Annotated in this window: 88 protein-coding genes, 1 pseudogene and 1 riboswitch (2 of these 90 only partly in view); of the genes and pseudogenes, 22 read left to right on the top strand and 67 right to left on the bottom strand. The window is 43.9% G+C overall.

What is annotated here, in order from left to right:
* On the top strand, positions 1–191 hold the 3' portion of the coding sequence (locus tag NST34_RS08545) for a hypothetical protein (protein WP_052404212.1). It extends 271 nt beyond the left edge of the window; 191 of the gene's 462 nt are visible here — the last part of the coding sequence; its start codon lies off the left edge, out of view; it ends in the stop codon at positions 189–191.
* Between the two features lie 87 nt (positions 192–278).
* Here the strand turns inward: NST34_RS08545 and NST34_RS08540 are convergent, their stop codons facing one another.
* Positions 279–746, bottom strand: a complete 468-nt coding sequence (locus NST34_RS08540; protein WP_076284187.1) for a hypothetical protein — start codon at positions 744–746, stop codon at positions 279–281.
* A 204-nt stretch (positions 747–950) separates the two neighbouring features.
* Here NST34_RS08540 and NST34_RS08535 point away from each other — a divergent pair, with 204 nt between their 5' ends.
* The 4 genes from NST34_RS08535 to yhbH all read left to right on the top strand — a co-directional run bounded on the left by NST34_RS08535 (position 951) and on the right by yhbH (position 11,386).
* Positions 951–1,595, top strand: coding sequence for a methyltransferase domain-containing protein (locus NST34_RS08535; protein ID WP_341061587.1), 645 nt, complete (start codon positions 951–953; stop codon positions 1,593–1,595).
* A gap of 121 nt (positions 1,596–1,716) precedes the next feature.
* Positions 1,717–8,454: a DUF7507 domain-containing protein gene (locus NST34_RS08530; protein WP_341127561.1), complete on the top strand. Its 6,738-nt coding sequence runs from the start codon at positions 1,717–1,719 to the stop codon at positions 8,452–8,454.
* A complete protein-coding gene (locus NST34_RS08525) occupies positions 8,451–10,136 on the top strand; it encodes a DUF11 domain-containing protein (RefSeq protein WP_341127560.1) in 1,686 nt (561 codons plus the stop codon). The genes NST34_RS08530 and NST34_RS08525 overlap by 4 nt, the downstream gene beginning before the upstream one ends.
* An 86-nt stretch (positions 10,137–10,222) precedes the next feature.
* Complete coding sequence (gene yhbH / locus NST34_RS08520) at positions 10,223–11,386, top strand: sporulation protein YhbH (RefSeq protein ID WP_042193520.1); 1,164 nt, start codon at positions 10,223–10,225, stop codon at positions 11,384–11,386.
* A gap of 118 nt (positions 11,387–11,504) precedes the next feature.
* Here yhbH and NST34_RS08515 read toward each other — a convergent pair whose 3' ends face one another.
* The 8 genes from NST34_RS08515 to NST34_RS08480 form a co-directional block, all read right to left on the bottom strand.
* Entirely contained in the window at positions 11,505–12,305 is an 801-nt protein-coding gene (locus tag NST34_RS08515) for an IS3 family transposase (protein WP_256721794.1), read from the bottom strand.
* On the bottom strand, positions 12,257–12,655 hold the full coding sequence (locus NST34_RS08510) for a helix-turn-helix domain-containing protein (RefSeq protein ID WP_076301175.1): 399 nt from the start codon (positions 12,653–12,655) through the stop codon (positions 12,257–12,259). The genes NST34_RS08515 and NST34_RS08510 overlap by 49 nt, the downstream gene beginning before the upstream one ends.
* 204 nt (positions 12,656–12,859) lie before the next feature.
* Positions 12,860–14,365, bottom strand: a complete 1,506-nt coding sequence (locus tag NST34_RS08505) for an alpha-glucosidase/alpha-galactosidase (RefSeq protein ID WP_341127559.1) — start codon at positions 14,363–14,365, stop codon at positions 12,860–12,862.
* A gap of 118 nt (positions 14,366–14,483) precedes the next feature.
* Positions 14,484–15,416: an AraC family transcriptional regulator gene (locus tag NST34_RS08500; RefSeq protein WP_445667655.1), complete on the bottom strand. Its 933-nt coding sequence runs from the start codon at positions 15,414–15,416 to the stop codon at positions 14,484–14,486.
* Positions 15,417–15,582: 166 nt separating this feature from the next.
* On the bottom strand, positions 15,583–17,637 hold the full coding sequence (locus tag NST34_RS08495; RefSeq protein ID WP_341127558.1) for a methyl-accepting chemotaxis protein: 2,055 nt from the start codon (positions 17,635–17,637) through the stop codon (positions 15,583–15,585).
* A 92-nt stretch (positions 17,638–17,729) separates the two neighbouring features.
* Entirely contained in the window at positions 17,730–18,572 is an 843-nt protein-coding gene (locus tag NST34_RS08490; protein ID WP_339269869.1) for a sugar ABC transporter permease, read from the bottom strand.
* Positions 18,569–19,882, bottom strand: a complete 1,314-nt coding sequence (locus NST34_RS08485; protein WP_042125830.1) for a sugar ABC transporter permease — start codon at positions 19,880–19,882, stop codon at positions 18,569–18,571. Before NST34_RS08485 ends, NST34_RS08490 begins: the two co-directional genes overlap by 4 nt.
* A 107-nt stretch (positions 19,883–19,989) precedes the next feature.
* Positions 19,990–21,324: a sugar ABC transporter substrate-binding protein gene (locus tag NST34_RS08480; protein WP_341127557.1), complete on the bottom strand. Its 1,335-nt coding sequence runs from the start codon at positions 21,322–21,324 to the stop codon at positions 19,990–19,992.
* 866 nt (positions 21,325–22,190) lie between these two features.
* On the opposite strand from NST34_RS08480, the gene NST34_RS08475 reads away from it, so the two are divergent.
* Positions 22,191–23,936, top strand: a complete 1,746-nt coding sequence (locus NST34_RS08475) for an alpha-glycosidase (protein ID WP_076300000.1) — start codon at positions 22,191–22,193, stop codon at positions 23,934–23,936.
* Positions 23,937–24,104: 168 nt separating this feature from the next.
* Here NST34_RS08475 and NST34_RS08470 read toward each other — a convergent pair whose 3' ends face one another.
* Entirely contained in the window at positions 24,105–31,835 is a 7,731-nt protein-coding gene (locus NST34_RS08470) for a pullulanase (protein WP_341127556.1), read from the bottom strand.
* 745 nt (positions 31,836–32,580) lie between these two features.
* Here NST34_RS08470 and NST34_RS08465 point away from each other — a divergent pair.
* From NST34_RS08465 to NST34_RS08440, 6 genes are all read left to right on the top strand, one after another.
* Entirely contained in the window at positions 32,581–33,627 is a 1,047-nt protein-coding gene (locus NST34_RS08465) for a LacI family DNA-binding transcriptional regulator (RefSeq protein ID WP_042186323.1), read from the top strand.
* A 223-nt stretch (positions 33,628–33,850) separates the two neighbouring features.
* Positions 33,851–34,507, top strand: a complete 657-nt coding sequence (pgmB, locus tag NST34_RS08460; RefSeq protein ID WP_042186321.1) for a beta-phosphoglucomutase — start codon at positions 33,851–33,853, stop codon at positions 34,505–34,507.
* Positions 34,508–34,804: 297 nt separating this feature from the next.
* Positions 34,805–37,123 carry a glycoside hydrolase family 65 protein gene (locus NST34_RS08455; RefSeq protein WP_076284195.1) on the top strand — a complete coding sequence of 773 codons (2,319 nt, stop codon included), beginning with the start codon at positions 34,805–34,807 and terminating at the stop codon, positions 37,121–37,123.
* Positions 37,124–37,217: 94 nt separating this feature from the next.
* Entirely contained in the window at positions 37,218–38,900 is a 1,683-nt protein-coding gene (locus tag NST34_RS08450; protein ID WP_341127555.1) for a glycoside hydrolase family 13 protein, read from the top strand.
* A 162-nt stretch (positions 38,901–39,062) separates the two neighbouring features.
* Positions 39,063–39,908 carry an AraC family transcriptional regulator gene (locus tag NST34_RS08445; protein ID WP_341127554.1) on the top strand — a complete coding sequence of 282 codons (846 nt, stop codon included), beginning with the start codon at positions 39,063–39,065 and terminating at the stop codon, positions 39,906–39,908.
* Between the two features lie 155 nt (positions 39,909–40,063).
* Positions 40,064–40,915, top strand: a complete 852-nt coding sequence (locus NST34_RS08440; RefSeq protein ID WP_076300004.1) for a DegV family protein — start codon at positions 40,064–40,066, stop codon at positions 40,913–40,915.
* 60 nt (positions 40,916–40,975) lie between these two features.
* On the opposite strand, the gene NST34_RS08435 is transcribed toward NST34_RS08440, so the two are convergent.
* The 8 genes from NST34_RS08435 to NST34_RS08400 all read right to left on the bottom strand — a co-directional run bounded on the left by NST34_RS08435 (position 40,976) and on the right by NST34_RS08400 (position 49,439).
* Complete coding sequence (locus NST34_RS08435) at positions 40,976–42,616, bottom strand: PAS domain-containing sensor histidine kinase (RefSeq protein ID WP_341127553.1); 1,641 nt, start codon at positions 42,614–42,616, stop codon at positions 40,976–40,978.
* Between the two features lie 206 nt (positions 42,617–42,822).
* Positions 42,823–43,524: an ABC transporter permease gene (locus NST34_RS08430; RefSeq protein WP_231573408.1), complete on the bottom strand. Its 702-nt coding sequence runs from the start codon at positions 43,522–43,524 to the stop codon at positions 42,823–42,825.
* Positions 43,508–44,428: an ABC transporter ATP-binding protein gene (locus tag NST34_RS08425; RefSeq protein ID WP_341127552.1), complete on the bottom strand. Its 921-nt coding sequence runs from the start codon at positions 44,426–44,428 to the stop codon at positions 43,508–43,510. Before NST34_RS08425 ends, NST34_RS08430 begins: the two co-directional genes overlap by 17 nt.
* 117 nt (positions 44,429–44,545) lie before the next feature.
* On the bottom strand, positions 44,546–45,481 hold the full coding sequence (locus NST34_RS08420; RefSeq protein ID WP_076300005.1) for a sensor histidine kinase: 936 nt from the start codon (positions 45,479–45,481) through the stop codon (positions 44,546–44,548).
* The gene (locus NST34_RS08415; protein WP_076284202.1) at positions 45,481–46,194 is read right to left on the bottom strand and encodes a response regulator transcription factor; all 714 of its coding nucleotides are present in this window, start codon (positions 46,192–46,194) and stop codon (positions 45,481–45,483) included. The genes NST34_RS08420 and NST34_RS08415 overlap by 1 nt, the downstream gene beginning before the upstream one ends.
* Positions 46,195–46,474: 280 nt before the next feature.
* Positions 46,475–47,308 carry a DUF4362 domain-containing protein gene (locus NST34_RS08410; RefSeq protein WP_076300006.1) on the bottom strand — a complete coding sequence of 278 codons (834 nt, stop codon included), beginning with the start codon at positions 47,306–47,308 and terminating at the stop codon, positions 46,475–46,477.
* 248 nt (positions 47,309–47,556) lie between these two features.
* Positions 47,557–48,318 (bottom strand): CPBP family intramembrane glutamic endopeptidase, encoded by a 762-nt coding sequence (locus NST34_RS08405; protein WP_341127551.1) that lies wholly within the window; start codon positions 48,316–48,318, stop codon positions 47,557–47,559.
* 179 nt (positions 48,319–48,497) lie between these two features.
* Positions 48,498–49,439: an ROK family protein gene (locus NST34_RS08400; RefSeq protein ID WP_341127550.1), complete on the bottom strand. Its 942-nt coding sequence runs from the start codon at positions 49,437–49,439 to the stop codon at positions 48,498–48,500.
* Positions 49,440–49,757: 318 nt separating this feature from the next.
* Between NST34_RS08400 and NST34_RS08395 the strand changes: the two genes are divergently transcribed.
* Positions 49,758–51,149: a SpoVR family protein gene (locus tag NST34_RS08395; RefSeq protein WP_340968322.1), complete on the top strand. Its 1,392-nt coding sequence runs from the start codon at positions 49,758–49,760 to the stop codon at positions 51,147–51,149.
* Positions 51,150–51,250: 101 nt separating this feature from the next.
* Here the strand turns inward: NST34_RS08395 and NST34_RS08390 are convergent, their stop codons facing one another.
* The 3 genes from NST34_RS08390 to NST34_RS08380 form a co-directional block, all read right to left on the bottom strand.
* A complete protein-coding gene (locus tag NST34_RS08390) occupies positions 51,251–51,682 on the bottom strand; it encodes a GNAT family N-acetyltransferase (RefSeq protein ID WP_076300010.1) in 432 nt (143 codons plus the stop codon).
* Positions 51,683–52,051: 369 nt separating this feature from the next.
* Positions 52,052–52,978 (bottom strand): AraC family transcriptional regulator, encoded by a 927-nt coding sequence (locus NST34_RS08385; protein ID WP_341127549.1) that lies wholly within the window; start codon positions 52,976–52,978, stop codon positions 52,052–52,054.
* A gap of 444 nt (positions 52,979–53,422) precedes the next feature.
* Entirely contained in the window at positions 53,423–55,318 is a 1,896-nt protein-coding gene (locus NST34_RS08380; RefSeq protein ID WP_042186251.1) for a PrkA family serine protein kinase, read from the bottom strand.
* Between the two features lie 180 nt (positions 55,319–55,498).
* Between NST34_RS08380 and NST34_RS08375 the strand changes: the two genes are divergently transcribed.
* Positions 55,499–56,437 carry a DUF2161 family putative PD-(D/E)XK-type phosphodiesterase gene (locus NST34_RS08375; protein WP_341127548.1) on the top strand — a complete coding sequence of 313 codons (939 nt, stop codon included), beginning with the start codon at positions 55,499–55,501 and terminating at the stop codon, positions 56,435–56,437.
* A gap of 433 nt (positions 56,438–56,870) precedes the next feature.
* On the opposite strand, the gene NST34_RS08370 is transcribed toward NST34_RS08375, so the two are convergent.
* The 3 genes from NST34_RS08370 to NST34_RS08360 all read right to left on the bottom strand — a co-directional run bounded on the left by NST34_RS08370 (position 56,871) and on the right by NST34_RS08360 (position 59,054).
* Positions 56,871–57,032, bottom strand: coding sequence for a hypothetical protein (locus NST34_RS08370; protein ID WP_179085752.1), 162 nt, complete (start codon positions 57,030–57,032; stop codon positions 56,871–56,873).
* 4 nt (positions 57,033–57,036) lie between these two features.
* Positions 57,037–58,254, bottom strand: a complete 1,218-nt coding sequence (locus NST34_RS08365; RefSeq protein WP_042186247.1) for an aminotransferase-like domain-containing protein — start codon at positions 58,252–58,254, stop codon at positions 57,037–57,039.
* 143 nt (positions 58,255–58,397) lie between these two features.
* The gene (locus tag NST34_RS08360) at positions 58,398–59,054 is read right to left on the bottom strand and encodes a DNA-binding response regulator (RefSeq protein ID WP_076284210.1); all 657 of its coding nucleotides are present in this window, start codon (positions 59,052–59,054) and stop codon (positions 58,398–58,400) included.
* Positions 59,055–59,337: 283 nt separating this feature from the next.
* Here NST34_RS08360 and NST34_RS08355 point away from each other — a divergent pair, with 283 nt between their 5' ends.
* Together NST34_RS08355 and NST34_RS08350 are read left to right on the top strand one after the other, a co-directional pair.
* Positions 59,338–59,745 (top strand): hypothetical protein, encoded by a 408-nt coding sequence (locus NST34_RS08355; protein WP_042186244.1) that lies wholly within the window; start codon positions 59,338–59,340, stop codon positions 59,743–59,745.
* The gene (locus NST34_RS08350) at positions 59,742–60,809 is read left to right on the top strand and encodes a phosphodiester glycosidase family protein (RefSeq protein WP_341127547.1); all 1,068 of its coding nucleotides are present in this window, start codon (positions 59,742–59,744) and stop codon (positions 60,807–60,809) included. Before NST34_RS08355 ends, NST34_RS08350 begins: the two co-directional genes overlap by 4 nt.
* Before the next feature lie 366 nt (positions 60,810–61,175).
* On the opposite strand, the gene NST34_RS08345 is transcribed toward NST34_RS08350, so the two are convergent.
* The 8 genes from NST34_RS08345 to NST34_RS08310 all read right to left on the bottom strand — a co-directional run bounded on the left by NST34_RS08345 (position 61,176) and on the right by NST34_RS08310 (position 70,367).
* A complete protein-coding gene (locus NST34_RS08345) occupies positions 61,176–61,430 on the bottom strand; it encodes an AbrB/MazE/SpoVT family DNA-binding domain-containing protein (protein WP_039871533.1) in 255 nt (84 codons plus the stop codon).
* Positions 61,431–61,555: 125 nt separating this feature from the next.
* Complete coding sequence (trmL, locus tag NST34_RS08340; protein WP_042125678.1) at positions 61,556–62,020, bottom strand: tRNA (uridine(34)/cytosine(34)/5-carboxymethylaminomethyluridine(34)-2'-O)-methyltransferase TrmL; 465 nt, start codon at positions 62,018–62,020, stop codon at positions 61,556–61,558.
* A 123-nt stretch (positions 62,021–62,143) separates the two neighbouring features.
* A complete protein-coding gene (serC, locus tag NST34_RS08335; protein ID WP_341127546.1) occupies positions 62,144–63,232 on the bottom strand; it encodes a 3-phosphoserine/phosphohydroxythreonine transaminase in 1,089 nt (362 codons plus the stop codon).
* 110 nt (positions 63,233–63,342) lie between these two features.
* Complete coding sequence (locus NST34_RS08330; RefSeq protein WP_341061561.1) at positions 63,343–64,230, bottom strand: hypothetical protein; 888 nt, start codon at positions 64,228–64,230, stop codon at positions 63,343–63,345.
* 150 nt (positions 64,231–64,380) lie between these two features.
* Complete coding sequence (locus NST34_RS08325) at positions 64,381–67,119, bottom strand: GH36-type glycosyl hydrolase domain-containing protein (RefSeq protein WP_341127545.1); 2,739 nt, start codon at positions 67,117–67,119, stop codon at positions 64,381–64,383.
* 29 nt (positions 67,120–67,148) lie between these two features.
* A complete protein-coding gene (locus NST34_RS08320; protein WP_341061558.1) occupies positions 67,149–67,985 on the bottom strand; it encodes a carbohydrate ABC transporter permease in 837 nt (278 codons plus the stop codon).
* On the bottom strand, positions 67,985–68,878 hold the full coding sequence (locus tag NST34_RS08315) for a carbohydrate ABC transporter permease (RefSeq protein WP_042186236.1): 894 nt from the start codon (positions 68,876–68,878) through the stop codon (positions 67,985–67,987). The genes NST34_RS08320 and NST34_RS08315 overlap by 1 nt, the downstream gene beginning before the upstream one ends.
* Before the next feature lie 121 nt (positions 68,879–68,999).
* On the bottom strand, positions 69,000–70,367 hold the full coding sequence (locus tag NST34_RS08310; RefSeq protein WP_042186235.1) for an ABC transporter substrate-binding protein: 1,368 nt from the start codon (positions 70,365–70,367) through the stop codon (positions 69,000–69,002).
* Between the two features lie 375 nt (positions 70,368–70,742).
* Between NST34_RS08310 and NST34_RS08305 the strand changes: the two genes are divergently transcribed.
* Positions 70,743–71,777 (top strand): LacI family DNA-binding transcriptional regulator, encoded by a 1,035-nt coding sequence (locus NST34_RS08305; protein WP_341127544.1) that lies wholly within the window; start codon positions 70,743–70,745, stop codon positions 71,775–71,777.
* 206 nt (positions 71,778–71,983) lie between these two features.
* On the opposite strand, the gene glnA is transcribed toward NST34_RS08305, so the two are convergent.
* The 3 genes and pseudogenes from glnA to NST34_RS08290 all read right to left on the bottom strand — a co-directional run.
* Entirely contained in the window at positions 71,984–73,408 is a 1,425-nt protein-coding gene (glnA, locus tag NST34_RS08300; RefSeq protein ID WP_042186233.1) for a type I glutamate--ammonia ligase, read from the bottom strand.
* Between the two features lie 283 nt (positions 73,409–73,691).
* On the bottom strand, positions 73,692–74,738 hold the full coding sequence (gene aroF / locus NST34_RS08295; protein ID WP_042186231.1) for a 3-deoxy-7-phosphoheptulonate synthase: 1,047 nt from the start codon (positions 74,736–74,738) through the stop codon (positions 73,692–73,694).
* Positions 74,739–75,002: 264 nt separating this feature from the next.
* A pseudogene (locus NST34_RS08290) lies at positions 75,003–75,137 on the bottom strand (4-hydroxy-3-methylbut-2-enyl diphosphate reductase); the annotation flags it as partial.
* Between the two features lie 212 nt (positions 75,138–75,349).
* On the opposite strand from NST34_RS08290, the gene NST34_RS08285 reads away from it, so the two are divergent.
* Positions 75,350–75,724: a hypothetical protein gene (locus NST34_RS08285; RefSeq protein WP_341127543.1), complete on the top strand. Its 375-nt coding sequence runs from the start codon at positions 75,350–75,352 to the stop codon at positions 75,722–75,724.
* Between the two features lie 432 nt (positions 75,725–76,156).
* On the opposite strand, the gene NST34_RS08280 is transcribed toward NST34_RS08285, so the two are convergent.
* The 15 genes from NST34_RS08280 to metA all read right to left on the bottom strand — a co-directional run bounded on the left by NST34_RS08280 (position 76,157) and on the right by metA (position 93,321).
* Entirely contained in the window at positions 76,157–77,113 is a 957-nt protein-coding gene (locus NST34_RS08280) for a 4-hydroxy-3-methylbut-2-enyl diphosphate reductase (protein ID WP_341127542.1), read from the bottom strand.
* 60 nt (positions 77,114–77,173) lie between these two features.
* Positions 77,174–78,640 (bottom strand): sensor histidine kinase, encoded by a 1,467-nt coding sequence (locus tag NST34_RS08275; RefSeq protein WP_341127541.1) that lies wholly within the window; start codon positions 78,638–78,640, stop codon positions 77,174–77,176.
* A gap of 1 nt (position 78,641) precedes the next feature.
* Positions 78,642–79,331 carry a response regulator transcription factor gene (locus tag NST34_RS08270; RefSeq protein WP_042125657.1) on the bottom strand — a complete coding sequence of 230 codons (690 nt, stop codon included), beginning with the start codon at positions 79,329–79,331 and terminating at the stop codon, positions 78,642–78,644.
* A gap of 109 nt (positions 79,332–79,440) precedes the next feature.
* The gene (locus NST34_RS08265; RefSeq protein WP_341127540.1) at positions 79,441–81,102 is read right to left on the bottom strand and encodes a S1C family serine protease; all 1,662 of its coding nucleotides are present in this window, start codon (positions 81,100–81,102) and stop codon (positions 79,441–79,443) included.
* A gap of 653 nt (positions 81,103–81,755) precedes the next feature.
* Positions 81,756–82,409 (bottom strand): response regulator, encoded by a 654-nt coding sequence (locus tag NST34_RS08260; RefSeq protein WP_042186223.1) that lies wholly within the window; start codon positions 82,407–82,409, stop codon positions 81,756–81,758.
* A 3-nt stretch (positions 82,410–82,412) separates the two neighbouring features.
* Positions 82,413–83,489 carry a HAMP domain-containing sensor histidine kinase gene (locus NST34_RS08255; RefSeq protein ID WP_042186220.1) on the bottom strand — a complete coding sequence of 359 codons (1,077 nt, stop codon included), beginning with the start codon at positions 83,487–83,489 and terminating at the stop codon, positions 82,413–82,415.
* On the bottom strand, positions 83,490–84,569 hold the full coding sequence (gene liaF, locus NST34_RS08250; protein ID WP_076284216.1) for a cell wall-active antibiotics response protein LiaF: 1,080 nt from the start codon (positions 84,567–84,569) through the stop codon (positions 83,490–83,492).
* Between the two features lie 246 nt (positions 84,570–84,815).
* Entirely contained in the window at positions 84,816–84,959 is a 144-nt protein-coding gene (locus tag NST34_RS08245) for a hypothetical protein (protein ID WP_156114753.1), read from the bottom strand.
* Positions 84,960–85,135: 176 nt separating this feature from the next.
* On the bottom strand, positions 85,136–85,702 hold the full coding sequence (locus NST34_RS08240) for a 3D domain-containing protein (RefSeq protein WP_371915726.1): 567 nt from the start codon (positions 85,700–85,702) through the stop codon (positions 85,136–85,138).
* A gap of 415 nt (positions 85,703–86,117) precedes the next feature.
* Positions 86,118–88,055, bottom strand: coding sequence for a threonine--tRNA ligase (thrS, locus tag NST34_RS08235; protein WP_076284419.1), 1,938 nt, complete (start codon positions 88,053–88,055; stop codon positions 86,118–86,120).
* Between the two features lie 498 nt (positions 88,056–88,553).
* Complete coding sequence (locus tag NST34_RS08230; protein ID WP_042186214.1) at positions 88,554–88,721, bottom strand: toxin-antitoxin system HicB family antitoxin; 168 nt, start codon at positions 88,719–88,721, stop codon at positions 88,554–88,556.
* Between the two features lie 11 nt (positions 88,722–88,732).
* A complete protein-coding gene (locus tag NST34_RS08225; RefSeq protein ID WP_042186213.1) occupies positions 88,733–89,575 on the bottom strand; it encodes an SPFH domain-containing protein in 843 nt (280 codons plus the stop codon).
* A 212-nt stretch (positions 89,576–89,787) separates the two neighbouring features.
* Positions 89,788–90,924 (bottom strand): cyclic dehypoxanthinyl futalosine synthase, encoded by a 1,137-nt coding sequence (gene mqnC / locus NST34_RS08220; RefSeq protein WP_076284217.1) that lies wholly within the window; start codon positions 90,922–90,924, stop codon positions 89,788–89,790.
* Positions 90,925–91,191: 267 nt separating this feature from the next.
* A complete protein-coding gene (locus tag NST34_RS08215; RefSeq protein ID WP_076284218.1) occupies positions 91,192–92,364 on the bottom strand; it encodes an aminotransferase class I/II-fold pyridoxal phosphate-dependent enzyme in 1,173 nt (390 codons plus the stop codon).
* A 36-nt stretch (positions 92,365–92,400) separates the two neighbouring features.
* Positions 92,401–93,321 (bottom strand): homoserine O-acetyltransferase MetA, encoded by a 921-nt coding sequence (gene metA / locus NST34_RS08210; RefSeq protein ID WP_076284219.1) that lies wholly within the window; start codon positions 93,319–93,321, stop codon positions 92,401–92,403.
* A 113-nt stretch (positions 93,322–93,434) separates the two neighbouring features.
* Positions 93,435–93,565, bottom strand: a riboswitch (SAM riboswitch).
* A gap of 398 nt (positions 93,566–93,963) precedes the next feature.
* Here metA and corA point away from each other — a divergent pair.
* On the top strand, positions 93,964–94,899 hold the full coding sequence (gene corA, locus NST34_RS08205) for a magnesium/cobalt transporter CorA (RefSeq protein ID WP_341127539.1): 936 nt from the start codon (positions 93,964–93,966) through the stop codon (positions 94,897–94,899).
* 82 nt (positions 94,900–94,981) lie between these two features.
* Here the strand turns inward: corA and NST34_RS08200 are convergent, their stop codons facing one another.
* The 11 genes from NST34_RS08200 to NST34_RS08150 form a co-directional block, all read right to left on the bottom strand.
* Complete coding sequence (locus tag NST34_RS08200; protein ID WP_076284420.1) at positions 94,982–95,998, bottom strand: HRDC domain-containing protein; 1,017 nt, start codon at positions 95,996–95,998, stop codon at positions 94,982–94,984.
* A gap of 211 nt (positions 95,999–96,209) precedes the next feature.
* The gene (locus NST34_RS08195) at positions 96,210–97,091 is read right to left on the bottom strand and encodes an ROK family protein (protein ID WP_076284221.1); all 882 of its coding nucleotides are present in this window, start codon (positions 97,089–97,091) and stop codon (positions 96,210–96,212) included.
* 266 nt (positions 97,092–97,357) lie between these two features.
* The gene (locus tag NST34_RS08190; protein WP_042186207.1) at positions 97,358–98,284 is read right to left on the bottom strand and encodes a 5'-3' exonuclease; all 927 of its coding nucleotides are present in this window, start codon (positions 98,282–98,284) and stop codon (positions 97,358–97,360) included.
* Between the two features lie 308 nt (positions 98,285–98,592).
* Positions 98,593–98,967 carry an arsenate reductase family protein gene (locus tag NST34_RS08185; protein ID WP_341127538.1) on the bottom strand — a complete coding sequence of 125 codons (375 nt, stop codon included), beginning with the start codon at positions 98,965–98,967 and terminating at the stop codon, positions 98,593–98,595.
* A gap of 180 nt (positions 98,968–99,147) precedes the next feature.
* A complete protein-coding gene (locus NST34_RS08180; protein ID WP_341127537.1) occupies positions 99,148–100,137 on the bottom strand; it encodes an RluA family pseudouridine synthase in 990 nt (329 codons plus the stop codon).
* Position 100,138: 1 nt separating this feature from the next.
* Positions 100,139–100,705: a cob(I)yrinic acid a,c-diamide adenosyltransferase gene (locus tag NST34_RS08175; RefSeq protein WP_042186191.1), complete on the bottom strand. Its 567-nt coding sequence runs from the start codon at positions 100,703–100,705 to the stop codon at positions 100,139–100,141.
* 182 nt (positions 100,706–100,887) lie between these two features.
* A complete protein-coding gene (locus NST34_RS32095; RefSeq protein ID WP_149645943.1) occupies positions 100,888–101,145 on the bottom strand; it encodes an aspartyl-phosphate phosphatase Spo0E family protein in 258 nt (85 codons plus the stop codon).
* 181 nt (positions 101,146–101,326) lie between these two features.
* Complete coding sequence (locus NST34_RS08165) at positions 101,327–102,547, bottom strand: aminotransferase class I/II-fold pyridoxal phosphate-dependent enzyme (protein WP_042186187.1); 1,221 nt, start codon at positions 102,545–102,547, stop codon at positions 101,327–101,329.
* Between the two features lie 13 nt (positions 102,548–102,560).
* Positions 102,561–103,061, bottom strand: coding sequence for an Lrp/AsnC family transcriptional regulator (locus NST34_RS08160; RefSeq protein WP_042125589.1), 501 nt, complete (start codon positions 103,059–103,061; stop codon positions 102,561–102,563).
* Positions 103,062–103,320: 259 nt separating this feature from the next.
* A complete protein-coding gene (locus NST34_RS08155; RefSeq protein ID WP_341127536.1) occupies positions 103,321–103,710 on the bottom strand; it encodes a spore coat protein in 390 nt (129 codons plus the stop codon).
* Positions 103,711–103,740: 30 nt separating this feature from the next.
* Entirely contained in the window at positions 103,741–103,974 is a 234-nt protein-coding gene (locus NST34_RS08150) for a spore coat protein (protein ID WP_042186181.1), read from the bottom strand.
* Positions 103,975–104,151: 177 nt separating this feature from the next.
* Between NST34_RS08150 and NST34_RS08145 the strand changes: the two genes are divergently transcribed.
* Entirely contained in the window at positions 104,152–105,375 is a 1,224-nt protein-coding gene (locus NST34_RS08145; RefSeq protein ID WP_341125839.1) for an NAD(P)/FAD-dependent oxidoreductase, read from the top strand.
* Positions 105,376–105,467: 92 nt separating this feature from the next.
* On the opposite strand, the gene NST34_RS08140 is transcribed toward NST34_RS08145, so the two are convergent.
* The 3 genes from NST34_RS08140 to NST34_RS08130 form a co-directional block, all read right to left on the bottom strand.
* Positions 105,468–106,010, bottom strand: a complete 543-nt coding sequence (locus NST34_RS08140) for a hypothetical protein (RefSeq protein WP_076284226.1) — start codon at positions 106,008–106,010, stop codon at positions 105,468–105,470.
* Between the two features lie 213 nt (positions 106,011–106,223).
* Positions 106,224–106,643, bottom strand: a complete 420-nt coding sequence (locus NST34_RS08135; protein ID WP_042125581.1) for a DUF350 domain-containing protein — start codon at positions 106,641–106,643, stop codon at positions 106,224–106,226.
* Positions 106,644–106,674: 31 nt separating this feature from the next.
* The gene (locus NST34_RS08130) at positions 106,675–109,041 is read right to left on the bottom strand and encodes an endonuclease MutS2 (protein ID WP_341125840.1); all 2,367 of its coding nucleotides are present in this window, start codon (positions 109,039–109,041) and stop codon (positions 106,675–106,677) included.
* A gap of 150 nt (positions 109,042–109,191) precedes the next feature.
* Here NST34_RS08130 and NST34_RS08125 point away from each other — a divergent pair, with 150 nt between their 5' ends.
* A complete protein-coding gene (locus tag NST34_RS08125) occupies positions 109,192–109,539 on the top strand; it encodes a phage holin family protein (RefSeq protein ID WP_042186173.1) in 348 nt (115 codons plus the stop codon).
* 75 nt (positions 109,540–109,614) lie between these two features.
* Here NST34_RS08125 and NST34_RS08120 read toward each other — a convergent pair whose 3' ends face one another.
* Positions 109,615–110,676: a GGDEF domain-containing protein gene (locus NST34_RS08120; protein WP_341061545.1), complete on the bottom strand. Its 1,062-nt coding sequence runs from the start codon at positions 110,674–110,676 to the stop codon at positions 109,615–109,617.
* A gap of 319 nt (positions 110,677–110,995) precedes the next feature.
* Between NST34_RS08120 and NST34_RS08115 the strand changes: the two genes are divergently transcribed.
* Complete coding sequence (locus NST34_RS08115; protein WP_339269787.1) at positions 110,996–111,346, top strand: cupredoxin domain-containing protein; 351 nt, start codon at positions 110,996–110,998, stop codon at positions 111,344–111,346.
* A gap of 177 nt (positions 111,347–111,523) precedes the next feature.
* On the opposite strand, the gene NST34_RS08110 is transcribed toward NST34_RS08115, so the two are convergent.
* Positions 111,524–113,581, bottom strand: coding sequence for a hypothetical protein (locus tag NST34_RS08110; RefSeq protein WP_339246231.1), 2,058 nt, complete (start codon positions 113,579–113,581; stop codon positions 111,524–111,526).
* Positions 113,582–113,780: 199 nt separating this feature from the next.
* Positions 113,781–115,343, bottom strand: the 3' portion of a protein-coding gene (gene pheT, locus NST34_RS08105; protein WP_339269785.1) for a phenylalanine--tRNA ligase subunit beta. 882 nt of this gene lie beyond the right edge of the window; the window shows 1,563 of its 2,445 coding nt (coding positions 883–2,445); its start codon lies off the right edge, out of view — the gene reads right to left on this strand; its stop codon occupies positions 113,781–113,783.

Here is a 115,343-nt window from a genome sequence, read left to right as displayed (position 1 = left end):
TGCTTCTTGGAATGACTGTTATTATTCTTTCAGCTCTTAATGTAATTGGTGTTGTCATCGGCATTATTGGGCTTTCCATCCGGAAGAGACGTAAGGTTTTCGGCGTTATAGGCACTATCATCAACGGTGTGATTATCCTACTCTTTATGCTGCTTATTACTATTTTCTTAGTCAATGCCGGGACGCTATAACGTTCACTTCTAATTCCAAGACAAAAGGGCTGTTCCTGAAATCAATCAGGAGCAGCCCTTTTGTTATTCATAAATGATAGCGTTTCTTTATTTTGCAAGAGACAGCTTCGAAAGTACACGCTGTTTAACTGTAGCATCGCCTTCCACTGCTTTTTCAACATATTCAAAAGCTACAGGATCATCCGTATTTAACTTCTCAATAACGCTCTCCATACCTGCTGTGATCTCAAAAGCCGTAGGACCTTCTTTGGTCTCAATCTCAACAGAATGACTATCTATTTGGCCGACGTAAACGCCTGTTCCTTTAAGAATTTTAGCTTCTGGATTTGCAGTAGGTTTGGGTGCGGGAGTACTTGGATTCTCTGTTGGTGCAGTGGTACTTGTACCTTCTGTAGGTACGGGTGTGCTTGTGGTCTCCTCTGTTGGCACTGGAGAAGCTGTTGCACTTGGTTCTGCAGATGGCTGTGCTGAATTATTAGTAGCACCGCAAGCGGTTAGGGCTAGCGTTAATGCTGCGATTGCAGCTATAGCGGGTAAGGAACGTTGTTTTTTCATGTTGACTGCCTCCTCTATGTTTAGCGGTTGTTTGCAAAGTCATTTTCTATAAGCCTACTCCTATAAACGTATCAACTCTGCTAAGGTTTCATAATACGTTATTTTTAGTAACTTCCAATCTTTAATAGGCATCCGCCGGATGCAGGCTTAAGCGAGATTAATACAATAGTGTTGAGCCTGATTTATCCCTAAGGAGTGGTCCCCTTGAGAATCGATATCGGCTGCGGATCCAGTAAAGAAGCAGGTTATCTCGGGATCGATCGCATCGCGGGTCCCAACGTAGATATTGTCTGTGACATTAGCCAAGGCATCCCTTTGCCGGACAATACCGCCGAGTTTGTAATGGCTAGTCGTGTATTACCTTATATCGACGATTTATCCGCGGTTATGTCGGAAATTCACAGAATTAGCACCCACAAAGCCATTGTTTGTATACTGGCCCCGTATGCCCACAGTTTTGTTCATATGTCCAATCCTTCCTTTAAGCAGAAGTTTGATGAATATACTCCGAGGTATTTCACAGGATCCTTTTTCCAGCCCCCGTCCGGTCCAGTATGCCCATCGATTCCTGACTATCCCATCCCGGTGCCGCCGTTCGATTATCGATTGCTGCGGATGGAGCTTTTCTATCAATACCCTTATGAAGATCCTCTTTATGAAACAGAAGAACTAGAAATACTAAAGACGCTTCAAGCCAATGTTGTGCATGAAATCATGTACCATTTCACCGTAATCAAAGAAAATATTTCTATTCATGAGCTGGAATTGATGAGTAGAGGGCTTTACGCTGAACCGCGTGTTCTTATGAAACGCAGGCTAAAATCACACGATAGACAAAATTCCCTATAATTTATTGATGGGACATACAATTATACCCGAATTACATCATAGGCTAACATACAGGTATTAACTGTGCCGTCCTGATTATGGGACGGTTCACTTTTTTAAAAGAAAATTAACCTCGAAGGAGGTGAGAATCATTCCACTAGTCGTACGGGCAACGATCAATGCGACCGGTGCTATCACATTTACGGGCAACACACTTGGACTTAGTCGCTCTGATACAGTCGGAGTACCTGGGACACAGGACAGCATCGGTGGCTTTACCACTGTCAATACGTCGTCTATTTTTGGAACCTACCCTAACGGAACGACTAGTCTTTATACAAGCAATAGTTCAGCAGCCATACTGGTCCTTCCTTCAGGTAGCACAGTGCTGTATGCAGAGCTGATATGGGGTGGCACCTATATAAATGGAACCGTAAACCTCAGTTCGGCGATAAACAACCCAGTCACCTTAATTACCCCTGCCGGGACTTCATTTAGCGTTACACCTGATTCTGCAACGAGTAACGTAGTCGATTTGGGAGGTGGTGCTTCTGCATATGTCCGTTCCGCCAATGTAACCAGCATTATACAACAAGGTGGTGCCGGTACCTATACTACAGGCGGCGTTGTAGGCACAATTGTAATTCCAGGAGACTCGACAGCCAACCATGCCGGCTGGACATTAGGTGTTATCTACCAGAATACAGCCCTCCCATTCCGCAATATGTCCCTTCGGGCAGGTGCAATACTAGTACAGGCAACATCAGCCCCGGTTTCAACTACGATAACTGGATTCGCAACACCAATAACAGGTGCGCTTGGAGGCAGAGCATTATTCAGCGCACAGGAGGGAGATGCAAACCGTTCAGGCGACCAGGCCTTGTTTGGTCCAACTGCTGCTACACTCGTAGCGTTATCTGGCCCCAATAACTTTGCTAACAACTTTTTCGCATCACAAATAAACAATGATACAGGTAATCTCAATACAACTGGAACATTTGGAACACGCAATCAGACGAACGGGAATCCAGGAACCAACATCATCGGTGGCCGACAAGGCTGGGACATTACTAATGTTGACGTGTCAGCCAGACTTGCAAATAATCAGTCTTCAGCGATTTTACAATTAACTACCTCTGGTGACGCTTATGTGCTTAATGGAAATGCCATACAAGTAGATATAAATGCACCCAAAATAAATCTCACTAAAAGTGCCAATGTGTCCGGCCCTATAGTCGGGGATACGGTAACTTATACTGTAACTGTCAGTAACACTGGTACAGCGAGTGCAGCTAGCGTCGTTTTATCAGATGCTCTGCCAGCAGGCTCAACCTTTGTCACTGGAAGTGTAGTAGTAGCCGGTGTCGTAAGACCCACCTTTGATATTACAGCAGGCATCTCCTTGGGGTCATTAGCTTTGAACTCTTCAATAACGGTTACATATCAAGCTAAAGTCACTTCATTACCACCAAGTCCACAAAATATAGCCAATACCGCCAATGCTGCTTTTACGTTTCAAAGTGTAGCAGGAGGCCCTATCATGACCGGGGTTATTCCATCCAATACGGTAACTTTACCCGTATATTCCCCTATTCTTAACATTGTAAAAACTGCCAATACTGCAAATGCGACGGTCGGAGATCAGATCACCTATTCCCTTCAAATCACCAACACTGGAAATATTGGTGCTATAACAACCCTTACCGACAATATTCCTTCAGGTAGCTCATATATTGCGGGTAGCTTTACCGTCAATGGAACACCTGTCGCTGGAAATCCTGCTACAGGTATTGCTATTGGAACGATAGCTGCTGGAGGCAGCTCTACCGTTCAATTCCGCGTAGTGGTGAACAGTCTCCCTTCACCGCCACAACTGGTCGACCAAGCGAGCACCACTTACACCTTTCAAGTTCCAGATGGGCGAACCGTAGCTGGATCAGCCTCATCCAATTCATTGTCTATTCCAGTTACAACTCCCAACGTAACAGTGCTCAAAAGCGCTGGATTTACTGACGTCGCTGTAGGAGATACACTGCTCTACACCTCCGTTATCAGCAATAATGGAATTGCAGCAGTTACCAACGTATCGCTTTCAGACATTATCCCTGCTGGGACTTCACTAGTCTCAGGTAGTGTTACGGTAGGTGGAACGGCACAGCCATCTGCTAATCCCGGTACAGGAATTTCTATTGGAACCATCACGCCTGGCGGTTCCGTTGCGGTCACCTTTCAGGTCAACGTGATCTCATTGCCAACTCCCGCTCAACTATTAAACAGATCCTCTACATCCTTCAGCTCAGGAGCCTTTACTGGCATTTCGCTTTCCAACACGACTACGACTCCGGTATATCAACCTGTAATCCAGATTGTCAAAAGTTCGAACGTTTCCAGTGCCACTGTAGGGGGCAATATTCTCTACACGTTGAATGTTCAGAATTCTGGAAATATCGGGGCATCTGTAGTCCTCAGTGACAATATTCCTTCAGGAAGTTCCTTTGTCTCGGGGAGTGTCACAGTTAATGGAGTTGCTAGACCAACTGATTCTCCACTTACAGGAATTAACTTAGGAACTGTAGCTTCAGGGGCTAGTGTTCCTGTAACCTTTCTTGTCTCTGTACAATCTTTGCCTTCACCAGCTGTTCTGAACAATCAAGGCAGCAGCAGCTACACCTACCAACTACCAAGCGGTAGATCCTTATCCGGAACTAGCCAATCAAACACCGTTAGCATCCCAGTCTCCGCTCCAAATATTACGCTAACCAAATCCGCAAGCCTTGCTGATGTCACAGTCGGCGAGAATCTGACTTACACAGTCCAAGTGTCCAACACAAGCAGCGTAGCTGTGAATAACGTTGTCGTCTCTGACCCCATTCCTACGGGAGGCACTTTTGTAGCAGGGAGCGTTATTGTTGGCGGTTCATCGGTACCAGCCGCAAATCCAGGTACAGGAATATCTATCGGTAGTATTGCGGCTGGCAGCTCTATTACAGTCTCTTTTAGAGTGAATGTTTCTTCTTTACCAAATCCATCACAATTTGCAAACAGAGCTAGTGCGTCTTTCTCATCCGGTGCCTTCACTGGTTCTTCACTTTCGAACACGGTAGTAACCCCTGTGTATCAACCTATTATTAGTATGGTCAAAAGCGCGAATACCGCTCAGGCATCCGTAGGAGGATCTTTGTCTTTCTCGATTCTCATCAGCAATACCGGGAATATTGCAACCACTCTACTATTAACTGATAATCTTCCACCTCAAGCTTTATTTAACGCGAACAGTGTAATCATCGGGGGAACACCTTTACCCGGATATAATCCAGTAACCGGAATCCCTGTAGGCCCATTGGCACCAGGTGACAGCGTATCTGTGAGCTTTCTGGTTACGATAACAGCGTTACCTCCTTCACAGATGTTACTGAACTCCGCTTCGGCAACATATAGCTTCACCCTCCCGGACGGGCGTCAACTCGGAGGAAACGTAGTATCAAATACGCTCTCTGTCCCTGTATCCGCACCTAACGTCAGTGTCGTAAAAAGTGTGAATGCAGCTACTGCCGTTACGGGCGATATCCTTACATTCACCTCAGTATTGACGAACAACAGCATAGCTACTGTAAGCAACATCATTCTCAGCGATCCTCTGCCTGAGAATGTAGCTTTTATTCCCGGAACCGTAATTGTAGGCGGCATTACTCAGCCGCTAGCAGTTCCGTCCGCCGGCATTCCAATCGGTAGTCTGGGTCCAGGCGCCACAGCTACCGTAACATTCGAGGTGAGGATAACGATGCCGATACCATCACAAATTAATAATCAGTCGTCCGTCAGTTTTACATCCGGTGTATTCTCCGGTTCTTCTTCATCCAACATTACTAGCACACCAGTCATTCAGCCACAGATCTCCTTATTAAAGAGTGCCGTCGATGGAGATGGTGATGCCGATGCTCTCGTTGTAGGTGATACCATCATCTACACAGTGGTTGTAAGTAATGCAGGTAATCTTGCTGCAAATGTAACCTTAACCGACAACATTCCTACTGGAACTGTCTTCAATCCTAACAGTGTTATTGTAGGAGGCATGCCGCAACCAGGTGCAGCACCCAATACCGGCATCGCTGTAGGGAATGTCGCACCAGGTACCAGTATCCCTGTTAGCTTCTCTGTTAATATCGTTTCCCTGCCAACACCGCAACAAATCGTCAATCAAGCTTCTGCAAGCTTCACCTTTACTCCACCCGACGGTAGGCCCTTAAGCGGAACTGCTGTATCTAATACCGTCACACTACAGGTCTCAGCTCCTAATATCGTGGTAGTCAAAAGCTCCACCTCAACTTCCGTAGCGATCGGAGATACGGTCACTTATAACGTAAATATTACTAATAACGGTTTAGAAGCTGTTAATAGCGTGATACTTAACGATCCAACACCAGCAGGCGCTGCTTTTGTAACGGGTAGCGTATCCGTAAATGGAGTACCTTTTCCAAACCTGAATCCTTCTTCGGGGATATCAATTGGTACCCTGGCGCCTGGAGCTTCAGCTCTGGTTGCTTACAGTGTTACCGTGATCTCTGTTCCTCCTACTGCTACACTTATCAATAAGGCATCCGTAACCTTTACATCAGGTGTTTTTTCCGGTTCGACTTTCTCCAATACCGTTACCATCCCTGTGTACCAGCCGAACATCTCGGTTGTCAAAACAGCAAGTACGAATAACGCTACAACAGGTGACGCTGTCAGCTACACCCTGACCATTAGTAACACGGGGAACTACCCCGCAAGTTTGGTAGTTACAGACAACATTCCAGCCGGCACTACCTTCGTTACGAACAGCGTACTTATTAATGGACTCCCTTTAGCGCAAGTAGATCCGTCTACGGGTATTCCAGCCGGAGTGATTCCTCCAGGTGGTACAACAGCAGTAGTGTTCACAGTAAATATCACCTCATTGCCAAACCCACAACAACTGGTCAATCAGGGCACAGTTACTTATAGCTTCACGCTTCCGGATGGGCGTACACTTGGTGGCTCAGTCCTATCTAACACGATTACTATCCCCGTCTCTTCTCCTAATGTAGCTGTAGTTAAATCCACTACAACAACATCAACCACGGTTGGGGACACCATCACATATTCCATCGCTATTACCAATAATGGAATCGATACTGTTAATAATGCCGTATTCACGGATGCACTTCCTGCGGGTACTACATTCGTATCTGGCAGTGTATTAGTAGATGGCGTACCTCGTCCAGGGGGTAGCCCTTCCACCGGGGTAACCTTGGGCAGTATTGCACCAGGTGTAACTGTAACTGTGGCATTCACAGTGAATACAGTCTCATTGCCACCTTCAGGCCTCCTAAATAACCAGTCAACGGTGAGCTTCACCTCTGGAGTTCTCTCGAATGTTGCCTTCTCTAATATTGTATCAACGCCTATTTACTTACCGATTCTAGCCGCAGCAAAAAGCTCGAATTCAATTCAAGCGACCGTTGGAGATACGATTACCTACACGATTAATGTAACCAATTCAGGGAATTACGGGGCTTTGGCTACTCTGAGTGATACTATCCCATCTGGAACAACATTTGTGCCAAACAGTGTGCTTATTCAAGGTGCCCCAGCTCCGGGAGCAGATCCAGCGGCTGGCATTCCACTCGGTGTCATATCCGCAGGTGCAACACTATCTGTTATGTTCTCAGTACTCATTTCAACACTGCCAGCAAGCCAGCAACTGATTAACCAAGCATCGGTAGCATTTGCTTACACCTTGCCTGATGGGCGGACGTTTAACAGTTCGATCAATTCCAATTCGACAACGATTTCGGTATCCTCACCGAATGTGATCGTAACTAAGTCATCACCAGCAACAGATGCCGTTATTGGCGATACAATTACTTACAACCTTACAGTTACCAATAGCGGAATCGCCAATATCAGCAATGTAAACATCAGTGATCCAATACCAGCAGGTTCTTCGTTTGTTGCTGGCAGTGTGATCGTTGATGGCACTCCGCATCCTAATGCCAATCCAGCGAATGGCATCTCGCTCGGCACAATTGCACCGGGCGTTTCGGTCAATATCTCGTTCAACACTATCGTCAATGTACTGCCTAATCCTGCCACGCTCACCGATCAAGCTTCCGTCAGCTTCACATCTGGAGCATTCTCGGGATCCTCATTCTCTAATACACTTGTTATTCCGGTGTATCAGCCTATCATCGTTGTAGTCAAAGGGGCAGACAGAACCGCCGCAACTGTCGGAGATACGATTACTTACTCCTTGAATGTGACTAATACTGGTAACCTCATAGCAAATGTAGTCATAACTGACACGATTCCTAGCGGAGCTATCTTCGTTCCAAACAGCGTGCTCATTAATGGGGTGCCACAACCAGGCTCCGACCCGGCTACTGGATTAAATATTGGAGCAGTTGCTCCGGGAAGCACGGTAACAGTGACCATAACCCTGCAGGTTACAGTAGCCTCCCTCCCGTCACCGCAGCAGTTAGTAAATCAGGCTTCAGCAACTTTCTCATTCACACCACCAGATGGTCGTCTGCTCACCGGAACTTCACTTTCAAATGTCCTAATTATCCCTGTCTCTTCTCCGGATGTAAGTGTCGTTAAGAGCACTACTTCTATTGATGCCGTTGTCGGTGATATCATCACCTATACGATTGTTGTTACCAACTTAGGGATTTCACCAGTCAATAACGTCATCATGGTTGACCCTATCCCAGCAGGCAGCCAGTTTGTAACAGGCAGCATCACTGTAGACGGAACCCCACGACCTAATGGCAGCCCGGCTTCCGGTATTGCCATCGGAACGATTGCTGCTGGCGCTTCCTCAACCATCACCTTCCAGGTTCAGGTAGTAGCGTTATGATTCCCGGCTCACGTACCCAACCTGTCGTAACCAATCAATCTATGGTACTCTTCAACTCGGCAGCGGGTGTTGACGGCATTGTCTATTCCAATACCGTTAACACCCCGGTCGTGGGCCCCGTGCTTTCATTGCTGAAGAGTACAGACAAACTCCATGCCTCTTTAGGTGACACTCTGGTGTATACCATTAAAGCTTCTAATAATGGAAACACAGATGCTTCGCTAACCGTGTATGACATTCTTCCAGAGGGTGTATCCTTTATTTCCAACAGCGTGCTTAGAGACGGTGTGCCTCTCCCAGGGGCTACACCGTCTTCGGGCATACCGCTAGGATCTATTGCTCCGCAGAGTCAAGTGAGCATCGCCTTTCAAGTGGTTATCATTTCACTTCCCTCTTCACTAGTGCTGCAAAATAAAGCACTGGGCCGTTTTTCTTTTGCCACACCCGAGGGAAGAATCGTTAATGGAGATTTATATTCTAATTCCGTACTAGTTTCTTTGCGCTCCTACCAGCTCTCTACCTTGTTGTCTGCAAGCACTCCGACCTCTTTTATAGGTGATGTAATTACCTATACATTACGGCTTACGAACGAAGGTAACAGCCTATTAAACCAAATCATCGCAACGATTTCTATTCCTAACGGATCTGTGTTCATTCCAGGGAGTGTCATTGCAGGTGGCGTCTATTATCCAGAATCAGAGCCTACGCAAGGAATATTAATTGGTCAACTTGATAAAGACCTAAGCATTGATATTACCTTTCGCGTTCGAGTTACTGAGGTCCCCTCATCCTTGGACCTGACTAACCATGCAGCTGTCACTTATACCGTCGACGACGATCCCAATACCACCGAGAGTAACACCCTCGTTGTCTCACTTGTTTTGGCAGGCGTCACCATCAGCAAGAGAGTAGATCATGTTACAGCAGCTCCAGGTGACAACCTAAGATATGAACTAACGGTAACCAACAGCGGGAACTTGGCCGTAAATGCGGTTCTGACCGATGCTATCCCTTCGGGCACTCTTTTCGTATGGGATAGTGTTCTCTTAAACGGAGTGATGCAAAAAGGCGCCCGTCCTGCTGATGGCATTCAGCTAGGCACATTAAGAGGCGGAACTTCAGCGGTCGTGGTCTTTCAAGTGAGCATTCCTGCAGCTATAAACATTCATGCCCACGCAGCTGTCCAAAATCATGGCAGTGTTCAGTATACTTTTGTGCTCCCGGACGGACGGACAGTAAGACAAACCTCTCGTTCCAATATCGTTACTACCTTAATAGTCATGCCTATCATTTCTCTCGAAACTTATGCAAAGCCTACCCTTGTCGAAGAAGGAGAACATGTCCAATGCTGGATCTCCCTAACGAATAGTGGGAATTGGCCAGCAGAAGTATCCCTTGATCGGCTCACACCGGAGGAATGTCTTATTGATCCTAGCAGCATTGTGATTGATGGGATTCCAAATCCACAATCTTCATTTAACGGTATCTTGTCGCTAGGGACAGTCAAAGCTGCTACCACTGTAAACATCCATTATTTTGTCAGGGTTAGTGAACATGTACTGGGTCGTTTCCTTAAAGGCTTAGTAACCGCTCCACACTTCTTCAATCTGGATGGACGTGAATACACTGGCGAGAGCCAGTCGAACAGTTATATATTGACTGTGGAAGAGATCAGTGAATAAGAAATCACATATCCCCCATCCCCATGAATATACTTTAGTTACAACCCCAAAACATAAATATTTATATTCCATGGGAGGTGGTCATCCTGTCGCAATCATCTGGTCCCTTTTCCTTTGTAGTCTCAAAAGAAGACTGGTCCCTTCATCGCAAAGGCCATCAGGATCAGGAACGTCATCAGCAAAAGGTCAGAGAAGCTATCAAGGATAATTTGCCGGATCTCGTGACCGAAGAAAATATTATTTTGTCAGGCGGTAAGCAGATTGTAAAGGTTCCGATTCGCAGTCTGGATGAATATCGAATTATCTATAACTTTCGTAAGCAAAAGCATGTAGGACAGGGCGACGGGGAAAGTCAGGTCGGTGATGTACTTGGGCGGGATTCACAGTCGGCACAGCCCGGCAAAGGGGAAAAAGCAGGCGATCAACCCGGTCAGGACACCGTGGAAGCAGAGGTCAATCTGGAGGATCTGGAGGACATCTTGTTTCAGGATATGGAGTTGCCACATCTGAAGCCCAAGAATAAGGAAGAGATCGAGGTTAAATCCATCATCTTCAACGATATTCGTAAAAAAGGCATGATGTCCAACATCGATAAGAAACGTACCCTGCTGGAGAACCTTCGGCGTAATGCAAGCAGAGGTAATCCCGGCATTCACAGCATAAGTCCTGATGATCTGCGCTACAAAACATGGGATGACATTCGAACGCCTCACTCCAATGCGGTCATTATTGCGATGATGGATACGTCAGGTTCGATGGGTTCTTTTGAAAAATACTGCGCTCGCAGCTTCTTCTTCTGGATGACCCGCTTTCTACGCCGCCAGTATGAGAAGGTGGAGATTGTCTTTCTCGCCCACCATACGGAGGCTAAAGAGGTCAGCGAGCATGATTTCTTCACCCGCGGAGAGAGTGGAGGAACCATCTGTTCCTCAGCTTATCAAAAAGCGATTGAGATTATCGACAGCCGATACCCGCCAGCGCAGTACAACATTTATCCGTTTCACTTCTCTGATGGCGATAACCTCACCTCCGACAACGAACGCTGTGTAAAGCTAATTGGAGAACTGCTAAAACGAAGCAATATGTTTGGTTACGGGGAAGTGAATCAGTACAACCGCAGCAGCACACTAATGTCCGCTTATCGTCATCTGAAGCACGAGCAATTCATGCATTATGTCATTAAAGACAAAAAAGAAGTGTACCAGGCGCTAAAGACCTTCTTCAGTCAAAAGGGCACTGTTAATTCATAATTCCTACGTTTGATTATAGCCCACAGCTAGACTGCCTGTTCTATTGTCCTACCCATATAAAAAAACCTCCATTCCAGAGCTGGTCAAGCCCCCATTTTATAGACACTGAAAAAAGACCCTAGGCAATAAGCTGTTTCCGGTACTCTACCGGAGGCAGCTTATTTAGCTTTCGTTGTGGCCGATGTTGGTTATAAAATCGAATGTAATCTTCAATTTTCCTTTGTGCCTCATCGATATTTCGGATATCATAAGGATAGAGTCCTTCCGTTTTGAGATGCGAGAAGAAGCTCTCCATAGAGGCGTTGTCATAACAATTGCCTCGGCGAGACATGCTGATTCGGGCGCCAACCTTTGGCAGCATGTCGTGGTATGCATGAGACGTGTACTGGAACCCCTGATCGCTGTGAACGATCAGTCCGGTCACGTCTTTTTGTTGACTCCACGCCTGCTGAAAGGTCCGGAGAACCAGTTCATTGTCGTTCCTAGCGCTCATTTGATAAGCAATAATTTCGTTATTGAACAAATCTTTAATAGCTGAAAGATAGAGCCACTTTTCGCCTATGCGATATTGCGTAATGTCTGTCACCCATTTTTGGTTGGGAGCATCCGCTTTGAAATCCCGTTTCAATATATTTTTCGCCACACGATCTCCTTCGGAAGTAGCATAATTAAAACGATGTTTTCGGCGGATCCTCGAACGAATGCCTAAATCCTGCATAATTCTGAGTACCTTCTTATGATTCATCCAAACCCCATGGTCTTGTAGCAAGAATAATTGAATTTGGCGATAACCGTAGACTCCGTTATACCGTTCATATACCTTTTGAATGAGCGCCTTTGCTTCCTGATCCCGATCTGTTCCTTTGCGCTTCAAGAAAGCGTAGTATCCACTTCTGGAGACCCTAAAGAGTTTACACAGGTCGCTAACGGCATACTCTTTTGCAGCGCTCTCAATGGCTCTATATTTGTGCGTTTCACCTCCTGCATCCAGATTTCCAAACACTTTTTTAGCATTTCATTTTCCCGTCTGAGCTTTTGAACATACCTATCTTGATCGATATATTCTTTACGACGCCCCCGTTGATCTAGTAACCCAAATTCCCCTAGCTCTCGGTATTTCTTCATCCATTTCTTTACCCGCCCTTGGTCTTGAATCTCAAAATGCTCCGTAATTTTCCGGTAAGTCCATCTTTCCTCCACATGTAAACGAATGGCCTCTTTTTTAATCTCATCCGAGTAAGTTTTGAACTTCTGTCCTTTAATCGCCATAAAAATACACCCCCTAGAATTTCATCGGACAAACCAGGGGTTTTATCCAATGTCTATTCTAAGGGGTGCACTTCAGAGCTTGGTAGGGGAGGTTTTTTTATTGAAATCTATTCAACTGTCCTAAACCGTTCCACAATACTTTTATTACCACTCAGAAAATAGATGGCAAGAGTCATATTCCAAATGAGTTGTAAACTCTACTACCTATTGAACCTTCTCTCTATCCTTGCCTTTATCAGATTCACCGGCATTTCTATTCGCTGCTTCCCGGTCCTCCATCATCTCGTCCACCGTCTTTACCTTCAGGCGAGCTGCGCCTTCATTGCTGGCATTCGTTGGAATAAGATCTCCTGAAGCTAAGCGTTCCTTCGCTTTTGCAATGGCCTCGCTATATTGTGGCAGCCACTGCTCCCCAGCTACGAGCATCTCATCGACCATCTGCCAGATTTCTTTCGGGTTACATACGGCGCCTACCAACGGATCCATCATAAATGCTTGACGTAGCAGCTTGTCATCGCCGTGCACAGCAGCTTCAACAGCTAAACGTTGCACTGAGATACTAACGTTGCACACTGCGGCTGCTCCTAAAGGCAATTCACCTACAAGCGGCATCGATATACCATTCCGATCCACATACCCTGGTGCTTCGATAATCGCATCATCTGGCAAATTAGAGATCACGCCATTGTTCACAGTATTAAAGTGACCTCTATACACTCTGCCCGTTTCCAAGCCTTCAATAATAAATGAACCATGTTCTTCTCCGCGATTCTCCACTGTATACTCCAGTGCCGAGTCCTTCATCCAATTCGGAAAATCCGTTTCGAACCAATTCCGCCCTTCGGTGCAGACACGTAGATATCCACCCGTCTCACCGTTAATCCAGCTTCCCAGGTCGATCCAATCCATAATTTCATCGCTGCGTTTACGATACCATGGCACATATTCACTTAGGTGACCATTGGATTCTGTACTGTAATATCCAAAGCGGCGCAGCATGTCGATCCGAACTTTTTCTGTGCGGCTGAATTCTGGATGACTCTCAAAAGCTTCTAAAAGACCTTCGGTCAAATCTTTACCCTTATGACTCGCCGAAATATACCAAGTCTGGTGATTGATACCCGCACAAATAATATCGACTTCCGACTTTTTCAGCCCATACACATCTGCAATTTGCCCATGCCCATGCTGCACCCCATGACACAGACCAATCGTCCGTACACCACCGTATTTGTTGCAAGCCCAAGTCAGCATAGCCATAGGATTCGAATAGTTAAGTAGGAGTACATCCAGCGCAGCCATTTCCCTAATATCACTGCAAATATTCAGCATTTCTGCAATCCCGCGCTGACCATACATGATGCCTCCTGCACAAAGGGTATCCCCTACGCACTGATCGACTCCGTATTTCAATGGAATATCCACATCTGTAGCAAATGCTTCCAGTCCACCCATACGAATAGTACAAAATACATACTTCGCATCCTTCAGGGCTTCTCTTCGATCCGTCGTTGCCTGGATTTGAATATTTAATCCATTCTCTTTAATATCACGTTGGCACAGCTCGGTAACCATCTCCAAGTTGTGGCTATTAATATCCATAAATGAGACTTCAATATTATTAAATTCCGGCACGGTTAGTAAGTCCCGCAACAATCCACGGGTAAATCCAATGCTGCCTGCCCCTATAAAAGACACTTTAAATGACATCCTTATCAGCCTCCGGTAATGAATTGATTGTTCCTGTCCATTGTAGCAAGGGCGCTAGAGAAAGCGTAACCAATATCATGACCTCTTTTGAAGGAAGGTGTCAAAAATCCTAACTTATCTATTGAACATCCATCTCTTCATAACTCCAAGCATGACGCTCAATGGAATTACGATATTCTATGGGCGTGTTGTCAGTATATTTTTTGAAGAGGAGATGAAAATATTGTCTGCTACTAATCCCTACATAATCGGCAATTTCAGCAATTGGAATATCACTCTGTCCCAGCAGCATCTTTGCTTTCTCCATTCGCAGCATATTCAAATAATCACTGAGTGTCCTACCTGTATGTGACTTAAAAATACGATGCAGATATCCGGGATGCAGATTGACCGCGGCAGCGATATCCTTAACCTGAATACTCTGGTCGTAATTCTGATGCAGGAATTCGATACTGCGCCGCACATAGAGCTGCGAAGGCTGTTGACTGGCATGAAGCTGATCCTGTCGCAAGCTTGATACTCGAAGCAGAAGCTCACAGAACAATAAGTCGACCATACTTCCGCCTTTCCCGCCACTTTGATCAAGCTCTAGTACAAGTCCTTTTAGAACATGATAAATTTCCTCCGGATCAGGCATGACTAGACTGGAAAAGGGAACCTGTAACCATTCAGCGAGTGCCGCTTCTTTCCGAGCGAGCTTGCCGATAGATGGAGCAACCCCTGTATATTCCATAAATCCAAACTCCACATTCAGCATTCGGCAAGGCGTCCCATCCTCGACAATCAGTCTGTGCGGTACATTTGCATCGAGGATGATCAGTTCTCCCCGCTTTAACCTAAATCTCTCTTCTTCACATGTTTTTGAACGGACATCCACAACACAGCTTCCTGAGATCAAATACATGATTTCGGTTGAATTATGCTGATGGTAAGACACACTGTAGTTGTTCCACTGTTTATAATAGTAAGCAAAAAAATGAGGACTATAATCCCCTTCGATTAATGCCTGCTGAAAAAGACTCCCACTAAGACTTAGATGCAATTTCGTCAATCGATCACTCCTTTCTTCTATTAAAATGTTAACCCAAGTGTATCTCTCTAACTACTTCTAAGACAAGAAGAGCTACTTGAAGTCATTAAGTTAGAAAAAAACGAGCAAAACTCCAATACACAGGAGAGTTGCTCGTTTTATTGTTTTTACTAATAAGATTTAATTCTCATACTTGAAAAGAAACCATAGATTGCTTAAGATCTGCTGCTAAGCTCTCCAGCTTTTGAGATAAGGAAACTAGCTCCTCACTTACAGTAAATTGCTGTGAAGACATAGAAGCTACCTCCTGCGTCGAAGCCGTCGTCTGCTGCACAATGGAACTGACACTCGCCATGGATTCACCTAATTGACGCTGAAACTCTATCAGTTCATGAATAGAAGCAGAGGATTCACTAAGATGTCCCATGAAGTGTTCCATTTCCTCTTTGACACTCGCAAAAATCGTTGACGACTCACGCACGGAAGAAATCTGCTCACGGAACTTTGGAGCGGTCTCATTGATATCTTTTACCGTGTTCTCAATGTGTAGACCAATCTCTTCCGTAATCTTGGAGACCGATTGGATCGACTCATTCGATTGGTTAGCGAGCTGTCTGATTTCATCAGCAATCACTATAAAGCCTCTGCCTGCTGCACCGGCTCTTACCGCCTCTATAGTGGCATTTAGCGCCAAAATATTGGTCTGCTTATTTACGGCAATCATAGGACTAAGAATACTACGAATTAAATGAGTACTCTCTCTTAGCTTATTGGAGTTCTCTTGTATTCGATTGAACATCTCCACCGTAGATTCACTCTGCTCTACTAGCAGCTTCATCAGCTCTGTCCCCTGATCACTAACCTCAATAACCCGCTCCGCCGAAGCGTCCATTACTGTATTTAGTTCAGTTACATCACTCATCTTACTGCCAATGATTTCGACATTAGCATGGCTTTTTTCTGCTTCGACAGCAAGGCTTGCTGCTCCAAGTGCAATCTCACCCGTAGCAGATGCAACCTCTCTGGCATGAAGTGAGGTTGTACCTGACGCTTTGACTAATTGCTCTGAAGTACCAAGCACTTCATCCGCTGACATTTCACTCTGGCTTGCAAGCAGAGAAATTTGCTCCATCATTTTGTTAAAGCTATGCCCGAGCCGACCAATCTCATCCTTACCCTTAAAATTCGTTCGTACACGAAGGTTTCCTCGCTCACCTTCTTCCATTAAGGTCGCCAGTTTACCTAGTGGACGCCCAACCAAACGAACAAGAACGTAACCAATTAGCAGAGCTATCACGGCAGCTGCCAGCACCACAGAGAACGTGATATAAAGAAGCTTATCTGCCGACTTCGTAAAATCACTAACGGGTGCATATCCCATGAGCGTCCACTTTGCAGTCTTTAAAGGCTGATACACGACAAGCTGCGGACTTCCGTTCTCATCGGCTGCTGTAAATGAATGTTTCTTTTCTACATCTTGCCCTTCTGATACTTTTATGTAAGAGGGTTGACCCAGTTTAGCATGATCCGCACCATAAACTATGTTACCTTCTGAGCTCAAAATTCGAATCTCACCTGTAATTCCAATCTGAAGATTAGACAACATTTCGGTCATTGCCTTGCCTTTAACTTCGATCAGCATGTAATACTCCGCTTCAGGATGTACAAGATTGCGAAGCAATCTCCCCATAGTTAAAGTAGGTTCAGTATAAGAATCAAAGAAGCCCTTCTCACGAACCGGAAACCACACTGGCTCCCCTTTAGCATCTGCAATTTGTTTCAGTCTTTCAGCAATACCTTCATCACTACGAAGGCCACTAATTCCTGTAGATTTATACGATTCTGTTTCTTCCAAGCTCTTAGATACCAGTCTGACGCCATACATCCGCTCATCTGATCCTTTAACTAAGTCTAGCTTTCTACGAATCCGATCTTCTGCGGAAACTTTGGCTACCGTTGTAAGTTCTCCACTTTTTATGTTTTCCAAATCACCTTTTAATGTGGAGTCGAGGGCAAACTGCCTTGAGAGCGCTTCGTATTCTGTTAGGACAAAATCCAGCTTGTCCGCTGCTTGAACTATAGACTGTGAGGAGGCCGCGGCAACCTCATCTGTAATGATATCTTTGGCAGCAAAATATGAAGTCAATCCTAGAACAGAGGATAAGAGCACTATGGAGCTGAAAAGAATAACGAACAATTTTATCCCAACTGATCTAAACTGTAGGGTCCATAGCTTTTTCATTAAGTTCACTCCCTATGATGGAAAAAGGGTACAGCCTTCCATTTCTGTACAAAGGCTGTACCCAGTTCATTCTTTAGTATGAAGCGAAATTGTTACCCCTTACTAGCTCCTGCAGTCAATCCATCAACAAGCAGACGTTGCAAGAATACAAACAAAATCATAATCGGGATAGAGATCAGAACAGCACCGGCAGAGAATAAGGTGAAGTTAGTGTTTTGGTTCGTGTTAACCATATCCCACATTCCGACCGCGACGGTCCAGTTCTCCTTTGTCCGCAAAATAAGTCTGGCGAAAATGAAATCGACCCAAGGACCGACAAACTGAGTCAGTGCCATGTAAGTGATCATAGGACGTGACAAGGGAAGAATCACTCGCATAAAGATCCCGAAATTACTCGCCCCGTCTATTCGAGCCGCCTCATCCAAAGAACGAGGAATCGTGTCGAGGAAGCCTTTGGCGATAAAGGTTCCCCCCAGCGGCGCCCCGGCTGCATAGACGATAATCAAGGCAATATGTGTATCCAGCAAATTAAACTCCTTAAGGAGCATATAAATGGCAATCATACTCATAAAACCAGGGAACATACCAAGAATCAGAACCGTAGATAACGCTGTTTTACGCGCTTTAAAACGGAATCTGGATACTGCATAACTGGTTAACAAGGTAAGAACTACACCGATAAGCATGGAGAATATAGCTATCTTCAATGTATTCGCATACCAAGTTCCAAACATATAGCTTGGTGACGTGAACAATTCTCTGTAGTGATCAAAGGTGAATTGCTCAGGGATAAACGATTTACTGTACAGTGATTTACCAGGCCGGAAGGAAGCAAACAGAATCCAGAGGGCCGGATAGAGTGCCGCTATCGACAAAGCAATCAAGATGATGTAACTACCACTTAAGCGAATAAAGTTCGCGATCTTTCTGCTCATTGGATCATATCCTCCTCTTTGAATGATTTCGTCCGGCGGTAATTGTACAGGGAGAATGAAGCAACAATGATAAAGATAATAATCCCTATTGCCGAAGCCATGTTGTTTTTATTCTGATCAAGTGTTAATTTGTATAGCCAGGTTACTAGCAAGTCCGTGGAACCGGCATATTGATAATCACCATTTACAGGACTACCGCCTGTCAATAGGAAGATCGCATTAAAGTTGTTAATGTTACCTGCGAATTGTGTAATTAAAGTAGGCGCTGTGGAGAACAATACCATTGGTAACGTAACGATACGGAACTTCTGATAACCTGATGCTCCATCCACCTCAGCGGCTTCATACATATCCCGAGGAATTGTAGTCAGTACGCCCATAATAAGTAACATCGAGACTGGAATACCAACCCACATGTTAACAATAATTACGGTAACCTTAGCCCAGAATGGATCTGTCAACCATGGTAATCCACCCATTCCAAAATACCCAAGGTATTGGTTGATGGGACCGAATTGACCGTTAAATAAATTGCGCATGAGCAGTAAAGAGATTAACTGCGGTACTGCGTAAGGTACAATCAGAATAACTCTCCACATTCCTTTGAAACGAATACCTTTTTGGCTCACCAATAAGGCTACCAATAGTCCTCCGAAATATGTAGTGATCGTCGAAAGAACTGCCCATATAATCGTCCATGTTAATACACCATAAAAAGTGTGGCTCCATGTTTTGAGAACTAATAAATTTCGGAAAGTCTGAAATCCAACCCAGTCAACCAATTTAGCGGGTGGAAGATGATCAGGTGCGGAATAGTTCGTAAACGCCAGCAGGATCATGAAGATGATTGGCATGATCGTAAAGAATAGAACACCAATACCCGGCAAGACCAAGAACGTCTGAGCGAACTTATAATCCAGTATATAGCGAACACTTTGTTTAAAGGTGTTTGCCTGAAGACCGTTATCGCGTTTCTCTCCAGTCTTATAAGCATCTTTAATGTTCAAATACCAAGCGAGGATTATGATGATAAGCATTAGAATGGTGATCAAGCTTTGAATCAAAATATAAATCGAGTGATCCCCAGCTACCATCTTAGCGATGCCTTTTACTTTTACCAAACGGCTAGGGTTCTCTCCTAGTGTGACAAAACCCCATAAAGCAGTAGCAAGATTCTGAATAAAATAATAAACAGCGGCGGCTTCTACAACTAAAAACATGATTCCTTTGATGAATTGGCGGTTATATATTTGTCCCAATCCCATGAAAATCGTCGACAGTACTGCGGCCCTCGTGCGATGTCGCTGCATTTCGCTTCCGTTCTCCTCTCCGAGTGAAAATAAGAAGCTGCCCTCCGCTAAACATGCGACGGGCAGCTTGATTCACTGTATGCTGTTAAGACTGTGATTTATGATCCTTATTGCGATGAACTGTTGTTCAAATCTTTGATTTGTTGAACGGCTTTGTCCATTGCTGCTTTTGGATCCACATTTTTATCCCAAATTTCTGGAAGCGCTGCATTTACAGGGCTCCAAACGTTACCCATTTCAGGGATAGAAGGCATTGGCTGGGAACTCTTAGCTTGTGCTGCAAAAGCGGATACGAATGGATCATTAACGATTTGTGGATCAAGAAGCGCTTCGTTGTTTGTAGGAACAGAACCGATCGTTTTGTTCAATAACAATTGAGCGTCTTTGCTTGATGCAAAATGAGCGTACAATTTAGCAGCATTCGGATATTGAGTAAACGAGTTAACTGCGAAAATTTTGATACCAGAGAATGTAATAGCTGTTTTGCCATTTACTGTAGGGATCGGTGCGATACCAAGGTTATCTCCAAGAGCTGCTTTGTATCCTCCAAGCTCCCAAGGACCAGTAATATCCATCGCTACATCACCTGAGTTGAACAAGCTGCGTTTGATGTCACTATTGATATCTCCGCTCTTAATTGGCAATGCTTCTTTCATTTTCACAAATTCTTTAAGTCCTGCAACAGCTCCTTCATTAGCAAGTCCGATGTCATCTTTATCTGTACCGTCCTTACCGAATAGATATCCACCATCAGAAGCGATAAACATGTAGTTGAAGTACAGGTTTCCTACTTCCCACATAATTCCGTATCTGTTCTTGGATTTATCTGTGAATGTTTTGCTGAAAGCAAGAACATCGTCGAAAGACTTAGGTGCTTCTTTAACGAGTGATTTATTGTAGAACAATGCATAAGTTTCTGCTGCTCTTGGGTAGCCATACAATTCGCCATCGTACGAAGATCCGATAATTGAAGCTTCAGTATTGCTAGCTTTTGTTTCTTCACCGAAGACGTCATTAGGAAGAACCAAGCTCGCACTTGCCGCTTTACCTAAGTTGTCGTGAGGGATAAGAACAACGTCTGCTGCTAATCCTGAAGGACCATCTTGCGTAAGTTTAGTTACTTGATCTGGTGGTGCCAACTCTTCAATCTTAACTGGAACGTTATATTTTGCTGTGAACTGCTTAGCAATTTCATCTGCGAATGGTCTTTCTTCCTTACTTTCCCATACAACTAGTGTCGCTCCATCTTCAGGTACAATTTCTTCTGTTGCTGCTGCATCTGTGGTCTCTGGCGCTGCAGTCTCTGTAGTGTTGTTAGCAGCATTAGTAGCTTTTGCTGCATTGTTTCCCCCGGCATTCCCATTGTTGCTCGAACCACACGCTGTAACGGACAGTGCCATAGAGACAGCAGCGGTGATAACCATCACTTTTTTTAACTTCATTACTTTAACCCCTCCCAATTTTAAAAAAGCATAAGATGATAAAATAGTAGAGCAAGAAATTTGCGCAAACGATTTCAGAAAAGCTAAAAAAAAAGTTATTCTTTTAGCTCGCTCCTTCTTGAGCTGCATTTCGCAGTGCAAGAAAGCGCTTCATTCATGAATACATCATACAACAGTATCGTTTGTTTTTAAAAACGTTTGCACATACCATATTTGACCATTTTCCATTAATTGATAAACACTATAGGCATTTATCTCCATTTTTCACATGATATCTTTTAATTAGTCGATTATTCATGTGTTTAAAAATGGAATTACTATTTTATTTGCCCCTGATATACCACAAATTCACTTTTCCAGTAGATTTACAATTATCGGGCAGTAGAAACGCTCATATACTCAAGTGAAAATTTGTGCAATGGTTTGAACAAGAGTATTGAAAGCCCTTTTATTCCATGCTATAATCCAAATCGTTAAGAGGCAACCCAACATGAATCATTGCATCTATTGTCTGCCTCCTGTTCTATATAACTAAAAGGCAATGTTACTTATGAAAGGTACAACCTCGGACAAGCTACTTCGCGGCGGTTGTGCCTCTTTGTTATGTGCAAGTTTGTCTCATCATTTGCGCATGTTGCATAAAAAACTGTGCAACCAATAACAATAGCGACATTCTAAAACCCACGCGCTGTGGTGAATGGTTCGGGAAAGTATCGCTCACACAACTTAAGCGTATACTTTCGAGTTAATTTTGCCGAAGCTGCTCAGGGAAGTATCGCTTACAAAACTAAGCATATGCTTTCGAAGTAGTTTTGCCGAAGCTGGTCAGGGAAGTATCGCTTACAAAACTTTAGGAGGACTTATTCATGTTACTGGAAGCTGTGTACCATCGCCCGCGGTTAAATTGGTCTTATGCCTATAATGAGAGTACGATTCACTTGCGTCTCCGCGCTAAAAAAGGGGATTTAACAGAAGTATTTGCTTTTGCAGGGGATAAGTACACTTGGGATACCACGAAAGAGCTAATTCCCATGACCCTCTTCACCTCTGATGCTATGTTCGATTATTGGGAATGTGCTTCAGTTCCCATCTATCGCCGATTGAAATACGGATTCTTACTGCAAAAGGATAACGAGAAAGTTTGGATGACCGAAAATGATTTTCAAACGAACCGGCCAGAAAATCCAAACAAGCTTTTCGAGTTCCCATTTATTAACCCTGTTGATGTGTTCACTCCACCTGCCTGGGTAAAGGATGCTGTTTTCTATCAGATCTTCCCTGAACGCTTTGCAAATGGCGACCCTAGCCTTGATCCAAAAGATGTTCAGCCATGGGGAGCAGAGCCAACACCAACCAACTTTTTTGGCGGCGATCTGCAAGGGGTTATTGATCATCTGGATCATCTTAACGAGCTTGGCATCAATGCTATTTATTTCACACCACTCTTCACTGCAACTACTAATCATAAATACGATACAGAAGATTACATGAAAGTTGATCCGCATTTCGGGGATATTGCAACGTTAAAAAAACTCGTCGAACTCTGCCATAAACGTGGTATTCGTGTGCTGTTAGACGCAGTATTCAATCACTCCGGTGGAACCTTCGCTCCATTTTTAGATGTTCAGGAAAAGGGAGAAGACTCCATTTACAAAGACTGGTTCCATATTCGTGAGTTTCCGCTTCAAGTTGTAAACGGGATTCCTACTTATGATACTTTTGCCTTTGAACCACATATGCCAAAGCTTAATACCGAACATCCTGAAGTTAAAGAGTACTTACTAAAGGTCGCTGAATTCTGGATTACAGAAGTTGGAATCGATGGTTGGCGCCTCGACGTAGCCAATGAAGTAGATCATGATTTCTGGCGTGAATTCCGCAAGGTGGTAAAGCGCGCTAATCCGGAGGCCTACATCCTTGGAGAAATCTGGCATGAGTCTGCTCCGTGGCTGGAGGGTGATAAATTCGATGCCGTCATGAACTATCCCTTCACTGATGCTGTCTTAGACTTTTTTGTTCATGGTAACCTTGATGCAGAGGGGTTTGCCAACTCTATTGGTAGACAGTTATCGCGCTACCCACTGCAAGCAAGTGAAGTTGCCTTCAATCTGTTAGATAGTCATGACACTCCACGCTTACTTACGCTGGCTGCTGGGGACAAAAATAAAATGCGATTAGCTGCACTATTCCAGTTCACCTTTATGGGTACTCCTTGTATCTATTATGGCGACGAGTTCGGAATGGACGGTGAAGGTGATCCAGGTTGTCGTAAATGCATGGAGTGGAACCCTGAGAAGCAGGATCGTGATCTGTTCGAATTCTACCGTCAGCTCATTCAAATCCGCAATGAGCAACCTGCACTTCGTACGGGGACATTTACTTTCTTAGAGGCAGGTCGACAAGGCAGTAAGATAGCCTATGAGCGCCGATTGGATCTTGAGACTATAGTTGTACTGATCAATAGCGAAGAGACCGCCCAAACGTTCCGTATTGACGTAGACGAGCGAAATTGGGAGAACTTGTTCACGGCCGATACAGTGCGTGCTGAGCGTGGCAAGCTGAACGTGAAGATGCCTGCTTATGGTTTCGCTATACTTAAAGCAATCAACTAGATTTAAATGCCTTTGGCCGTATAAAACATAACAAAACAGGGTATCTCACTAGCTATGATAGCTGTGGGATACCCTGTTTTCTATTAGAGATGACTAAGAATGACTGTCACATTACTAGCCAATTACTAATACTTCGGTGCACTAACAATCAGCACACCGAAGTCCAATTTACTTGCTCAGTAGTGTATAAATAATCTGTGCGCTTTCGGCGCGGGTCATCCACCCTTTTGGAGCAAATTGATTGTTCTCTCTGCCTTGGAGAAGCCCTAGACCTGCTGCTGTCTTCACGTAGCTATCTGCCCACTTGCTAATGCTAGATGCATCTGCAAATGTCGTGACACCCACTGCTGGTTCGATCTTCTTACCAGACTTCACTTCAAGCGCACGGATCACCATGATAGCCATTTCCTCACGGGTAATGGAAGCATTCGGCGCAAAAGTATCCTTGCTTCGACCACTAACAATGCCCAGCTTAGACGCTGTTGCTACGTATGATGAATACCATGCATCTGACTTGATATCAGTAAATTGAACTGGTCCTTCCGCATTTAAACCAAGTGCACGAACTAGTAATGCGGTAAATTCCGCACGACTAACATTGCTCTTCGGATTAAATTCGGTTGTCGTAACCCCTGAAATAATTTGTTTTGCAGCAAGAGACTGAATGGCATGGAATGCCCAATAAGTAGTTGGAACATCCTTAAACGACTTCACAATCTCAAGTACGGCATATTTACTAAAGTGCGTGACTTGTGTGGATATCACGTCTCCCTTCAGCTGTCCACCTACGTACTCAAGCTCGCCATTATCTCCTAAATAGTAAATCCCCAATAGATCTTTATTCGATTGACCTTTAATCTTAAACGATATTGTGATTGGCTCATCGAACTTCTTAACTACAATCCGGGTACCATCTTTCTTCAGAACGCTAAGTCTCAGTTCAAACACATCGGAAAGCGAAGTTACGGTCCCCACCTCTTTGTTTAAACCATCGACTAATGCTTTTGTAGCAGACTGGACCAATGGTTTCAGCTCCAACAGGATATGAGCACCTTCCGTATCCACACCTGAAGCTAAACTTGGTATTGTGCTTAACAGTTTGTTAGGGATAGTAACCAATAGATCCCCCACTTTAAATACTAGATCATTAGATCCCAATGTTTTTGCTGCTTGCAACGGTAACAATACCGCTGTCTTACCTGCAGCAATAACAATCTCTACCTTACCCTCTTTCACGTTCTTTAAGCTATCCTCACTGACAACTTGCATATCAGCAGGAGTTGTTGGGCTAACTGCCACGCTTCCAGAAGTTGGTGAATTTGTTACTTCAGGCGACGGCGTTGGTATTGGTGTTACTTCTGGTGTCACTGTTGGTGTCGGTGTTGCTTCTGGCGACACTGTTGGTGTTGGTGTTGTTTCTGGTGTCTTCGTTGGTGTTGGCGTTGCTTCTGGTGTCTTCGTTGGTGTCGGTGTTGCTTCTGGCGACACTGTTGGTGTCGGGGTTGCCTCTGGTGACGCCGTTGGTGTTGGTGTCGGTGTTACATCCGATGCCTCTACCAGAATAACCGTACCCCCATCATCTCTACCTGGTAGATCAATGATTACTTTTTGATCTTCGGATACCGTGTATGTTTTACCGCTGTACTCATCCTTTACAGATGAACTGGCAGCAAACGGTACCGGAATCGTTGCGGATTCCTCACTTGTCTTAGTGTTAATAACCGTCACGACGTTCTCATTATCGTAAGACTTATTGAAGGCTAAATAACCTAAATCATCTGAACCTGCCAGCTTCGTGCGCGTACCTTTGGAATACACTTTGGAGTATTTTGCACGGATATTCAACAGCTTCTGATAATGATCATGAAGTGGCTTTTCTGCAGTCAACTGATCCCAAGGCATGTCTTTACGGTTCTCGCTGAACTCACCTTTAGACATGTCTCCTGCATTTTTGCCCGATTTCCCCAGTTCTTCTCCGTAGTAAATGACTGGCTGTCCCTTGGCTGTGATTTGCAGAGCGGCTGCGATTTTCAGCTTGCCTTTATCTCCATCCACATAATTAGACAAGAAGCCATCCTCATCATGACTACTCAGGAATTGAGCCATCATCTTCGTGTTATCAATCTTTAACTCTCGTTCCTGCAAATAGGAATCAACACTGTTAACTTTACCATCAGTAAAGTCTTTCGCAGCATCATTAAATCCAAAATCGAGCAGTCCGTCCATCTGGCCTGTTTCGAGCATTCCACCATTGCTATCAATGGTTCCGCCAAAGTATTCACCGGTCATTTTGAAGTTTGGATCAATTGAAGTCAGTGCATTTTTAAATGCTTTCCAAGTTGTATCTTCTACATGTTTGACTGTATCCACACGGAAATAGTCAATCGTATCTCCACGTTCCGTCCGAGCGTTATCTAACCACCCTGTTTGCCAAGCGATAATTTTTTCACGAACGGCTGGATCTTCCGTTTTGAAATCCGGCAATCCTGCAAGCTCGCCTTTGATTGGATCTGTATCCGCGGATACACCATCCGTACGAAGCATTCCTTCAAAACGTGCTTTATCCTCAGCTGTAATCGTCGGCTCTTTATCCTCAGCCTTTAAACCGTAGCCCGTATGATTGAGTACAACGTCGACCATGATCTTGATGCCCTTGTCATGTGCCTTTTCGATCAATTCCTTGAAGGTCTCCATATCACCAAGATGCTCGTCGAGCTTTGTAAAATCCTTGGCCCAATAGCCATGATATCCGTATTGTTTGAAGCCATCACCTTTATTAAAATCAATATTATCTACAATTGGCGTAATCCAAAGCGTGTTAATACCAAGTTCTTGCAAATAATCGAGATTGTCGATCATTCCTCGGAAATCACCACCGTGGTATGCTTCCAGTTGATCTTTATCTACATTCTCATTATTTGTTGGATCTCCGTCTTTGAAGCGGTCTGTAAGCGCGAAGTATATACGAGCCTCATCCCAATCAAAATCCAGCTTATCACCTGTGTAGGTTCTCGCTTTTACCTCGAGTTTAGCATTTTCTTTATGTGAATTTCCATACTGGTCCACGAGCGTAATCGGAATATTTTTGATCCCCGCTGACACCGTGTCCTTCACAGCAACTGTCTGTTTCATCAGCCCCGTATCCAGCTTAACTTTGCTTGGTCCACCAAGATTGGTTAAATCCATGTATCCCTCTGAATATGTTACCTCCTCTGAAGTCACTACATTGATGGTTACAACCGCATTCTGATTAGATGTAACTGCTTCCGGATTCACGGATGTCGTAATCTTAACGTCAGGAATATGATACACAACAATAGATTCATCATTGACTGTATTCTTAGGATCTGTAAATTCAGTAGTGATTCCGTTTTTCGTGATCAAGAACGTATACTTATACGTACCTTCTACTAAATCAGTCAACGTGTAAGTGAACCACTCGTTAGCGGAATCATAAACCATTGGATATGTTTTTCCATTCACTTTTACTTTTGCAGCTGTGATCCCATCCATATTTCCATTACGGAACAAGGCATCATCGCGATATCTAAAAGTAATCGTTCCATCCTTAAGGATAGGACCGCTAATACTTGGTTTGATATCAAACTCCTTCACCCCGCTAGTAACGTTCACTTTAGTGAATAATTCACCAGGCGTCAGCGGAATGATACGGTCATCCCCGTATGCATCCTTATACTTCCAAGGATCATCCCCTTCACCTTTACGAATGACGAACCCTACACTTGTCGCATTCTCAGCAACCTCAATCAAAACACTCGCTGTGCCATTCTTAAAGGTTGTAAAATCAATCTGATCATTTTTAACTCCTGTATTCCAGACCCAGATGTTCCAATCCTTATAATCCTTATCACTACGATTATAGGTAAATTGGACATATCTCTTATCAGTAACCTTTACGGTAACAGTTGTAGAAATACCGCCATAAGTGATGGTAATTACAGCTGTTCCATTACCAATTGCCTTCACTTGACCTTTATTGGTTACTGTAGCCACTTCAGGCTTATTGGAAGTATAAGTAGCCAATTGCGTAACATTTCTTCTGCTGTTGTCGTCGTACTTCGCAAAAACAGCTGTTTGATGCGTATTGCCTGCTGCCAGCGTGTAGCTTGCACTATCGGTCTCTATAGAAGTAAGCGTAGCGGCTTCAGCTTCCATTTTGATAATTACTGCAGTCAAAGGATCTAGCTTGATTGAATTAGCATTTAAAATGAAACCACTCTGTTGACTAACCGCAGTAACACCAGCTTCATCATTGTCAACAAGCACCTGACCACTCGTCAAATCCTCCGATAAAGTCAGAGTTCTAGCTGTGCTATCGCCATTCATGAAGACATAATAGATACCTGTGCCATCAGTAGCTTTGTTTGAATAGCCAATGACAAGATCATCGGTCTTCATTTCTGGTGCAGGAATTAGGTTAACATTGGAATCAACCAGATCCTTGTCGCCCAATCGGAATGCATCGGTAGACTTTCTCAATTCCATCAGACCTGACGTATATTTTCTTGTCGTATTCTGTACTGGGAATTGTGATTCATCCGTTGCTTTAGTCCAATCAAACATGTTGACAGCATCCGAAGAATCATACGAATCATGAATAAAATAACCAAAGGATTTGCCTTCACTATCAAACATTTCAGTGTATTTATCCTGAGGAATCGAAGTGCTATTCCATTGCTTGGTACGCCCATATTCCTGGCCTGCATGAATGAAGGCAGTGCCTTGGGAGGTTAGAACAAGCATGTTTCCAAGTCTAATCCGTTTCTGGATTTCAAGCTCATTCTTCTCAATAGCAGGATCTTTCTTGATCGTTTGTGCAATAACATCGTGCAGCGTCAGGTTATCATGCGCTTCGATGTACGGAACGATATCACCTGGATCATCAGCAGGCGTATTTGAGGGCTCCGCCTTAATATTGTTAAAGATTGTCGCTATTGGACGCGCTCCGCCTGTAATAAATCTAGGTTGACCTTCGGAACCATATCCAGATTTCAATTCATTACGGAATTCATCAGAGAAAACACCGACGCTATCCGTTTTATCCATCCAGTCCTGATCTGCCCCTTTTCCAGCAAGGGAAGGATCGGCTGCGGCACCGCCGAATGTTCTCCAGCCTTCACCGATAAAAAGTGCCTTCGGATTAATTTCTGCCGCGGCATCATAAGCATTCTGAACAGCCTCCGCTGTCGCATCGCCCATCATATCCCAGCGCATTCCATCTATCTTGTACTCTTCAAACCAGTATTTCACGGAATCAACCATCAACTTCTCAGCCATTTTATGGTTAGTGGCCAGATTGTTTCCGAAACCTCCGATAAAGTTGCCATTTGCATCTTGGAACGCGTAGTAATTAGGTACGATGTCGTTTAAGAATTCTTTTTTAGCCATATGTGTGTACACTACATCCAGAATGACACCCATTCCAGCTTCATGTACGGAGTCAATCAAACCTTTTAATTCTTTAATCCGTGCCTCAGGATCAGCAGGTTTCTGCGAATAAGCACCATCTGGAGAGAAGTAGTTGTGAGGATCATATCCCCAGTTGTATTCATTGTTTTTAGCGGAATATTCTGTTTCTCTAGTCCCCATCTTCGTCTCATCCCCGTAATACCAAGCCATTACAGGAAGTAATTGAATATGAGTTACACCGAGAGATTTAATATAATCGAGCTTCTTTTCAAAAGCGCTATAAGAGCCCCATCTTTCGCCACTCAGACTATCTTCGATCGATACATCGGATGTAAAGTCTCTGACGTGGACTTCATAAATGATTGCGTCCTCGCGTTTTTCGTAGCCTTTAATATCAGCATAACCAAAGGTATCCGGGTTCGTCTGTCTTAAATCAACGATAGCCGCTTTACCGACTGTATCCCCGCCAGCACCAGCTGCACCTGTGGTATCCATAGTAAATACCGCCATTGATTTAGCATAAGGATCAAGGACCTTATTGGTTACACCGTCATTCGTCACTTCATATTGATAAAAGAATCCTCTTACATCGTTTGTAGTCGTGCCTGTCAAATCAGTCGGCTTCAAATCAACCGACCAGACTCCTTGCTCACCGCTCGTTAAGTCAACACTGCCCACAAGCACGTTGGAGTCATTCTTATCGTACACATTTACGACAACCGAGCTAGCTTTAGGAGCCCACAATTTTAACGTGGCTGTTTTGTCAGCGTTGTACGTAGCCCCTAGATCATCTCCTGTATAATTGTACATTTCATCAAGCATTCTCCAACCACTAGCCGCAGAGACCGTTTTGCCTGAATAAGTAACGCTAAGCGGAACTTTATCCAGATCAAAGGCTTTTGTATCAACTTCAATTGAAGTTTTGCTAGTAATGGTTACAGCCGATACAGGAATAGCAACACCGTCTTTATCTTTAACGGTAATCTCATTCTTCAATGCTGCTGCATCCAAGCCGTCAGTTAACGTGAAGCCAAGAAGGATTTTGCTCGTCGACAACACTTCAGCAGATACTAAACCGATAGGTGTTTCACCAAATGGTGAAACATATACATTGTTGTCTCCTTCTTTTATCCACAGCTGGTTGTAACGATCCAGTAGAGTAAATCCTTTGTCACCGCCGTCTTTATTATCGCCATTCAACGGGTTCACTACGAGAAACCCAATTTTTTTTGCAGCTTCTTTCAATGGAATATCAATATAAGCACCAAAGCGACCTACTTGATCGGCTTGGAATGGAATTGCATCTTTAGGCCAATCCTTAAGTGAAACTGCTACATCTTCCCACAACCATAATCCATACTGACTTTGATTGGAATCTGATCTCATATAATGGATCCGAACGGTATTTGCCGGAAGCTTAACCGGTTCATAAGGCGTAACTACATCAGAGCCTTCTGTGATCCATACTTCATTAGTTTGTGGAGTATTAATCGAGAAGTTCTTATCTCCTCCATCTTTAGCACCACTTGCACGCTGAAGTGCGATGAATGAGATTTTCTTAGCCCCATCCTTAATCGGCACATCAACATATGCACCATAAGAATCCATTTGTCCTTCAGGGAAAGGGGTCGCACCCATAGCCCAATTATCAGAAGGATTTACAACATCACCCCATAACCACAATCCCTTATCAGTGTAATCACTAGCTTTGTAGTGAACACGAATGTGCCCTGCTGGAACTGGTGTAACCTCTACAGGTTCAGTAGGGATTTTATATTCTGCGGTCACACTGTGATCTGCAGTATTGTACTTGAAGGTTACCTTAAGATCTAACGGTAGGCTCAACGCTAGATCGCTTTCTGGATAAGACATATCCTCTGCTTCTGTGGCTCCTGGAACAGAAACCTTATATGTGTAATCTCCCTGCGGCACAGTAACAACTGTACTGTACACACCATCAAAATCAGGATCTGATAACGTGGACAATGCCTCTGCTGGCAGGTTCCCTGTCAATTTAGGCGTAATTGGCGTGTAATACGTAGAATCAGCTATTTTATGAGTGATGTCATTATAATAAAAGGTTACAGTCGTTTCTGTTTCTAGCTTGATGTGGATATCGCCTTTATTATTAACTCCATTAGGATTGGTGTAATTTCCGTAGCCATAACTCTCATCAAAACTATCGTTCAGAGCAACCTTATAATTATATTCTCCTGCTGGCAGAGTCCCAGTAAAAGAATACAACCCATTGTCTGAGTAAGTCATTTGGGTGACTACTGATGTCTCATCCCAATCCTTGCCGGGATTTTCCGCCCCAGTAGAAATAAACTGTGATTGCAAATCACCGACCAAAACTACCTTTGTCGTTTGTGCTGAAACCTTAACTGGGTGTAAGCCAAGACTGGAGAACACAAGAGCAACGATCATGAAGATCGCGAACGTCCTCTTACCCCATAAATTTATTTTCATTTTTGTAAAACCTCCCATAATTATGAATTCCCTTTGTGCAAGCGGATACATAATTTCTCGAACCCCGCCAATTATTCTGAGGTTATGAAATCATGCGTCTTCCTTCTGTGGTTGGAGAAGGTCTATGTGTGCGGCTCGTCAAACCAGATTAACAGCATCACCATCCTTATCAAAGTAAAAGAACATCACAAAAATCATGAAATCAGTGCAAACGTTTGCAATAAGTCGTGCACAAACCTAAGTACATAAAATTCATTCCTTAACACAACTGATATCGATCCAAAATCGCCCAATGTAAACGCTTGCTATATTTTGATTTACATACTAATGCTGTATTTATGGTATTGTCAACCAGTATTTTTATGTGTTTAACGAACTCAAATTATCATAAAAGTAAAAATAAAGAAAAGTAAACCTGATAATCCCATTTAGGATTTATCCCTTTTTTTGAATGTCTCTCTAATTCCATTCCTCGAATCGAATTGTTCCAAAAAATTTAAGCCACACGTTTGCATTTACGAAATGCTCCTTTCAAAGAAATCGGATATCTTTTATACATATTAAGTTCAATCTTGCTAAATCATTCATACTTTTTTGGTGAAAACAAACAATTTTACACATAAATTTCTAATACTCTTTCCAAAAGTAGCAATATTGCCCTTCCAAATGACTTTATCTATTTACAATTTAGAACTCTTAGATTAATATTACTGTGTAAAGCAAACGGTTCCATAAGGAGGTTTCTATGACAGTTACCATTAAGGATGTGGCCAAGAAAGCGGGAGTATCTCCCTCCACGGTATCCCGGGTATTGTCCAATCACCCCAGAATCAGCCTGGAAACTTCCCGCAAGGTCAAAGCTATTATGGAAGATATGGGCTATACACCTAACATGATGGCTAAGAGTCTAGTGTCGAAAACTACAAATAGCATATGCTTCAGTCTTCCTAAACCAGCTGAAGAGCTGTTCTCAAATCTATTTTTTATGGAATTAATCCGAGGGATCGTTACACAAGCTAGCCGTTCCGGCTACGACGTGTTAATTAGCTCCGGAGCAAACGAGAAGGAAGAATTGGAAGCCGTTTCAAGACTTCTAAAGGGTCGTCGAGTAGATGGTGTTATTCTGCTTTACTCTCGTACAGATGATGCTGTTATTGATTTTCTAGAGAGTAACGATTATCCATTCGTACTGGTAGGCCGAAGTGATCGATATGAGAATATTTTATCTGTCGATAACGATAATGTGATGGCAGCATATGATGCTACTAACCACCTCATTTCAATGGGTCATGAACGTATTGGCTTCGTAAGTGGACCGCCTAATCTAATTGTTTCTCGCGATCGTCTCGCAGGATACCGTAAAGCATTGCTGAATAGCGGTCTTGAAATGCGTGATGAATGGATTGTAGAAGGTGAATTTCTACAGGATAGCGGATATAGAGCGATGTCTTTTTTCATGAATTTGCCTAATCGGCCTACTGCTCTAGTTGCAGTGGATGATATGGTATCGTTCGGAATTTTACGCGGATTGAATGAACTGAAATACAAAGTGCCTGACGATCTCGCTATTGTGAGCTTTAACAATATTCCATTATCTGAATTATCCAGCCCTCCGATCAGTAGTATTGATATTGGAATTTATCATCTTGGCTACACTGCATCTCAGGTACTTATCCAGAATATCAAGAGTCCGAATCACGATGCTGGTTATACAAACCGATTTGTTATTCCACATCGCTTGATCGTGAGAGAGTCATCCATGTACTCTCATGCTAAGAACAAAACCGAATGAATAAGTGAAGCGATCAACGCTTCATTTATTTTTTGAAAATCTGTACAAACGTTTGCGCTAAATTACTAAAACTTCTTGATCCAGTTCTTTTCAGGGTGAATAATCGAATCTGAGGTTAAGATAAACTTAACATCTTTAGCAAAGCTTATACGAATTGAAAGCAAATTCAGATACGATTACCCAATGGATCACGATACTGTCACAAATTTTAGGAGGTACTACAATGACTGAAATTAAAGCCTGCTTGTTCGATTTGGATGGTGTTATCGTTGATACTGCCAAATACCATTATATCGCATGGAAAGAGCTTGCAGATGGATTAGGGTTTCTCTTCACAGAACAAGATAACGAACGCCTTAAAGGAGTCAGCAGAACTGCCTCGCTAAATATTTTGCTGGAAATCGGCGGACTAACTATCGATGAAGAAGAGAAAGCTAAGCTTGCGGAACAAAAGAATAATCGATATGTCGAATATATTGCGAAAATGGACAGCTCAGAGATTCTGCCAGGTGCGCTTGACTTTCTGAAAGAGTGCCGTGAAAATGGCATCAAAGTTGCCCTCGGTTCTGCTAGTAAGAACGCAATGACGATATTAAATAATACCGGATTGACCCCTTACTTTGATGCAATCATCGATGGCACACACACAAGTGCTGCTAAACCTGATCCGGAAGTTTTTCTTTTAGGAGCTAAAGCACTTGGCGCTGATCCTAAACACTGTGTTGTCTTCGAAGATGCAGAAGCAGGAATTGAAGCTGCGTCGCGTGCTGGAATGTTCAGCGTTGGTATTGGTTCACCGGAAACGCTCAATGCGGCGAACATCGTCGTTCCATCGCTCGCTCATATGAGTGTGTCACAACTCAAAAAATCTTTTGCTTAAAGTCTAACGAACATTAATCAACTGAAAGTGTTAATGTGATTCGCCCTGCTGCATTCCACTTATAAATGAAATATGTATATCTAGAGGTACGCTTGAAGTGGAGATGGCGAAAGGATTGTGTAGAAGCGCTAGCGTTCGCCTTTGTCCCCAGATGCTCACCTTTAATTCTTCAAATTTAAGCATCTGGGGACAACAGCGATCGTAACAACCTTTCGCCAGCGGAGCGACTCACAAGCACCAAAGTAGAGATATAGTTCATTATATATCCCCACAACATATTTAAAGGAGCCGGTTATCGTGAAACAATATTTAACAATTGATGAATGGTCCATTATTGAAGAATCCTTTGATCCACAGACACAAGAAATCTCTGAAAGTGTATTTAGCCTTGGCAACGGATTTATGGGTGGTCGAGCTAATTTTGAAGAGCAATACAGTGGAAGTAGCCTACAAGGCAGCTACATGGCTGGCGTGTACTATCCTGACAAAACACGGGTCGGCTGGTGGAAGAACGGCTATCCTGAATATTTTGCTAAAGTACTGAACAGCACAAACTGGATCGGTATTAACATCGACATTGAAGGAACTCCTTTAGACCTGGCAAAATGTACGGTTTCCGATTTCCGTCGTGTTCTTAACATGAAGGAAGGTACGCTTTCCCGTTGTTTCACTGCCACACTCGAAGATGGTAAGGAAGTTAAAGTTGAGAGTATCCGATTCGTCAGCATGACTCGTCAAGAAATCGGTGCTATTCGTTACTCCATCATTCCTGTGAATTTCTCAGGCAAGATTACGATCACTCCTTATCTCGACGGTGACGTGAAGAACAAGGATTCCAACTACGACGAGAAATTCTGGAATGAAGTTGAGAAGCAAGCAGGCACTGAAGGTGGACACCTCACCCTTAAGACTAAAAAACTCGATTTCCATGTAACCTCTGCTATGGCTTTTGATATCCTTGTCAATGGTGAGAAAGTCAACGCTGATGCTGAAGCTATTGAACAAGAGAAATATGTAGCCAGCAAAATGAATGTATCCGTACAATCTGGCGATCAAGTCGTCATTTATAAATATGTTGCTAACGTAACCTCGCGTAATCACGGTCTTGGACAATTGGTCGATGCCGCTCAAACTGCTTTGCAAGCTGCTAAGGAAGCTGGTTTTGTAACCCTTCTGACAGAACAAATAGAAGCTTGGAGAGAGAAATGGAAAGAAAGCGACATCATTATTGAAGGTGACGTTTCGGCACAGCAAGCGATTCGTTTCAATATTTTCCAGCTAAACCAAACCTACAATGGTGAAGATGACCGTCTGAACATTGGACCTAAAGGCTTTACAGGTGAAAAATACGGCGGCAGCACTTACTGGGATACAGAGGCGTATTGCGTTCCCTTCTATCTCAGTACAGCAGACTCCTCTATTGCTCGCAACCTGTTGATCTACCGTTACAAGCATTTGGAGAAGGCTAAGGAAAATGCTCGTAAGCTTGGTTTCGCAAAAGGCGCATTGTACCCAATGGTTACAATGAATGGCGAAGAGTGCCACAATGAGTGGGAAATTACATTTGAAGAAATTCACCGTAACGGTGCTATTGCTTATGCGATTTACAACTATGTGAACTACACAGGAGACAAAGCTTATCTTGGTCAATATGGCCTTGAAGTTCTGGTGGAAATCTCCCGCTTCTGGGAAGAACGTGTTCACTATGCAAATCGTAAAGACAAATACGTGATGCTTGGCGTAACGGGACCTAATGAATATGAAAATAACGTAAATAATAACTGGTACACCAACCGGATGGCTTCCTGGACTATGGAATATACCTTAGAAGCTCTGGATTATCTGAAAAAGAACGAATCCACACGCTATGCAGAACTAGTTGATAAACTAGGACTCCAAGAGAGCGAAACTGCAAAATGGAATGATATCATTGCCAAAATGTATTATCCTGCAGATGAAGAAATGGGTATCTTCTTACAACAAGATGGCTTCCTAGATAAAGAGATTATTCAAGTCAAGGATCTGGCAGCTGAGAACCTGCCGCTAAACCAAAAATGGTCTTGGGATCGTATCCTTCGTTCTTGCTTCATTAAACAAGCGGACGTTCTGCAGGGATTATATTTCCTAGGGGACCGTTACGATCTGGATACCAAAAAACGGAATTTCGACTTTTACGAGCCGATCACTGTTCATGAGTCCTCCCTATCCCCTTGTATCCACTCTATTCTAGCCAGCGAACTAGGATATAAGGATAAGGCTTATGAAATGTACCTGCGTACTTCAAGACTGGATCTTGATAACTATAACAATGATACCGAAGACGGCTTACACAGCACTAGTATGGCCGGAACTTGGATGTCAATCGTACATGGCTTTGGCGGATTACGTGTTCATGATGGCAGACTGACTCTGAGCCCATCGAACCCAGGTCACTGGACAGCGTACTCTTTCAAAATCATGTTCCGCGGCTCCCGTCTAAAAGTAAGCGTTTCGGACGCACAGGTTACGGTTACGAATGAAACTGATATTCCAGCTTCTATTACTATCTATGACAAAGAATATACCGTGAACGGACTAAGCAGCATCACTGCTGACAGCAATTCCGTCACAGTATAAACCGACACCACAAGAGACCCTTTGAAGCCAATAGCTTTTTAGGGTCTCTTTATTTTTTTCCTAAATGGATAACTTATATAAGGAGTGATTATTAATGAAAAGAACCTTTTGGAAGGAAGCTGTCGTTTATCAAATTTATCCACGCAGCTTTCAAGATAGTAATGGTGACGGTATTGGAGATCTGCAAGGCATCATTTCACGTCTGGATTATTTGCAGAAGCTCGGTGTCGATGTAGTTTGGTTGTCACCAGTATATAAATCGCCAAATGATGATAATGGTTATGACATCAGCGATTACGAAGATATTATGGATGAGTTCGGCACGCTAAAAGACTGGGAGGAACTACTGACTGGACTGCATGATCGTGGCATTAAGCTAATGATGGATCTTGTAATCAACCACTCTTCTGATGAACATCAATGGTTCGTAGAGTCCCGTTCGTCAAAAGATAATCCATACCGTGATTACTACATATGGCGTCCAGGTGGACCGAATGGCGAACGTCCAAACAATTGGAGTTCCATATTCAGCGGTCCGGCTTGGGAACTAGATGAGACTACCGGTGAATACTATCTACATCTGTTCTCACGCAAGCAACCGGATCTCAACTGGGACAATCCAAAGCTGCGCGATGAATTATACAAGATGATTACCTTCTGGCTCGACAAGGGTGTGGATGGATTGCGGATGGACGTCATTAATTTGATTTCTAAAGCAGAAGGGCTACCTTCCTTCCAAATCGAGGGTGAGGCGCCAGAGGAACTTGCTTGGGGTGGCGATTACTTTATGAATGGCCCCCGAGTCCATGAGTTTTTACATGAAATGAACCAAAAGGTTCTTTCAAGCTATGACATTATGACCGTCGGGGAAACGCCAGGGGCTTCAGTAGAGGATGCCGTTCTTTATACAGACGAAGATCGTGAAGAACTTCAAATGGTATTCCAATTCGAGCATATGGACGTAGATTCCGGCCCAGGAGGCAAATGGGATGTAGCCCCATGGACATTAACTAAACTGCGCGACATACTTCATAAATGGCAGGTCGGTCTGGCTGACAAGGGTTGGAATAGTCTGTACTTAAACAATCATGACCAGCCGCGTATGGTTTCACGATTTGGTGATGATGGGAAGTATCGCGTAATATCTGCCAAAATGCTCGCTACCTTACTACATACACTTAAAGGCACCCCTTATATTTACCAAGGTGAAGAAATTGGGATGACGAATGTAAAATTCACAACGCTGGAAGATTATAAAGACATCGAAATTCTGAATATGTACCGTGAAAAAGTAACTGAGGGTGGCGCAGATCATGAAACGATTCTAAACGCTATCCATGTCAAAGGCCGAGACAACGCCCGTACCCCGATGCAATGGGATGCATCTGCTAATGCTGGATTTTCAGAAGGAGAACCATGGCTCAAAGTAAATCCGATTTACAAGGAAATTAATGTGGAGCAAGCATTGGCAGACTCTGATTCAATCTTCTACTACTACCAGGAATTAATTGCTTTACGCAAAAAAAATCCGATTATGGTATATGGAGAATATAAGCTGCTACTGCCTGATCATGAGAACCTTTATGCTTATACAAGAACTTTAGATGATGAACAATGGCTGATCCTGCTCAACTTCAACGAGGCTCCTCAAACCGTTGATCTCTCCGCTGAGCTGAGCACCGCTACTGATTTAATCATTGGAAATTACCCGGATGAATCACCCACACGAGAAATTCTGCGTCCTTACGAAGCAAGAGTGTACAGATTACAAAGCTGACTCTCTCCACCTTCCTGAGTTATACTATATAGGATGATTTTGTTAAGATCATTCTTCCATCAGCAACCTGTCATTAGAGAGCAAGGAATAACAGGATTTGCAAATGGTGGCATGATAGTATGAACTCAAAGGGAGATGGCAGGCTTGGAATGGCTTATCCGCATGAAAGAAGCTTTAGATTATATGGAGAGCAAAATGGAGGAAACCTTTAATATAGAAGATATAGCAAAGGTTGCTTATTCCTCCCCTTTTCACTTCCAGCGTATGTTCTACATGCTCACCGGAGTATCAGTCAAAGACTATATCCGTAAACGGAAACTAACTCTGGCGGCACAGGAACTCGCTATTTCTAAAGTTAAGGTGCTAGATGTCTCATTAAAATACGGATATGACTCTCCCGAGTCGTTTGCCAAAGCATTCCGCAAAGCACATGGAATTACTCCTTCTGCTGCGCGGGAGTCAGGGGTTCAGCTCAAAGCCTTCCCTAGACTCTCCTTCCATCTATCACTGAAGGGAGATAAAGAAATGGACTACAGAATTGAGACAAGAGACGCTTTTAATGTTATCGGACTAGTAGAGGAAATGACAACGAAAGATGGGGAGAATTTACGCCGTATCCCCCAGCTGTGGATTGAAGCTAACGAAAATGGTACGTCGGATAAGCTGATTGAGATCGGTGTTGATAAGGACATCCTTGGTATTTGTAAAGATTTCAATCACGAAAAAGAAACCTTCTCCTATTGGATTGCTGTCGAAGCCTCTCCAGAGACGGACGCTCAGGGCTTTGCTTCTACGACGATACCAGCTGCGAGTTGGGCTGTGTTCACCTCAGTAGGGCCAATGCCGAATGCTATTCAGCAAGCATGGTCACGGATCTTTCAGGAGTGGTTCCCTGCAACAGGCTATGAGCATACAGGAGGACCCGAGTTTGAGTTATACCTTCCGGGAAGTCCTGATGCAGAGGATTATCGCTGTGAGATCTGGATACCGGTTATGAAAAAAAATTAATGCTTACTTAGACTATTCGGAATTCCGGATAGTCTTTCTTTCTTTCAGAATTTCTACGATTTCATTTTGAGAATCGGCTTAATCTTGGTATAATAAATAGATTATGTGATTCAATAATGACTATTGTCGTCCGATTATCGGTGAAGGAGAAATTCATGTCTACTGTAAAAATATTTTCAGACAGCACTTCCGATTTGCCTCAAGGCTGGAAGGATACTTTTAATATCGGCATCGTTCCCCTTTACGTAGTGTTTGAAGAAGGAACCTACAAAGATGGTGAAGATATCACACCAGAAGAAGTGTATCGCCGTGTCGCAGCAAGCGGAGTATTGCCAAAGACGGCCGCGCCTTCGCCAGCTGACTTTATCGCCGCTTTTCATCCGGTAATTAGCCGTGGAGATGATATTGTATATATCAGTCTCTCCTCATCATTATCCTCTACATATCAGAATGCACTTTTGGCTGCTGGGGAATTCCCAGAGGGGCGTGTACAGGTTATTGATTCACAGACCTTATGTGGAGGCATCGCTCTTCTCGTTATGAAAGCTGTCAGAGCCGCTGAAAAAGGTTACAGTGCCATTGAGATTGCAGCTATGCTGAAGCAGAGTCGTAATCTTGTAGAAACAGAATTCGTGGTAGATACGCTAGATTACTTATATATGGGTGGACGCTGTTCAGGTATGCAGAATTTCATCGGTAGTCTGCTAAAAATTCGTCCTGTTCTTAGACTTGTAGACGGCAGTATCGTACCTACTAGTAAAATTCGTGGCAAAAAAGAAAAAGCCGTGGAACAAATGCTCCAGAACGCCTTGGTTAACGTCGATCGGATGGATAAAGAGCTGCTCATCGTTGTTCATACCTTAGCGGAAGAAGATGCTCGCTATCTAGAGACAGCGATACGAGAGAAAACTCAAGTGAATGAGATCGCTATCCTCAACGCAGGTTGTGTTATTGGTAGCCATTGTGGCCCACATACTGTAGGTCTCATGTATATGCTTCAAGATTAATATTCTAACGCAAATCTCCGGTCATTGCTTCGTAAGTCAATGAACCGGGGATTTGTGCGTTTACCCCTCCTGATTTGAAGTTGAATTTAACTCGACCTCTTTTTTTATGAAGGGTAACATAAACCGGAATGTTGAACCTTTATTCTCTTCACTTTCTACAAAGATTGTCCCACCCATCAGCTCAACCAGCTGCTTACAAATAGCGAGTCCCAACCCTGTACCGCCATATTTACGGTTGATGATCGGGTGCAGCTGTGAGAAGGATTGAAATAATAAATTGAGTTTATTATCGGCAATCCCAACACCTGTATCACGGACAGAGAATTCCAATAAATATTCTTTTGAATCCGAAAGTGGAATGTTCTTAACCGATAGTGTAACGCTCCCATGTTCTGTGAATTTCAGAGCATTGCCTACCAGATTGACAATAATCTGTCGCAAACGGATCGGATCAGCCAGTAACGTTGTTGGAACACTCGTATCCGCCCACCACCGCAAGGCCAGCTTCTTCTCTTCGGCTTTAGGCGTAAATAAATCAATGATGTCCGATATCATCTCTCGAAGTTCAAACGATTCGGTTTGCAGTGGCATCTTACCCGCTTCCATCTTGCTGAAATCAAGAATGTCATTCAAGATCTGTAAAAGCGTGTAACTACAGCTTCGTAAAATCTCGACATACCCCCGCTGTTCTTCTCCAAGATCAGTTTCAAGTAAAAGATCTGACATCCCTATCATTCCATTCATCGGTGTCCGAATTTCATGACTCATCATCGCTAAGAAATCAGATTTGGCTTGCGCCGCCTGTTCCGCAGATTCTTTAGCGCGAATGATTTCTTTCGCATTCGTAATATCACTAAAAGCAATAACTGCTCCTGAGATCATCCCCCCATCCATAAGAGGCGAGACCCGATAATTGACAAAAAAGCTGGTTCCATCCTTACGCCAAAAGATCTCATCGTCTTTCCTGCGGATAATTCCATCTGCAATTGTAAGACTGATCTGACAATCAGGGGTTGAATAACGTGAGCCATCGCCTTGAATTTGATGAATATATTCCATCAGCTTCAGGCCAACCAATTCTGTAGGCTGGTAACCTAACATATCTGCTCCCTCACGGTTAATAAAGAGCGTTCGCCCTATATTATCTAGTACGAATATTCCAGCTGAGACGGAGTTCAGAATAAGGTTCGCTCGTTTATCTTCGACTTCAGCAGCAAAAGTAGATTTGAAGTTTGACTCTAGTTCTACCTTATCCGATAATTTAGCATGAAAAGAATCTGCTAATGCGTTTAGCCAGTCATGTAACCCTTCCGAATAATGATGATAGTTGCTGTTATCCACTTGTATGATCGCGAATACCCCAACAATTCCCTCGTCTATCGTTATAGGAATAAAGTTTCCCTTCACAACGTCCGCTTTGGGATTGTTCAGATCTTGCAATTCAAAGCTAGAGGGATTCCCTTGCAGGGTAGCCTCAAAACTAGCTACATCAACAAGGTATATTCTTTTAAGTGCTGTCAGACCTATATCTTGGAACGATGCTTCTGCACTGGATTCTAGATAGAACGTACGATTCGTTCCTACGCAGCGACCTTGCCGATCCAACACAAATATCAAATTAGGATGATGGTCATATAACGATTTATAAGCGCTCTCTTCCGAAAGCAATCGTGTTAGAATGGACGTCCAGTCTTTATCCACAATTCATTTCACCTCAGGCTCTCTCATCCATTATCATTACCCTAAAATGAGCGGAAATCATCTTAAATTTTAAATTCTTCTATTTTGACCATTATAGCAAATATACTTTAATCGGTCGCAGATAAACACTAAATCCCCCTTTAGAACCCGACCACGATGACTTACACATCGTACTGAGATTCTTAAGAGGGATTTCTATAAATATTTTAGGCTATATCTTTATGGTCAATATTGCGAATCGCCATATAGGCAATACCTGCTCCTATCAAGCCAAGCGAGATCGACACCGCCGCTAAATTACCTAAGCGCGCTTGATCAAATCCACCAGAAATTAGGGACGTAACTAACACAGCCGAGACGATGGTGGCAGGAACTGATTTTTTCTTCATTCCAAAGTACAAAGGAATCAGAGCAATACCCGCTGCGTAAAATGCGTTTGCGCCTAACTTGATCAGCTCTGAAGTGATCATAGGAAGGTTTAACTCACCCGGAATAAGCCCTACAAAAGAATTGAATCCTATTAGGATAGCGCCAACCACAATGTCTGACACGATGATGGCAACAAATGTGAAGGCGAACACTATCAATATTTTCGCAGTCATTAGCTTTTTACGTGAGATAGGATACATAAAGAGAAGAGTAATAGTGTTGTTCTTATACTCATCAATCACCAGCTTGCTAATAATAACGGAAGCGAAAATAATATAAGCAGCCTTAACAAAAACGAACACACCCTCAAACATATCTGCGTAAGAAGCGAACGACGGTTCATTCTCATTTCGATCAACGAATAAAACCATAATCATAAACCCAAGAATAGCGAGATTGACGATTGCTGCCCCTGTAAGAAGAGTTTTTAGCTTATTCTTCCGAATCTCCAAAGATATTAATTTAAGCAACGCCTTCACCCCCAATCAATTGTAAAAAATAATCTTCCAGCGTATGTTGTTTCTTGCTGATGCTCTCAATCTCCACGTCTGCTAGCACTAACGCCTTATTCAGATCACGTTGTGAGATTTCACCGTCATAGATTCTTACTGTAATATGATCAAGTACTTTGAAGTTATTGAGGCCAAGCTTGTGCTCCAACACGTACACTGCTTTGTTAATCTCATTCGTAACCACTTCGATATATTCTGTATTTTGACCGCGAATGGAATCCATCGCCACCTCTTCTACCAGAGCACCCTGCCGGATCACACCGATAGTATCAGCAATCTGCTCGATTTCCCCCAGAATATGACTAGATACAAGTAACGTCATTCCATATTCACGGCTAAGCATCCGGAACACTTCACGCATCTCTTTGATTCCCACAGGGTCTAGTCCATTAATCGGCTCATCCAGAATGAGTAGCTCCGGTTTCGTCATAAAGGCTCTGGCAATACCAAGACGCTGCTTCATCCCAAGCGAAAATTGCTTCACCGGCTTTTTATCGATACCCGTAAGCTTTACCAGCTCCAGCGCTTCGCCAATCGCTTGCGGATCATAATAGCCCATATATTCTCCATGCAGGATCAGGTTTTCCTTGGCTGTGAGTTTATCATAAAACACTGGATATTCAATGATGCAGCCCATCCGTTTGAGCATTTCATACGAATGATTTGTCATTTTTTCATTAAAAAACTCAATCTCACCACTTGTAGGTTTAACGAGGTTCGTGATCATTTTCATGACCGTTGTTTTGCCGGCACCGTTCGGTCCAAGAAAGCCATAAATTTCACCTTGTTTAATATTCATATTCACATTGCTAACGGCTTCTTTGCCTTGGTAGGTTTTCGTTAAATTTCTTGTTCGAAGTATCGTAGTCATTTCCGTGCTCCCCTTTGTTTTCGTCTCGTCTTCCTTAGTTCATATTGTACACAGCAGAATTTTCTTTTTTATTACTCGATTCTTACAAAAATCTTAAGCTGTACACAATTTCATTCTTTAGAAGCTTAATCTACGAAAAGAAAGGGTAAATACTGTTCTCACAAACGGTTGACTAACCAGTGTAATGGTACCATTCATCTGCTCCGTTAATCTTTTGGTGATCGTCAGACCCAGACCACTCCCTTGATATGATCGATTTCTCGAATCCTCCAGTGTATAGAGCCGTTCGAATACTTTATCCTGGTGAACTTCACTAATGCCTTTTCCCCTGTCCCAAACATCTATGTATACTTTGTTCTTATCACTATAGAGTTTCAAACCTAATACGCCTCCGGCATCCCCGTAAGCAATCGCATTCGATAACAAATTGGTCAATATCCGGTCAAGCGCCTCTTCGTTTCCCATGAAATAAAGCGAGTCATCAGGAATCTCTATCTCTACCTCACTGCCCTTGGCGCTAAGGATATCATAGAAAGAGAGAATATTACGTCTGCATACCTCGCCTGCCTCAACACGTGAAAGATTGATTTCCCGATCCCCTGATTCCAGCTTAGCCAAGTCAAAGAACTTGTTCATCAGATGGATCACTTCATTCGCTTTTTGGTGAATTGTGTTCATCATACGTTCCCGTTCTTCGGCTGGCATATGTTCATCCTGCTGAATCGTCTCAATATAACCGAGTACTACCGTTAGCGGAGTCTTAAGATCGTGGGAAATGTTCGACAGCATATTACGCATGGACTTCTCCAGCTTCACGCGCTCAATGCTTCCTTTATGATTAATGTCGAGCAGCCGATTTAGATCAATCAGCACACTTTGCAGCTCCACATTACTACTGAATAACAGCAGTCTTTCGTGTGAACCTTCAGCCATGATGCTACTTAGCTTGTCATGAATATATTTCAGGTCTCTGGAAGCTTTACGCGAATGCTGATATTGCCATCCAATGACGACGAGCAGGAGTACAATGACCACACTAAGCGCCATGCTCATTATAGCTGCTCTCCCAGCTTATATCCGATCCCCCACAACGTCTTGATGTACTCTGGATGCGAGGGGTCATCTTCTATTTTTTCGCGTAATCTTCTCATATGTACATTAATAACGTTCTCATCTCCGAAATAATCATCTGCCCATACGCTAGCATAAATCTGCGCTTTGGTGAAGACCCTGCCCGGATGCGTAACGAACAGCTTAAGAATATGAAATTCCTTAGACGTTAACTTCACCTCTTCCCCGTTCTTTAGCGCAGAGAAATTATCCAAATCTACAGTCAGGCCACCAATGGAAATTTTTTGCTTCGCAGGAATTGGAGCTTCCGGTTGGATGGTGGGGGTAGCATAACCCGCTCTTCGAATCGCAGCCTTCACTCTTGCAGCTAATTCGATCATTGAAAATGGCTTGGTAATATAATCATCCGCCCCAAAGCCAAGTCCAAGCGCTTTATCCACATCGCTGTCCTTGGCTGACATGATCAACACCGGAACTAGACTTGTCGCACGGATCGTCTGGAGAATATCAGTACCGCTGCGCTTGGGCAGCATGAGATCTAATAATACAAGATCAAAAGGATTACTAGTACGGAATGTCCTTTCCGCTACTTCACCATCAAACGCCGTTTCCACTTCATAGCCCTCTTTTACTAAATAGGACCTAACCATTTCACTAATTGCTTCGTCATCTTCAATTAACAATATTCGGTGCATGAATGCTGCCTCCAATGATCTGAGAATAAAAATTAGTTAAAAACTTAAGGTATTTCTTTAAGGTAAACATGACTGCGGTGAATGTTTGGACTTCCGGTCGCTGTTGTCCCCAGATTTCTTGATTATATACCGTGTTTCACGGTTGAAATCCGGTGAGCCTATGCTTCCGGAGCGAGCTTTCCTACGGAAAGCTTTCAGGCGAACGCTATCGCTCCTACAGTTCCAAACTTCCCCTCCGCCACTCTTCCTTTTTAGAATGTTTTAGTTCAACTTATTTAAATTATTCGTAATGCCCCTTAACCTCAGGCAGTTGCTTATAAATGCTTCCGGCCTGCACGATCTTAATGATCGCTTGGGCTAGTTCAGTCATCTGACCGTCATCCTCAGTATTCTGGCATTCCGTCCACTGATAATGACGCTCTCCACTATTAATCTCAACCGATAAATCGTAACTTACAGCAGGTTTTCGATTACACTCAGTAGATAATTCTTTTTCATCTAAGTAATTCGCTAGAACCATTTCTTTATAGATTTGTCCACGTTCCTGTTCAGAAAGCCCGAAATCACTAACCTCGACTACTTCCCCATTCTGGAGATCTTTGACCAACTTCTTCTCTATCGTATTCATTTCGTTCTTTTGGTTCACACCATACTTTAAAACAAACTCAAACTTATCTTGTTTCGTTACGTCAAAAGGAATCTGTAGCAGCTCGATCTTTGCTTGTTCGCCCTCGCAGCCCGTTAAGGTATACGACAGAAGTTTATCCGTTTCGTTTCTAACAAGGTTCTGACAAGTGTATGTGGTTACTTGGGGACTACCAAACGTATCTTCGGAATTATCATGCCGCATTTCAATCCCTTGGTCAGTATATTTCAAGTCATTAAAGATCGGATCACCCTCAATTGTGTAATGAACCACACGCTGCTTACCCGCTTTATTTTGGATAAAAGCATCCAACTTCTTAAGATTCTTAACAATCATTCCATGGCTGTTTATCACGTCTTCTTGTTCATTAATGGTAGTTGTGAATTTGTCTTCTCCATTGGATGGCTGGTTAAAGCAACCGGTTACTATAAGCGCTATAAAAATCAGAAGAATACCGCTCGATCTCATCGATCATAACCTCCTTAAACACTCCATAAGTAGAATCTTTTGTTAAAGTATACCAATAATAACGGGGGCTGGGTATCCCTTCAGAGGGATATCTGATGATAGAGAGATTGATAGAAATTTAAACTAGATAGCAAAAAAAGCCGATTGGATATCCAATCAGCTGTGCTTCTGTACCTCAGAAACCTTCTCAATATCTATCGTACTATATGCTTAACCTCTTTGTGAGTCTACGGAAATTCCTCCGGCTCTTAATGCAAGAAATGCATCAGGAACGGTGCTGCTACTGCGCCACCTAACATACTAGTCCCAAATATTGCCCAGTCATTTAAAATATGTGCAATGATCGACGTCCAGATATTCTTTGTTTTCATGTAAGCAAGCGTTAGAATAATTCGAGCGATTCCGATTCCCAGAATGGCCTGAGCAAAATTAAAATTGTACGTTTTTAAGTGTAGTGCACCAAAAATGAGCGCTGTTACGATTAATGCAATAAACACGGACGCCTTGCGTGACATTTTAAAGCCAATAAAGCAAAGCTGCATAATCGCCAGGAATGGCAAGATCGTTAACAATTCCTCGCCAATTAATTGAAATCCTGAGAAGAACAATGTCCAGAGCTTCTCACCTGTTGAAAGGGTATCCCCATGACCTAGCACCGCATTTACTGTTACAGCTCCCATCGATGAAAGCAGCGCGGCTACCCCCAACGTTACGATGAAATTAATAATAAAGAATAAAATCCCGTATAATACATGACTTACTTCAGGCTTTTTGAAGAGAATTCCTAACTTCCCTTTGGTTGCCCATACTAATGCGATTAACGGAAATAGCGTGAATAGAAACGGAGCAATCTTGATCTGCACTTCATTAGGCAGAAAAGGAATCTCTACTGTCATTGTTAAATAGCCTACAACGATACTTGCAAGGATCACTACCCATTTGCCAATAGGCATGAAATACGGCTGTCCATTATACAATGGATAATCTACGGTTTGTTTTACTTTTGTCATGTTGCACGACCTTCCAACGCTTATTATTATACTGTGAATCCTATCACTGGAATATGAACTATAAATGAACCGACAAGTTCATTTATAATCCCTGATGAAATGCTCAATTTCTGGCCGAAGATGGAGCATAAAAATAACCAGTCACCGACATGGATCGGTAACTGGTTATCTTTGAATTATCAATTGAACCCTAAGGAATCGTCAAATAATCTCGATATTCCGATAAGCGTGTGTTCGAACACATTTTCTGAAGTAAATATACCAATAGATGAATCAGCCAATCCCTTCTGGAGGGCGGGGCTAAATAAATCGATGCTTTTAGCAATCTGTCCGCCGATAACGATGCGGTTTGGCTGATAGTCTATAACATAGGACTTTAGCATCCTAGCCAATCGTGTACCGAATTCTTCAAACACCTTGCAGCACAAGCAATTCCCGTTTCTAGCTTGTTCTGCGAGTTCCTTCACGTCCATTCCTTTTTCTAGAGCTCCTATCTGATCAGCCAGGCGAAGAATTCCGCGACGTGAGAAGGCGTTATCTATGGTACTCTCCAGGAAAGGTTTATCAAAAAGCCAACCGTCCTTGGGAACACCTGGTCCTTCGTTCAGGATCAATGCACGATCAATAAATGCGGAGCCTAACCCTGTCCCTAAAGTTAACGAAATATATCGTTCATTTGGAAATAATCTGCTTACGCCTAAGGCAAACAGCTTCGCATCATTCTCAAATCGAATATCTGCCTGCAGCAGGTGTTTCGCCCATTCCTTATGTTGTAAGGTATTGAACCAGGTATATAATACTTCTCGTATATTCTCACCATACAACGCCTCATATTTACTAAGCCCCTGAATATAACAGATGCCTTGCTGATAATCAAAGGGCCCGGGAAAGGCGAGACCGATGCGCCAAGTACAGTCTGAGGATTTCCCTAGTGTAACGGAGTAGAACTGATATTGATCTTCAAATATAGAAATAAATTGGTCTATAATCACATCGGCAGCTTGGTCAGCGAAGGAAGGATGTTGCTTGCAGCTAGCCTGTAGCAATTCTCCATCCACGACCAAACCAGACTTAATAAAGGTTCCTCCCACGTCTAAAGCGATCACGACTTTAGGCTTCAAAGGAGACTCACATCCCATGCCTTGGATACGCCAGCTTTCACTACTCGTGCGCCATAACCATTCTATTCTTCTATTGAATTAATAATTCTCCACGATAATTAATATGATGGTATTTTGATAACTCCAAGCTACTTACGAATCACCTTGAGAAAATCATAAAGATATATAACGGATTCTCCCTCCCGTCATATTGCCCTCCCCCTACCCATATACATAATATGAACTACATTGATCGACCCATCTATATGAAGCCAAACCCCATTTCGTGAGGGTTTATTCAGGTTGGATCTACAGAATTATAGGAGGGAGCACAGAATCATGCCAAGCGAAGAAATTAATGCGTTGGAGCGGGCGATTGCTGAAATTACGGAAATAGCTACTGGCTTCGGCTTGGATTTTTATCCCATGCGATATGAAATATGCCCTGCCGATATTATTTATACATTCGGTGCTTATGGAATGCCGACAAGATTTGGTCATTGGAGCTTCGGAAAAACATTTCACAAAATGAAATCCCAATACGATTTCGGGCTGAGTAAAATATACGAGCTCGTCATTAACTCCAACCCTTGTTATGCTTTCCTGCTCGACGGAAACTCGCTGATTCAGAACAAGCTGATCGTAGCTCACGTGCTGGCGCACTGCGATTTTTTCAAAAATAACATGCGTTTCTCCATGTCCAACCGGGATATGGTCGAGAGCATGTCGGCTACAGCGGATCGGATCGCCGGTTATTCAGTAACCTACGGTACCGATGCAGTGGAGCGCTTCATCGATTCCGTGCTGGCCATTCAAGAGCATATAGATCCCAGCCTGATTCAGCCGCGTAAGCTAGGTAAGACCCATTTGCTGGAAGCCAAAATGAAAGAACTCAAGGATGCCCCTCCGGGTGGCTCCAAACCAGCTAATCCGTACGACGAGTTATGGAATCTAGACAAGAGCAATTCTGGACCACAGGAAGCATCATCCGGAAATCGTGCGTTCCCACCTGAGCCGGAAAAAGATATTGTCTGGTTCATCCAGCAATATTCCACCGTCTTGGAGGATTGGCAGCGCGATATTATGACGATGCTTCATGATGAAATGCTCTACTTCTGGCCACAAATGGAGACGAAGATCATGAACGAAGGCTGGGCTTCGTACTGGCATCAGCGCATCGTCCGTGAACTGGATCTGACCGAAGAAGAAACCGTAGAATACGCTAAACTAAATTCCTCCGTCGTGCAGCCTTCACGGCAAAGCCTGAATCCATACTATCTTGGTCTAAAAATCTTCGAAGACATCGAACGCCGCTGGGACCGTGAGAAAATATTTGAGGTTCGCGAGTTGGAGTCTGATACTTCTTTTATCCGCAGCTATCTGTCCAAAGAACTGGTGAACGACCTCGATCTTTATGTTTTTGAGAAAAAAGGGCCGGAATGGAAAATCACCGACAAAGCATGGGAAAATGTACGAGATCAACTGGTGCTCGCTCGAGTCAATGGCGGGTCACCTTACTTGGTCATCGAGGATGCCGACTTCGAGAAGAATGGCGAGTTATTTATCACCCACCGCTATGAAAGTATCGAGCTGGATCTGAAGTACCTGGAGCGTACACTCCCGCATATCTACTCATTATGGGGGCGCACCGTTCATCTACAGACCGTCGTGGAGGACAAAAAGGCGCGGTTCTCGTATGATGGCAAAAAGGTGCAGCGTAAGTTTATTTAAAAGAGGAATAAGTGAGTAGTGCTCTATTGCTTGAATAATAAAGCGGCAGAACTGGACGCGTAGTACGTCCCTGGTCTGCCGCTCTTTATTTGGTCTGTTGATTACTCGGATTCATTTAACATCTTTGAAAAATATTTCGGAGCCTCAGTAAATCCTTGTCGGGCATAAAATCTATGCGCATCAGTTCTTCTAGAGTGGCAATGAACTTGAATTCGGTCACAGTTTCTTTTTCTAGCTAAATCAGTGCAATATTCCTCAAGCATCCGTCCAATGCCTTTGCTCCTAATCGCATTACTTACCACAAGATAGCTTATAATTGCAGTATCCCCTGTGAGCCCTAATTGAGGTATGTAATGCATGGAAATGCAGGCGACTACTTTATGATCTTCCTCGAAAACTAATAATTCCTCATCCGGATGCAGGACTAGCTTTTCTATTTTTTCTTGCATGAACGCTTCTGTCTCTGAATAACCCAACTGCTCTAATAATTCCGCTATGTCTTGCCAGTCCTCTGCTTTCGCTTCTCTAATCATCTGTTCCACTCCCCTAGATTTTCAAGTTACATGTCTAATTAACTCTATTAGACTACGGGAGGGGATAAGCGTCAATCCTCCTACAATAAATGAGAAAGCCCGCAGCGTATAACCCGCTGCGGACCTTCTTACGTCGACACCCCGTATCGACTGAATAATTAGAACATGGCAAATGCTGCAGAGGTGAAAGTAACGTAGGGAAGTTTGGAACTGTAGGAGCGTAGCGCTCGCCTTTGTCTTCGGATGTTATCCGCATAAGCGGTAAAAATCAAGAACATCTGGAGACAACAGCGACCGAAAGTCCAAACATTCCCGTAGTTACTGTCATCACCGGGGAGCCTTTCCCTTTGCTTTATTATTTCGTTCAAATTATTCTGTCGATTTTTTCACTGGAACATAGATCTCCATCACCGTATCCGGACGCGAGTGGCAGCGTTCATCATAGAATTCGAAATCCAGTTTACTATCATCATAAACATAGCCACTATCCTTAAACCATTCTTCGAAGATGTACTTCCATGTGCTTTTTATAACCTGTGCAAACTGTATTTGCTCTGTATCCTTTGATGTATCCACTGGCGGCGTTGTGAACACAGCATATTCGGCTTCTGGCACATCCATCGTCAACATATCATCTTCCACCTTGGAGTAGTCCTCTACAATAACACCTAGAAGATAAGTCGCATTACCATTATCTGAGGAAGGAATACATAAGCCGACTTCTCCGTGTTTAGGCGGGTTTAGTATTTTATACATTTTGGACTCCAGATTCTCACCCTCATAATGACTCCAAAAAGAAGCAATATCCTTGGTGTACATACTTCCAGCAACATTAGTTTGGATCCCATACCCAGCGACCTTAAATGCAGGCTTGCGAACAATAACAGGGTTCATTATAAAACCTCCGATTTCAATTAGTGTTTTTCCTTTAGTAAATCCGTCCATCCGTGCGGCATACTGTGTCGGGCTATAGCCAAAAGCCTTGCGAAAGGCCTTAGTGAATCCACTTTGTGTCTCAAAACCATAGTCCAGCGCGATATCAATGATTCTTCTACCGGCAAACAATTCAATGGACGCTAAAGATAATTTCCGGCTCCGCACATATTCCATCACGGACATTTCCTTGCATAAGCTGAACACTCGGCAAAAATGATACACCGAATATCCAACCTCAGCGGCTATTTCTTCCACTGTTATATTTTCTTTGATATGAGCTTCAATATATTCAACACATTTCTCTATATCTTTACTGTAATTCAAGTGCAGCACCAGCCTTCCCCCGTACGGTGATTTCATTATATCAACTGCAAGCGAGTAGGATTGTTCCTGTTTTGCTGAGCTGTATGATGCTGTATGATCTAACACTTTCTTTAGTTAGCTGTCATAGAAAACTGCAAATGTGCAGCTTTTTACATTGATATCGTCCTCATCTAGCTCAAAAGCTGAAAAAATACAGGAATTTTCCCTACTTGGGGTTTGAAAGTGACTTACACCGCAAAAAAACTGCAGATTTGCAGGAATTACTAATTTAAAGAGCTTTGCCATATATAATAATGTACATTTGCAGTTTTTTCCTGTAAGGGCGGCTCCCCCTGCTACTTTTCATGGTTCATGCATTACTTTTCGGATGCGCGACCAAAGCCTAATTCCACACAATCTCACGTATTGATACACGTAAAAAATATCTATCACATAAAAAAAGACCACCAAATGGTGGTCCGCAAATTTACTTGTATTCTTTTACCGATTAAGCAGACTGCCCACATACTTCAGCAGCTCATTAGCGCAAATTGGGCAATAGTGATGCCCATCAATAAGTCTAGCGCACACCTCATTGATCCGTTTAAGCTGACTTTCATCCGGCGTTTTGGACGAGGTGGTGATTTTGACGATATCTTTGAGATCTGTGAATAGCTTCTTCTCAATCGCTTCCCGTAGGCGGTCGTGGTTGTTGTACTCGAATTTCTTCCCTTTGCGTGAATACGCGGAAATCCGGATCAGGATCTCTTCCCGGAACGCTTTTTTCGCATTCTCAGAGATACCGATTTGCTCTTCAATCGAACGCATTAACCGCTCATCCGGCTCCATCTCCTCATCCGTCAGCGGATCGCGGATTTTGGACCAATTGCAGAAGGCTTCGATATTATCGAGATAATTCTCAAATAATGTCTTGGCGGACTCCTCAAAGGAGTAGACGAAGGCCTTTTGCACTTCGCTTTTAGCTAAAATGTCATATTCTTTGCGGGCAATGGAGATGAAGTTCAAATAACGCTCCCGCTCCTCTTTTGTAATCGATGGATGCTGATCCAGGCCGTCTTTAATTGCACGCAACACATCCAGTGCGTTCATGCACTGCAGATCACCTTTGATCAAAGCACTGGAAATCCGGTTGATAACATACCGCGGATCTATTCCGGACATGCCTTCATCCAAATACTCCGTTTGCATCTCCTTGAGATCTGCTTCTTTGTAGCCTTCGACCTCTTCACCATCATACATGCGAAGCTTTTTGATCAGATCCATGCCTTGTTTTTTACTTTCTTTCAGACGGGTCAGGATCGAGAAAATAGCAGCGGCACGCAGCGCATGCGGCGCAATATGCACATGGTTCATATCACTCTGGGCGATCAACTTCGCGTAGATTTTTTCCTCTTCCGATACTCTGAGGTTATACGGAACAGGCATCACAATCATACGGGACTGGAGCGCTTCATTCTTTTTATTAGAAATAAACGACTTATACTCGGTTTCATTGGTGTGAGCTATGATCATTTCATCCGCACTGATTAGCGCGAACCGGCCAGCCTTGAAATTTCCTTCTTGCGTCAGTGACAGCAGATTCCATAGAAACTTTTCGTCGCATTTGAGCATTTCTTGAAATTCCATCAGCCCACGGTTAGCTTTGTTCAGCTCTCCGTCAAAACGGTAAGCGCGTGGATCGGATTCCGAACCAAATTCAGTAATGGTCGAAAAGTCGATACTTCCTGTCAAATCGGCGATATCTTGCGACTTCGGATCGGATGGACTAAAAGTACCAATCCCTACCCGCTCTTCTTCTGACAAAATGACACGAGCCACTTTAACCTGCTCAATATCTCCCGCATAATCATTTCTCAGCCGCATCTGGCAGGATGGGCACAAGTTGCCCTCAATACGCACACCGAGTTCTTTTTCAATCTCTGGACGAAGCTCCAGGGGGATCAAATGTAGTGGATCCTCATGCATCGGGCAACCCTCAACCGCATATACCGCACCCGCATCCGTCCGCGAGTATTGTTCCAAACCTCTTTTTAACAGCGTGACTAGGGTCGATTTCCCCCCACTGACAGGTCCCATCAATAACAGAATCCGTTTACGAACATCTAGCCGGCGTGCTGCAGAGTGAAAATACTCCTCCACTAACTTTTCGACTGCACGATCAAGTCCAAAAATCTCTTGTTCAAAAAACTTATAACGTTTGCGTCCGTTTATGTCCTCTACGCCATGCGACTTGATCATGTCATAAACGCGGGAGTGAGCGGTTTTTGCGGGAGAGGGGTCTTTTTTCAAAAGTTCTATATATTGCTTGAAGGTCCCGCTCCACGCCAAACGGTCGTTCTCAGCCCGATACGAAGCTATTCGCTCAAAAATATCCATTGCTCGCTGCCTCCTCTTGCGCTCCTACTTGCTCTCCTATAGCGTTAAAAAGTGTATTACATACCTATGCGGCAAGCGCGGAATAGTTGACCTCTTTTTTGCTGTGCTATAATAGAGAATCATAAAATCGCAGTAAAACCTTAATGAGAACCCGAAAAAAAGAGCTACGGGAGTGACACTATGGCGGTACGACATGAAACGGAGCTGTATGCTCCTTTGAAGGTTTTTTTTGAAAAGCAAGGATACAGCATCAAGGGTGAGGTTCGGACTTGTGATTTGGTGGGTATTCGTGAGGATTTAGAGCAGCCTCTAATCGTAGAGATGAAAAAATCGTTCAACCTCGCCTTGCTCCTGCAAGGCGTGGAACGGCTAAAGCTCAGTCCTACGGTCTATCTCGCAGTAGAACGTGTCCGTGATAAAAAAGGGGCGGTAAACCAGCGCTGGGGCGAGCTTAGCGGACTGTGCCGCCGCCTTGGTCTCGGGCTGATCACCGTTGTTTTTTATAAAACCAAGGCCCCGCTGGTCGAGGTGCTCGTCGAGCCGGACGAGACGCCACCTGCGCAGCGCAGCAACAAGCGGCGGCGCGAGCGCCTGCTCTATGAGTTCCGCGAGCGCAGCGGAGACTACAACATCGGCGGCAGCACGCGCGTCAAGCTCGTGACGGCCTACCGTGAGAAAGCGCTGCGTGTCGCGCTTTCTCTGCAGGCAGCGGAGGCGGAAGCCGCCGTCGCTGCCGAGAAGGCCGCTGCGAAGGCTTCGCTCGCAGCGGGCAAACGTGCAGCGGCGAGCACCGCTACACAGGCTCCGGCGCTGAGCTCAGCGCCGGAGGGGCATGCTGCCGGGGACACGGCAGCACGGGAGGCAGCGGCGGCTGGCACGCGAAGCGGTGCCCCTAGCGCTGCCTCAAGCGCCCGCTCGGCCGGGATCTCTCCGGCCGAGCTGCGGAAGCGTAGCGGCGTACCGAACGCCGCCGCTATGCTGCAGCACAACTACTACGGCTGGTTCCACCGTGTCAGCCGTGGGCGCTATACCCTGACCCCAGCCGGTCAGGCCGCGCTAGTAGAATACGCCGCTATAACTGGCGGCGTACCCCATGACAGCAATCATCACAGTAATTAGCTTGCCTATACTAAACAAAAAATTCTTTCAATTTCAAATTTTTGCTGGAGCCTTTCTCTGCTTTTGATCTTTCACTCGGACTTTAAACTTATTATTCTAATGCACACGTAACAATGTCTAGGTAACGCCAAAAAGCATCCCATCGACGGGATGCTTTTTGTGTTCCAATCCGTTAAGCCATAGAAACAGAACTTACCTTCGAAGCATTAATCTCAAGCTGACAAGTTGAATTAAGGGGAAATCATCCCTATAATTCCTCAATATACGCGCTATAAACCGATATTTAGGGATTTCCTCCCTATAAAAGCATAGATTGCTCCATAAAAAGGGCTTTTTCCGAAATTTATAGGGAGAGATTCCCTATAATCTCCATTCCAGAATATAAATCAGCCAGTTATAGGGAGAAATCCCCTATAATGACCTCCCCCGCACTCTACTCCTTGCCTAATGCACCACTCTGTCCTTTATGACTTCCTGGGTGTGTCATACATTGATCTGCCAGTTCATCTGCCCACACATCTACCTGCGCATATGACCGCTCATCAACCTGTGTGTTACTTTTATACGTCCGATCCATCAGATTCCTAATCAGCACCCACCTAACTCCGAGCCGTGAACTCCTTAACCGCCTCGCTCATCAGATTCATACCAAGTAGCAGCTCATCCCGGCCGGGATGGCTGAAGTTAAGACGAATGTGATTTCCGCTTCCATCTACGCTACATAACGGTCCTGGCAAAAATGCCACTCCCTTACCTAGCGCACATTTTAGCAGTGCCATAACATCCATTCCCTCCGGTGGAGATACCCATAGAAACATACCTCCTGACGGCAGGTCGTAGGAGCTTCCTTTCCAAGCTGGACGTTTTAGCAGTTCAACCATTAACTTCAGTCGGGTGTTATATTCTCGGTTCAGCTGCGCAATATGCTCACGAAGATCAAAAGCGGTCACATCCAATAAATGATGCAAGAGCCGCTGATTTAATGCGCTCGATTGCCAGTCTGCCATCTGCTTGGCAGCAGCCATCATCCCGATCACTTCCCGGCTACCTGCAGCCCAGCCCGTCCGCAGCGCAGGCGCAACGGTCTTGCTGAACGAACCGATATATAATACGTGTCCGCCATCACTTATATTTTCCAGCGCATACAAGGATGGATATCTTGTGGCCCAATGCTCACCATACTTCTGGAAATGTAGATCACCATAAGAATCATCTTCTACAATCAGGATGTTATACGCGATGCAAAGATCCAACACCTCACGCCGTCTCTCTAAGCTCCATAGGATGCCACTTGGATTCGTAAAGCTTGGTGTTGCGAACAACATCTTAGGCTTATGCAGTTCAATTTGCCTCCGCAAATGATCTGGATGAAGCCCGTCCAAGTCACCCTCTACAGGAATAATGATGGCACCCTGCATCCGAAGAGTTTGCAAGAATCCTGGAGATGTCGGATTTTCTACTAATACACGATCTCCCGGATCAATATACACCCGCGACAACAAATCAATCGCTTGCTGGCTCCCCGTTGTTAGCAGAACTCCACCCTCAGTAACAGTTACCCCTTTTTCTCTGAGCCAATCCCCGGCAAGCCACTCCCGAAGTGGACCATACCCTGCAGGATCACCATATTGAAGTGCCCCTGCATCTGCAGATATCACCGTAGAGGCTGCTTCGGCAAGCAGCGATAATGGGAACAGTTCTTCCGCTGGTAATTCTTCAGCAAGCGATATCATGGAGCTTCTCCGTGTTTGGGTGCGAATACTTAGAAGCGGTGACGATAGCAGTGTGTGCGCGCGAGCAGAAAATTGGTAAAGCATGCGAAATCCCCCTTCCCTAGTACCAAGTAGAAATGGCTAAGTTATCCTCTTTCGAGGACGATTATCCATTAAACGTGATATGCTTTCTTTCTTCTATTTCAAGAATATTCCGCCTTTCCCGTCATTATGTCGTATAGCTTGGGTTATGCGTAGATTTGCCTGTTTTGTCTTGAAAAGAGAGCAAATTTCTCAATGGCCTGCGCTCGCGTCGAAACATCAAGCTTCACATAAATTTTGCGCAAGTAATTGTCAATCGAACGACGACTTACTGCAATTTCAAGCGCTATTTTATCATAAGTAATCCCCTGAACGATTCGCTCCATAATAAACATCTCTGTCTGCGTCAATTGAAGAACATCATCCAGTCCTTTAGAAGTCGAAATCGGCCAGGATCCTTTTTCTATCCATTCTAGCGGCATTGAAAGAAAACCCACCCGCAAACCCAGGATCAGCTGTAAAAGCTGATGAGGAGAAGATCCTTTGGAGAAGATCCCGCTGGCTCCCAGCTCTATGAGGGGCTGAAGCAGATCCCTGCCGTCTTCATCCGTCATTACGACAAAATGTGAGTTTGGTGAGCTTTTTTTCATATTTAACAGCACACTCTCAATATTACCTTCAGGCATATGATAATCTGCCAGCACTAGCTCGGGATTCTTTTCCCTTACGATGGAAGCGCCTTCGTCCCAAGTTGAATACATTCCTAGAACTTTTAGCTCTCCTCCCTCTTCCAAAATCAATTTTGTCCCCAGCATACTTGTAGGATGACACCCCACAATAACCACCTGCCAAACCTTCATCATTAATGCCCAGACCCCCTGCTTTATATAATCATCCAGAAAGGAAAGCGCCGCAGCGTTTCCGGTTTAAACGCAAGCAAGGAAGTATGATGACTTGTTCGTTTATTCTCTCGCTGGTTACCTTGAGTACGTCTATCAGAAATTCCAATCTATAGAAATTGTATCGCAGTAGTTTAATAGGATGCAATTACTTTTTCTAGTTTTCACACTCTCTTACATTTTTGCGAAACTAGTCAAAGTCTGATAGAATGGGGACTTGAAAAAAAGACCAACCCGAGGTGATCAAATGCAACCGCTAGCGGAAACGTCCCCGGTACACTCGCGCCGTGCTGCTGTGAGAAGCGGCCCTTCCGTAAAATGGTTTTTACTGTTCTGGATCGTGATGATTGGAATCGGTGTATATGCTGTATACAGCTACACAAACCATTTGAAGCAGCAAGTGCTGAGCGAACTTAGCAATCAGAGCCAGCAGCAGCTAACCGTTCTTAAGACCGACTATGAGTCGAAAATTGCCGTTCTCACTGAAGAAGTGAAGGAATTGCAGAATACAGTGCAAAGTTTTAACGAACTATTAACCTTCACTAAAGATAATGCAAGTGCCAAGACAGACAATAGTAACAAGCTATATACGCAATTGAGCGAAGTTAGCAAACAGTTAGAAGCTTTGAAGAAAGAAATGGATCTGATCAAATGATGACGCCAGTCAAAAGAGTGAACCGTTTCTTTATGCTTCTGACCGCACCTTTTTTAGGTTTACTGATATGTATGTGGTGGTATCGACCACCGCTCGAGCTGGATCTTGATGTAGGACAATTCACACCTATCTCAGGGCCTCTGAATGAAACAGCTAACCTAAAAAAGGATTTAACCCTAGCCGAAGGTACTGCATCCTACACCATAGATGCAGTCAGCGCTAGCGCTAAGCTATATAAAGGAACCACTACTGCTATGAATAAGTTAGTCGAGACAGCGAAGACTCAAGCGAGCCGTCCTGAGCTTATCTATAACCGCCGGATATCCGCCAAGCTTGGAATACCTTCGGAGATCCTTACTAGCGACCGGATTAGAATCGAGCTGTATAAGCTGAATCCAGGTAACTATAAGGCCTATGCTTTGAAGATCAAATTGAAGGATCCAACTGCGATGCAGATGAGTCTTGCGAAGGAAGCTACTGGTGGCGCAGAAACCACTATGCACGCTGTACAAAGTCATGGTGCTATTGCAGGTATTAATGCTGGAGGTTTTGCGGATAAAGCCGGAAAACGCTATCCCTTAAGCACTACTGTGGTTGATGGAAAGTATCTCAATGGTTTCGAGCCGACATTCAAGGATCTCAGCTTCGTAGGTCTGAACAAGTCCGGACAGTTAATCGGCGGGAAATTTTACAGTCGCGCACAGTTAGATCAACTCGAACCCGTATTTGGTGCAACCTTTGTGCCTGTTCTACTTAAGAACAACGTCAAAGTACCGATCCCGGAAAAGTGGAAAACATCCCCCAATCGGGCGCCACGTACAGTAATCGGTAATTATAAGGATGATCAGCTTCTCATCTTTGTAGCAGATGGCTATAATGAGCTTGGCAGCTCTGGTGCTCGGCTAGAGGAAATTCAGAACAAGCTATACAACATGGGTGTCATGGATGCTTATAATCTGGATGGTGGAGGATCGTCATCACTCATCTTCAATGGAAGAGTAGTCAACAAGCCATCAGACGGAAATCTTAGAGCTGTACCAACAAATTTCCTGTTTTTTAAATGATTATAGTAAAATGTCTATGCAACATATCACATTTGCGTTTATTTTTATTGATTTGCAGGGTATAATCTTGATAACGAATACATTTGCTAATGGAGGTGCCAGTATGTCGTTCTCATTAACCTTTTGGATCGTAACTATCGTATTTGTGTTATTTATGGTCGGCATCCTTACCTCATCTTACAACGACGACAAAACAAAAGGTCTATAAGCAAGAAATGTCTCAGCAGCCACTTGGCTCTGAGGCATTTTTTTATAAGCCTGAAACAAAAAAACTGCCACATAAGTAGAGAAATCTACGAATGGGACAGTTTCTTTATTTAGAAAACTATTGGCTGTCAGAATTCTAAATGTGTAAATATGTACTTCCTAGGCGTGTCTTGGCAATTGCGTCATTTCTGATAGGCATGCAGCGCAAATATAACGATCTTTATATTCACTCACACCTTCCATTGATCCGCAGAAAACACATTTTGGACGGTAACGCTCCAAGATGATATGGTCACCCTGTACTAAAATTTCAACCGGGTCGCCTTCATTCATCTGATACCTTTTACGCAGGGACTTAGGCAGAACAATTCTACCCAGCTGATCCACTTTGCGAACTACACCAGCAGGTTTCATATCTAACGTACACCTCTCCTGTTCAACTAATAATTTGTAGCTACTATATATTTCGGCTCATTCATTATATTTCGTTATTAAAATGTCGAATCCTGCTGAAAAAAAACAAAAAAAATGTCTTTTTTCTAAACAAGATTAGGAAAATCCAGCTGTCGAAGGGCTTCATATACAATAATAGCTGCAGAATTCGATAAATTCAGCGATCTCACGGCATCACTCATTGGCATGCGCATTTTTGTTTCTTTACCCGCTTCCAGAATTTCAGCAGAAAGCCCCTTCGTTTCTTTACCAAAGACAAAGAAGTCTCCATCTTGAAAATCAAAATCGCTATATCTCTTCTCCGCTTTCGTCGTTGCGTAAAAGAAACGTCCCTCACTATACTTCTCAAGTACCTCAGCAAAAGAGTCGTGGTATTCAATGTTAACAGCGTGCCAGTAATCCAATCCTGCTCTTTTCAATGTAGCATCGTCTGTACGGAATCCGAGCGGGCGAACCAGGTGAAGATGAGTGCCTGTTGCTGCGCAGGTACGCGCAATGTTTCCAGTATTGGCCGGTATTTCCGGCTCAACTAATACGATATGGAGTGCCATTATATGGTTCCTTCCTCTCTAAAGGCTTAATAGCCAGATGTTTTACTCTAGTGCATAACCATAGCTTCTCCAAACAAACTGAAAACCTTCCACCCATAGGCGGAAGGTTTACGATAGAGTTCATTAACCTTGAGTTTGCCGGAAATGGTTCATGAAATCAGAAAGTGCTTTAACACTTTCGTAAGGAACTGCATTGTAAATGGAAGCGCGCAAGCCACCCACACTACGATGTCCCTTTAAGCCGACAAAACCTTCCAGTTCAGCAGCTTTAACAAACCGTTTTTCGAGTTCTTCCGATTGCATCCGGAAGGTAACGTTCATAATGGAGCGACTGCTCTTCTCAGCAACGCCACTGTAGAAGCCGTCACTTCCATCGATGTGATCATATAATAGACCCGCTTTTTCAAGGTTCTTGGAATGGATACCAGCAAGACCACCTTGCTCCTCAATCCATTTTAATACTTCGTTAACCATATATACAGAGAAAGATGGAGGTGTATTGTAAAGAGAGTTATTTTTGTAATGAGTGCTGTAACGCATGATAGTTGGAATGTTAGAAGGTGATTCTGCGAGTAATTCCTCTTTAGCAATAACTACAGTCACACCGGAAGGACCAAGGTTCTTTTGTGCTCCAGCATAGATCATTCCGAATTGGTTGACATCGATTGGCTGGCAAAGGATATCACTGGACATATCTGCGATGAGCGGAATCGAGCCAGCATCTGGATATTCTGCATATTGCGTTCCTTCAATGGTCTCATTGGAAGTAACGTGAAGGTAGGCAGCATTTTCCGCAGCTTTAATCGAACTCAATTCAGGTATAGCTAAGAATTTCTTGTCTTCGGAAGAAGCAGCAACATGAGCGCCCCCTACCAATTTAGCTTCTTTATAAGCCTTATCTGCCCAGCTACCTGTCATAACATAGCTACCTACTTGGCCTTCGGAAATCAGGTTCATAGGGATCATAGCAAACTGTGTGCTTGCTCCACCTTGTACGAACAATACCTTATAGCCCTTCGGATTGCCGAGGAGCGAAAGCAGACGTTCCTGCGCTTCATTATGCACGGATTCGTAGATTGCTCCACGGTGCGACATCTCCATGATAGACATTCCACTTTCTCGGAAATCAACAAACTCCGCTTGTGCGCGTTCCAGTACCGTAAGCGGCAATGCTGCCGGTCCGGCATTAAAATTGTATGCTCTCTTATTCAAAACTACTCCCCACCCTTTCTCTCCTATCAATATGGATATCGCTTATGATAGCAATAATCTCACACACCAGCAAGTATAATTATTCACATAAAAGCTTTGATTACTGCTTATCATGATGTGAAAAAATGATAAGTTCGGCTCCAGGACTTGCTTTCATGCGGTAAAAGACTAATGTTCACAAAAACTTCAGGTGAGACCACATGGCGTTCTCCCCATAGCGCCATTCGTGCTACTGGGAAATCTCCGCTCTCGCGTACTCCTGTTCCACTAGGCTTATGAACCAACTCCCAATTGAACTCAGCTTCAGGACCTCCCCAGCCACTCAGCTTACAGTAAAATGACCGGTCTGGCTCTTCTGACCAAGTAAGGGTATTACCAGATACCTCTAGCAGATTATTCGTGTATTGAGATTCTGGCTCTTCTACTTTGAGCCCATTCGAGAGGCGTAACTCAAAATCCGAACCTATATTCAAACCATCAATTCCTACGAAATTATGGATGTACTCCTCGGTTTGGATTGGCTTATCCCCTTTGTTATGCAATTCATATGCAATTTTCAATTGGTCGCCCTTTATAGAGATCGTTTTGGTCAAAAGCATCGCGTATCCATTACTTTCCATCGGCTGAACAGTATATGTAATCGAATCATCCCTAACCTCCATATCAACAGCAAAGGGGGTTAGTGGATATTCACTATGAAAGCTATAGCTCTGCGAATCCAGCTTTTGTAACAATCCGATTCCGGGCTTTGGAAACCAGCCTCCGATCGGCGCTTCATCATACCCAATTGCCCGGGAAATGCCAAACTCGTTGCATAGTCCACTTCCGCCAGTACCTTCGCCTTCCTTCAAGCTCTCTGGCACACAAAATGTATGGTTACCCTTTTCTAACGTAACTTGTGTGATAAACCCCGTCCAGTCAAAACGAGTCCCTTTATAATCTTCTCCAATATCAGCGATATCCACAGATAATACGCCATTTGACAGCCTGTAACCCATCCTACACAAACCCCTTTCAATCATTCAACAAATAAGTAAATTAGCCCCATTATATCATTTATGAAGAACCTTAGTTTTTATAATTTTCAAAAAAACGTCTGCAGCCGCTATTCATAACGGTGCAGACGTTTATAAAAATTTCAGTTAAGATTACGCCAGAGTCACTTCAATCACGTGAAGCTTCTCTGTCTGCAGAGCAAGTAGCTCCTCACGTGGAATAATAGCACTTCCTGAGCCGCGCTGCAGCGTCACCTCACTGCCATTCAACGTAACGGAGTGTATTTGGTACTCTCCGTAGTTAAAGCTTCCAGTGGCTTTATAGACCACTTCAAACTCACGATCTGCAAAGATCGTCTTAATTGATGCTTTACCCTCGGAATCAAACTGTTCTTTAACCAATTTAGGTTCTAGCAATAGATCGCCCAGCTTGCCCTTCACACCAAATACTTCAGTGACCATGGTTAGCAAAAGCCAGCTTGCCGAGCCTGTTAGATACGTGTACATCCCTCTGCCTTGCTCGTTAATATATTCAGGAATACCTGGGTAGATACGAGCTTTTTCGAAATCCGTACTCAAGCTGTAAAGAGATTCGAGGACCTTATGACCTTCTTTTACATAACCACGTTTATACAACGCATTTCCGTACATGATGGTCATGTGACTGAACATGGCCCCATTTTCTTTATGGCCAAAAGCAAAACCAAAAGCACGACCCAGATTTTGCTGAATCCCACCGAAACGTGAATTAAGCCTGTATCCAATCTTATCATCAAATAGATTACGATCTACAGCAGCTATAATGTGTGGAATTTGCTCCGGAGCCGCTGCATGACCCATTAGCGGAAACACTTGGCCCGTAAGCGTCATACGAACGCCTTCAGAAAATTCACCCTCTACCTGTTCACCATCGTTATTATAATAACCATTAAACCAGCCATCGCCATTCTCACTCTGTACCCACTCGTTGCTACGCAAATGGTTAAATAACCATTCCGCTTTTTGTTCCAGATCGTCAGCTACTTTATCAATATCGAGAGATACACGAACTCCACTCACCTTATTTGGTGCGGTAGCATAATATCGATCCAATCTCTCATGCTTACCTGATACAGAACCATAGTCCACAGACTCGTTAAGGGTATCCAGCAGTAGCTGCATTTCTTCGGCTAATTCAACAGTTTCCTGACCTTTAGAATTCTTAAGGTTTCGCAGGACCCGGGAAATATCCAATAGATTGCTAGCATAGAAAGATGTAAATGCTACACTCTCTCCGCGATCCGCCCCCATATCGAGGCCATCATTCCAGTCTGCGCCTTCGAGCAGGATATTATTATGTTCTCCTACATTAAAGAACGGAACTAGATTTTGCAGCAAAATATGTTCCAGAATTGTACCTTTGTAGATTTCCCCAGAAACTGTTCTAAGATCACTGCCTACAGAGGTATTCCATGAAGTATCACGTTCCTTACAACGACTCATAAAAGTATCCCGGAAATAAGTCTGTTCTTGCAACAAGAAATCAAGATCACCACTCTGATCCAGATAGAGCATCGTTGTTAAAAATGGCCATGCCCCATGATCCATCCATACACGAGGGATATTGTTACGGTCAGCGATAAATTCACCTGGCTGTTGACCGATAATGGTTGCGTTACTGCCATCAATTCTCACACCAGCGTAATTGTTGAAGAGTAGGCTACGAACTTCGGCAGGCTCCATAATGAGCAGTGCCAGACAGTCTTGCCAAAGATCTCGCCAGCCACGTCCGCCTCTTCCATAATCATGATACGGTAAGAAGGAGTTACCATACAGTCTTCTAAGGACTGGTTGGATGGTTACCCATTTCATCCATTGATCTGCATCCGAGTCGCCGGTATGAAATTCAACCATATTCACTTTGTCTGCCCAGAACGTTTTAGTTTCCTCTAGCAGATGATCAAAAGCTTCAGATGTACCATATTTACTCATCAACGCTTCAACGTTAATTCTATCACTATCAATTGCCATAACTACGACATAAGAATGGCTTGCACCAGAAGACAAGGTAATTGAAGCAAAACGAAGACCGCCAACGGCTTCATAACCCTCTCTATCCACGCCTCCACCTTTACCAATCTCTGGCGTAGCATTCAGAATAACAGCTTCTGGCCAGTCAAGACTTCCACCTTCACCGATAAATTCTTCTTGAATCGGGAAGAAACCATCAGGCTGACTGCCATCACCTTCTGCACCAAATACACCGTAAGAAGTGTGATTAATGCGATGACCACGCTCATCGAAAGATAGTGCAGGTTGAACCTCAACACCATAAGCTGAGGTGTAAATCCGGTTCAGCAGGGAAGTTACATGTCTGTGATCGCGCAGATCATCTGCGGAACGGGCATACAAGGGAACTACCGCCGTTGGCGTAAGAGTAAGCTCCTCTGTTCCCGTATTCGTCAACGTAACTTTCATAAGTTCTACCTTGTCGTTACCGCTAGGTACGAAGCTGGTAATCTCAGCTTTGACACCCATCTCAGAGTTGCTGCGAGTCACACGATGCCATAGAAATCCAGCCTCAAGTACTGCATCATCAGCAGATGGGGTGTAGAACGCTGCATTTTGCTTAGCAGAGTTTCCAGCTGCAGACCAAGCACCTTTGCCTTCGACGTAAACCCAGAAATTACGCGAGGCGCGTGAATTATGCAAATCTTCAACAGATAATGGCGGTGTTAAAAATGTATTATGACCTGTTGTCGCCTGACCATGAAGCTTCGGGGTTACAGTCGACATCATTCCCCCCTCATTTACTAGAGGGAAGTATAAGAAACTACTATGATCCGGTTGCTGAAGCTTGAACTCCCCGTCCTTTCCGGTGAATTCAAAGCCTTGAATTTTTTTGCGGTCCATTGTCCCCATCCTCTCATTTACACATCTACTTAAGCTTTAACCGCACCTGCCAATGCACCGTCAACAATATACTTTTGAATGAAGGTGTACAGGACGATAAGTGGTGCAGATACGATCATGATACCGCACGCCAACATAGGCCAGTTGTTTCCGTATTGACCGCGGAATTCTTTAAGCCCGAAGGTAATTGGATAATGTTCCGGACTTGGCAAATACATGATTGGACCTACAAAGTCATTCCAAATGGTAATCGCCGTCAGGATAACACCTGTTGCGATAACAGGTTTCATCAGTGGCATAATGATCTGGAATAAATACCGCATATACCCAGCACCATCCATACCTGCAGCTTCATCCATCTCACGGCTGATCCCTTTAATATAACCTACGAACATCATGAAGACGATCCCTGTTCCTCCTGTTTTTAGGAGAATATAACCCAGCTTCGTATCATAGCCCACAAATCCAAGCTCTTGTTTCAAGGTAAGCATCAATTTGAACTGTGCAACCATAGGGTTAGGTAAGAACTGTGACATCAAGAAGAACAAATAAATAAACCCGCTCCACTTCACATAATTTCTCGCCACCGGGAAAGCTCCGAATAACGACACGATTAGTGTTAGTACCGTTGCTACAACTGTGTACAGCAAACTGTTAATGAAATAATTAGAGAAATTACCTTTCAACCAAGCTTCCTTGTAATTATCCCATTGAATACTTTTCACGACTCCGATTGGGTCTAGCAAGTAATCCGAAAAAGACTTGAATGAAATATTTATTACAAACAATAGTGGCATGATATACAAAACAAGCAATACTGCAATCAGAATATAGGAGAGAGTTTTGGCGGTTTTGGAATCTTTCATTAATACTCCACCTCTCTCTTACGCATTTGTTTAACTGCAAATACAACGAAGACCAGAATCATAAGGAACTGCACCACAGAAAGCGCGGATGGAAGTCCCATCTGTAGAGAACCACGGAACGTCTCTTTATACACGTCATAAGCCATCGTTCTTGTGTTAAAACGACCGTCCGTAGTTGCGAGAATAATATCAAAGGTCGACATCGCACCGATAATGGACAAAATAATATTAATGGTGAACGATGGAGCAATAAGCGGGAATGTAATGTTCTTAAAAGATTGCCACTTCGTAGTTCCATCAATATATCCAGCTTCATACAGATCTTTCGGTACGGATTGTAGGCCTGCAAGGAAAATCAGCATGGAGTAACCCATGTACATCCAAATTTGCGTGAATATAATATAACCAAACGCATGGGTGAAGCTTCCAAAGAACATATCTTTATAACCGAACAATGAATCATACAGTTGATTTACGGGACCACTTAGCGGATCGAACATCAAGCCCCATACCAGTGCAACTACCGATACACCGAGCACAACCGGCAAAAAGAAAACTGCGCGATAAAAATAATCGCCTTTCAGCTTCTGATTAATCACTACGGCCATAAGGAGACCGACACCGTTTTGTACGATTGTAACAATGACCATGAAATAAACTGTTCGTATAATGGAATCCCATCGTTCGCCTGAATTTCCGGAGTTAAAAACACTGTAATAATTGTCAAGGCCTACGAAATTCAATTTGCTTCCTGGAACGTTAGTAATATCTGTAAATGAATAAATGACCGTCATCATAGAGGGTCCAAAATAAAAAATAACGTACAACGATAATGGAATCATAAGCAGCAGAAGCGGTAAATATCTTTTTATACCTTTTCCGAACGGATACATTTCTCTCACCTACCCAATCCTAATTCAATAAAATGATCGGGGTCTGTACGAACAGACCCCGATGTTGTAGTACATGATGGTGCACAGTATGTTGTAGATGTCTGTTTATTAGGATAACAGCTTATTTAGGAGCTGCCGCTTCCCATTCTTTTTGTTGTACATCTGCAAGTTCTTTAGCGGTTTTGAATTCGCCGCCTGGTGCCAGGTATTCAGTGTGAACGCCTTCAGCAGCAATGTGCTCGCCTACATTGTCGCGGTTAATCATTATGATTTCATAAGCAAGTTCAAAGTCTTCTGCCATGTATTGGGCAAGTTCGTTGTCAATGAAGTCACTGCCAGTTGCGATGTTATCTTGTGTTGGTACGAATCCGGCAGCCTTAACATATTCCGTGTAATTTTCTGGTTCAGAGAAGAATTCCAACCATTTCAATGCGCCTTCTTTGTTCGGACCTTTTTCTGCTGCATACCAAGTTACATCGTATTTGCCGACAAGAGAAGCGTTCTTAGCAGCATCTTCAGTAGCTGGGATTGGGAAATATCCGAATTTCACATCAGGATTTGCCGCAGCGATTGTAGGTGCATCCCAAGTTCCGTCAGCAATCATAGCTGCTTTACCTGTTGCGAAGTACGAAGGTGCTGTTGCATAGTCAATACCCAAGAAACCATCGATGATGTAGTTATCTTGAAGGGTCTTCATTTTATCCAATACTTCTACAGCCTCAGCATCGTTGAACGCCGAAGTGCCTTTCCAAACGCCTTCAATCCATTTTTGTTGGTCGCCGCCACCTAGAATCTTAGCTTGCAAACCGAACACTGGCAGTTTCAAAGGCCATACGTCTTTACCAGCCACTACGATTGGTACAATGCTCTTGGATTTCAAAGTATCTAGAACACTGATGAACTCTGTCCATGTTGTTGGAACAGTCAAACCGTTTTGTTCAAAAATTTCTTTATTATAGAAGAAACCTGACATTGCTACTTTACCGGTTGGGATCGCATACACTTTATCGTTGTAAGTACCCGCTTTGGCAATATCATTCGCATTGTAGTTTTTAACGAAAGCTTCGTTGCTCAGATCAGCAATCAAACCGGAATCAATCCATTGTTGCCAGTCTGGCACTTTCGCTCCTGGTGTCCAATCTTTAGGAGACAATCTCATACCGGACAAATCGGCAAGGACGTCTACGTCACCAGCTGTAATTCTTGCTCTTTGTGCTTGTTTAAATTCATCGTCCGGACCTGTCGTCGTGTACTCAATCTTGTATTCTGGATATTTCTCTTCAAACTTCTTATTAATGTCTGTAATGACCTTGTTAATGTTTTCTTGTTTCCAGTGCAAGATTTTAATAACCTTTTTCTCACCATTTGCGGGCTTGCTTGTTCCGTTGCCCGAAGTAGCCTCACCATTTGTGTTGTTGCCGCTTCCACATGCTGCTAATGAGAGCACTAGCGCTGAGCTCAACAATACCGCAGAAAGCTTCTTTACCATTTTTGTTACCCCCCAGATGATTTGTATGACCTCTTAACGAAACACCATCTTAATTCCTGAAATTACGAAACTTTAGCGATTATAATACAGAAAGCGGTTTCGTTGTTTTTATTATTACATCGTTATTTATCTTTGTAAAGTCTTTTTTTATTCTCTATCTTTGAACTATTCTTGAACTAGAATCCTCCAAAACCCTTTAAAATCAAGGATTTATCTGTTTGATCGCCAAAGATCCCATTGACTATCTACCTATATAATTATAAAATCATTTACGAAAACGTTTCGTAATTCATATTTGAAATCCATAAAAAGTTTAACTCAACTATACTTTTATCATAGATTACGGAGTATTTCGCATTATAAGGAGGACTAAAGTTGGCCTATAACATTAAAGACATAGCGAAAATAGCTGGAGTTTCTGTTTCGACAGTATCTAAAATCATAAATAACTACAGCGATATTTCGGAAGACACCAAGACTAGGGTACAACAAATCATAAAGGAAACTGGATATACTCCCTCCAATTCAGCAAAAACACTAGCTACAAAATCATCGAATCTAATTGGTGTTATTTTTGCAGGAATGCTGAACGTTGACTTTACCCACCCTTTTTTCATCGAAGTTCTAAATTCCTTCAAAAAACAAATGGGACTGTTAGGTTATGACCTGATCTTTTTCTCTAACGAAAAATTTCAAAGTGGCGATACTAATGATTATCTTGCCCGTTGTCTGCATTTTAATGTGGATGGCTGCCTACTTATTACCGGACAAGAGCTAGAAACCTCCATCAGCGAATTGGATAATAGTTCTATCCCATGCATCGGCGTAGATTTAAAGCTGTCAGGCGACAATTCGGGTTATATCATGTCTGATAATTTTAAGTTGTCTACCAAGGTAGTCGAACACTTTTACTTATTAGGCTATCGAGAACTTGGTTATATCGGCAGCTCCTCTGAGTCAGAAATCTCCAATATACGTGAAAGTGGTTTCCGCAAAGCACTTGAAGATTTAGGACTACCGATCAACGAAAACTGGTTCTTAAACGGCAGCAACTTCTTTGAAACCAGCGGTTATGAGACCATGCGTAGAATGATTTCGAATGGAAACTTACCCAGAGCGATATTCGCGGCTTCTGATCAGCTAGCTATTGGGGCTATGCGTGCCCTAAAGGAATCTGCTATTGCTGTTCCTGGAACCGTCGCGATTATTGGCTGTGATGATATCGAAGCCTGCAATTACACAACACCACTCTTGACTACGATTAAGCAAAATAAAGATAAGATCGGTCGTCTAGCTGCGTTAATGCTGTATGATCTAATAAACAATCAATCAGGCACGAGCTCTTTCAGCGTCGAGCCAGAGCTCATCATAAGAGAATCCTGCGGAGCTCCTGAGCGGGGTTTAGTATAGATCCCTAAGTGATACCTCTACTTAATTAAAGCGGAACTACTGGGCAGAATATTAAACTATAGAAGCAAAATGAGGATATCCTTAGCCATATCAATGGCCAAAGATATCCTCATTTTTGTTAGGATCAATACAAAAGGTGTTCCTAAGTCATTTCCATGACTTAGGAACACCTTTATTTGTTAAAGCTTTATATGATTTGAGCAATCTTACAGATCGAAGTACAGAGAATATTCATGTGGATGAACACGAATCGCAACCTCTTGAGCCTCGGAACGTTTCAGAGCAATATAGTTATCAATGAAGTCCTTAGTAAATACGTCGCCTTCTGTAAGGAATTCGTAATCAGCTTCCAAAGAATCAAGCGCTTCGCTCAGGCTACCTGGAACGCTGCGGATCTTTTCTTTGTCTGCATCGGACAATTCGTAGATGTTCTTATCCAGAGGACCGTAACCCAGTTCTTGTGGGTTGATCTTGTTTTTGATTCCGTCCAGACCTGCCATCAGCATTGCGGAGAATGCCAGGTAAGGGTTAGCGGTGGAGTCCGGTGTACGGAACTCGATACGACAGCCCTTCGGTGTCACAGCCGCTACTGGAATACGAACTGCTGCAGAACGATTTCCTTTGGAGTATACCAAGTTAACCGGCGCTTCGTAACCAGGAACCAAACGTTTAAAGGAGTTGGTGCTTGGGTTAGTCAAAGCGATCAAAGCTGGTGCATGATACAAAATACCGCCGATGTAGTGAAGAGCCATTTCGCTCAAGTTAGCATAAGCGCCTTTTTCGTAAAACAAAGGAGTGTCTCCGTCAAAGATCGATTGGTGTACGTGCATTCCGCTACCATTATCGCCAAACAGTGGTTTTGGCATGAAGGTTGCTACTTTGCCGTACTGACGTGCAGTGTTTTGTACAATATATTTATAAGTCATGAGATTATCAGCAGTTTTCTTCAAGGTATCAAAACGGAAGTTAATTTCCGCTTGTCCTGCAGTTGCTACTTCGTGGTGATGACGCTCAATGCGTAGTCCCACTTCAGCAAGCAGACGACACATTTCACTACGGATATCCTGTTGGGAATCCACAGGTGCTACAGGTACATATCCACCTTTAACGCCAACTTTAAATGCAAGATTGCCGCCCTCTTCTTTACGACCCGTATTCCAAGCCGCTTCTTCAGAGTCTACGAAGAATGAGGAGCTGTTCATACCGCTCTCGTAACGAACATCATCAAAGATAAAGAATTCAGACTCAGGTGCGAAGAATGCTGATGTTCCAACTCCGCTCTTCTGAAGGAATTCTTCTGCTTTCACAGCAATACCGCGAGGATCGCGCTCATAGCGTTCACCATCAGGAGTGAAAATGTCGCACATAACGTTCAGCGTTGGATGAGCTGTAAACGGATCAATGAACACACTGTTCGGATCAGGCATCATAACCATGTCTGATTCTTCAATACCACGGAATCCTTTGATGGAAGAACCGTCGAATGCTACCCCATTTACAAAAGTTTCATCTTCCACTTCAGAAGCAGGCAGAGAAATGTGGTGAGCACGGCCACCTAAATCTACGAATCGAAAATCTACCCACTCGATATTGTTTTCTTTAATTGTTTGCAACACTTTTTCAACCGACATGAATTTTTCCTCCCCCAAGTTCCGAACATTAAGCCCCTCACAGTATGCAAATGTTCTTGTTTCATTTTTATTTGCTGTCGTCATTATAAATCTCATACCTAACATCGTCAATGCTTATGTCAGGTATTTCTTTCAGCAATGTAAGATATTCTAACGCTTTCGTGAAATCCATTATTTTCGCTAATATTCATAACATTTCTAACTTATCCAATAGCAAAGAAGCCCTACTATCCCGCTGTACCGCGGGTTTAGAGGACTTCCAAGGTTGTTATATTCTTAAAAATTATAGCGCCGAAACGGTTTCTGGTGAAGTTGAAAACTTACGTCCAACAATCGGAGCAAGCTTTTCTAGATCCTTAAGCAGATTATCGAACTGCTCAGGGAATAACGATTGAACACCGTCACCTGTCATAGAATTGTCCGGATCTGTGTGCATTTCGATGATTAGACCATTTGCACCAGCTGCAACCGAAGCTTTAGCCATAGGTTCAACTAACTCACGACGTCCAGTGCCGTGACTTGGGTCAGAGATTACCGGAAGGTGGCTTAAGCTTTGTAGAACCGGAATAGCCGATAGATCCAGCGTATTGCGTGTGTAAGTCTCAAATGTACGAATACCACGCTCACAGAGCATTACATCCTTATTTCCGCCTGCCAAAATGTACTCCGCTGCATTGAGCAATTCATCATAGGTTGCACTGAAGCCGCGTTTCAGAAGGACAGGTCTTCCACAAGTACCCAGCTTGCGCAATAAATCAAAGTTCTGCATGTTCCGTGTACCGACCTGGAGGATGTCAGCATGCTCTGCACAAATATCCACATACTCTGGTGTCATAACCTCTGTAATGGTTAATAGGCCATGACGCTTTCCTGCTTCAGCCATCATAGTCAAACCTTCTACACCTACGCCTTGGAAGCTGTATGGACCTGTACGGGGCTTAAACGCGCCTCCACGCAGTACTTGAGCACCTGAAGCTTTAACCAGACGGGCAATCTCATCAATCTGCTCTGGAGACTCAACGGCGCATGGTCCGCCCATAATCACCAGATTCTCTCCACCAATCTTCACACCCTTGATATCGATAATGGTATCCTCTGGATGGAAATCACGGCTAGCTAGCTTATAAGACTTGGAGATCTTTACGACGTTCTCTACTCCCTTCATTTGCCGCAAATGCTCTGCAAGCTTAGGTGTGACACTTCCTACTAAACCGATAACAGTGTGATCTGCACCTTTAGAGAGATGTACCTGCAGACCCTCTTTTTCGATAACTGCAATAATATCTTTAACCTGCTCTTCTGGCGTTTGATTGGATGTAATGACGATCATTTTAATAACTTCCTCTCTACACTTAAAATTTATAATAATTCCGCTCAATACACTCACACTACGACGCGTGTTCGCTTTTAAGCTTTTAAGCTTTTATGCTTTTAACCGATAAAGCGATTTTACTCTAAAAATCCTTTACCGTCAATCCTATTTCCTGATTTATAATATGAAACCGCTTTTTCTAAATAGAAAAGCGCGTAACCTCGATAGACGAGGTTACGCGCTTTTGTCCTAACACAAATATATAAGTTCGCTTACAGCGCATTAAGTAGTGCTTGTGCTCTTATTCTTAACCGGAGGAAGTAATTTCGCCATATTCACAGTACGTTTGATCTCCCATGTCTCGGAATTCTCAGAATCGTACTGCTCCAAATAATTAATAACTTCTTTGGTAATAGGTCAATTTAAATTGTATACATGAAATCCAAATCTCCTGAATTATTTTTCTTAAAATTTAATTATAATTAAAAATCGATTTTTAACTCCTGTATATATAAAGATGTCTATTTTCAATAATATAGTAAATTGCCAATTTTAACATAGACAAGTCAGATTAATATCCCTATACTTTAATAGTAAGGAAAAAATTTACTAAATTGGAGGTTGTTTTTTTGAGAAAACTTGTATCATCTATCGTACTAATAGGTCTACTCAGTACAGCTCCTGTTTCAACGTTTGCTGCTTCTGATTCACAACAACTTCAAACACCCCAATCAGCGGAGTATATAATTTCGCCAGCCACAGTATCTAAAACGGTTCTAACAAATGTTACTTATTACAATGTTACTGCCGATTTTGTAGCTCCAAGCACTTTTTTTTATGTTGATTCTCAGTGGGCAGGTACTTTGACGCTTTCAGGTTTCTTTTTTGACGATAAGGGGAATGGATTATATAACGTAAACGCTACGTATCAAGGTACCGTATACAAAACGGGACCAATGAAAGCAGTGACATTCGAACAAACAGAATTGCAATCAGATAAATAAGTATCGTCAATCAAAACCACCCGTCCAACGGGTGGTTTGCTCTTGGAGTATAACCCCTTGTTACCAAACTGCGCCTAAAGACGCTAGTCTGACACAAATCTGTTCGGGCTCAGTGTAATGTGTCATTTTCACTTACCCGTTAAACGGGCTTATTTCTTTTTGCTCCCTCTGTCACTGAATAGATCTTCGTACTCTTTTACACTCAAACATTAACGAGGTGTCGCTTTAAATAATTGTGACACAAAGAAGGCTGTCGAGACTTTCTCGACAGCCTGAAGCCGCCTATTGGCGGCTTTTTCATTGACATATGTTCAATATTCATATTTTATATGAGAAGATGCCAATAAATTATCTTATTATCAAAATATCTAGTAGAGGGGTTTAAAATAATGATTCAATAGTAATAACATGTGAAATAATCACTAAGAGAACTCAAGTACCTTTCGCGCTCTTCGCCTTAACCGGAGGAAGTAGCTTCGCCATATTCACAGTACGCTTGATCTCCCAGGTCTCTGGATTCTCGGAATCGTACTGCTCCAAATAATTAATAACTTCTTTGGTAATTGGTGTAGGTGTAGACGCGCCAGAGGTAACCCCCACAATATTTACACCCATCAGCCAGTCGGTGTTTAGTTCGGAGATATCAGAAATCCGATGAGCAGGAACACCTGCGATCTCTTCCGACACCTGTGCCAGACGATTAGAGTTGTTGCTTCGTGGATCGCCAACGACAATCACTAGATCGCATTGACCCGCCTGTTCCGCTACAGCCTCTTGACGCACCTGAGTAGCCATACATATCTCATTATGCACTTCAGCACCTGGGAAGGTCTCTAGTAGCTTTTTCATAATATTTTTAATGTCCCACTGGCTCATAGTGGTCTGATTCGTAATTACAATCCGTGAAGAAGGAATGGATAGAGTTGCAATCTCATCTTCTTTTTCAATTAAATGCACATGCTCTGGCGCAATGCCGACAGCACCTTCCGGTTCCGGATGGCCTTTCTTGCCGATATAAATAACCTCATAACCGTCATCGACTTTCTCCTGAATGAGATCATGCGTCTTTGTCACATCAGGACAGGTAGCATCGACTGTAGTCAATCCTTTATCCCTAGCCATCTTGCGTACCTCAGGTGAAACTCCGTGAGCAGTGAATATAACGGTTCCACTGTCTACTTTATCGAGAATATCCAGACGGTTATGACCGTCCAAGGTAATGATGCCATCGTCCTCAAACGAATTCGTGACATGACTATTATGAACAATCATGCCCAGTATATAAATCGGCCGGGGAAGATCGAGATTTTGCGCAGCCTGCCGTGCCATTACCATAGCATCGACTACTCCGTAACAATATCCCCGTGGAGAAATTTTAATGACTTCCATGACTTCACCAACTTTCTGCTTTCGTTGACTTCTGTAATAGGACACACTTTAAATTATACCCTATTCCAGCGGCGGAGCAAAGAGAAGCGGCAACCAGATCACAAAAGTAGTTCCTTCGCCTTGGCGTGTAACAACTTCCACAGACCCACCATGCTCGTCAATAATCCATTTAGCAATGGATAAACCAAGCCCAATTCCTTCTGTAATTCCACGTGATTCATCTGCTCGATAGAAACGGTCGAAAATATATGGAACCTCATCTTTATCCATACCTATCCCCGTATCGGTGATCCGAATACCAACCTGATTCTGATAGAAAATCGTATCTAAACTTACCTCGCCAGAAGGCGTGTATTTAAAAGCATTATCAATAAAAATAAACAACATTTGTTGTAAATAATCTTTATTACCCACAACATATTTTCCATTTAAGACGGACATATCCCCTGTAACCCACTCCGCTTGACGAGGCAGGAAGGATGCCCGACGCGCAATCTCAGTCATCATCGGTTCCAGTGCTACGGGCTCGATCTCAAAAGTGCGCCCTGTATCTGCACGAGCGAGCGAGAGCATATCCGCAACGAGTCGACTCATTCGCTTAGACTCGTCCGCGATATCCTTCACCGATTCCATCGAGAGCTGGCGAATTTCAGCCTCGCTCATCTTCCCTTCGCCCGGTTCCATCTCCCAAACTTTTTGCAGCAGATCGATATTCCCACGAATGGTTGTTAGTGGAGTCCGCAGCTCATGTGATGCATCGGAAACGAATCGACGCTGAGCTGCATAAGAATCCTCTAACTCTGTGTAGAATCCTTCCATCCGCCCAAGCATGTTATTGACAGTCTCAATTAAACGACCTATTTCGTCCGGAGGTCCATCATATTCAATACGGGAGCTTAGGTCTGTCCCAGTCTGGATACCGTTTGCCGCCTCAATAACCTTACCGATAGGACTCATAGCTTTGCGGGCTAAGAACAGTCCAAAGGTGAATGCCGCAATCAGAGTCGCAAATGTGCCGAAAACCAGAATGTTTTTGAGCCTTTCCATAAGCTTGTCTTCCGAGTTTGACGGTGTTGCCACCTGAAGAAGCGCCACAGGGCTCTTATTCGAGTCATATATCGGTATCTGATAAATCATCAAATGATATCCGCCAAGGGTAGTCTGTTTGAACCCATGTGCTTTTTCAATATCAACCACTTTTGGAACATCGAACTGAATATCTAGATAATGCAAGTTCTCTGACTTTTGCAGGTTCTCATTATTATAAATATAGGTTTGCACCAGAATATTAGCTTCCTCCAGTTTGTTACCGAAGAAAGGGTTTATGCTCACACTCTGCAACGAACCGTCATACCCCCAATTGGGGTTTAGGTTGGCTACGAGCTGCTCTCCCTGTTTTTGTATACGATCCTTCAAGTCCCCATACGTATTAAAATAGACAAAACCGTAAATTGCGGCTGATAAGGCCAGCAGCATAACGGCCAAAATCCCTGAATACCAAGCAGTCAGCCGCAATCTTATAGACATGTTAGTTGTCACCTCTTAGAATGTAACCGGCACCCCGGATCGTTTGAATGAGGCGTTTACCGCCATGCTCCTCCGTCTTTTGACGTAGCATAGCTATGTATACCTCAAGTACATTTGATTCACCGCTATAATCATAACCCCATATTTTATCCATGATCAGATCCCGCGAAAGCACCCGTTTCGGATTCTGCATAAAGAGATGTAGCAGCTCAAATTCCTTCGCTGTCAGCTCCAGTCTCTTGCCGGCGCGTGTCACTTCACGTGAATCCACATCCAAGGTAATATCCTCGTAAGTAACCGCTTGCTCACTGCCGCCACTTTGCTCACTCTTGCGCCGAAGCAATGCTCGCACACGCGCAAGTAACTCTTCCAGCGCAAATGGTTTAACTAGATAATCGTCCGCACCCAGATCAAGCCCTTTCACACGATGCTCAATTTCATCCTTGGCCGTAAGCATTAGAACAGGTACATTACTGCCCCCTTCTCGCAAACGACGACAGACTTCAAATCCGTCTACCTGAGGCATCATAACATCCAAAATCACCACATCCGGATCGCTGCTTAGGATTGCTCGTAAACCATCCGCTCCATTCACCGCTGTCTTCACATCGTAGCCTTCAAAAGCTAGCCCCCGGCGCAGCATGGAAATAATTTTTTCATCATCATCAATAATAAGAATATTCGGTCGCATCAAGCAGCCCCCATTGTTCATTTCTATTTATTTATATTGTAGCAGTCACACCATGATTAGACAAAAACGGAAGGGTTGCCCCTTCCGCGTTATTCACCGTCCGGTGTTATTACTTCTGACTTTGCCCAGTAGTCGTATCAAAATCATTCTTGTTGCCGATTGTTACGGAAAGATCCATATTTTTACCATCGCGCACCACATTCAGCGTTACTTTGTCACCGACTTTTAGCGTTTGAATGAAAGCGATCAGATCTTGGTTTGTTGCATATTTTGTTCCATTTGCACCTGTAATGATATCGTAAGGGCGCAAGTCAGCGGCATACGCTGGCGATTTAAAGATAATGTCTGCAACTACAGAACCTTCTTTAATATCCGTGCCCATTTGCTTAGCTACTTCATCTGTAATCGTCATAAGCGTTGCACCAATGAATGGTACGGGTTCTTTTGGAATCGCTTGGTTCGCTTCGAGTTTATCTACGACTTCTTTAATCGTATTCACAGCGATAGCGAAACCTATACCTTGGGAATCTGTGCTAACAGCTACGTTCATACCAATTACCTGTCCATTCATATTGAGCAACGGACCACCGGAGTTACCAGGGTTGATAGAAGCATCTGTTTGCAGCAGGTTTTTGTAGTTGCGTGTTCCACTACCATCTTCTTCGTTAATATCAATGCTGCGTCCTTTTGCACTAAGAACACCAGAGGTTACTGTATGGTCGAAGCCTTGCGGGTTACCGATAGCAACCACTTCTGAGCCTACTTTCAAGCTATCCGAATCTCCCAGAGCAACTGTAGGGAAATCAGTATCTCCTTCAATCTTCAGTACTGCCAAATCCAGATCTTTGCTAGAACCTAGCAATTTTGCTTCGTATGGTTTAGTCACGCCATCCACTGTAACTTGGATGACATCGGCATTTTCAATGACGTGCTGATTGGTCAAAATATATCCGGATTTCTCATAAATGAAGCCTGTTCCAATTCCATAAGGGATGAGCTGCGATGAAGAATTTGAACCTGACTTCGAGTCCTGCTCATTTTGTGAAGAACCACTTCCACCGTATTGATCCCCAAAGAAAAATTGAGAGAACGGATCACTCAAATTCGGACTGGATGAACTTCCATTACGTGAACCGGATTTCACTAGCGTCTCAATCTTGACTACTGCTGGTCCAACCGCATCAACTACGCCAGTCACATCACGAGATCCTTTCACCAATGATGTAGTGGTAGTATTAGGTGTAGTACTAGCACTCTCATTCGTCGTCTTCGCCGTTCCATTTGATCCTGAGCTTGCAATGGTTGTTGCGTCCCCTGTGAACCAGTTGCCTCGATCTGCCATGAACATAGAACCTGAGAGAACGACCATACCCGCTAAGAAGGAAACAAATATTGTTTTCACTGAGCTTTTTGGCTTTTTATTAAATTGCCAGCCACCGCCACCTTCAGAACCGCCTCCGCCGTTTCCTCCACGTCCACCGCCATTACCATCAAAGCCTGTACTGCGATATGAACTGTTATATGGAAGTTGTTTTACAGGCTGTGGAGGTGTAATCTCGACCCGCTCCGGCTCCATCCGGTTGTAATGCTGAGCACTTCCGTCTACGTTACTTTCATCTTTGTTCAATGATTTAAATGGTCCATAAGAATAGTAGTATGATGATCCGGATTCGGATGACTGATTATTATTGCTATTATGGTTATTATTGTCCCAATCCCGATCTGGTGCTGGTCCATTGTCTCGATTAAAGTTGTTTTTGTTATCGTCCATGTTTATTTACCTCCTGCATCCTGTCGCCTGACAAGGATTAATTTGTTTTCTTGTTTCTTATTTTGTACTTTAAACCTTAAGGTCACATTAAAAACAATTTAAGCGGAGATAAAAGATATAGGCGAATAGACGGGATTTGGTTCAAAAGGCGCACGCTGTTGGTCGGGAATGGGTTTCAGGCTACACCGCTGTTGAAATCATGTTCCTATGAATTGACACTGCGAGTGGAACATGATTTCAAGGGCGGACGTAAACTTTTCGCTCTGATACCCAATCCCTAGGCAGGTATGTAAAAAAGAAGCTCGGGCGCGGATAACAACGTGGCCCGAACTTCCAACATACAACCTAGAACAAAACCCTAGAGAACGACGTCCGTGAACGAAGTCCAAGAACAAGGAACAAACAACGATCAATAATTATAGGGATAAACTCCCTATAATTTACCAAAAATCACAAGAAATCAAGATTTAAAGGGAATACATCCCTATAATTCTCAGCAATATAGCTATTTATGAGAAAAACAAGGAATTTATACGGAGGATTTCCCTATAATCCTGTATACAAGTGTAAAACTCAAGATTAAAGGGAAGTTTTCCCTATAACTTACTTTTAAGTCCCCATAAACTACTCCAAATCATCTTAAACACCAATCCCTAACCCTGAGCCCAACCCTTCCGATGAGCATAAATAGCCAACTGGGTTCGATCATCCAGCTCGCATTTCATCAGTAGGTTACTGACATGCGTCTTCACTGTCTTGATGCTGATATGTAGTTCCTCGCCGATATCCTTATTGGTCTTGCCCTCAGCAATGAGCAGTAAGACCTCCTTCTCACGCTCCGTCAAGCCGGAGGAATCACCTTGCACGGTACGCTGGCGAATGCCACGTGTCAACGCTTGCGATACATCACCAGTCATAACTGGCATACCGCGAAATGCGCCTTGCAGTGCGTAGATCAGTTCCTCTGCCGATACGGTTTTGAGCACATAGCTGACTGCTCCAGCTTCTATAGCATCCACGACGAGGTCATCCTCTAAGAAGCTGGTCAAGATAACGATTTTGAGACCAGGAAATTCCGATAGCACTGCACGAGTAGTCTCCACACCATTCATCACAGGCATCATCAGATCCATTAGCACGAGATCGGGTAAGCCTTCATGTCCGCCAGCACGCAGCATCTCCAGCGCTTCCTGTCCATTTGCTGCTTCTCCTATAACCTCAAACGTCGGCTCCAGCATCAGATATGTTTTAAGACCCATCCGCACCATATCATGATCATCCACGAGCAACACTCTTATGACGCTCATGCTCTATTCCTCCTCGTCCTCTGTATCTGTTCCTAATGCTCTTTTTTCCTCTAACTCAGAGTTCCCTTGCACAAACTTAGGGATATGTACGCGTATGGTCGTTCCCGCACCCTTACGGCTAATAATCTCCACTTGTCCACCCAGTTTCTCCGCACGTTCGCGCATGGTGGTAAGACCATACGAACCCTGTTTTTGCTGTATATGTTCAAAACCTTGACCGTCGTCGCTAATACTCAGCACAACCTGTCTTGACCCTTCACGCAGTGATAAACTGACCAGTCTAGCTTCAGCATGCTTCACAATATTCGCCATAGCCTCCTGGATAATCAAGAATAACTGATGTTCAATAGCCTCAGATAATTCTCCTTGCAGCTCAAGCTCCTTCATTCCTTTTAAGCCGTTCTGGCGGCAATAATCAGGGAACCATTTTTCCAGTGCTTCGAAAAGATTCCTGCCTTCCAGCTCCACCGGTCGCAACTGTGCAATAAGTGCTCTCATCTGCTTTTGTGCCATCTGTGACATTGCAATTAACTGATCCATTACCAATTGACCTTGAGCTTCATTAACCTTCAGCACTTTAGGCAGCGAAGAAGCCGACATATGGATGGCAAAAAGCTGTTGGCTCACCGTATCATGCAAATCCCGGGCCATACGCCTTCTTTCCTCCAACACCGCACTCTCCGCTGCCTGTTCCTTCTCAATAACCTCTTGTTCACCCAATCGCTGTAGAAGCTGCATCTTGTTCTCAACCGTATCCATCATGACATTAAATTCATGGTACACTCTCGCGAAAGACTGGTCATCACTCTCTGGCATACGAACGGACAAATTCCCTTTTGCCACCTGCAGCATGTTTAGATCCAGATGATCAATCCGCCGCTGAATACGCTGACCTGCCATATAGCCGATTACAACAGTGAATAACACGATCCCAAGACATAAGTACAGCCACATGCGATAATCCATTACTTCGATATACCCAAGGCAAGTGCCTGCATACATCAACCCGGCGCTTACGGCTCCAGTGAGCAAAAAGTAAAACAACAACAACCATTTGGTATTACTAAAGATTGTTCCCATCTAACCCACCGTTTTAACTTTAATGTCACCTATAAAAGCACTTACGTTAATGCGGACTTTTTTGCCCGCTTCTTTATAATAAGGCGTCTTGCATTGAACACTGCTCATAAATCCACTCCGAGACTGATCCAGAACTTCCATATCGCCGATAAATGAACTACTGTTCACTGAGATCCCAAGATCCATATCATTCGGAATGTACACCTTGATGTCGCCTATAAAAGCGGAGATATTAATCTTCGTCTCTCCATAAGCAATTTGCGCGTTCGTCAGATCCAGTACAGTATCACCTATAAACTGCGAGACATTTGTGTTCTTCAGTTGAAAATGCTCGCGACCCATGTGAACATCCCCGATAAAAGCAGAGCGATTGGTTGACTCCTTGTTGTTACTCTCTGTCTTATGGAACTCCTCATGCCATTCCCCATGTCTTCTAGCGTGACGCTCGTGACGTTCCTGACGTCTGCGCTCATGACGCTCCTGTTTCTCCTGCCAACGTGATTCAGCGGTGGATTTAAAAGCTCCAGTTCCGTCCTCATCCTCTTCTTCATCTTTTTGCAGATTAATATTCCAGTCTCGCCCACCAGAAGATTTACCGAATTTCTGCTCGAATTGTTCATCTAGCGTGGAATCCAGCGGTTTTGGCGGCTCCACATCTAGCGAGCTTTTTCCTGGAGGAAAGTAATCAGGTGGTGATGGTGGCGCAGGTGGCACTGGTGGTACAGAACCTCGTGGTTTAAAAATCACATAAAGACCGCCGCCAATCAGCATGATTGGAATGAACATTTTGAAAAAATCCCCGGCTGAAATATCGAACCAGTCCAAATTTCGTCCAAGGAAGAACACTCCGATCGCCAGAAAGAAAAAGCCGCCGATAGGTGAAGATCCACCTTTTTGATGTTCGTCTCCCGTACCCAGGAGTCGCTTCATCCCCATGAGGATCAAGATAACAGGCCAATAATTTGAGATTAAATAACCTAAGCTGAAATCGGTGTAACCCAACTGTCTAAGTAGAAACATGGCTCCAATCCCTATCAGGATCAAGCCGCCAAAAATCTGACTTGTGAACCTTCTTTTCATATTCCATTTCCCCTTTAAATTAGTGGAACGCTCTCTTCTTCAATCTTATAGCCTTAGTCTACAGGAAGGAAGCGCTCATAAACAGCGGCGAGAGAAGGAACTTCCACTCAGTCTCTAGACCGAGACGAATGGGTTAATATTCCATTTACTTCATTATATATGAAATATAAAAAAAAGACTGTCCCTCAGTTATAAACTGATTTGGGACAGTCTCTTTATTCAGCAGTCTTCTGCTTCAGTAGCGCATTATTGTTGCGGTTTCTGAGCTGGTTTAGAAGTATTTCCACTTTGCTTAGTTGTGCCGTCATTCTCAACAGCAAACTCAGCATTGTATTTTTCATTCGGTGTTTTGTAGTTTTCTTGAACTTTAGACTTTTTATTATTAGCCACGGAATTCACCTCCCTTATCCCTTATGCAGCATAGATAATGCTTACTAAGAGAACATCTCAGATGAGGCTATTGCTCTGCCCCAGTCCGTATTATGGCAAGGTGATGTCACTATTATGCATGACCAAGTGAAATTAAGTTCAATCCACCAAATTCATTGAAATATAACCGCTATATCTTAAATGGATTCTTCCAGCAGGGATTGCGGTACAGCATTGTAAGTCTCAATCGCCTGAGTAAGTTTCTTCAGCATCACTTCTGTACATGTACCGTTTCCTCGCTTAATGAGCTGAACTACAACTGATTTTTTGCCCCATTCCTTATACACCTGTTTCGTAGTAGCAAAATACAAATCAATCTTCCGCCCTTTAATGGCAGATCCTGTATCAGCGACGATGCCGTATCCATAACCAGGTATATAAAGTATACTCCCTAACGGGATTACCTTAGGGTCAGCAGCAATAGTCGAGACTGTGTTCTTATCTCTACGTACTTTAACACCTGAATAGGTAATTCCGTATTCGGGATGTTTAGATGTTTTACCTGTAGATTCATAACCCGCAGTATAACCCGTCGCCATCACTTTCATTGAAGTAATAATTTGGTCAGGAGCTGGCGCAGCTACGGGAATAGAATTCGGCGATTTTGAAGAGCCTGTACCCCCACTCCCTTTGGTAGTTGGAGCTTTAGTGCTCTGTGGTGACTTTGTAGCTACTGGTTTATTTTTTGTTGTCGCAGGAACGATCGGTACGCTGGAATATGGCTCGTTTGATAACAAGGTAGCACGGCCAGTGGTGAGAATAGCTTGTTGATCTTTGGTTCTCATTGAACCTGAGTTAGCCTGAGTATGTTGCAATTCGTTCGAAAGCGTTTTGCTAATATCTGTGTGCTGTAATGTGTCTTCTGTCCCATTGGCCACAACTGCTTGATGCTTGGATTCAGGAATGATACCTGCAGCAGTCAACAGTAGGACTATTGTGACGAAAAGACACCAAAACCTCTGAAATATGCCCATTTTGTTCATGTGATAAACCTCCCCCTTATTAGCGAAGGTTTCCCGATTCACAAAATTTTATACATAAAGATCAATTTTCGATCCTTACGGGCATATGACAGAGGTCGTTATTAGACGTACTTTTGGTGTTGATTATTACAAGTAATTAGGAGATTACACGGTCAGCAATTTCCTGAGCCAGCAGCTCAATAACTTCTTGAAGCGGCTTAGCTCCCATATCGCCTTCTCCACGCTTACGGATGGAAACTGTCTCGGCATTCATCTCATTCTCGCCAACTACGAACATGTATGGTAGCTTCTCCAGCTGAGCTTCACGGATCTTATAGCCAAGCTTCTCATTACGCAAATCTGCCTCAGCAGAGATACCACGGCGACGCAGCTTGTCTGTAACTTCCTTAGCATAATCGTCGAAGGCAGTCGAAACAGGAATAACTTTAACCTGCTGTGGAGACAGCCAAAGCGGCAGTGATCCTGCAAAGTTCTCTAACAAGAAAGCAACAAAGCGCTCCATAGTACCTAAAATACCGCGGTGTAGAACAACTGGACGGTGTTTCTGACCATCGTCACCGATATATTCCAATTCAAAGCGTTCAGGCAGCAAGAAGTCGATCTGTACAGTGGAGAGAGTTTCTTCTTTGCCTAGTACAGTCTTGATCTGCACATCCAGCTTAGGACCGTAGAAAGCAGCTTCGCCTTCTGCTTCGTAGAATGGCAGACCAGCTTCTTCTACAACTTCACGCAACATACGCTGTGCAGTTTCCCACATTTCGTCATTAGCGTAATATTTCTCAGTATCCTTAGGATCACGATAAGACAACCGGAAACGGTAGTCATTAATACCAAAGTCACTGTATACCTGTTTAATCAACTCGATTACACGAATGAACTCGCCTTTAATTTGATCCAGACGGCAGAAAATATGGGAGTCATTAAGAGTCATCGAACGCACACGGTGCAAGCCAGTCAATGCTCCTGACATTTCATAACGGTGCTGGATACCCAGTTCAGCAATACGGATCGGCAGATCACGATAGCTGTGCATGGAGCTCTTATAAATCATCATGTGATGCGGGCAGTTCATTGGGCGGAGAACAAATTCTTCATTATCAATAGTCATTTTAGGGAACATGTCCTCTTGATAGTGCTCCCAGTGTCCAGAAGTTTTATATAGTTCAACATTACCAAGAACCGGAGTATATACATGCTGGTATCCTAGACTTGCTTCCAGATCCACAATGTAACGTTCCAGAATACTGCGCAGTTTAGCACCCTTAGGCAGCCAGATCGGCAAGCCTTGGCCTACCAATTGATTAAATGTGAAGATTTCAAGCTCTTTACCCAGCTTACGGTGGTCGCGTTTCTTCGCTTCTTCAAGCAGACGAAGATGCTCATCGAGCTGCGCTTTTTTAATCCAAGCTGTACCGTATACGCGTTGAAGCATTTTATTCTTGCTATCGCCGCGCCAGTAAGCACCAGCTACATTCATCAATTTAAAGACTTTGATCTTAGAAGTCGACGGTAAGTGTGGTCCCCGGCACAAGTCGAAGAATTCGCCTTGTTCATAGATCGAAATCACACTATCTTCAGGCAATGCTTCAATTAGTTCAAGTTTGTAAGGATCGCCTAGCTCACCGAATATTTCCAACGCTTCCTTACGGCTAACTTCCTTACGTACGATTGGAAGGTTCTCAGAGATAATGCGATCCATTTCCTTTTCAATCTTTAGCAGATCCTCAGGATTAAGCGGATGTTCCAAATCCATATCGTAGTAGAAGCCATCTTCGATAACAGGACCTACACCAAGCTTAACTTCCTTTGTTCCATATAAACGTCTTACAGCTTGCGCCATCAAGTGGGCAGTACTGTGACGCATAACTTCCAAGCCTTCTGGTGAATCCAAAGTTACGATTTCTATCAATGCGCCTTCCTCTAGCGGAGTGGACAGATCCACGACAATACCATTCAATTTCCCTGCCACCGCATTCTTGCGAAGTCCACTACTAATAGAAGCCGCTACATCATCAATATTACTACCTTCTGCGTATTCCCGAACGGAACCGTCCGGAAGTTTAATACTTACCATTTTAATTTCCTCCTTCATTTCCTTAAGCCAAACAACAATTTTAAATTTTTCGAAACGGAAATATCCACGCATACAAAAAACGCCCGTCCCGCAAAGGGACGAGCGATTGCACCCGTGGTTCCACCCAAATTCGATTCTCTCAATCTGCTCTTAAAGCAGAGTCGAGTCAGAATCCTTCGTAAGCATGGAATAACGACCATGAACCGGCGGTTCTTACTATCCCATTTCAGGGAATTCATAACCGCAGCTACAAAGGGGTAAATCGATAGTAGGATACCGGAGGAAATTACAGCCTATGTTCCCTCTCTCTGATACGGTCCAGAACAATCCATTCATATCTTTGTCAAAGCTGTTAACGTGAATTATGGAGTAATTATAAATCTGTCCTCTCTGACAGTCAAGTCTGTAGAGGGGGCAAAATTTTGTAAACCGCGGAAACAGTCACCTACACGGACAGTTCTGCAGCCAGGAAATAGCGCTAGAACTGTCCTTAACAGGTTACTCTTCTCGGCGTTTCCCAGGTAAGCGGCCTGCACGTTTCAAAGACTCACGCAGCAAGTATTCGATATGTCCGTTTACACTGCGAAATTCCTCTCCCGCCCAACGTTCCAACGCCTCATGCAGATCCGGATCGATCCGCAATGGAAAGCTTTTCTTGGCCGCCATGATGCACCGCCTTAATACAACGAGCCGGCGTTAATGACCGGACTCGCTCCGCGCTCCGACACGATCGCCACCATCAGATTATTAATCATGGCCGCTTTACGTTCTTCATCAAGCTCCACTACACCGCTCTCTTTAAGCTGTTTAATCGCCATATCGACCATGCCAACTGCACCTTCAACAATGATTTGACGAGCAGACAGAATGGCAGAAGCTTGCTGCCGCTGCAACATGGTGCTGGCGATTTCTGTTGAATAAGCCAAATGTGTAAGCCGGGCTTCAATGACTTCTACACCAGATAAGGACAAACGCTCTTGAAGCTCAGTCGCTAACTCTTTAGCAATTTCATCTGCATTGGCACGCAAGGACATCCCAGATTCATTGAAGTTATCATAAGGGTATTTGCTGGCTACATGACGCAGCGCCGTTTCACTCTGAATCTCTACGAAAGCCATGTATTTATCTACATCAAAGAGGGCTTTAGCGGAGTTAATCACCTTAAAGACGATAACTGCAGCAATTTCAATCGGATTACCTTCAACATCATTGACCTTGAGCTTCACACTGTTAAAGTTACGAACGCGTAGGGAAACCGTCTTACGTACGCTGAACGGAATAACTGCGAACAGTCCACTCGTTGCAATAGTCCCTACATATTTTCCGAAAAAGGTGACTACAACCGACTTATTAGGTTGTACAACCGTAATACTCGTACATAGTATTGCTGATACAACGAACAGAATGACCGGTACTGCAATATACTCCTGAACAGCACCATAGATTCCACCAGCCAAACAAACTGCAATTAATGCGATAACCCAAAATCCGCTGACAGGACGAAGCGTCTTCTCCTTCATAAAAAGCACCCCCATAAGATATTCTTTTGATATGATTATGATATCACTTTTGGATAATAATGTGTATACAAAAATGTAATAAAATAATGAATTTATGTTCACAGGTAAAATAAACCTTCGAAATCTTAACCATACAAAAAAACGCTTGCTGCTCAATCATCCACAAAACGGATTAACGAGCAACAAGCGCTGAATTAATTTATATATTAGTTCTAGTTCTGCATGATGAAATCATTATCAATCTTCGCATTAGCATCATCGAACACGCGCAGAATATCGTAGCGTGTATTCCGCTGTGCCGGGATTTTGCCTGCTTCGCGGATCAGCTGAGTAATTGATTCGATATTGACCTTGTAGGTCGCGCCCGCAGAAGATACTACATTTTCTTCAATCATTGTACTGCCGAAATCGTTACAGCCATATTGAAGGGAAAGCTTGCCGACCTCTGGTCCCATTGTTACCCAAGAGGACTGGAAGTTCTTAATGTTGTCTAGAACAAGGCGACTAATGGCTACCGTCTTCAGATATTCTTGAGGCGTTTGTCTATCCAGCTTCAGGTTAGTATTGTCCGGTTGGAAGGTCCAAGAGATAAAGGCCAAGAAACCCTCTGAATCGTATTTGTTGGCAATACACTCGTCCTGAGCCTCACGCACACGAAGTAAGTGTAATGCCCGTTCTTCCATACTCTCACCAAGTCCAATGACCATCGTAGCTGTCGTATTCATACCGATCTTATGCGCTGTCTGCATTACGTCCATCCACTCGCGCCATGAGCCTTTAAGTCGGCTGATCTTGCGGCGTGTGCGATCATCGAGAATTTCCGCTCCCCCACCTGGTAGTGAATCCAGGCCAGCAGCATGGATTTCACGCACAACTTCCTCGAGCGATAATCCAGATACTTCTTTCATCTTCATAATCTCAGCAGGAGAGAAGGAATGCATTGTAATCTCAGGAAAACGTTGCTTAATTCCGCGAAGTATATCGGTATAATAGCTGAAAGGAAGATTTGGGTTCGTACCGCCTTGCATCAGTATTTCTGTACCATTTACAGCGATAGTCTCAGCGATTTTTTGGTAAATCGTCTCATCCGGCAATACATAACCCTCATCAGAGCCCGGTCTGCGATAAAATGCGCAGAAACGGCAGTAGACATCACATACATTCGTATAGTTAATATTACGACCAATTACAAACGTGGCCATCGGGTCTGGATGCCAGCGTTCCATTATGGTGTTTGCAGCTGCACCCATTTTCTCAATTTCGTTGCTCTCGAACAGTCGGATGGTATCTTCCAATTGGAGACGTTCACCCCGTAGGGCTTTGTCCAAAATAAGATCTATCGCACTCATCGTTCGCATCCTCCTTCTAAACCCTTAGGGGTATGGTAGAATCACAAAATTACAGGAAGAAAAAACGTTGTCTCTTTTTCAAGGTGACAACCCTTTCTCATACAATTGAACAGTTCATTTCCTCATCGTATCACAATCTGAACAGCTTGAAAAATGCTTTTACATTCTTCGCAAATTCCTATCCAGAAGAAAAGCAGCATCGAACTAAGCGATACTGCTAGTTATACTCTATTTCTCCACTAACACTCGATTGAACATTTCTTCCTGTTACTTGGACTCAATTTCTGCCCTAGCGGCCTCTAGTGCTTGGCCAAGATCAGCAATCAAATCCTCTGCATGTTCAATACCGACGGAGAAGCGCAGCAAACGATCATCTACACCCACAGCATTTCGAATCTCCACAGGAATATCAGCATGTGTTTGTACAGCCGGATAAGTCATAAGTGACTCTACGCCGCCCAAGCTTTCTGCGAATGCAATAAGACGAATATGACGAAGAAGCGGCTCTACGTATCTGGCATCTTTTAATTTGAAAGAAAAAATACCGGTATTGCCTGAAGATTGACGATTCTGGATTTCATGTCCTGGATGATCAGGCAATCCTGGATGGAACACTTCCGCAATCGCTGGATGCTCTAATAAGTAGTGAGCGATCGCTAGTGCATTGCTTTCGTGACGCTCCATACGCAGCGCCAATGTCTTCAAGCCTCTCATCAACTGATAACTGTCTGTTGGTCCGAGCACGGCGCCAATAGAGTTATGTAGAATAGCTAATTCAGCTGATAATTCTACACCCTTGGATACAATCAGGCCTGCCAGTACATCATTATGACCACCCAAATACTTAGTAGCGCTATGAACTACAATATCCGCACCTAATTCTATAGGCCGTTGGAAGAATGGAGTCAGCAGCGTATTATCTACAATGCTAAGTAACCCATGGTGACGTGCCCAAGTGCACACGGCTTCAATATCCGTGATCATCATAAGTGGATTCGTTGGCGTTTCAATAAATACAGCTTTCGTATTTGGACGACGCGAAGCTTCCAGTGCATCCAAATCATTCGTGTCTACATAAGAAGCAGTGATTCCAAACTTGGACATAATCCGTTCCAACAAACGATAGGTACCGCCGTAAAGATCCAGCGAAACGATCAGATGGTCGCCTTGAGCGAACAAGGTAAGCACTGTTTGTATCGCTGCCATCCCTGAGCTACAAGCAAATCCTGCATCTCCAGATTCCAGTTCCGCAGCTGCATTCTCAAGCACTGAACGGGTCGGACTCTTGGTGCGGCTATAATCAAACCCTGTGCTTTGACCGAGTTTTGGATGACGAAATGCCGTTGCATTATAAATCGGAAAATTAATTGCTCCTGTGGCAGGATCTTCTTGAGAACCTATTTGAGCCAGTCTACTTTCAATCCTAAGTTTGTCATCCATGATTAATGCCTCCTAATTTATATTGTAGCGCTATTATTAATAAACAATCGGGTCGATATCATAAGGCGTTTCTTGATATACATAGTAATTGAGCCAGTTAGAGAATAATAAATTGGCATGCGCACGCCACACTGCTGGAGGTGTACGTTCTGGATCATCTTTAGGGAAGTAATGTTTCGGCAAAGCCATCTCCATCCCTCTAGACACATCACGGTCATATTCCCATTTCAAGGATAGGGGATCGTATTCGGAATGTCCGGTCACAAATATTTGTTTACCGTCGTTTGTAGCCACTAGATACATACCAGCTTCTTCGGATTCCGCCAGAATCTGCAGATCTGGGTTATTCTCAATATCTTCACGGGAGACATCGGTATGACGAGAGTGTGGTACATGGAATACCTCGTCAAAGCCGCGCAACAGTTTAATGTTATTTTGATTAATCGTATGAGCGAAGACGCCAAAGCATTTCTCAGGCAATGCCACTTTACGAACACCAAAATGATGATATAAGCCTGCCTGTGCCGCCCAACAAATATGCATGGTTGAAGTCACATTGTCCTTGCTCCATTCAAAAATCTCTTTCAGTTCTTCCCAATACGATACTTCCTCGAACTCCATTTGTTCTACAGGAGCACCTGTAACGATTAAACCATCCAAACGGCGGTGGCTGATCTCGTCAAAGGTTTTGTAAAAGCTCTTCAAATGTTCAGCAGAAGTATTCTTGGAAATATGGGAACGCGGATGCAATAAAGTAACATCAACTTGTAGTGGCGAATTTCCAATTAAACGCAGCAATTGAGTCTCTGTCGTCTCTTTAGTCGGCATGAGGTTCAGAATAGCAATCCGTAGTGGACGGATATCCTGATGGAAAGCCTGACTTTCGTCCATCACAAAAATATTTTCTCCGGATAGTACTTCTTTCGCCGGTAAACTGTCGGGAATTTTAATTGGCATTGTCTTTCCACTCCTTAGCTGAATTTAGTTATTTTGCCGCACTGCGGCTTGCTGAACATAAAAAGACCTTCCTCGGAAATCGAGAAAGGTCATATCTACAGTCATATGCGCCTCTCTCATCTGCCAGAATGTTCCTGAAGACGATTAGACGTCTGCAGAAATTCCGCAAGAATTAGCACCGTGCGTTTACACGCCGGTTGCCGGGTTTCATAGGGCTAGTCCCTCCACCTGCTCTTGATAAGATTTAGCTGTATTCAATTAAATTACTTTAAAATTCACTTTAAATCATGAACCTCCTTTTCGTCAAGTCCATACAATGCTGAAGAAGCCTCAAAATCACAATAAATTTGCTTGAAAGAGGCATACTCCGTTGTTATACTAGACAAGTATTTCATACCTGAACGAAAAGAAGAGGTGAGAAGAAGGATGGAAGGCGACCCGAGCTCGCAAATATGTGTACAGAATGAGCAACCACACAGGATAATCATCAGCTTGCCGGCGGCGGGAGCAGTTCTTCTTCATGCCCTCGAAACGTCATTTGGCCCTATGTATTGATTGTACCGCCGGCCAAGCTGATTTTTTTCTCTGTGCTTAATTTAGCAGTCCCTAGTGAAGACCTGGGGATAGGAGGAGTGAAATCAGATGAAAATCCGGCTGGTAAATGCAGGGGTTTTTACACCTATTGATGAACTTGATGAAACACTAACACCCCCAACGGAAGGGTTCTATTGGATTGACGCCGATGTTGAGGATTTGGAGCTGCTTCAGCCCTTGTTCAACCTACATGATCTTGCTGTTGAGGATTGCCTTAGCGAAGAGGATCAGCGTCCAAAGATCGAAATATACGAAAGTCACTACTTTATTGTTGTAAATAGCATTCGCTTTGACGATGAAGAAATTTTCCTACGGGCACTCAATGTATTCCTTGGAAGACATTACATCATCACTGTCACGAAACAAAAGATCAATGAACTACGAATCCTGAAGCCTATGCTCTGGGAGCAAGAAGTAAGTGAACCGGATATGTTCCTTTACTTGCTAATTGACCTTGTCGTTGATAACTATTTCTCCGTCGGCGACCGAATTGAAGCTCGGATTGAGAAGCTGGAAGAAGATATCCTCATGCATACCAAAAAGTCACATCTTAGTGAAATTATCGGTCTGCGAAGTGAAATTCTATGGTTGAAGAAAATGCTGGGGCCACAAAAAGAAGTGATCAATACCCTAAATAAAAAAGACCTCCGTCTGATTGATGATCAGCTGCAGAAATATTTTAGCGACATTTATGAAAATGCGGTTAAAATATCTGAAACCTTTGAGACGTATCGCGATCTCATGGGCAACTTACGAGAGGCATACCAATCCAGTATCGCCAACCGCGCGAATGAAATTATGAGAGTCTTTACTGCGATCACAACAATATTCATGCCCCTGACCGTAATTACCGGAATCTACGGTATGAACTTTGATCATATGCCCGAGCTTCATACGAAATATGGCTATTATGGCGTTATAGGCATCATGTTGACTTTAGGCTGTGGGATGCTCTATGTTTTCCGCAAGAAGGAATGGCTATGAAACGAACCGGACGAATAAGCAAGACGAAGGCCCTGTAACCGTAAGGTATAAGGAAGCCTTCGTCTTTTTGGTATGCGCAAATTTAAAAGCTGGTCGCCATGCCCACTTTATGCGTATGCTCTCGACGGAAACGGATGCGTATCAATCGCAGACGCTCATAATAAATATCCAATCCTTCAGCAGCGGAAAAGTCGTCGCCATACACCTTATGTAACACCGGTTTTAGGAAAAGATCCCCGAGCTCCACATAGGCATTCCATATCGCATCCTGCTCACTCTGCGGCATATTGCCAAGCTCTACATGGATCAGCTTCTCGACAGAATAACCTTCTCTTTCTAGCTCCTCTACCGCTTCAATCAGTTCACGCCGGTTCACTCCACTATTCACCTTAAGCTGTTCCAAGCCCAACCCATTCTCGATCCCCTGCAGCAAAATCCTCCGCAAGCGCAGTCGTTCTAGCTGCTTCTTATATTTGACTTCTTTCTGTTTATAAAGCCAAGATACGAAAGACTCCTCTTCAATTACTTCATGCACCCAATTTAGAGGGAAGGAATGTTCCCTTGCCACCGCAGTAGTTATAGCCAGCCAATCAGCCCCAAACTGCGCTATCTTGCCTTCTCCCACACCCGGAATTTGCATCAGTTCCTCTGGCGTATGCGGTAGAAATGTACTTAACAAGCGCAACAGACGATTACTAGCGAGAATATAGGGCGCCTTCCGTTCACTCGAAGCCTTACCACGGCGCCAAGCACATAACTCTTCATAAATGGCTTCATTCCCATAATGTTCGCTGTAATATTGAAGCTTCAGCTGCTCCTGATTACGCCCAGTAAGACTATCCTCCTCGTGGAATATCCCATCGATTAAGGGTCGATAGCCATCTCCCATCTTCACTGCTAGCTCATGCCTGTATACACAGAGCATCTCATTCCATGAACCACCTTCATACCACAAATTCTCAATGTAATTCTCCCCACCTGAAAAATCACGCCAGCCCAAACTCCAGATCCCCTCTTCCTCTCCAATCCACAGCTGGGCGTACACCTCTTGATCCACTCCAGATATTCTGGATAAACGGTTCATAAACACAATTTGCATATTCATCCCTACCTTTCTCAACATTACAGCAAGCACAATAACCTTCTGGGAAGAGCCTCCTTCGGAGCGAACAAATCCTTTCTCAATCAGACCCCGAACGCAAGAAAGCACCTCTCTCACGATAAACGCGAAAGAGGTGCTCCCTCATTAAATGCTATACTGTTAGATCCTAGAATACCATATATTACCGAACAGTCAATGTCTTTTTATACTAGTTTCTAGCTAGAGCTAATGTAGCCAATCCAATCGCTCCAGCAAGCCCTGCATTGTCTCCGAGACCTGGTGAGACAACATAATTATCGATGTCAATATTAAGCGATGGATGCTGAACATATCCGCTCAATAACTCTTGCAGCTTAGTGCGAATTAACGGGAACAGGTGGCTTTGCTTCATAACACCACCGCCCATTACGATTTTTTGAGGAGACAGAATCAGCACATAGTTCATGAGTGCATGTGCAAGATAGTGAGCTTCCATTTCCCAAGCCGGATGGTCCACTGGTAGCTCTCCTGCCGGTTGTCCCCAGCGTTTGCCGATCCCCGGACCTGCGGCTAATCCTTCAAGACAATCGCCATGATAAGGACAGTAACCCTCAAACGTATCCTCTGGATGTCTACGAACTAGAATATGTCCCATCTCAGGATGTGACAATCCATGGACCATCTGGCCACCAACAACCGCTCCTGCTCCAATGCCTGTCCCAACCGTAATATAAAGACAGCTGTCCAGACCTTTAGCCGCTCCCCATTTACTTTCCGCAAGCGCTGCACCATTCACATCCGTGTCAAAGCCGATCGGAACGTTAAATTGCTCAGCCATTGTGCCTACCAGATTATATTGTCCCCAGTGAGGTTTTGGTGTCGTTGTTATGTAACCATAAGTAGGGCTGTCCAGTACGGGATCAATCGGTCCAAAAGATCCGATTCCGAATGCTTCTACATTCTTCTCTTTAAAATAGTCTATTACTAGTCCCATCGTTTCTTCCGGTGTTGTTGTCGGAAAGCTAACTCGGTCAACAATGGTACCATCCTCATAACCAATCCCACATACAAACTTTGTTCCGCCTGCTTCAATCGCTCCCAATAGCTTCACAGCAATTCTCTCCCTTTCTCTAGTTAGAAGTTGAAACGCTACCCATACACAAATGAATAATATCATTAAAAAAAGCAATCACCAGCCCTAATTATACGTCGAATGAAGCGCTATCACAACAAGTATAAACGCCTATTGCGTCCTTATAAGGACGCAATAGGCGTTTAAGAGAGAAAGATAAGGATAATGTATAATGTGAAACTTATACGTTCTTATAGTTTAACAAAACACCCTCCATGCATCTTTGCATTGAAGGGTGTCTGATCTTAACCCAAATCGCCTAACTCAATCTGTACAATTCCTCGTTCGTCCTGCACCTCAGCAATCAAATGCATCAAGCTGCCGAACTCTAGCTCCTGAAATTTGCGCGCAGCTGTTTCCCGTTGTAGTTGCCACAAGGCTTCCGTCAGCTCGCAGACCACCGGCACATCGCAACGGATTTCCGCTAGCTCTCGCGATAAATGCAGCATATCCAGATCTGCTTCGATTTTGGTACGCACGCCTTTAGGGAGCAGATGCAAATTCTCAATTACACCTTCAACTGTTCCGTATTCGGTCAGCAGTTTCAGCGCAGTCTTCTCACCAATCCCTTTTACGCCGGGATAATTATCACTGGTATCGCCCATAAAGCCTTTCAGGTCAATCACCTGTCTAGGCGTTAGACCCTTTTCCTCCAGCAATTCTGCAAGGTCATACACTTTATAGTTAGAGCGTCCCTTTTTCATAATGACGACCTTAACATTCTCATCAATGAGCTGAAGCATATCATGGTCACCCGTCAAAATATATACCTCAGAGTTTTCACTGTAACAAGAAGCCAGCGTACCAATGCAATCATCCGCTTCATAGCCTGCAAGTCCAATATTCGGCACCCCAAGCTCAGCTACTACATCTTTTACTAGATCGAACTGAGGAATTAGCTCTAACGGGGCTTCAATCCGATTCGATTTGTATCCATCGTATTTCTCGGTGCGGAACGTTCCTTTGCCCATATCCCAGCAGCATACGACGTGAGAAGGCTCAAATGTGCTTACCGCATCGAAAAAATACTGCAAAAAACCATACACCGCATTCGTCGGCAATCCAGCTTTTGTCTTGCGAATATATCCTCCATAAGAGGTCGCATAAAAGGCCCGGAACAGCAGAGCCATTCCATCTACAAGCATTACACGGCCCGTTGTTTCTGCTCTCATGTATAAACCTCTCCCTTAATCGTTCATTGTATTGTTATTAAGCGCTTGTCCATGTTATTGCACAAAGAGTATTCTATCAGAAAATACATGATCTGATAAGGGATCATATAGTTACACATATGGGAGCTTATTCTTATCCTTTGAAACTAACAAGTAAAAAAACCATCGGTGCCCTTGCAAGGGCGGTAAGCTTAAGCGAGAAATATAAGTATATTATAGAATCTTGGTCTTTTGTGATTTTCCTAGATATCCAAAAAGGGATGCCACAACAGCCATGAAATGACTGTTGGGACATCCCCTTTACGGATTTATACTTTGGAAGCATTGCTCCAAGCTTCAGCATATTGATCATCTTTAAAGCCTACCGTAACTTTAACACCATCAGTGACAATCGGACGTTTATTTAGCATACCATGGCTCGCGAGCAGCTCAAGCTTCTCCTGCTCACTAAGCTGTGACATTTTGTCCTTAATACCCAATGCTTTATAGACTTCACCACTTGTATTAAAAAACTTTTTCAGTTCAAGTCCGCTATTGGCCAGCAATTCTCGCAGCTCCTCAACGGTAGGCGGCTGTTCTGCGATGTTTTGAAGCTCAAGCTCATGACCTTGAGCTTGTAGCCATTTTACTGCACTGCGGCAGGTGCTGCATTTTGGATATTGATATACTTTTAGTTTGCTCATGTTGTTCTCCTTTAATGGTAGTGATGAGTGCGCTACGCTGGCAAATTATTCTTCCGATCGCTGTTATCCTCAGATTTCTTGATTTAGTCCGCTTGTTGCGGATGAAATCCGAGGATAAAGGCGAACACTCCGTTTCTCCAGAACCAATTCGCCCTCTCGCTAACATCACTAAGATAATTTTTACCTCAAATTCGCTTTCGGGCCTTGCTCCAATACATTCTCCAAGGCCGCCATATCAGGCGGCAAAGGAGCTTCAAAGATCATTTCCTGCAGCAGCACCGGATGCTTGAACGTCAGACGCACCGCGTGCAGTGCTTGACGTGGTATGGAGGCATCTAGTGCTGCAACGGACTCCAACTGTTCACTTTGAGTTAAAGTCAATTCCGGTAGATTATACAGCTCATGACGATACATGCTGTCACCAATCAAAGGACAGCCGATAGAGGTCATGTGGACCCGAATCTGATGAGTACGACCACTCTCCAGCTTCAGTTCAACTTTTGAACCTTGTGCGTATACGGTTTTAACCTCATACCGAGTCAGAGAAGGATAACCATCCGGTGTCACGATACGTCGATGCGGCTCCTCAGGATCACGGTCAATAGGTCCGTCGATATCGCCGAAAGGCTCCACAGGAGCCCCATGAACAAATGCAGCATAACGTTTGTCCACTGTACCCGCAATCATCTGCTCAGAAATATGCTGATGGCTATACGGATTCTTGGCGATGACTAACACACCGGAGGTTTCCTGGTCCAGACGATGGACGGGTCGAAAGCGGAAACGTTCATTTTTTTGCGCCCAATAATGAACTACTCCGTTAGCCAGCGTATCAGTGTAATGTCCGTGTGTGGGATGCACGATGATCCCTGCTGCCTTGTTTACTACGAGCAGATGCTCATCTTCAAATAGAATTTCAAAGGGAATCGGCTGCGGTAAAATATCATCCGAAGTCTCTGTTTCCATGCGAATCTGTACAATATCGCCTGCCTTAACATGTACGCTGATATAAACACGCTCTCCATTTAATGTAATCCCTTGTTCTGTTTGCTTAAGGCGTGACAACAATTTACGTGAGACATCCATCCGTTTATGCAGGATCGTCTTCAGCAACCAGTCATCCTCTTCTGGCGGTATAATGTAAGTAATTGGTGAATAATAGCTAGTCATATTAGTCTCGGAACACCTTTTTACTGCGAATGTATTCTACATCAGTAATCCCTGCCCGTGTATTAGCCGTCCTAGCCAGTGCAAAGAAATAATCGGATAACCGGTTCAAATAAATAACCGCTTCCGGGTTAATGTCTGCATTTCGTCCAAGTGTAACTGCCCGGCGTTCCGCCCGGCGGCAAACCGTACGGCACACATGTAGAACCGAAGCCAACGGACTGCCCCCAGGGAGGATGAATTTTTCTAGTGGTGGATTCTCTGCTTGAAGCTCATCAATCCAGCCCTCCAACCGTTTAGCCATCTCACTTGTTACCATATATTGACCACCATCACCTAGCTTAATAAAAGCCAGATCGGTTCCGCAATCGAATAGCTCATGCTGAATTTCCAGCAGCTGCTCGCGTACATCATCAAACTGATCGTCCTCCATCAGGCTCCTTGCCTGACCTACAAAGCAATTCAGTTCATCGATCGTTCCGTAAGCTTCAACTCGGACATCGTCCTTACCAACCCGGCCGCCAATCACTGAAGTTTGACCCGCATCACCCGTGCGTGTATAGATCACCATGGCTTACTCCTCCTATCCATCTTCAAATCACATAATGCTAGTTTAAGCTTTCTTATATAAAAATGGCAAATGAAGAGTATAGGCATATTCTCTCCAAGTGTGACTGCAATGTTGCGATGTGTGAGCTTAAAGGAACAACAAAAAGAGGACCCTAGGGTCCTCTTCAACAGCATGTAGCGACGTTATTTTCCAACTGGACGCCCCTTCATGTATTCATTTATCTTGAGATCCAGTAAACTGCTAATTTCAATCACATTATCTGAAGTGAATGATTTTTCCTGCAAAAAAAGCTGCTCCATTTTGCTACGGAGTATTCTAATTTCATCTTCCAGAGAGAGCATGCGAGCAGAAGCATCACCCTTGGGGGACAGTTTCCCACTTCCAGAAAAACACTGCCCTCCATAGGAAGGTAAGTAATAATCGGCACTAAGCACAATCATCCCTCCTAAAAGTATTATTGAGCGCGTGCCACAAAATGTCATTAAAGTAATAAAAGCAACTTCAAAGCAACGCTTAATTCCAGAGTAAAATACGTCCTTGTTAGTTCTATTATAGGGGTTAATTACTCTCAAAGTAAAATAATACCATAGGATTATAGGATAGGCTATAGTCCAATTTTCTCTATTCCATTCTCTCTCGTTCCAGTTGTGTGACAAAAGCACCAATGCGTTCAATAGCTTCATTCAGTTGAGCTACTGATGTAGCATAGGAGCAGCGTAAGTAACCTTCACCACCTAAACCAAAGACACTTCCAGGTACAGCTGCCACCTTATATTCAAGCAATAATCGCTGTGCAAACTGATCAGATGTCAGTCCTGTTTTGCGCACGCTTGGAAAAGCATAAAATGCACCTTGTGGTTCATGGCACTCCAGTCCCGCATCACGCAAACCCTTAACAATCAGCCTCCGCCGTTGGTTATAAGAATCGACCATTCGATCCTTCTCTTCCATCCCATTGGTCAGTGCCTCAAGTGCAGCCACTTGGCCCATCGAAGGAGCGCACATCACAGTGTACTGGTGAATCTTAAGCATAGCGGAGATCAAATCAGGGTGACCACAAGCATAACCCATTCTCCATCCAGTCATGGCAAAAGCCTTGGAGAAACCGCTGACCAAAATCGTACGGTCCATCATACCTGGCAATGAGGCAAAGCTGACATGATTAATTCCATACGTTAATTCCGCATAGATCTCATCCGAAATTACAATAAGATCATGCTTCTCTACAACCTTGGCGATCGGCTCCCAATCCTCTCGGGTCATAACACTTCCCGTTGGGTTGCTCGGGTAGCACAGAATTAGAACTTTGGAGCGTGGAGTAATCTTCGCTTCCAAACTCTCTGCAGTAAGTTTAAAGTCATTCTCTCCGATGGTTTCGATACCTACAGGAATACCTCCACCAATAGCCGTTATCGGCGAATAAGAAATATAGCAAGGTTCTGGTATGAGGATCTCATCGCCCGGCGTGATCAAAGCGCGCAGAGCCAGATCGATAGCCTCACTTCCGCCGACCGTTGCTATAATTTGATTGGCAGGATCATACTCCACTGCAAAACGGGTGTGCAAATAGTTCGCAATACCCTCCCTTAGTTCAGGCATTCCTGCGTTGGATGTATAGCCTGTAAATCCTCTTTCCAGCGAATAGACACAAGCTTCTCTGACATGCCACGGGGTCTTGAAATCAGGTTCCCCGACTCCGAGTGATATGATATCCTTGCTGCCTGCAGCCAGATCAAAAAACTTACGAATACCCGAAGGCTGAATTTGCTGTACCAGCGGGGCCAAATAAGAATTCATTGATTTGCTGTCTTCTCCAGTTAGCTGCGTTTTATTCGTGATCATATGATTACTTCCTTTATGGAGAGATCATCAGACGGTTGTCTTCCTCATGCTCCTCGAAGATGATCCCATCCTGTTTGTATTTTTTAAGGGTAAAATTCGTTTTAGTTGAGAGTACTGAATCAATTGGAGACAGCTTCTCGGAAACAAAATTGGCCACTTCACGTAAGTTTCGGCCTTCCACTTCTACCAGTAGATCGTAAGCACCTGACATCAGATAAACGGATTTCACTTGTGGATACAGGTAGATTCTCTCGGCAATGCCTTCAAATCCGCGACCCCGTTCGGGTGTAATCTGTACCTCAATCAGCGCTGTCACTTTCTCGTCATCGACTTTATCCCAGTTTACAACGGCTGCATACTTAACAATTACATGGTCCTTCTCTAATTGCCCAATCGCCGTCTTTACGTCTTCTTCTTCCTCGCCAAGCAGCGTAGCTAAGAGTGCAGTAGATCTTCTCGCGTCCTCTTTAAGCAGTTCCAGCACTTTCCTCTTTAGTTCGTTCATTTCCTTCATGCCTTCCCTCCGGATAGTTCGCAAATGACGTTGCGCTATTCATGCGTCGCCCCGCGAAAAGAGTTTAATACTAATATGACATGAATTGAGCATCTCTGCAAACAAAATAACCCCATATGATATCCGCATAGAAGACTAGGTTTACTCAGCTAAATGGATTTTTATACAAAAAACGCCCGTTTATACCGGAGCTCTCGGTATAAACGGGCGTCAGCCTTAAGGTTATGTGGCAGGATGCTTCATCCGCTAACCATCTTGGTTACATTAAATGAGACGGTTGATGTTGTCCATTCGAATGAAGGTGGCTGTTCGCATTGTGAGCAATAGATCCAGTTTGTCCTGTTTTTTGCTGCACGAACTGACCTGATTTTTGTTGCAATTGCTGTGCAGTTTGAAGCTGCTTGTCCACATCTTGGCGCAATGCTTTTGCAGGCTCAGGATACATATTCATTTGGGACATATGCGTATACAGATCGCCCTGAAGTCGAAGCGTGTTCATAGTCATCTCATTAAAGACCCGGCGAACCGCTGGACATGCCGATTCCGTAGCAGCTGTCGTATACTCACGAACCGTCCGCTTCAAATCACACAAAATGGTGTTCATTAAATCCTCATCTGGCATAAATGCTGCTGGATTCTGTGCGTTCATTTTATACCCTCCTTAAGATTAATAATGCAATTATTGTGGGCTTGTTGGTGCGTACTGTTGATGCTGCTGGAGTAACTGAGTAAGTGTATCCATGTGCTGCGTGTGATTTTGGATATGCTGCAAACAAACTTGTCGGACCTGCTCGTTCTGCGTTGTCGCGGCGGTAGCCGCACATTGCTTAAGAAGCAAGTCCTCATTAGAGATGGAGTCTGCGATATATTCCAATTCTTTTCCACTTAGTGCCTGCATTTGCATTGATTGCATGAGTTGTAGTCCCTCCTTGTAGTTGATCCAAACAGGCTTTAGTATACCGCCAAAGCACACCATTTATTTGCCCAACAGCACTAGAGAGTTATGACAAAAATAAGAACATGCTGCGAATGAGACGGTAAAATGCCGCCCATACTAAATTATGGAACAAATGAAGGAGCGATCATTTTCATGAGACTAAATAGCGGCACCCCACCTTGGAGAAGTACTTTACAAGACCCACCAACTTATCCTGCGCTAGAGGATACCATTCACTGTGATTGCCTGGTTGTAGGGGCTGGAATGGGTGGAGCAATGGCATCCTATCGCTTGTCTTTAAGCGGAGCTGAGGCTGTTCTGATCGAAAAAAGACGCGTCGGAAGCGGAAGCTCACATGCCAATACTGGTTTACTTCAGATATCTAACGACAAATCGTTAACCTCATGCATGAACACGTTTGGAGAAAAGAGCGGCTTGCTCTTTTATCAGCTGTGCCAAACAGGGGTTAGAAATATTTTGGATCTGCGAGCCAAGCTCGATATCGATCCCCAGATCATTCCTCGCAGCAGCCTTCTATATGCCAGTACACCAGATGATGTACCTGCTCTGCGAGAAGAATATAAGAATCTTGTTGCTCACGGATTCGATTCTGATTTCTGGGAAGAGGATGAAATTGCTTCGGTGTATTCTTTTTCTAAACCTGCTGCACTTTATTCACGCAGTGATGCAGAAGCGAACCCTTTCCGGACAGTTCACAGCCTGATCGCCAAGGCAGCAATGAATGGTGTACACGTTTATGAGCAGACCGAGGCTAAACAGTATGAGTTTACTGAAGATGGAGTAATTTGCCACACAGAGAACGGACGTATTATTGCGAAGAAGGTTATTTTTGCAATGGGTTATGAAACGCAGGAGTTTAAAAAAGACCGAGGCGCTGAGCTGATCAATACGTATGCAGTGATGACCAAACCTCTGAAGGAATTCCCCAAGTGGCATGAGCGGAGCCTCCTCTGGGAAACCGCCCGTCCATATTTGTATTTTCGGACAACACCGGAGGGACGTATTATTGCAGGAGGAAAAGATGAACCGTTGACGGATCCAGAGCGCCGTGATATCAGAGTGATTTCACAAAGTCAAAGGTTATTGGAAGAGCTGGAAGCTTTATTTCCTGAGATCAAAGGCATTGAGATAGAATACTCCTGGGGTGCTGTATTCGGCTCTACGCGTGATGGGCTTCCTTATATCGGCCCTCATCCCAAGTACCCTCATTGTTACTTCATCGAGGGTTATGGAGGCAATGGGACGGTGTACAGCATGATTGCTGCAGAGTTATTAACAGATACGATTGCGGGTAAACATCGGCCGGAGCTTGATCTATTCTCATTGACACGATCAGCCAAACCTTCTCCTTCTTAGAAAACGGACGTGAATAAGCAATATTGAGGTTTTTTAAAAAAAGCTTAGTCCCCTTTTGTTCATTAAGAGGACTAAGCTTTTTATGAGGATGCTTATGCTTTATCGGTACTCAGATTACGTACGAGCTGAATACGATCTTCCTGCGCTAGACTGTGCTGTACATGGAAACAAGACGGGCACACATACACATTAAGGGAGAATGGAGATGTTAGTACAGGTCCACCTAGTGTAGCCGGTGCAGACGGCTCGAAGTTGCTAACAAGCTGTTTACCAGCAAGGATAGTTAACTCATGGCATTGTGTACATTCCGGAGCTTCTTCCTGAATCGCTAAGATGCCCGATACACGCTCTTCATACTTATTCAAATCATAATCGTCACCGAATTGGTTGAGCGTGTTGTAAATAGGAACTACACTGTCTTTGTCGACGTCTCCCCAAAGATCATCATCATTAATAACCTCTTGTTTAGGTTCTTCTACAACTTCTTCTTCCTCTTCTTCAATGCCGTCTATCCCTACAGTAACTGTACGATATCCGTTAAGTTCATTGTTGCAGTGAGGGCAATTTTCCTCGGGTCCGAATTCCTCGTCCCATACGATTTCGGTATGACACCAAGGGCATACAGTTGTTTCCATCTTAATAATCTCCTTCATACTCCACGTTTAAATTTAGTTCATCATTAAATAAATAATACCGGCTGCTATAAAAGCAATAGCTGACACAAACAGAACTCGGGTAAGAATCTTCATGATATCCTCCTAATACCCCACAAAGTGGAGCTGCTCATTTCAAAGCTTGTCCAGCTTCATCTGGAATCCTTTGTAGGGAGGTGCAAAACTTTCTATTTTTTAAAATATAGCTGCACCGATCACATAAGACAACGAAACCGAGATCAGCATCGCTATTAGCCCAACAGCACGGTTATCTGCAGCGATCTCCTCATCAATAGAGAACACTGGGGTTAGGAATTCAAATAAAAAATAGGCAAGCAGCAGCAGCAAAAAACCGACGACCGACCACTTCATCGTCTCATAAATCGAAACACCTGATTCAATGCTGAAACGCAGTACGTTGCAAATTCCGAAGATTTTGCCACCAGTAGCCATGGCTACTGCCAAGTTCCCCTTGCGAATTTCTTCCCAGCAATTATATTTCGTTACCATTTCAAAAATAGACAGAAATACAACAAGCCCAAGAATTGCTACTGCAAAGTAACCAAGCAAGGCACCTAGCGGATGACCCAGCAAAAGATCAATATCTCCTTGCACACTTTTCCCTTCTTTCTGCCGGGCAATCCCGCTATTGCAGCTCAGCCACGGTTACGCCTGCGCCGCCTTCATTATAATTTCCAAGCCTATAGCTCTTAACATGTCTGTGCTTACGCAAATATTCTTGAATTCCTGTGCGGAGCACACCTGTGCCTTTACCATGAATAATAGAAATTTGGCCCAGATTTCCTAAGAAGGCTTCATCAATAAAACGATCCGTCTCCATAATCGCTTCTTCCAAATTCGTACCTCGCAAATCCAGTTCTCTACGAATGTTCTCATCACGGGAGCGTTTAACGGTTGTCGCCTGCCGAAGGGGCGTTGGTACAGAGGCCGCTTTCGAAGAGAGCAGTTCCAAATCATCCAGGCTTACCTTCATCTTCATGATCCCAAACTGTACTAAAGCCTCTTTAGAGCCGCTTAATTCCACTACAAAACCTTTTTGGTTTAAGCTATCTACTTTCACTTCATCACCAGGACCAATCGTCCGCGGAGTCTTAGCAGGCTTACGAGTAGCGGCTTTCTTACGCGGTGAAGGTTCGGCTTCGTCTAGACGTCTCCGTGCTTCAATCAGCTTATGCTCTTTGACTGAAGCGCCTTCTTCCATAGCTAAGCGGCGTAAATCACTGATAATTTCCTCAGCTTCTTTACGCGCTTTCTCCAAGATTGCGCTGGCATCTTTCTCAGCTTTCTCCAGTCGTTTGTCTCGCTGACTTTCCAGCTTCTCCAGCTCTTGCTGCTGTCTGCTGCGTAATTCCTCTACTTCGCGACGGATACTCTCTGCTCGCTCATGTTCCTGTTCCGCTCCAAGTCGATTCTCTTCGAGAGAGGCAATCATATGCTCTACACGTAGATCCTCTTCCTTCACTTCGCCGCGTGCATGCTCCAGAATCGCACCTGGCAGACCTAATCGCTCTGCAATTGCAAAGGCGTTGCTTCGTCCAGGAACACCAATCAGCAAACGGTAGGTAGGGCTGAGACTTTGGACATCGAATTCCATGCTGGCATTGATGACCCCTTTACGCTCATAAGCGTAAGCTTTCAATTCGCTATAATGCGTGGTAGCGACCATACGGCATTCAGTCCGGTGAATATGTTCCAGAATGGCAATCGCCAGCGCGGACCCTTCTGCCGGATCCGTTCCTGCACCCACTTCATCAAGCAGAATAAGACTCTTGGGAGTCATTCTCCGCAGAATGGAAATAATATTCGTCATATGACTGGAGAATGTACTCAGACTCTGCTCAATGCTCTGTTCATCGCCTATATCTGCATAAATGGCATCAAACACACACATTTGACTGCCTTCTTCTGCAGGGATGAACAACCCAGACATCGACATGAGACTCAACAGTCCAATGGTCTTGAGTGTAACGGTTTTACCACCCGTATTCGGTCCGGTTACAATAATGGAGCTATATTGGTTGCCGAGCTCCACATCCAGAGGAACAACATGCTCCGCGGGAATAAGCGGATGGCGTCCTTTGCGCAGCTTCAAATACCCACGATCGTTCATACGAGGCTGTGTAGCCTTCATATCTCGGGCAAGACGCGCCTTGGAGAAGATAAAGTCAAGCTCGCCAAGAATATCGATATCATAAGTCATTTCTTCGGCTATATCAGCTACAAGCGCTGTCAACCTATGCAATATGATCTCAATCTCCCGTTCTTCACGCAGCCGTGTTTCACGCAGCTTATTATTCATGGCCACAATGGACTCAGGCTCGATAAATAAAGTGGCTCCTGATCCGGACTGATCATGTACAATGCCACCGAAATGCGCACGATACTCCGCTTTTACAGGAATAACAAACCGATCTCCACGAATGGTTACCAGCTGATCCTGCAGCATTTTAGCAACGGAAGAAGAACGAATCATGGAATCCAGCTTCTCACGAATTCGGGTCTCTCCTCCGCGCAATTCACGGCGAATCGTAGCTAATTCAGAGCTAGCTGTGTCAAGTACATCTGCGTTCTCGTCTATACATAAACGGATGGCATCTTCTACATGTTTTTGCTCCGATAAAACATCGCTGAGTGAAAATAGGAATTCAATCTTCTCCTCCTCATGCATAGCTGCCAGGAATCGTTTGACTCTTCGTGCGCCGCCAATGGTAGTTCCCACTGCCAACAGTTCAGTTGTTCCCAACATTCCACCTATAGAGGCACGTTTTAGTGCTGCTCGAATATCGCTTATCCCGCCGAATGAAGGAATACCCTTCAGACGATCTACATTAGCCGCTTCGTCCGTGGCTTGAAGTAGCTTCTTTACACCTTCAAAATCACCGGACGGTCTTAGTTGCTCCGCAGTCATTCGCCCCATTGAGGTTTGCGTATATTGCATTAATTTATTTAAAATCTTGCGATATTCAAGCGTATGCAAAATTTTGTCGTCCAATTACAGTCACAGCTCCCTTCATAGATGTTTCCATTATACAGAATTCAAGCCAATTTCGCTATTTGGTATCGGTTAAAGCATAAAAACAAGTATTAAGGTCACAATAAGAACTGCACATATCCTTAGCTTGGGCCAAAGGAGGTTAGTACAGTGAATTTCTTGAGTCATGTGGGTCGTTTTATTGTAGCAGCGCTTGTTCTGATGGTCGTTAGTTGGATTGTTCCACAGTTCTCGGTTGGTGGCTTCTGGAGCGCTCTAATCCTTGCACTGGTGATTGCGTTACTCGGCTGGGTTGTCGAAGGAATCTTCGGCAAAAAAGCAACGCCCTTCGGGCGCGGTATCGTCGGTTTCATCGTTAGTGCATTAGTCATCTGGGTCGCTCAATTCGTAGTGAGTGGGGTCAGTGTTTCCATTCTAGGAGCTATCCTGGCGGCGTTGGTCATCGGTATTGTCGATTTATTTTTGCCGGTATCCACGCCGTTTGAGGCAGCAAAGTAACGAAAGCTATTCATAACACAGAACCCCTATTTCCGGTTCTTTTCCGGTAATAAGGGTTCTGTGTTGTTTTTATCCTTATGACACAATCTCCGCTTCATGACTCTCAACACAATTGACCACTCTGTTCTTACCTTGCTTTTTAGCGGTATAGAGCGCTTTGTCCGTTTTACGAAAAAGAAGCTCTTTCCCATCCCCAAGCTGATAATCACAAATTCCAATGCTGACAGTAATCGGCTTATTCCCAGCCTGCAAATGCTCGATTTGAGCAATATTGATCCGTAATTTTTCTACAGCCTCATAAGACTCTGAAAAACTTTTGTCTGTAAAAATCACAGCGAATTCTTCACCGCCATACCTAGCCGCAAAATCATTTAACTCAATCATACCGCCCACCTTGTCCGCAATTACCTTAAGAACAAGGTCCCCAACCCTATGTCCGTAGGTATCATTAACTTGCTTAAAATTATCTATATCGAAGAGCGCCAGCTGTAGTTGAAGGTTGTTGCTTTCACATTGCTCCAATAATGAATCCAAATATTCATGAAAGGTTTTATGATTATATAGTCCAGTGAGTGCATCTATCTTCAGCAGCTTATCCGAAATAGCCCTCTCCACCATTAGATCTTGGCCTTCCTTCGTTAATCTCTCCAGATTTACACGCGCTTCCCGCGCACGAATAATTACAGCAAGAGCCATCCCTACAAATATTATAAACACACACTCTACTATTAAGAATTCAAGCAGCGGTTTATGTAGGAATGGCCGTTCCAACCCGAAATATACTCCCGCATAAAACACAATACTAAATAGTCCCATTAGATACAGGAGCTTACGATCAAAATAAATAAGAGCGACCATAATCGGCATCATGAGCGTCATCTGAGCACCATCGACAAAAGGCTCTAATACAAAATACATAAGGTAGGACACTAAAAACCCACAACTAACCACCCCATATTTAGGGGATTGTTTACTATAACGAAGCCACAGCTCCGCAGTAATCATAAGGACCACAATTAGTAAATTACAAGCAATAAATAAGTGCCATAGATTCGTGTCCATGGTTGTTTTTATTTGAAGTCGGTCAATATTCGACAAAAACAGCAACTGTGAGAACAATAAAAGAATAACTACCATCCAATAACCTTTTAAGATTCTACGGTGCCAAACCTCCGTATTTAGCGTATCGTTAGTGCTTGAAATATGTATCCCCTACTTTTGTACGTTAATGTAATAGCTTTCATTATAATAAATTTTAGTTATATTTTCATCATTTATTTGCAATTTACGACAAAGTTTGAACAGTCTCCCTTGTTCACGGATTTTTCACATTTAATCAAAGCGCTTACTTAAATTTTAAGTTATGATGTCTACATAATTGTCACATTTTCACTATGCTTGGACTTCTTAAGAGGAGGTTTGGATCATTAAAAAATTTGCAATTCTACTTTCAATTGTGTTCGTTATAGCACTTACAGCCTGTGGAAACAGCAATGATAGTGCTGCTGGCAATGCTAACACATCGGAGCCGGAGATCGAGGCAGAAACAGAACTTACAATTACAGCTACGAATTACAGTTTTGATCAGGAAGAATATCATCTAAAAAAAGGTGTACCCGTCAAAATTATTTTTAAAAATGATAGCGGCAATCACGGTATCCTTATCCCTGAATTTGAACTCCAGCTTAATAGCAAAAAGTCCTCGAAAGTAATTGTTCCAGAGGAAGCCGGCACATTCGAAATGACCTGTTCGATTATGTGTGGATCCGGACATAGCGGCATGAACGCAAAAATCATTGTGGAATAGATGAATCATTAAAAAGCCGATCGTTAGGGAATTGCCCTGACGATCGGCTTTTTAATGAAGTGAGAAATATAAGACATGGTGTGAATCTTATTCTTTCGAATATATTAAACAAAGAGGGCTGACCTGAAATAGATCTCTCTACACATCAGGTACAGCCCTCTTTCTTGCATCCGACATTCAACTGTCCTGTTCGATCAGTTGAATCCATTCATTATATTCATTCTGAAGCTTGGCATATTCCTCTTGAAGATTACGATGCTCATCCGTCATCTTCTGTAGCTCATTTTGATGCATCTCAAACTGGACCTGTAGCAGACGAAGTTGTCCTTGGGCCAATTCATAGTTCTCGCCGACTTCACCAAGCTGCTGAAGCACCTCACTGCGTTCACGTTCAATAGATTTCTGCTTAGCCTCAGCCTCACCGGCCTCCTGCTGCCAAATATCTATCTCTTCACGCAGCTTCGCTTCCAAATCACTCCACTGCTGCTGTCGCTCGAATAATTCCTCGTACTTTTGCTTCCATGAAGCGCCGTACGCCTCTGCTTCCCTCAGAACATCCTGCTGCTCTGCAACCGTAGCAGCGGCCTCAAGGCTAGCTTCAGACAATTCCTCTAAGCGTCGAGCTGTCTCTTCGCCTTCTTCTTGCAGCAGTTGATATCTTTCCTGTAGACGTTCTCCATCTTGCAGCACTTCATCATATTGAGAGATCAGTTCCTCATAGCGTTCACGAAGTGCAGACAGTTCCTTCTGAACCTGTCCACCTTGTTCACGGAGTGCTGCAGTTTCGTGTTCTGCATCTGTACGAAGCTGAGCTTCCCGATCTAACTGTTGTACTAAACCATCCGCTTGACCACGAAGGATCTCAATCTCCTTTTGAAGCGCCAAAGATTTCTCTTCGGTCTCCAGTAGGTTCATTTCAAGCTCACTAATATCTTCCATCCGTTTATCCGAGAGCTCCTGCCAATTTGCTGCCTCCGCCATAGATCCAGCGAGTTCTTCCTGAACACGGTGCAGATTGTCATTCGTTTCCTGTAGTGACTTCCGCAGCTCTGATGCTTCATTCTGAGACTGCTGATAACGCTGGCGCAATTCTTCCAGCTCTTCATTCAACAGCGTGCCTAGCTCAGTAGCAGTACGCAGCTCCTCACTGAGCTGTTCTTCACGTTTAACCACCGCTTCATATTGTCCGAGCAGCGTCTGACGAGCATCTCGTTCACTCTTAAGACTGGCTTCAGCCGAACGGAGTCTAGACTGAAGTTGTCCTGTTCCACCACGAAGCTCAGCCAGCTGTTTCTCGAGCTCTTGAATGTTTTGCTTATGTCTATGTTCCTGAGTACCTTGTGACTGACGAAGTTCCTTATTCTTAGCAAGCTCCCGTTGTAAAGCTTCCCGTTCTTCAGCCAATTCCTTGCTTAGCTTCGTTGTCGTGCTCTCAAGCTCCTTACCCAGTGTCAACTTCGTCTTCTCGAGTTCCTTACCTAATGTTGATTTGGTTTCCTCAAGCTGTTTCTCTAAGGTTGATCTGGTCTCGGTTAACTCAAGCTCTAGAGCAGACAAGGAGTCTGAATTCTCCTTAGTCAGCGTCTCACGGATGTTCTCCAGCTCTTGCAAATGCGCTGCCTTCTGCTCTTCCAACTGCTGTAGACGGATGGCTTCTGCATTCGCTAGTTCCTCTCGATGATTCTCACGCATAGCAGACTGTTCAGCCTCATAACTTGCCCGCAGTTCCTGCAACTCCAGCTCACGCGCAAGCAGCTCCTCTTCCAGCTTCTCTCGTGCGGCTTCAGCCGCTTGGGTTGCCTCTTGCAGCTGGTTAGCATGTACTTTACGCTCATTCTCCTGAATTTCCAGATGACGCTTGCGCTCTTCTTCAACCGCAGCAATCAGTCGTGTAGCTTCTTCTTTAGCCGCCGCTTCAAGGCGTTCATATTCTTCTTGTCGCTCCCGCTGAACCTCCAGCAGGCGAGATACTTCCAATCGCAGTTCACTGCGTTCACCTGTCATCATGTTGAGTTCATTTTTAAAATCCTGAACCTGAATAGCCTGCTCCGCCATATGTACTGCTGCAAGCACCGCTATGCGCGGCGTATCCAGTCTGTTGTGTGATTTAGAAATCGTGCGCATATGTTCGTCAACATAACGGGCCACTTGTTTCATATATTCAGTGCTGCTTCCGACGAGTTTATAGGAAGTTCCGTATATCTCCACGGCGACACGTGTCCGGTCCATAGCCACAGTTGTGCCCTCCTTTGTATGTGTGCGGATTCTAAGTTAGTCTTACTGTTTCTATTGTAGCTTTTTTCTTAAGCATTTGGCAAAATCCCTTGTAATCAATAGATTCTCGCTGATATCCTCCGCATTTCACTCTACCCAGAAAAAGCCGCAGCGAATCTCAGTTTCTAAATGGATTCGCTGCGGCTTTACACAATTCCTGCTATTTTCTTAATTCTGCACCAAAAGTTTGTTGAAGGACTGATAATAGCTTATCATGCACCTCTCCAACCTCTTCATCTGTCAATGTATGTTCACCGTGACGATACAGCAGTGAGATCGCAATACTCTTCTTTCCACTCTCTAACTTGCCACCAGTGTACACGTCGAATACCTGTACGGATTGCAGCAAAGTTCCTCCGTTTGCACGGATGGAAGCTAGCAGATCGCCTGCTGGTACCGTTGAATCTACAACCACTGCAATATCCCGTTCCATACCTGGGAAACGTGGAAGCTCATTATATTGCAGACGGCTTTGCGTGTTATCATACAGCGGCTGCAATAGAATCTCGGCTACATAAGTATCCACTAGATCAAGCTCTCTTTGCAGTTCCGGATGAAGCTGGCCCATAGTTCCAATCTTCACACGACCCTCGTCTCCGACTAAATATACCGATGCGGAACGTCCAGGATGATACCCTTCTGGACTATCTCCCTCGTAGATAATTCTGTCTGTAAGACCCAAATAAGCAAATACAGATTCCAGCGCACCCTTCAAATCAAAGAAATCTACAGGCTGTGCAGAAACGTTCCATTGCTTCACGGTTAGGCTACCGCTAAGCAACAACCCCAGCACCGGCAGTTCACGCGGCTGACGAGTCAACTGTTCTTCATCTGTGAAGAAGACATTGCCGATTTCAAACAACGCTAGATCGCTTTGACGACGGTTGGTATTATAGCTAGCAATATCCAATAGTTGTGGCAGAAGGCTAGTACGCAGTACACTGCGTTCTTCACTCATTGGCATAGCCAATTTAACCGCTTGTGAGCCTTCTGATAACTCAGGGAACATTTTGCTTTGTTTCGGCTGGATGAAGGAGTAACCCATCACTTCCTGATAACCGCCATGTGACAACAGGCGACGCAGTTCACGGCGGAGTGATTGCTTATGCGTCAATGCGCCTGGCGTTGTAACACCTTCAATCAGAGTCGTTGGAATATTGTCATACCCGTACAAACGAGCAATTTCTTCGATAAGGTCAACATCATAGCTGATATCGCCACGTCTAGTTGGCACCTGAACTTCGATCAATCCTTGTGCAGTATCCCCGCATTTGAAATGTAGACGACCAAACAAAGTCTTCACTTCTAGCAAGGACAGATCTGTTCCGAGATAACGGTTCAGCTTCTCCAAGGACAAAGTAAGTACCTTCTCTTCTCCTGCGACTGTTCCTGCTTGCACAATTCCTTCATGCACAGATCCGCCAGCATAACGCGCAATAAGTACTGCAGCGCGATTCAATGCAGGGATCACTGCATTTGGATCCACTTCTTTCTCGAAACGAAGCGATGCTTCCGAGCGAAGTCCCAGTTGACGCGAGGTTTTACGAACGGTTCCTCCGTCAAACTTAGCAGATTCCAGAACGAGATTTACCGTCTCAGCAGTAACTTCCGTATCCTGACCTCCCATTACTCCAGCCAGAGCTACAGCCTTAGCTCCATCAGCGATAACGAGCATATGTGGCTCAAGCTTCCGTTCTTGGCCATCAAGTGTAGTCAGGACTTC

The sequence above is a fragment of the Paenibacillus sp. FSL H7-0714 genome (assembly GCF_038003765.1).
Lineage (GTDB): Bacteria > Bacillota > Bacilli > Paenibacillales > Paenibacillaceae > Paenibacillus_AQ.
This window is presented reverse-complemented; position numbering and strand designations above follow the sequence as displayed.

Bases quoted from the DNA above. Each gene is read 5' to 3' on its own strand.
- NST34_RS08540 (WP_076284187.1), bottom strand. From the start codon at position 746: ATGAAAAAACAACGTTCCTTACCCGCTATAGCTGCAATCGCAGCATTA.
- NST34_RS08525 (WP_341127560.1), top strand. From the start codon at position 8,451: ATGATTCCCGGCTCACGTACCCAACCTGTCGTAACCAATCAATCTATG.
- NST34_RS08510 (WP_076301175.1), bottom strand. From the start codon at position 12,655: ATGGCGATTAAAGGACAGAAGTTCAAAACTTACTCGGATGAGATTAAA.
- NST34_RS08505 (WP_341127559.1), bottom strand. From the start codon at position 14,365: ATGTCATTTAAAGTGTCTTTTATAGGGGCAGGCAGCATTGGATTTACC.
- NST34_RS08495 (WP_341127558.1), bottom strand. From the start codon at position 17,637: ATGAAAAAGCTATGGACCCTACAGTTTAGATCAGTTGGGATAAAATTG.
- NST34_RS08490 (WP_339269869.1), bottom strand. From the start codon at position 18,572: ATGAGCAGAAAGATCGCGAACTTTATTCGCTTAAGTGGTAGTTACATC.
- NST34_RS08485 (WP_042125830.1), bottom strand. From the start codon at position 19,882: ATGCAGCGACATCGCACGAGGGCCGCAGTACTGTCGACGATTTTCATG.
- NST34_RS08480 (WP_341127557.1), bottom strand. From the start codon at position 21,324: ATGAAGTTAAAAAAAGTGATGGTTATCACCGCTGCTGTCTCTATGGCA.
- NST34_RS08475 (WP_076300000.1), top strand. From the start codon at position 22,191: ATGTTACTGGAAGCTGTGTACCATCGCCCGCGGTTAAATTGGTCTTAT.
- NST34_RS08470 (WP_341127556.1), bottom strand. From the start codon at position 31,835: ATGAAAATAAATTTATGGGGTAAGAGGACGTTCGCGATCTTCATGATC.
- NST34_RS08465 (WP_042186323.1), top strand. From the start codon at position 32,581: ATGACAGTTACCATTAAGGATGTGGCCAAGAAAGCGGGAGTATCTCCC.
- pgmB (WP_042186321.1), top strand. From the start codon at position 33,851: ATGACTGAAATTAAAGCCTGCTTGTTCGATTTGGATGGTGTTATCGTT.
- NST34_RS08450 (WP_341127555.1), top strand. From the start codon at position 37,218: ATGAAAAGAACCTTTTGGAAGGAAGCTGTCGTTTATCAAATTTATCCA.
- NST34_RS08445 (WP_341127554.1), top strand. From the start codon at position 39,063: ATGAAAGAAGCTTTAGATTATATGGAGAGCAAAATGGAGGAAACCTTT.
- NST34_RS08440 (WP_076300004.1), top strand. From the start codon at position 40,064: ATGTCTACTGTAAAAATATTTTCAGACAGCACTTCCGATTTGCCTCAA.
- NST34_RS08425 (WP_341127552.1), bottom strand. From the start codon at position 44,428: ATGACTACGATACTTCGAACAAGAAATTTAACGAAAACCTACCAAGGC.
- NST34_RS08420 (WP_076300005.1), bottom strand. From the start codon at position 45,481: ATGAGCATGGCGCTTAGTGTGGTCATTGTACTCCTGCTCGTCGTCATT.
- NST34_RS08415 (WP_076284202.1), bottom strand. From the start codon at position 46,194: ATGCACCGAATATTGTTAATTGAAGATGACGAAGCAATTAGTGAAATG.
- NST34_RS08410 (WP_076300006.1), bottom strand. From the start codon at position 47,308: ATGAGATCGAGCGGTATTCTTCTGATTTTTATAGCGCTTATAGTAACC.
- NST34_RS08405 (WP_341127551.1), bottom strand. From the start codon at position 48,318: ATGACAAAAGTAAAACAAACCGTAGATTATCCATTGTATAATGGACAG.
- NST34_RS08395 (WP_340968322.1), top strand. From the start codon at position 49,758: ATGCCAAGCGAAGAAATTAATGCGTTGGAGCGGGCGATTGCTGAAATT.
- NST34_RS08390 (WP_076300010.1), bottom strand. From the start codon at position 51,682: ATGATTAGAGAAGCGAAAGCAGAGGACTGGCAAGACATAGCGGAATTA.
- NST34_RS08385 (WP_341127549.1), bottom strand. From the start codon at position 52,978: ATGAAATCACCGTACGGGGGAAGGCTGGTGCTGCACTTGAATTACAGT.
- NST34_RS08380 (WP_042186251.1), bottom strand. From the start codon at position 55,318: ATGGATATTTTTGAGCGAATAGCTTCGTATCGGGCTGAGAACGACCGT.
- NST34_RS08375 (WP_341127548.1), top strand. From the start codon at position 55,499: ATGGCGGTACGACATGAAACGGAGCTGTATGCTCCTTTGAAGGTTTTT.
- NST34_RS08365 (WP_042186247.1), bottom strand. From the start codon at position 58,254: ATGCTTTACCAATTTTCTGCTCGCGCGCACACACTGCTATCGTCACCG.
- NST34_RS08360 (WP_076284210.1), bottom strand. From the start codon at position 59,054: ATGATGAAGGTTTGGCAGGTGGTTATTGTGGGGTGTCATCCTACAAGT.
- NST34_RS08355 (WP_042186244.1), top strand. From the start codon at position 59,338: ATGCAACCGCTAGCGGAAACGTCCCCGGTACACTCGCGCCGTGCTGCT.
- NST34_RS08350 (WP_341127547.1), top strand. From the start codon at position 59,742: ATGATGACGCCAGTCAAAAGAGTGAACCGTTTCTTTATGCTTCTGACC.
- NST34_RS08345 (WP_039871533.1), bottom strand. From the start codon at position 61,430: ATGAAACCTGCTGGTGTAGTTCGCAAAGTGGATCAGCTGGGTAGAATT.
- trmL (WP_042125678.1), bottom strand. From the start codon at position 62,020: ATGGCACTCCATATCGTATTAGTTGAGCCGGAAATACCGGCCAATACT.
- NST34_RS08330 (WP_341061561.1), bottom strand. From the start codon at position 64,230: ATGGGTTACAGGCTGTCAAATGGCGTATTATCTGTGGATATCGCTGAT.
- NST34_RS08325 (WP_341127545.1), bottom strand. From the start codon at position 67,119: ATGGACCGCAAAAAAATTCAAGGCTTTGAATTCACCGGAAAGGACGGG.
- NST34_RS08320 (WP_341061558.1), bottom strand. From the start codon at position 67,985: ATGAAAGATTCCAAAACCGCCAAAACTCTCTCCTATATTCTGATTGCA.
- NST34_RS08315 (WP_042186236.1), bottom strand. From the start codon at position 68,878: ATGTATCCGTTCGGAAAAGGTATAAAAAGATATTTACCGCTTCTGCTG.
- NST34_RS08310 (WP_042186235.1), bottom strand. From the start codon at position 70,367: ATGGTAAAGAAGCTTTCTGCGGTATTGTTGAGCTCAGCGCTAGTGCTC.
- glnA (WP_042186233.1), bottom strand. From the start codon at position 73,408: ATGTCGGTTGAAAAAGTGTTGCAAACAATTAAAGAAAACAATATCGAG.
- aroF (WP_042186231.1), bottom strand. From the start codon at position 74,738: ATGATCGTCATTACATCCAATCAAACGCCAGAAGAGCAGGTTAAAGAT.
- NST34_RS08280 (WP_341127542.1), bottom strand. From the start codon at position 77,113: ATGGAAGTCATTAAAATTTCTCCACGGGGATATTGTTACGGAGTAGTC.
- NST34_RS08275 (WP_341127541.1), bottom strand. From the start codon at position 78,640: ATGTCTATAAGATTGCGGCTGACTGCTTGGTATTCAGGGATTTTGGCC.
- NST34_RS08270 (WP_042125657.1), bottom strand. From the start codon at position 79,331: ATGCGACCGAATATTCTTATTATTGATGATGATGAAAAAATTATTTCC.
- NST34_RS08265 (WP_341127540.1), bottom strand. From the start codon at position 81,102: ATGGACGATAACAAAAACAACTTTAATCGAGACAATGGACCAGCACCA.
- NST34_RS08260 (WP_042186223.1), bottom strand. From the start codon at position 82,409: ATGAGCGTCATAAGAGTGTTGCTCGTGGATGATCATGATATGGTGCGG.
- NST34_RS08255 (WP_042186220.1), bottom strand. From the start codon at position 83,489: ATGGGAACAATCTTTAGTAATACCAAATGGTTGTTGTTGTTTTACTTT.
- liaF (WP_076284216.1), bottom strand. From the start codon at position 84,569: ATGAAAAGAAGGTTCACAAGTCAGATTTTTGGCGGCTTGATCCTGATA.
- thrS (WP_076284419.1), bottom strand. From the start codon at position 88,055: ATGGTAAGTATTAAACTTCCGGACGGTTCCGTTCGGGAATACGCAGAA.
- NST34_RS08230 (WP_042186214.1), bottom strand. From the start codon at position 88,721: ATGGCGGCCAAGAAAAGCTTTCCATTGCGGATCGATCCGGATCTGCAT.
- NST34_RS08225 (WP_042186213.1), bottom strand. From the start codon at position 89,575: ATGAAGGAGAAGACGCTTCGTCCTGTCAGCGGATTTTGGGTTATCGCA.
- mqnC (WP_076284217.1), bottom strand. From the start codon at position 90,924: ATGAGTGCGATAGATCTTATTTTGGACAAAGCCCTACGGGGTGAACGT.
- NST34_RS08215 (WP_076284218.1), bottom strand. From the start codon at position 92,364: ATGGATGACAAACTTAGGATTGAAAGTAGACTGGCTCAAATAGGTTCT.
- metA (WP_076284219.1), bottom strand. From the start codon at position 93,321: ATGCCAATTAAAATTCCCGACAGTTTACCGGCGAAAGAAGTACTATCC.
- corA (WP_341127539.1), top strand. From the start codon at position 93,964: ATGAAAATCCGGCTGGTAAATGCAGGGGTTTTTACACCTATTGATGAA.
- NST34_RS08200 (WP_076284420.1), bottom strand. From the start codon at position 95,998: ATGCAAATTGTGTTTATGAACCGTTTATCCAGAATATCTGGAGTGGAT.
- NST34_RS08190 (WP_042186207.1), bottom strand. From the start codon at position 98,284: ATGAGAGCAGAAACAACGGGCCGTGTAATGCTTGTAGATGGAATGGCT.
- NST34_RS08185 (WP_341127538.1), bottom strand. From the start codon at position 98,967: ATGAGCAAACTAAAAGTATATCAATATCCAAAATGCAGCACCTGCCGC.
- NST34_RS08180 (WP_341127537.1), bottom strand. From the start codon at position 100,137: ATGACTAGCTATTATTCACCAATTACTTACATTATACCGCCAGAAGAG.
- NST34_RS08175 (WP_042186191.1), bottom strand. From the start codon at position 100,705: ATGGTGATCTATACACGCACGGGTGATGCGGGTCAAACTTCAGTGATT.
- NST34_RS32095 (WP_149645943.1), bottom strand. From the start codon at position 101,145: ATGATTGTGCTTAGTGCCGATTATTACTTACCTTCCTATGGAGGGCAG.
- NST34_RS08165 (WP_042186187.1), bottom strand. From the start codon at position 102,547: ATGATCACGAATAAAACGCAGCTAACTGGAGAAGACAGCAAATCAATG.
- NST34_RS08160 (WP_042125589.1), bottom strand. From the start codon at position 103,061: ATGAAGGAAATGAACGAACTAAAGAGGAAAGTGCTGGAACTGCTTAAA.
- NST34_RS08155 (WP_341127536.1), bottom strand. From the start codon at position 103,710: ATGAACGCACAGAATCCAGCAGCATTTATGCCAGATGAGGATTTAATG.
- NST34_RS08150 (WP_042186181.1), bottom strand. From the start codon at position 103,974: ATGCAATCAATGCAAATGCAGGCACTAAGTGGAAAAGAATTGGAATAT.
- NST34_RS08145 (WP_341125839.1), top strand. From the start codon at position 104,152: ATGAGACTAAATAGCGGCACCCCACCTTGGAGAAGTACTTTACAAGAC.
- NST34_RS08140 (WP_076284226.1), bottom strand. From the start codon at position 106,010: ATGGAAACAACTGTATGCCCTTGGTGTCATACCGAAATCGTATGGGAC.
- NST34_RS08120 (WP_341061545.1), bottom strand. From the start codon at position 110,676: ATGGTAGTTATTCTTTTATTGTTCTCACAGTTGCTGTTTTTGTCGAAT.